Source organism: Pseudoalteromonas sp. XMcav1-K, assembly GCF_044005875.1.
GTDB lineage: Bacteria > Pseudomonadota > Gammaproteobacteria > Enterobacterales > Alteromonadaceae > Pseudoalteromonas > Pseudoalteromonas spongiae.
The window spans coordinates 173,015-288,357 of sequence record NZ_JBIPJE010000045.1 but is presented as its reverse complement, the minus strand read 5'-3'; the positions used below and the strand labels follow the sequence as shown (position 1 = coordinate 288,357).

The window sequence follows — 115,343 nt, the reverse complement described above, 5'->3', positions numbered from 1 at the left end:
CTTCAAATAGTGCTGTTATATCGCTACCTTCGTTGCCAAGTATGTTGTAAACGCTTTCAATGTCAGCATTGTAATAATTAAGGTTAAGTTGGCTAACCGTAATGCTGGGGTCGCTGTAGTAATTAAATGAAAGATTTATAGGTAGATTAATTAACAATGTGGTGAATGTAATTACAGCGATGTTAGATGCTAATTTTGGCTTTATAAAAATGAGTATCAACGATAAGCCAAGGCTCAGCATCAATAGGTGTGGAATAAAACTTGTCACTAAATCAAGCCAATAATAAGTGGCTGAAAGCGATGACATTGCAACGAGCGCCAACGTGAAGGCAACGCTTATAATTATAATCAGTAAATATTTAACCATGATTGCCTAAGAACGAGTAGCTTATCTCTTTCGGTAATTTAACTAATAGTATAGTAAGCATTTTCAACTTGTTATTTACCGTATAATCGAGTTTTAAGTGATACGTTCACTATTAAAATGTATTAAAAAATAAGCACGTGTTAAAAACTAATGCCTTATTTTACCGCTTTAGAGCGGGTTGTATTGGATGATACACAATCAATTTTAAAAACCATGGTACTTGCTAACGCTCTGTGCTACTCTGCGCGACCTTTTTTTGCTTAGGAGTATGCGATGATTGTTGGTTTTGATTATGGTAGTTCAAATTGCGCTATGGGTGTTTTAGAGCAAGGTGTTCCTAAGCTTGTACCGCTAGAGAATGGCAAACCGTATTTACCATCTACTTTATATGCTCAGCACAACAGTTTAATTGTTGACTATGTTGCTAAAAACTTAGCTAAGGGCGACCTGGCTGACACGTACGTTAGTCAACGAAAAGGACTGTTGGCCGGTATTCCTGCTATTCGCAGCGATCTTGATTTAGCAAATAATGAAAGCGGAATTTACATTGGCCGAGAAGCCATCGATGAGTATATAGAATTCCCCGAAGAAGGCTTTTACGTTAAATCTCCTAAATCATTTTTCGGTGCAACCGGGTTAAAACCAGAGCAAATTGCATTTTTTGAAGACATTGCTACAGCCATGATTATGGCAATCAAAACCCGCGCCGAAAACCATTTAAAACATAGTTTATCGCATACGGTAATTGGTCGCCCAGTTAACTTTCAAGCCGTTGGCGGAGAAGAAAGCAATCAACAAGCGATTAGTATATTAACCAAAGCAGCTCAGCGAGCAGGGTTTAAACACGTAGAATTCTTGTATGAGCCACTGGCTGCTGGTATCGACTTTGAAACCTCCCTCACTGAAAATACTAAAGTGCTGGTGGTTGATATTGGCGGTGGTACGTCGGATTGCTCATTCGTGCAAATGGGTCCATCGTTTCGCGAAAACCATGATCGCAGCAACGACTTTCTTTCGCATACAGGTAAACGTATTGGCGGAAACGATTTAGACATCGCTCTAAGTTTTCATAAATTGATGCCGCAATTTGGTTTAGGAACACAAATGAAATCGGGTTTACCTATGCCACATCCACTTTATTGGCAAGCGTGTAAAATCAACGATATTCATTTGCAAAGTGAGTTTTACAGCGATACAAATCATCGCGAATTAACGCGTTTATTGCGTGATGTAGAGCAGCCAAATTTACTTTCGCGTTTAATTAAAGTGCTTGAAAATAAACAATCTCATCAAGTCGTTAGGCAAGGGGAGTTGGCGAAAATTGGTTTATCGGAACAGAGCACGCATTATGCAGATCTTTCGTTTGTTGAATCTGATCTTATGCAGTTAATTGAACATCATGATTTGAGCGATGCGATTAATGACAGTTTAAAGCAAATGGTGAATCTTGCGCACGACGCAATTTGTGCAGCCGGTACCCGCCCAGATGTGATTTACCTAACTGGCGGTAGTGCACAATCGCCATTACTCAAAAAGGCATTACAACAGGCTTTGGGTGATATCCCAATGTTAAATGGTGACAACTTTGGTAGTGTAACTGCTGGTTTAACGAAGTGGGCGAATAAAATCTTTAAATAACCCGGTTTTAAAAAGGTTAATCAGCTTAAAATTAGCGTTGCATAAGGATTTGTTACGCTAATGCAAAAGCGACACAACACGGCGTACTTATAAACACAATCACGCATTATGTTTTAAGTGACGTATTTCCTTGAAATTAGGTACACCCTTTGCTTATATTAAATTATTGCAAATGGAGTCGCGCAATATTAAGCCAGTCGCTACCTAACTTATCAAGGATGACTTATGAATACGTCAGCACAAACCAATACTTCACACTCGTTGGTTAACCCCACCTTTCAACGTAAGCTCGATTGGGTAATGGTGTTGTTATTAACCGTGTTAATTATCTCAAATGCGTATCTTGCTCATTACGCCACAATAAACCATGGTGCATTTGATGTTCCCAGCAAGCAAATTGCGTTTATTCTTGGTACCACATTTGGTTTACCGTTTGTGGCAGTAGCAGCGACCTTGCTTTTTCCTTCAATGAGAATGCTTTCAACACAAATTAAAGTGTTAACACTTACATCGGCAATTGTGTTTGTGTCAAATGTGCCGCTACTGGCATTGGCGTTTTAACTATTCTACGTGATTTATTACTACAAACTCGCTCGGTGTTAGTGCGCTAAAGGTCGCGTGTTTAGTACGTACAAGCGTGCCATCAGTTGCCATTATTTGTCGCTCTGTAGTTTCAACATCTAGGTTACCCTTATAGACATATGCTAATGTTTCTGTATCAGCACGGTAGCTTTCGCCAGCGGCGAGTTTAACGATGTAAATATGGGTTTTACTATCAAACGTAGCGTTTTGAGTTTTATCACCGCCGTAAATATGTGTAATGCCTTGTTTGGCTGTTTTATAGTATTTATACGCTGCGGGTTCGCCTAATGTGTCTGGCAACACCCATAATTGTAATAAACGATTAGTTGACGAATTTGGGTTTATTTCATTGTGTGAAAAGCCTTCACCACCAGCGCGCTGTACTTGCGCATCACCCGCTTGCAAACTTTTACCGTGCTCTAATGAGCCTTCGTGGGTAACTTGCCCATCAAGCATAATAGTGATGACGTCTATCTCTTTATGAGGGTGCATTGTGGTTTCACCAAAAGGATTAAATTTGGCATCAGCCAAATAAACAAATTGACCCAATCCTTCGAATGTTAACGGTGATTTACGTGAACCGAATAATCGACTATCCGTGACAAAACGGTGCTCAACTAAACCAGCAAAACCACCAAGTGGTAATTCATTACGTGTTAATACTTGCATGGTATTTCCTATTCATTTTCTACTTTGATAGATACATAGTAGAGTGAAATTATTGTTTTAAAAATACCTGTTTGTGATTAAGATAAATTCATTTACAACAACAATTAGAATCAATGCTTAACTTAAATGACATGATGGTGTTTCTTGCGGTGGTAGAAAGCGGTAGCTTTACCGCTGCAGCACAAAGGTTAGCAATGCCAAAAGCTAACGTCAGTCGAAAAATAGCAAAACTAGAGTCAACGTTAGGTATTACCTTACTTGAAAGAACCACGCGTTCGCAAAAATTAACAGAAGCGGGCAAGCACTACATAGCGCACTGCAAACGTATTTCTGAAGAAGCAGCCCTAGCCAATGCGGTGATTGATAAGGCACGAAATACAGTTTCTGGTGAAGTAAAAGTCGGCGCATCTGTGTCGATTGGTCAAGAGATTTTAAAGCCCAAGATCACTGAGTTTTTATCTCAATATCCCGAGCTTTCATTGCAACTTAATTTAACTAATCAACGTGTCGACTTAGTTGAAGGTGGATTTGATATGTTAGTGCGCATTGGCAAGCTTGAGGATTCGAACTTAATAGCTAAAAAGTTAGGCTGCGCGACCCGAGGGTTGTACGCAAGTCCAAAATACTTAAACGCGTTAGCAACTAAACCCGAGATTAAATCTCTAGACACATTAAATTGGCTCGTGATGAGCAGCAGTATTAGCGTGTCAGGCATTACGCTATTAAATAAACGTCAGACACAGGAAGTTAGCTTTTCGCCCAAACTGGTTGTTGATGACTTTAGTGTGATTAAGCAAGCGTGTATTGACGGGCTAGGTATAACCGCCTTACCCAATTATATGTGTCAGGATGATGTAAACTCTGGACGTTTGGTTAAGGTATTACGAAATTGGCAATTGACGCCGTCAGATATGTACGCGATTTATCCTAGAAACCGTATAAATTTACCAAAAATAAAAATATTACTGCAGTTTTTAGAAAGTGTATTTAGAGAAAAATTAGCGTGTTAATAAAAAAGGGAAGCATTTGCTTCCCTTACTGTGTGTTAGGTGTAAATGGTAAATAACTCAGAGTTAACCCATAAATGCACCAAAATACTAGCGGCATAACCAAGCGCAATCACGGGTGCCCATTTTAAATGACCAAAGAAGGTATAGTAACCACGCGCCTGACCCATTAATGCCACACCCGCCGCAGAACCAATGGATAATAAGCTACCGCCCACGCCTGCTGTAAGCGTAATTAATAACCACTGACCGTGTGATAATTCAGGCGACATGGCAAGTACCGCAAACATGACTGGAATGTTATCGATAACCGCAGAAATCATCCCCAGTAATACGTTTGCCGTCGTTGCTGACATACCGCCGTATAGCGCTTCAGACATTAATGTTAAATAGCCCAAGAAACCAAGACCACCAACACACACCACGATGCCGTAGAAGAATAATAAGGTGTCCCATTCTGCGCGTGATACTTTAGCAAATACATCAAACGGAACTACGCTACCCAGTGATTTTAAGCGTCTTTCATCGCCTTTACTTTCAGCAAGCGCTTTTTTACGTGCAAGAGAGCCTGGTAATGTCATACGCAGGAAGTAACCAAAGAATTGTAAATAACCTAGACCCATCATCATGCCAAGTACTGGTGGTAAGTGAAGTAGGCTATGACACAATACAGCTGTGGTTACGGTAAGTAAAAATAGGCATAAGATGCGGATTGCTCCGCGCTTTAGTTCAACATCTACTTGCGCTGCAGCTGGCTGTTTACGCTCAACAAAGAAGCTCATAATAGCAGCTGGTACAAGGTAATTAACTACTGACGGTAAGAATAACGCAAAGAACTCAAGGAACTCGACTTTGCCTGCTTGCCACACCATAAGTGTTGTAATATCGCCAAATGGACTAAATGCGCCACCCGCATTGGCTGCAATAACAATGTTAATACAGCACAAATTAATAAACTTCTTGTCGCCTTCAGCCACTTTCATTACCACAGCACACATGAGTAGTGCGGTGGTTAAGTTGTCTGCAATTGGTGAGATAAAGAATGATAACCAACCAGTTAACCAAAAAAGCACAGGATAACTAAAGCCTTTACGGATCATCCACGCGCGCAATGCATCAAATACTCGACGTTCTTCAAGCGCATTAATGTAGGTCATGGCAACTAATAAGAACAACATTAACTCGGCAAATTCAAGCAAGTTGTGTCTAAACGCAGCTTCAGTGATCCCTGGCAAGTCATTATTAACGTAATAACTACCAATTAAGATCCAAATTAATCCTGCGGCAACCAGTACCGGCTTGGACTTGCGCATATGTAACTTTTCTTCAAGCATCACAAATGCGTATGCTAAAACGAAAATTGCGATACAGATGTAGCCCAGCGTGCTCGCAGTTAAATCAAGAGGAGAGCCGACCGTGGAGGCGGCCATTGAAGTCGGAGTAAACAGCATAAAGCTGAATAACAGTAGACACAAAAACAGCTTGTTATTCATGAGTGAAGCCTTGTATTAAAATTGCAGCGTTTGTTAAAAAGCGCGCGAACATTAACACAAATATTTAACAAGTTGCATAGTACAGAGGTCTAAGTGGCTAAAATATTGACAAATAGCGGAAATAGATCAAAAGAATGTGTGATTTATGAGTGCTACGCTAAGTTGACGAGCGTTTAATGCTAAGTGATTACGCCATATACAAAAATAAAGGTGATAAAGGCGGTTTAGAATAAAGTAAAATGAAAGTATCCAGCCATTTGTTAAATTAACATGTGGTGTTAACAAAAAGCCCAGCTTAAGCCGGGCTTTTAAACGTACTATTTTGATTACCAGATGCGAACACGCTCTTCTGGTTTAAGGTAAAGTGCATCACCTTCTTTTACGTCAAACGCTTTGTACCAAGCATCATGGTTACGTGGCGCAAGTGCACGGAAACGACCTGGTGCGTGAGTACCCGCGCGTAATTGGTTTAGCATGCTTTGCTCAGTGCGTTTTTCTTTCCACACTTGTGCCCACGCTAAGAAGAAACGCTGATCGCCTGTTAAGCCATCAATTACTTCGGCTTCTTTACCGTTAAGGCTTAATTTATACGCGTGATAAGCCATTGCAAGGCCGCCCACATCACCAATGTTTTCACCTAAGCTGTTACGACCGTTTACAAAGTTATCTGGAATTGGTTCGTACTTGCTGTACTGCTCTGCTAATTTGTCTGCTTTTGCTTCAAAAGCAGAACGGTCTGAATCAGTCCACCAGTTACGTTGAATACCGTTAGCATCAGATTTCGAACCCTGATCATCAAAACCGTGACCCATTTCGTGACCAATCACCGCACCAATCGCACCATAGTTAACTGCCGCATCAGCGTTTGGATCAAAGAATGGCGGCTGTAAGATAGCAGCTGGGAATACAATTTCATTAAACGAACTGTTGTAGTATGCATTTACGCGCTGTGGTGTCATGCCCCAACGATTACGATCTGTTTTTTCAAGCTCTTTTGCTGCACTTTCAGCACGGAAGAATTGACGCGTGTTACGCACATTACCCATTAAATCATCTTTTGCGATTTTCAGGCCGTCGAACTCCTGCCATACATCTGGGTAACCAATTTTAGGGTTAAACGCAGCAAGTTTCGCTTTTGCGTTAACTTTAGTTTCAGCGCCCATCCAGTCTAAACCATCGATACGCTCACCAAGTGCAGTGCGAAGGTTTTCTACAAGCTCAGCCATTTGTGCTTTTGATGACTCTGGGAAGTAACGTTTTACGTATACTTTACCAATCGCAAAACCCATTGATTCAGTGCCTGACATCGCGCCAATTGCACGCTTCCAACGTGGACGCGGTTCTTGTTGACCACTTAATTCTTTACCGAAGAATTCGAAATTATTTGCATAGATTTCTTCAGAAAGTAGGCTTGCGTTACCACGGATCGCATGAAAGGTTAGGTAATCTTTCCAAACGTTAATGTCTTCACCGTTAATCAGTGAAATCATTGCTTTGATTGGTTCTGGCTGAGCCATATTTAGCTGCGGTACTTTATAACCAGTCTGCTCAAAATACAGATCCCAGTTAAAGCCAGGGTATTCTTTTGCAAGGTCAGTGCGCTTAATTTGGTTTAATGTTAAATCGCGATTACGACGCTTTTCACGTGGCCAATGACCTTCGGCTATTTTAGTTTCAAGCGCTAAAATTGCTTTTGCGCGCTCTTCGGTGTTGTCAACGCCAGCAAACTTAAGTGCACTTGCAATGTGCGCAACGTATGCGTCACGTGTTTTAGCAAAACGCTCGCTGTCTTCAAGGTAATATGAACGATCTGGTAAACCTAAACCGCCAGCGCCCATTGACATTTCATATTGATTCGGGTCTAAACGGTTAAACCACATGCCACCGCCAATCGGTGATGACACACTTGTTAGCCATGCATTACCAAAGATACGCGTTAAGTCATCCGTGTTTTTAACTGAACCAATTTCATCAAGTAAACCTTGGATTGGCGTAATACCTTTTTTGTTGATTGTTTCAACATCCATATACGCATTGTAGAAATCAGCAATCATTTGCTCTTCTGCGTTTAGGTCTTTACGGCTTGTGATATCGTCGATGATTTCTTTAACTTGTTTTTCACTGCGTTCAGCTAGCGCAGTAAATGCACCAAAGCGTGTTTTATCCGCTGGCATTACATAATTGTCGTACCATGTACCACTTGCGTACATAAAGAAGTCGTCACCTGGTTTCACGTCTAAATTACGTGCAGTCAGATCAACCCCAAAGCTGCCAAGCTCTGCTTTAGTTTGTGCTGCTGTTTTTGTGGCTGCAGGCGCTTTCGCTTTTTGTTCTTTTTCTACTTTAGCGGTATCAGCTTGTTGGTCACCACAACCACCAAGAAACGCAGTTGCAAGTGCAACTGCAAGAATTGATTTTTTCATTAAGATTTCCCTTAGCGTTAAATATTTCTATTTTGCGTTAAAAACTGCAAAACTTAGCTTGTTTTTAACGAAAATACGTCAAGATAGCAAATAGAACACGTTTAACAACGCGCTGTTTTGTAAATAAATATGTTTTTATTGATTAAGTTATTGTGTTTGTAACGATAATCTAGGTTTGTTCAGCGTGCTAAAAGACATCACTTGATTTCGCCCATTTTCTTTTGCGCGGTAAAGTGCGTTGTCAGCATTAATAATGGCTGGCTTTAGTAATGACTCTATTTCACAAACACCAAAGCTTGCTGTTATAGATAAGGCATCATGAGTATGCGAGCTAATGGTAGTGTTTTCGATTTGCTTGCGTACTTTATCAATTAAGGCAAATGCTTGGCTTTCGCTGTGATTAGGCAGGGCAATGATAAATTCTTCACCGCCAAGTCGCGCGACGATGGCATTATCAGGCGTGAATTTTTGCAATATATCGGCAAAAACCACAAGTACTTCATCACCTACTTGGTGTCCATATTTGTCGTTAAACTTCTTAAAAAAGTCAATATCAGCGATGGCAATTGTTACAGGGTATGTTTGCTTATCGTCAGCTAAAATCGCTTCGGTAGCTTGGTCAAAGTAACGTCGATTATAAAGTTGCGTTAGCGGGTCGGTATTTGCTTGCACTTGCAGCGCCGCCTGTTGCTTTTCTATGTGCTCTAACACACGAATACGGTACGAAATAATAAACGCTAACATAAATGATTCGAGCATAATGCCAATGCCGACACCGTGACTTGTCACATAAGTATTTGGTAATAGGCCTTTATAATAGCCGATGGCTAATAGGTTAAAAGTGAAAAACAAACCGTGACCAAATAAGAAGTATTTTGCCAACGGATTTCCTTTTTTTAAAATTGAAAGACTGACACTTAATGTCACTACAATCATTATTGCGGCTAATGTGCTTGCTGGTTTTAATGCTGCAATAATATCAAATACGCCAAACACTAAATCAGATACCAGTAGCAGTAAAACAAACATAAGTGCTTTGTGCTCAGTCGGGTATAGGCGTTTGGTTTCAAAAATACTGATCATAAATAGGATCAGAAAGCTTGGCATGGTAAGTAGCGAAAGGTGTAGATGCATCATGGATTTGCCGTAAATGCCAAATAAGGTTGCTAAAAAACCATAGGAAAGGGCAATCCACGTTGTACCCGAGACTAAATACAGCGCATAGAAAATATTTTCTTTTTTACGTGATGATAAAAACAATATGACGTTGTAAAACATCAGCGCCAACAGCATGCCAACCATGATGGCAATATCATAATTTTCGCTTACAAGGGCATGTTTAGATTGTGTTTCATCGTATATGGCAAGCGTAAACCATTGGTGTGAAAATACATCACTTTTTAAGTAAACCTGATACCGTTCGTTAGGCGAAAGTATTAAAGGAAACACTGCGGTTCCACCATATAACATTTCATGAGCTTGATTGTTTTCTAGGTCAATCGAATGGCGTATTTGTGTGTTGCTGTCACTAATTAGATAAAGGGTTAACTGCTCGGTGTGGTAAGCCTCTGGCACATGCAAAAACAGTTGTTTTTTTACAGCCGAGGAGTTGTGCAAAGCAAATCGAACCCAAGTTGTTTTTGCATTTGTACCTAGGGTAAGTCGGTTGGTTGCACTGGAAAACGGCGCATTTTGAATATCAGCGATACTTTGTGTACGAGATTCATCAATATAATAATGCGTATCAAATTGCGTTAATGCAATTGGATCTTGGTTTACTGTAATTTGGGCATTTGCTGAAAAACTAAAAAATAATAGTAAAAATACCAACATGGCAGCTAAAGGCATCTTCTTTTTTTGGTATTTATAGCCTTAAATAAACCTAAAAACTAACACACTTTATTACAGCAGTTCGTGTTACAAAGACAGCCTTTCGCCTTCGTTCATAATGTAAAACTGACTGTCTGTTTCAATGATTTTCAAGGTGTGCAACAGCCTAAAAAGTGCGGAGTGAGAACTGTGATCGCCCATTTGCCAACTAGCATTGCCATAACCCCAAGGAATGGTCACTTTGCAGTTAAGATCGTTTGCCGCCGCAATAGCGTCTTCTGGTCGTGTATGTACATAGCGATACCAAGTTTCGTGCTCTTGGTGAAAGTAAGATGCGATTGGCAGTAAGCACACGTCGATATCACCATATTGACGTTGAATATCTTTAAAATGATCTGAATAACCAGTGTCCCCGGCAAAAAATAAAGTTTTGCCGTTTTCTTCTAACACCCAACCGCCCCACAGTGCCTGATTATCGTCGTTGTATAAAAAGGGTACCCAAATTCGACTATTAAAATGATGGGCAGGCACAAAGTGGACTTTGGTTTGTGCAACGAGACGCGTTGTAAACCAATCCATTTCGTGAATGGTGTAGTGGTTGCGGTCAAAGTGCTTGGCAAAATTTAGCGGCACCAAATATTTGGGTTTGTTGCCAATTAACGCAATATCGTGCTTATTAAAATGATCATAATGTACGTGGGAATATAACACAGCGTCGACATCGCTTAGGTTTTGCACTGTGCTTTTGGGTGATTGACGCTCAAAGCCATTCGCCATTTGAAACGCCCAATTAACTGGCCAATCAAATTCACCAAATACCGGATCAAATAAAAATCGCTTGCCGGAGGGCGTTTTAATTTCAAAGCTTGCATGACCAAGCCAGTGAATTTGATAGCCTGAGTGTGTTGTTAGTTTTGGGTTTTTACCTCTGTATTGGCACTGCTCCATATCACTTTCGCAGTGAATATCGTCAGTAGGGGGGTAGCAATTTTCTTCACAGCTATAGGGATATGTTTTATTACCGGGATAGCGATTGATATAGCGACCTTGCTTTAGGCTTGCTCCGTCTGCGTTAAGGTTATTTATTGTTGTGATCTTGTTCGACGCACAACCTGCGAGCAGCGAAATCACAGCGTAGATCGCCAATTTATACCTAGGATCCATTAATATTTTTATGATTATGTAAATGAATTATCTCGGGCGAAGTGTAATGGCAGTTTGCGGCATTTGTAAAGCAGCCAGCACACAGAAGCTGTGATTAATGCTAATACCAAGGCCTGAAGTGCGCCAATTACAAAACTAAGGCTCAAGGCAAAACCAAAAACACATTCGGCACGATATGATTTTACGATACATGCAATCACAGCAATGCCAATAATTAATATTACAGTGTATAACTCCATTGCCCAATAGTAACTGCCCGCAAGTGTTGCACCATAGTTAAATGAAAATACAAACCCAATTAGTGCGTAGGTGGTTGCTTTACCACGATTAACAGTCGTACTTTGAAGGCGTTTTCGCATTAAAAGCAAACAACACAATGAAAAAATAGGCATGACAACCAGTGAAAACCAAGATGGCACATCAAGTAGGTAGGGCGCATCCAATACACCAATAAATACAATCTTAGGATTGAAGTAATGCCAGCATAAAACAGCAGCTTGTAACAATGCTACCAACACAGTAACGCACCATAGAAATTTATTTTTTATCATAGGAATTCTTGTTTGGTGTTTTTATTAACTATGGCAACAATTAAGCCAAAACGAAAGTTATTGAAAATCAGTGACTTAAATTTCAGGTGATATGTGTATGTTAGTTTTTTTGTTAGATTTTAGGCAAATAGGCCAGTGAGTTAGCTTTTTTCACAACGATTAATGGTATAATTTATCGCATGTGCTTTTCACTTGTAACCTCATGTCATTTTCAGCATTTAACCTAAATTCTCACTTGTCCGAGACCTTAACGCGATTGGATTACCATACGGCCACGCCTATTCAATCATTGGCTATTCCAGAGATTATGGCCGGCCACGATATCATTGCACACGCGCAAACAGGAACCGGTAAAACGGCAGCGTTTATGTTACCCATTATCGATAAGCTGTTATCACGTCAGTCGATATCGAATACGGTAAGTGCCTTAATCTTAGTGCCAACACGAGAGCTTGCGCAACAAGTTGCAAAGGCGAGTACTCAGTACAGTGAAAACTGCGGATTGAACGTTGCGTGTTTGTACGGTGGCGCAAATATTGGACCACAAGAAAAACAACTTAAACAAGGCGCGCAAATTGTTGTAGCAACGCCCGGCCGTTTACTCGACCATTTGATTAAAGGCACACTTTCGTTGTCAGATTTAGCGTATTTAGTGTTCGATGAAGCAGATCGTATGCTGGATATGGGGTTTATGGGTGAAATTAAGCGCATAATGCGTCATGTGCCACTAACACGACAAACCTTGCTATTCTCGGCAACGGTTGATGAGCAAGTACTCAATAATGTATCGCAATGGCTAAATGAGCCAAAACGTGTAGGGGTAGATGCTCCTAACACCGCAGCGACCAAAGTTGAGCAATTATTTTATGCGGTAGACGAAGAACGAAAGCGCGAGTTAATCGCTTACACCATAGGAAAAAACAACTGGCATCAAGTGTTGGTGTTTACGCGTACCAAAAATTATGCCGATGAACTTGCGAAAGAACTCAATAAAGACGGTTTACCAACCACGGCTATTCATGGCGACAAATCTCAAGGCGCACGAAATAAAGCGCTAGAGCAGTTTCGAGCCGGCGAGTTACGTGTTTTAGTGGCAACCGACGTTGCGGCGCGTGGCATCGATATTCCGAGTTTGGATTATGTGATTAATGCTGAGTTGCCGTATATCGCTGAGGATTACGTACACCGCATTGGGAGAACTGGGCGTGCAGGTAAAGCAGGAACTGCAATTTCACTGGTGAGCCTAGACGAAAATTGGTTGTTGGAAGAAATTGAAGTATTACTGGATGAACGTTTAACCCCACAATGGTTAACGGGATTTGAGCCGGATTTAACCCGAGAGCCAAAAGACAATAGAAAAAACACAACAAAATCTCGCAAACAGCGAGATAAAAAGCGTATTTTAGGTCAACGCAGTAATCGTCGCCGTAAAAAAAATTAACGGTGTACTTGGGTGTTTCTAAATTTATTGGTCATTAATAACGACAGTAATTTATCTAAAAGCGCGTTTTACGCGCTTTTTTGTTTGCCTTGGTAATCCGTTACGAATAGATAACCAATTTATTTGTATTAATAAATATTGTTTTGCTGAAATTAAACTATTGTGAAAGAGGAGTCGTATCATTTAACTGCTTTGCTTGCCAAACTTAGGGATGCACACAATGCTAAAAAACCTACCGATTGTTCTTAAGCTCCTTCTTATTTTGCTTATTCCCAGTGTGCTCAGTGGATTTTTAATTTACCAATTAAATAAAAACAGCGAAGTACAAGTGACAGCTCAAACTCATATAAACGAGGTTATTGAGTTAACACAATTACTTAATAATTTAGCACATAACTTTGCGGTAGAGCGCGGCTTGAGTGCCGGGTACTTAGGTTCTGGTGGCACTCAAGGTAAACAAGCATTGCAATTGCAACGTAAAAATGCCGATAGCGCAGCTGACGCACTCTTATTGAAAATCGATAAGATACAGTCCCTTTCACTGAACAAACATTCACTCGACGTTATACAGCAATTACAAAAGACGCTTTCTGAACGCATGAACATAAGAGAAAAAGTGGATGCACTAGTACCTGACTCTGGCTTTTTTCACTTTTATTCTGCAATTAACGCAGATGCCATTACCTTGACTGAAAAGCTATCGGTTTATATTACTGAGCCAGAGTTGTCAGCTAAATTTAAATCGTCAATTCAGTTAATTTGGTTAAAAGAGCATTTGGGTCAAGTGCGCGGCGCCTTAAACGGGGTATTTGCAAAAGGTGATTACACGCCACAGCGTGCAGAAGCCGTAAATCGCTTTTTAGCCGAAATACGAAAGCGTGAAAAGCAGTTTACCCATTATGCCAATAACGATTATTTGAAGCGTTTTGAGGCGCTAAAAACTGACCCACAAGTGGTAAACGTAAAGGCAATGACCGCTACATTTACTAATAACGTTGAACTTAGGAACGATAAAAAATCATTACTGCTGTTACTCAGTCAAGACGCTTTGAGTACGCAGTCAATTGATGAGGTGAGTGCGATTGTATTGAATATGAAGCCGTATTTACCCGCGCATGTATTTTCGGCGCTTCTAAATGATGTGAGCCGATTAAGCGCTGATCGAGACATTACAGGTAATCAAAAAAGCGCCATTAGTAAGCGACTCGCTACCGCCGTTATCTTGCCACATGTTGATGCAAAAACCTGGTTTGCCAGTGCAACGGACGAAATAAAATTGGTTAATGGGCTTATTAAGGCCTTGGCAACGGAAATAACTAATAGTGCAAAACAAAATTTAAATAGCACAGAGCAGGCATTACAAAATGCGTTATATACAGCGCTTGCATTTTTACTGGTTAGTTTAATTATTGGTTTTGTAATTGCGCATTCATTTAAAAAGGCGCTGAACACCATTCAACAAACCATTCAGCAAATACAACAAGACAACGATTACAGTTTACGAATTACACTTAATCAACACGATGAAATAGGTCAAACAGCTAAAAACATCAACGCATTACTTGAAAACTTAGGCAATGCGTTTTGTGAAATAGGCAATATGAGTAATGCGTTAGCTAGTGGCCAATACAACCAAATTAACTACAGCGGAAAGTACAATGGTGACTTGGCAAAGGTAGTATCGCAAATTGAAACTGCAGGCAATCAGGTAGGCATAGGCGTTGGGGAAATACGAAAAGTGATGTCAGCGGTAAAAAAGGGCGACTTTTCAAATACCATTGGCACGAATTTACAAGGACAGCTAGGGCAACTGAAAGACGATGTAAACAGCACGATTAATACCTGTAATTGCTCGTTTAGTGCGATATCAACGGTTGTTAATGATTTAGCGCGAGGCAATTTAAGCAATCAGTATACTAACCAACTACAAGGGGAATTTGCGGTTTTACTGGATTCGGCTATCGATTGTCGCGATACGCTACAGCAAATTATTGAAAAAGATATTCAACAGCTGGTGGATTGTGCGACTTCAGGCGAGTTAGATATATCTATTAATGAGAAAAATAAACAAGGCGGCTTTTTAACCCTTACGCAAAGCATCAACAAATTACAACAGATTAATCGCAATGTGATAGATGAAGTCGACAATGTTTTTGCGAATTTAGCACAAGGCAACTTGGCAGTAACAATAGACGGGGAATATGAAGGTGCGTACGCACGCTTACAACTTAACGCCAATAAAACCATTTCTACGCTTAATCACATCATAGAGAATGAAATTACTGAAATAGTGCAAAGTTGTTTATCGGGCGAATTGACGAAACGTATAAATACCGATGATAAATCAGGGTTTTTCTTGTCGTTAAGTAATTCGTTAAATAACTTAGTAGCGCTTAATCAAAATGTTATTAGTGAGCTAAACTCGGTTGCTAATGCGCTGGCGAATGGCAATCTACACATACATGTAAATGGCGACTATAGCGGTGAATTCAACACCCTAAAAATGAATATAAATAAATCACTTGAACAGCTAAGCCAGGTGATTGAGGTCGAAGTTCAAGATGTTATCAGCGCGTTACAAGTAGGCAACCTAGATAAACGCATTGATAGCGCCAATAAACAAGGTTGCTTTTTACAACTAAGTGATGGTGTCAATGAGATTATTGTGGTTGTTAGCCGAGTACTCAACGATTTAGACCACTTATTTGAAAGCTTGGTTGCGGGAGATCTAAGAGCCAGGGTTACGACTCACTATGATGGTCAATTTAAACGTTTGAAAGATAACGCAAACACCTCAGTTGGTAAGTTGAACTCGCTGTTATCAAATTTACTAAACCTAGCGCAGTCTGTGTCGAATAGTGTACATGAAATTGCGCATGCAAATGAAGATTTAAGACGCCGAACCGAATCTCAAGCAAGCGCAGTAGAACAAACGAGTGCGAGCGTGCAGCGAGTGCATGAATCAGCAAAAGTAGCGCAATCTAACTTACTGGATACCGAGCAACTAATGTTAACCATGCAAACTAGTGCGCAAAATGGGCAGGTTATTGCGCTTGAGGCAAAAGAAACGATGCAACAAGTGAGTGCGTCGAGCGACCGTATTAAAAATATTATTGGAGTTATCGATGAAATTGCGTTCCAAACTAATTTGCTCGCATTGAACGCGGCGGTAGAAGCTGCACGAGCGGGTGAGCACGGTCGCGGTTTTAGTGTGGTGGCAAGCGAAGTAAGAAGCCTTGCACAACGTAGCGCACAATCAGCAAACGAAATAAAATCATTGATAACATCGAGCGTTGAGCAGGTCTCACATGGTAACTTGCATGTTGATGAATCAAGTGAAGCACTTGTCGGTATCGCACACTCGATTACTAATGCTAACGAGAAAATGGAAGAAATTGCCGAAGCAAATAAACGACAAACAGCAAGCTTTAATGAAATAAATATTGCCGTTACAAATATTGAAGAAAGTACGCAACAAAATGCCGCAATGGTAGAACAAATTGCCAGCTCTGCAGCCGCGCTAAATGAAGAAACCAAGCGCATGGTGGATGAAGTGAACTTCTTTAAAGTTGGATAGCAACATAGTTTGCTATCCATTGAATGTGTTAGCTAAGAGTGACGAGGAAATGCAGTCTGTTAGTGACTTATTTAATAAAATAACCGATCGCTTGCCATTTTCCATCAATCAATGTCATAGACAAGGTTTCGATACTTTCGCGCTTATTTTCATACTGGGTGCTAAATTGCATTACTTGGTATGTGCCATCTGGCATACCTGGCAGGCTAGTGTGACGAGTACTATCAAGCGGGCTTCGCTTTACGACTTTACCTAATGGGGTGCGTACTTGCTCTAGGGCAAGTTGCCACTGTGCTTCACTGACTTGATTTTTAAAGCGATCACTGGTGTCTTGCCACGAAGCCTGATACTCGCCACTATCAATCAGTTCAAGCCAATTATTTGCACTTTGTTCATAGGCTTTGTCGTTAGCTACGGCACTGAATGCGATAAAACAAATAAGGATCAATAATTGTTTCATTGTGAAATACCTTTTTCTTAAAACTGTCATCACGTTAGCAAAATATTGAAATAATAAATAGTATTAAAACAGTGCGTTAATAATTTGATGTGCATGTTTTAACGCTTTTCCAAATTCTTACAAACGTAACGTGTCGCCCTAAAATGAATACGCTTTTAATCGAACTTATTTAAGCGTAATTTCAATAATGAGGGTTTTAGTATGGATTTGGTGTTTTATAAAAATTATTTATTATCAATTGTTTAAAAAAGGTTCATGCGTAGTGCCGTATGTTACTAATTGCGAATGTACTAGCACTTTAGAAATAGTGTGGGTAAATATGAATTATTCACATGTCATTTAATGTGAATAACCTTTTTTAAAGTGTGGGATTAGATTAAAATTACACTTTCACCTTAACGTTGTCGTACTGCGTATTTATCGGGCTGGTTCAACTTAAATAATCAGCGGCAGTCAGCCAACAGTTTAGTCAAATAAATTACATTACCTTATGGATAATTACCTGTTTAGTCAGGGCGAGCAGCCAGAGAAAACACAAAAGTCTAAAACACTTAAATGGCATATTTTGATCGTGGATGATGATAAAAATATTCATGATGTAACCAAATTAGTGCTTGAAGGCAAAGAAATATTGGGGCGTACAATTAGTTGCACCAGTGCGTTTTCATCTGAGCAAGCTAAAACACTATTGATGTCCGATACTAATTGGGCATGTGTATTTATTGATGTCGTGATGGAGTCTACCCATGCAGGATTGGAGCTGGTTAACTGGATCAGAAATACACTTAACAATCACTTAGTAAGGTTATTAATTCGTACAGGGCAAGCTGGTTATGCACCCGAGCAAGAAGTGATTGAAAAGTACGATATAAATGATTATCGAACAAAAACCGAGTTAACAGCGACTAAGTTGGTAAGCTGCACGTATGGGGCGCTACGCGGATTTCGCGACTTAAACACAGTTGAAAAATCCCTGAAGTCATTTCGCAATTTAATAGAAGTGTCTGGTGACTTACTTAAAATTCAGAATATAAACGATTTTGCATGTGCTGCCCTTGATAACTTTCTATCGTTAATGGAAGTGGAAAGTTCAGCAATTTACATAATGCGCCATGAAAATGATATCTTTAATCAATCTCATAAAATACTGCTCGCAAGTTCTGGTCGCTTTAACGAACTTAAAAAAGCTAATCAACCGTTCCCTAAAAACGTTAATGCTATTGTGGAAGAAGCGCTGAGCAGTGGCCACAGTCACTTTTCAGACGACTATTATGTGGCATGTATCAGCACATCTACCGATTCGAAAGCAGTGCTGTATATTGAATTTGATCATCAACCCAGTGACTTTAAAGCCAGCATCGCGGAATTATTTATAAATAATATTGCGTTGATGCTTGAAAGTTTAGTACGCCAACATCAAACACAAACTACACAAAAAGAGTTACTCTATATTGTGGGTGATGCAATAGAAGCACGTAGCAAAGAAACAGGCAGTCATGTTAAGCGCGTTGCCGCAATGGCTGAGTTTATTGCGATAAAAGCGGGGTTACCAGATTCGTTATGTGATGCAATACGCATTGCTGCGCCGTTACACGATATTGGAAAAACGACCATTCCTGATGCCATTTTGCATAAGCAAGGTGAGCTTACGCAAGATGAGTTTGAGTTAATTAAAACGCATGCTGAAAAGGGCGGCCAACTGCTCGATAAATCAAGTATGCCAATTGCAAAACTAGGCGCAACGATGGCGCGTTTTCATCATGAAAATTATGACGGTAGTGGTTATCCGCAGGGGCTTAAAGGTGACGATATTCCACTTGAAGCACGCATTGTCGCGATTGCGGATGTAATTGATGCTCTCGGCAGTGTACGTAGTTATAAAGCGCCGTGGAGCGATCATCAAATTCGTCAGTATGTTGAGCAAAATGCGGGTATTAAGTTTGACCCGCAGTTCGCAAAAATCGCAACAGATCACTTTTGTGAGTTAGTAGCGATAAAACACCAAATCAGCGACGATCCACCTTTTGATAGTTAGCGTCGGTTTTTATATTTTAACTTCGCTTTTGCGCCCTTTTTATAAAGATAGGGGCGCAGGGCACGTCGCAATTTTGGAAATAGATAGGCGAGGGTGGTTAGCTTGCCGCTAAACCATGGCATAGCGCTTTCTTCACTGTCGTTTATCGACAATGCGATAATCTCATTTGCAACCTCTAATGCGCTGCTCATTGGCTGCGAATATACAATGTCTTCAACGTGATCAATCTCATCCATTATAAAACCAGTATCAATTGGACCCGGTGACACTACCGCCACTTTAACCTGGTGAGGCTTAAGTTCATCGTGTAGCGCATAACTAAATGCCCTTAGTGCAGCTTTTGTTGCTGAATAAACCGCGGCACCTTGCAATGGCGCGCGTCCCGCTAACGACCCTACCATAATTACCGCGCCATTATTTGATTGTTTGAGCTGTTCTAAACATAGGTGAGTGAGTGTTAGCGGCGCATTTAAGTTCACATTCACCATATTTGAAACCTGAACTGGCGTTAGTTTTTCAAAATCGCCGCGATGGTGTAGCCCTGCATTATTCACGAGCACATCGATTGCACCAAAGGTGTCGACCACTTGCGTTACTAAAGTTTCAAGGCTTGATATCTCGCCAATATCACAGGGAAATACCGCAGCATGACCATATTGATTAATTTCAGTTGCCAGTGCTTCAAGGGGGGCTTTGTTTCTAGCAACCAATGCAACGTTAGCCCCAAGTTTGGCAAATTGCTTTGCAGTTTCAGCGCCTACACCTTTCGAAGCACCTGTTATTAAAACGGTTTTATTTTTATAGTTATTCATTTCGTCAGCCATTCAAGGTACATTAGTGCAAGATTGTTTTAATTTATCGTAAAAAGTATGGAAACTCTATTAGGACTTTTTGCGCTGGTGTTTGCTGTGTTTATGTTGGGCGGGTTAATCGTTGCCTGGTACAGCTTTGTTAAATTACGCAGCGCCGACGCAAAAATAAAGGAATTAACGCTCGCGGTATTACATTTAAAATCGCTCGTTAAAAAGTTAAGCGAAACGAATACACTACGCGTAACATCTGAAGAGTCAGCGCAAGAATCTGTTGTCGAACAAAGCGCAGAAAACGACACGCACGCTGCCTATGATTCACAACCGCAAACACCACAGGTGGATAGCACAGGTAATGTGAGCGTAGCGCTGGCAACTCACCAACAGCAGGTAAAAACCTCGTCAAACAAAAAACCAAGACCTAAGCCCAAGCCTTTAGAGACTGTAAGCTTAGCGCAGCGATTGGAGCAATTTTTAGCAAACAACGGTTTGCTCTGGATTGGTGCTGGTATTTTAGCGCTCGGTGGTATTTTCCTCGCCAAGTACTCAATAGAATCAGGACTTATTTCAATTACGTTACGCCTAATTTTGGGTGGTGTGTTTGCTTTGGCATTAGTGATAATGGCGGAATATTTGTATCGCAAACACGGTGCCAGCAATCATGTTACGAACACCAGTGCTGCACTTGCCAGCGGGGGCATTATTACTGGGTTTGCATTGGTACTTGCTACCTTTAGTTATTATCATTTTATCTCGCCTGTTGTTGCCTTTGCTGCACTTGCAGCAATTTCTTTAATAGCTACTGCGCTCGCATTACGGTTTGGTCCATTGCTTGCGGTGATAGGTATTATTGGCGCATATACGGTGCCTGCTTTGGTTAATACTGGCAGCAACAATGTGTTTGCCTTACTAATGTACGTTAACTTTGTATCAATTGCGGCGATTTGGGTTGCCAATAAAGTCAAACGAGAGTGGCTGTGGTGGCAAAGTTTTGTCGGACATTTTGTATGGCTTACCATTAGTGTTGCGATTGCAGATAAAAGCGATATTTGGGTAATTGCAGCGACTATGGCAATTGCATTTTACCTGTATGTATTATCCAGTGTGCTAGGTTGGCGCTTAACTAATAAGAACTTAACGCCACTAGCAATAAAAGTACTATTAATGCCACGCAAAGAGCAATTAGCCTTAGTGCTTAACATACTACTGCTAGTACTGTTTTATAGTTTGCACGGCTTTAGTAGCAGTTTATTGATTGTAAGTGTGTTATTAAGTGCACTTTGCATGTATTTGCCACTAAGGCACAGTGCATTTGATTCTTGGCCGTTTGTATCGTTAATCTTCAGTTGTTTTGCGATAGTAAGCTATCCTATCGTGCATCAGCTCGATGACCCTATGCTGGTTTTTAGCAGTGTATTTTTATATGCGCAATTAGTGGGTATAGCGTATTTTGTGTATAGCGTGGTAATGCAAAAACTATTTATAAAGCGTGCCAGTTTTAGTTTGTTGTTAGGCGTTGCGCCGCTGTTGGTGTTTGCCGTGTCGTACATAGTAACGCCGCAAACAGTTGAAACAACCTTATACCCACTTTGGACGGTATACCTGATGGTGATGGCAGGCTATGCGCTATGGCAAATAACTAAAGCGCATCATGCGCTAGCAACAATCACGTTTTGGCTTACTGCGAACAGTTTTTTAGCGTTAGTATTTACCATGTGGTTGAATGCTAGTACGTTATCGTTGGCTATTTGTGCACAACTAGTGTTAATCGCTTATGGGCAACAGCGTTTTAAAGTCGAGTTGCCGTTGTGGCTGAGTAAAATAGCTCTGTCACTAGTGCTTATGCGTATCACGCTCGCTCCTTGGACTCAGCAGTACAGTAATGAACTCGTGTTTGGTGTGCACTGGAGTTTAGTGGTACTGCCCATAATGTTTGCCATGGTGTTTTATGCTTATCGGTTACATTTCAATTCTGAACTTAAAAAGTGGTATGAAGGCGCATTACTGCATTTAATCGCGTTATTTGTAACGACCGAAACCAGTTATTTCTTAGTCGGCCATTACCCTGACTTTAGTAACTTAAACTTCGCAGAACTTTGCGTGTTATCAATGAACTGGTTGATACTCGCCGTGGTTTATTGGTGGCGATTCAAAATCAGTTCGCGTTCTTTATATTTGTACGCTGGCTGTGCTTTGGCTGCGGCAAGTGGTTTGTGTCATTTAGCTTTGAATACGCAGTATAATCCGTTCTTAGAAGCTATTTTGATTGGTGATATCTTCTTGTTTAATTGGTTAATGGTGATGTGGGCTGTGCCTGCGGTGATAATTGCGCTTGTGTATTACTTTGATATTGTGCCAAAGCAGTTAAAACTAAATAAAAATAAAGTGTTGTTGCCAATAGCTGCAGGGTTTAGCTTTTTATTTATTAACGGTGTTGTGCGCAGTTATTTTCAAACCGAACAAATTCGGCTTTCGTTACCAACGAGTCAAGCTGAGATTTACAGCTATTCGGTTGTGTGGTTAATTATCGCGGCAGGATTTATTTTATTCGGGCAGCGTATTGCCAAGTCTGTGGTTTACCAAGCGGGGTTTGCAATTTTACTTGTGGTTATTTTAAAAGCCTTCCTATTTGATATGGCGCACCTAGACGGGCTGTATCGTGCGATTTCGTTTATTGGTTTAGGTTTGTCGTTAGTTGCGTTAGGCTGGCTATTTACGCGATTTAAATTAGTGTCTGAAGAGGCGCCTCAATGATTGTATTGATCATAATTTGCTTTTTTATGTGGCTTTTTATGCTTTGGCTTACGTATTCAAAACGACTAAATAGCGTTGAGCATTTAATTGAGCATCAAGATAGCAAGCTGATTGTACGCGATACGCCGATTGCACGTTTGATTAAAGGTCTTGCTGTCACAGTGTCGATTGATGAAATTCGTGCAATTGAAGCTACCAATACGCATGTGTTTTTGCGCACAGCAAAAAGTTCGGTCGATATTTTTATCAATCACCGTTTTATAAATCAAGTGCTTGATCATTTAGGCAACGAGCTGAGCGAAATAGAAATAAAAGACCGTCGTCCGATTGGCAAGTGATATTTTGTTAGTATGTTGATTGTTAAGTAAACTGGCGGCGCTTAAAGTGCTACCAGTTTACGATTCACTTCGGGATTAGGTGTTCTGCCTAATTATTAAAGGCTATTCGTTAATCGCGCTTTTTAGTTTCGAGCCTGCTTTAAACGCTACTTTATTTTGTCCGGCTATGATGATCTCTTCTCCAGTTTGTGGGTTACGCCCTTGCTTTTCTGGATGATAACTCAATGAAAAACTGCCAAACCCTGGTAATTGTACTAAGTCACCTTCTGATAATGATTGAGTGATTGTCGCAACCAAACTATCCACAACACGTTTAGCGGTTGTTTTTGGCATGTCGTTGTTTTTTGCGATGAGTTCAATAAGTTGGGATTTATTCATAATAGCGCCCTTAAAAAGCGGCAAAGGCTAACTATGTCTTATGCTCGAGTCAAGTATTTAGCGCCTTTTGCGCCGTATTTAGAAAATTAACGGATAATGATCCAATCTATTTTCTATAGCGTAATTAATACTAAATTCTTATTCTTGGATGTCGGAGGTGTTTATGGAACTGTTAGTGTCTGTTTTGGCATATCAAAAAGCACGTGATGAAGGACGAAAAGATCCTGCAATACAGGATTATGAATGGGCGGAGGAAAACCTAAGTTACTTTGAAAGCCACAAATGTGAACTTGGATTTTGCGATTCAAATGAGCCAAGGCATTCACATTTCGATTAGGGTGCGAGTTACGCCCCAGTGAGTTTGTCGCTTTTTTAAGCAATAGTTGTTTTCGCTGCGTAACACCATTCATGTAGCTAGGCTTATTCTACCGCTTAAAATCGTATTTTACCGTTTATCACTTTTAGTTTTTCAAAGTGTTTCAGGTTGTTATGGTTTGTGTATCAAAACAACTAAAAACGAGTAAAACTATGAAATCAGAAAATGCAATTAGTGCAATTGGAGACACATTTTTAGCGCCTACCAAGGCGTTTAACGGCCTAAAAGATGCAAAAGGCTGGTCATGGCTTGCGATGATATTATTACTTGTGTTTGGTATCTCGGCACAAGTTATTTACTTTAACTCTGTTGACCAAGCATATTTTGTTGAACAACAAATTGCTACGATGGAACAAAGTGGCGATTACAACCCTGCGGAACTTGAACAAGCAGAAGCGATGACTGCACAGCAGTTTCCTATGATGTGGATTTTCTCAGCAGTCGGTGTGTTAATTGGTATTCCAACCATTTTTTGTATTTTTGCGTTGTACTACTATTTAATTGGAAAGCAAGACCCAGAGTGTCATATGACATTTGGTGATTGGTTTGGTTTTACCGCTTTTACGAGTTTACCAACAATTTTTGCAGCAATTGGTACCATGGCATTGGTGTTAACTGCCTCAAGCGGTGAAATTCCTGCAACAGTACTTACATTCTCTTCACTAAACCAACTTATTTTTGGCTTTGATGCTAACCATGTATTTGCGGGTTTACTTGAGAGTATCAATATTTTCTCAATTTGGTCTCTAGCGCTGACGTATATTGGCTTAAAGTCATGGACTAACTTTAACAACAACAAAGCAATGCTATTTGCATTACTACCAAGCATTTTAATTTATGGTATTTGGGCAATTATTGCAGCACTTTAAGGTGCTGCTTTGCTTTGGGGTTGAATATGAAAAAAATTATTATCGTAGTAGTCGCGGTGGCGGCATTTGTCGCCATGATTGTAAGCCAACAAATCAAGGGCGATGGTAAATTACCAGAGATAAAAACCACGCTTACTGAAAAAGGAAAAATTAAAGATTCAATTTTAGCGTCGGGTACCTTGGTTTTTAACACTCAAGTGCAATTGCGCTCAGAAGTAACCGGCCGTGTTGAAAAAGTATTTGTAGAAGAAGGGCAGCGTGTTGAGAAAGGCGACATGTTAATGCAGCTTGATACCGAAGCATTTGAAGCCGAAGTGGACCGTTATCAAGCGTTAGTAAGACAAAGCGAAATTGATATTGAGCGTGCGCAAACAAGTCTTAAAAATTTAATCTCTCAGCTTAACCGTCAAAAAGAACTCTTTGATGTAGGGCTATCGCAGCAAGAAGTTTACGATAACATTAAAAATGCGAAAGAGCTGGCTGAAATTGATGTATCGGCGCGTAAAGAATCGCTAAACCAAGCTAAAGCATCACTGTCAATTGCTGAAGACCGTTTAAGTAAAAGTGTCTTTAGAGCAACAATGAGTGGTTTATTAGCGTCGGTTGATATTAAAGAAGGCGAAACCGTGATTGCAGGTACCACCAATATTGTTGGTTCAGATCTGATGTTATTGGCCGATCCAAGCAAAATCCTCGCCGAGCTAAAAGTAGACGAAACAGATATTGCTAGCATTAAATTAAACCAAGAGGCAGAAATTTACGCTGCGGCCTACCCAAATAAACCATTTGTTGGCAAAGTCATTCATATTGGTACGTCAGCCAAGCAATTTGTTGGTTCACAAGGACGTTCATTTAAAGTGAAAGTGCTGTTAAACGATGATGAACGCACTTTGTATGCAGGTATGAGTTGCCGTGCAGAAATTGCAACGGCCATTGGTAAAGATGCCATTAAAATTCCAATTGAAGCTGTGCACAGCGAAGATGAAAATCACTATGTTTGGGTATTAAACGACGATAAAACAGTCACTAAGAAAGCGGTTGAACTCGGTGTTTCATCAGATATTGAACAAGCGATCGAAAGTGGTCTTGAAGAAAAGCAAACGGTTGTTGTAGGGCCAGCGCGCGCAGTTAGCAAACTAAAAGAGGGCGATAAGGTAAAGCTGAAAACAGCTGATAAGGATGCTAAAGATGTCAGTGATCGCGCTTAGTAATATTTGCAAAGAATACAAAATGGGTGAACAAAGCTTTCTGGCTTTGGATAATGTAAGCGTAAACATTGAAGAAAATGAGTATCTTGCGATTATTGGTCCATCGGGCTCAGGTAAATCGACCCTAATGAACATTATAGGCTGCTTGGATGTCGCAAGTAGCGGCGAGTATGTGTTGCAAGGTAAACCAGTAAAAAAAATGACTGAAACTGAGCTTGCGGGACAGAGAAATAAAAGCGTTGGCTTTATTTTTCAGAGTTTCAACCTTATTCCTCGTGCCAGTGCGTTAAGTAATGTAATGCAGCCGTTGATTTATCGTTTTATCTCAGCAAAAGAGCGCCAAAAGCTAGCAACGCAGGCGCTTGAGAAAGTTGGCCTAGGTGATAAATTGCACCATTTACCATCACAACTTTCAGGTGGTCAACGTCAACGTGTGGCAATAGCAAGAGCGCTGGTGACAAAGCCTGATATCCTGCTGGGAGATGAACCGACAGGTAATTTGGACAGCAAAACAACCAATGAAATTATGAGTTTATTTGATGAGCTTCATAACGATGGGCATACCATTATTTTAGTGACCCATGAGCAAGAAATAGCTGAACATTGCCAGCGTGTATTGCGCTTGGTTGATGGAAAAGTGGTATCGGATACACGAAATAGCGAGGAGAGAGCGTATGTTTAAGTCATTTCTCGCGATTATTGAGGGAACCAAAGCCGCGCTTCAGGCTATTCGTGCTAATGCGATGCGCAGTGCGCTAACGTGTTTAGGTATAATCATTGGCGTTGCAGCTGTTATTACGGTCGTTGCGGTGATGCAAGGCTTTACCAAGCAAATCAACGACCAATTGGCTGATATGGCGCCGGATGTGACTAGCATTAAGCCGTACACCACACCGCAGCAAGAAATGCTTGGTAAACGTTCGTATTTAACAGTGCGTGATTTTGAAACGCTAAAAGGTAAAGTACAAGGGTTCGATACTATCACTGCGCAAATGATGGCATTTCGTTTTCAAGGCGCGGTAGAGTACAAAGGCGAAAGTCACAATACGCGGGTAGTTGGTACAGAATCAAACTACCAAAAGGCCTATCGCATTTATCCTGAAATGGGCCGCTATATTCGCCCACAAGATGACGATAAACGCCGTCGCGTCGCCTTTATTGGTGAAACACTGATTGAAAAGCTTAAGCTACCTGAAAACCCAGTGGGTGAATACATTAAACTCGGTGGTGAATGGTTTCGTATTATTGGGGTTGCAGAGAAGCAAGGCAGCTTTTTGGGATTCGATCAGGATGATTACATCAATATCCCAATCAGTACTATGCAAATTCTAGAAGGCAATGCGCGTAAACCATATTTTCAAATTATGTTCCGCTTAAAGCCGGATGTTGATGAAGCACAAACCTTGGCTCAAATGAAACGTATCTTGCGTCAGAATCATAAACTTGGTCCAGATGACCACGACGATTTTGAGTTCGAAACTGCTGAAAAAGCGCGTGAGAATATAGATAAATTTACAGGCAGTGCAACGGCAATTACAGCGGGGATTGTGGGCATTAGCTTGTTAGTTGGCGGTATTGGTGTAATGAATATTATGCTGGTGTCTGTAACTGAGCGCACCCGTATTATTGGCACGCTAAAGGCACTTGGCGCGACGCCGGGCTTTATTATGCTGCAATTTTTAGTAGAAGCCGTGGTACTCAGTTTATTTGGTGGCGTAATTGGCCTTATAACAGGTTATGGCGCTGCTGCTGCCATATCAGCGATTGTACCAGGCATGCCTGCGGCATATATTCCAATGTGGGCGATATTATTGTCATTTGGTTTTACCTCAGCAATTGGTGTTATTTTTGGTTTAGTGCCTGCGATAAAAGCAGCAAGACTCAACCCAATTGATGCGTTAAGATATGAATAAACGCGTTACGCAAGGAATAAACAAATGAAAAAGGCAATGGGTTTAGTACTGTTACTTGGGTCACTTGTTGGTTGTGATTCAAGTGAGGTAGGTGATGTGTCGCTCGGTGTTTTTACGCTTAAAGACATTAAACTAAACCATTTTCAAGACCCAATAGTAACAGGGGTGACATGTCATGTTGCCTCTGTTGAAGCTAATTTAAGCTTTTCAGATCCCAGTGATAGCTCAATAGCGTGTCGCCAAACAGGGCCAATTACCCAAGCGATGATAGCGCAAATAGATAGCTCAGATTCAGGTGAAGTGATTTTCAAAAAATCGAAAAGCGTTTTCTTTAAATCGATGAAGATAAGACGAATTTTAGATAAAGAAAATCAAACCTTAATGTACTTGTCGTATTCAACGAAAGAAACGTCAGGTAGTTTTAAGCACAGTTTGTCGACAGTGCCTTTGTATGGTACAAAAGCATATCAAACACGTGTATCAGTAGATAACTAACGCATTAAGTAGATTAATGTCGTAAATTACACAGTAAATAACGTAAACAGGAGATTTTGATGATTGTAGTTAACCCAACCGGGTGTAACGCATAATTAATACACCCGGTTTGTATAACCGGGGTTAAAAGCCCCTTATTTTTCTTTTATTTAAGGGCAAAAATGTTAAATATTAATCAATTAAACTTACTTGGATGGCAAAGCTTTTTTCAACAACAACTTGATATCGACGAATGGTACAACAGCGTTCCTGTTAGGGTTGTTGAACAACATCGAAATCGACTAGTGGTTGATTCTGGTAGCGACACATTTCAATTACCAGTAACTGAAAAGGTATCTGAATGTGTTGTTGGCGATTGGTTGTTACTTAATGAAAACCACGACGTAAATCGCGTTTTTGAACGTAAATCGTATTTTGCTAGACGCGCTGCAGGCAGCAAACTAGAAAAACAAGCAATTACGGCAAATGTCGACGTTGCGTTTGTGTTGTGTTCATTGAACGATGACTTTAACCTCAATCGCATCGAACGTTATTTGGCGCTAGTCAATGAAGCGGGCTGTGAACCTGTGGTAATACTAACAAAAGCCGATCTTGCAAATGATGGCCTTGAAAAGCGTGAGCAAGTCCAAAACCTTAGCTCAATGTTACGGGTCGAAGTCATTGATTGCCACGATGTTACACTGGTTAATCAATTGTCAGATTGGTTAAAACCACAAACCAGTATCGTGCTGTTGGGGTCTTCTGGTGTAGGAAAGTCAACATTAAGTAATACGTTGGCGCAAACGCAGCAGAAAACAAGTGCCATTCGTGAGCAAGATAGCAAAGGCCGTCATACTACTACTGGGCGATACTTACTTAAGTTAGCTTCAGGCGCAGTATTAATCGATACGCCGGGAATGCGAGAACTTCAGCTTAGCGATGTAACCGCGGGGCTAGAGCAAACCTTTAGCGAAATTGAAGCCTTGGCATCAAGTTGTAAGTTTGTTAACTGCTCACATAGCAATGAGCCAAAATGTGCGATACAGCAAGCAATTAGCGATGGTAGTTTAACTGAGCGACGATTTTTAAATTACCAAAAGTTACGTAAAGAAAACCAATTTAATACAGCATCTTTACGTGAACGCCGAGCGCACGATAAATCGCTTACTAAAATGTATAAACGAGTACAAAGCCAGGCGGTTAAGTTTAAGAAATTAAACGAATAGCTAGCAGGCTTTAACGATGCGTCTATCACTTTTTGATAGGCGCATTTTTACTTATATGAATACATAAATTTCAAAATGTTGTTGATACGTCGTTTGTTGGCATCATTCTCTAAATATTACCCAATAAAAAGAAAACTAGTTGATACACTGACGTTTTTTGATAAAAATGGCGGTAGATTTAATTCCTAAGATTAGATTCCAGTTAACTAGTAAACCTTGAAAAGGAATTCTTATGCCGTTTTTTACAAAAATAACATTGGTTGTTGCACTTATGCTGGTGCAAGTTCAAGCGCTTGCCAAAACGCTTACGTTTGGTGAAGAGGTCGATAGCGACAAACTAATTAAAATATCAACTGTGATGGCAAACCCAGATAGTTATTTAAGTTCGCCAATTACCATTGAAGGGACCATTGTCGGCGTATGCGAAAAGCGAGGCTGCTGGATGACACTTGCATCAGATAAGCGCTTTCAAAATTTACGCATAAAAGTGGAAGATGGGCACATGGTGTTCCCGATGACGGCGAAAGGAAACAAAGCGCTTGCAACGGGTAAGCTTGAAAAAATAGAACTAAGCCTTGACCAAACAAAACGATTACTTGCTCATCGCGCTCAAAAAGCAGGTAAAGACTTTAATCCCGATTCAGTAACTGAGCCAAATGTAGTTTACCAACTGTCGCCGACAAGTGTTGAGATTATTGATAACAATGTTGAAAAGTAAGCCCATTCAAATTAACTGGTTTAGATTAAATCGCAGTTTACATCGCGATGTTGGTTATTTTTGTATTGGCTTTATTTTGATTTATGCGATTTCAGGTATTGCGGTTAATCATAAAAATGATTGGAATCCGAACTACGCAGTACATACTACTAAGATAAACGCACGTGACATTGATTGGAACATTAATAACGATCAGGCTTTAATTAAGCAGGTTTTGACACTCGCTAATACGCAACTAGACGTCAAAGCGTCTTATTGGCAATCGCAAAATCAATTTAAGGTTTTTTTACATGATGACGCGAATATTAGCTTAAATTTAAATACTAATACGCTCACTGTTGAACAAATAAGACCTAGACCGATTTTCCAAGCACTTAATCGGTTGCACCTGAACGAAACACATCAATCATGGATTATCGTATCTGATATTTTTGCCGCTTTGTTGTTGTTTTTGGCAATGAGTTCACTTTTTATGATCCGAGGTAAATACGGAGCATTTGGTAAACGTGGCCTTTTTATTTTGGCGGGCTTTGTCATTCCTGCAGGCTTTATCTTTTTATAACGGCTCAAAGCGAACTTATTTGTCAGAAAAGGTTGGTTAGCAACGACTAAAACGTGCAAAAAAATGCCTTTGAAATATAGTAAAAAGTACAACAGCACATGTGGTGTGCTGTTGTACTGCCTTAGCGTTTGTTTACACTTTAAAGCGGTTAACGAGCCCCTCTAAATTAGCGGCAATTTCGACTAATCCACGTGCTGTTTCAGCCGCTTTTTCTGCACCTGCAACGGTTTGCACTGCCATTTCATTTACTTGACCTACACTGTCGGTAATTTGCTGAGTCACCACATTTTGCTCTTCAGACGCCCCGGCGATTTGCATATTCATATCGCGGATTGTGCCAACGGAACTAGAGATTGAATCAAGGGCTTCATTGGTTTCGTTAGCTTTTTCTGTGGTAACGCGCGCACTTTCTAAGTTTGCGTTCATTTGATCAACTGACGACTTAGCTTCGCTTTGCAGTTTATGGATCATTGCTTGAATTTCTTCGGTGCTCTTTTGCGTACGACTCGCAAGGCTTCTTACTTCGTCAGCAACTACAGCAAAACCACGACCTTGCTCGCCTGCGCGGGCAGCTTCAATGGCAGCGTTAAGCGCCAATAAATTTGTTTGATCTGCAATTGCTCGGATCACATCTAAAATTGACCCAACTGATTCGGTTTCGTTTTCCAGGTTTTTAATTGAATTACTCACCAGCTCAGTGTTATCAACTAAGTCGTTTATCGCACTACGCGTATTATCAACCACTTGCTTACCAGTATGAGTTTGATCGTCGGCATTGGTTGCTGCATCGGCTGCAAGTTGGGCACTTTGTGTGATATCGGCAACTGTGGCCGCCATTTCATTCATCGACAGCACGGCTTGATTTAACTGCTCCATTTGATGCTCTGCACCTTGCATTGAACTTGCAGTATTTTCATCCAATATTTTCGTTGAGCGTATTAGCTCGGTAGTTGCGTGTTTTAGGCTATCAATAATATGTCGCAGCGTACCGACCATTTCTCCCATGGCTTTATAAATACCAGTTTCGTTGCCTGACTTTGTAAATGAAATGGTTAAATCGCCATCTGCTATACGGTTAGCGATGTATTCAATGTCTTTTGGTTCGCCGCCAATGGGTTTACGAATGGTAATGGAGATAAACCAACTGAAAAATACGCCCACAGCGACAACAGCTATTGAGACGACAATAATTGTAGTTGTGGTGGTTTCACTGCGGCTTTGAACTTTAGGACCAAGAGAATCTTGGTCATTTTTAACAGATAGCTTCACTTCTTCATAAGCCTCGGCAATTTCAGGGCCGACTTTATTCAATACATTGGTAATGATGTTATTGCGCTTGTTGATTACGTCATTTACATTGTCAATGCCTCGCTGATAAGCAGCTAAACGAGTAGCAGCTTCATTTAGCAGTGCGATTCTTTTAGGTGATTGAATATTGTCCTCAAGTACTTTTACCGATTTCATTACTTCTTTAAATTCCGCGGTCGCGCGCAAATAGTCATCTTGCGTGTTTGAAACGAGAAATTTGTTTGTGTATAAACGACCTAATAAAAGCTGTTCTTGTACAATGGCGGCAAAGTAAGTGACATCTGTATCGCCATCTTCGTAGGCGGTTCGAATAATTTCACTCACATTTTGCCGGATGATTGCACCGTTTGCATCAAGTTGGTTTTTAACAATGTCATCACGTTTGGCATATAAATCTACGACGTCTGAAAACCCTTGCTCGTAGGCCATAACTTTATCAAATGACTGATCAATAAGCTTAGCTCGACCAGGTTCAATTATCTCAGTTCTCGCAATGTCGAGTTGTTCATTGAGTAGCTTTGCGCGTTTATTAAAGTCGTTGATGTTTTCGTTATTTTGTTCTTTTAAAAATTTAAGGGCATGTAAACGAATAGATAATAAATTAGATTGCACTAAACCTGCTAAATTACTGTCGCGGGCGAGTCCGCGATATTCGACGAAGTCGTTGTATCCACTGCGTAAACCAAAAAACGAAATAGTGGCAAGTAACACCATTAATCCAATCATGGCGCCAAATGAAATAGATAGTTGTTGAACCAGTTTTAACTTAGTGAACATAAACGCTACTCTTATCAGATCTGACGGATTTAATTTATATTAAATTTAATTAAGTATAGGTAGAAAATTTAATGACCACTGTAAATTCTTCATTATTGCTAAAAATTTACTAGATATTAATCTGTTAGTTGATGTGCTTTGAATTAATCTAAAGCGTTTTGGGAGGGGTAAAGCGAGTGCTTAAAACAAACTGTAAATTAAATGTGTAACTTATAAAAAGATATACGTGGGCGATAATAGCGTTACTGTTAAAACAAAAAACGCAGGCTAGGCCTGCGTTTTTATCATTTATTTAAGCAGATTTTAGTGCTCAAATAATGCAGAGATTGATTCTTCGTTGCTTACGCGACGAATTGTTTCTGCAAGCATATCAGCAAGTGTTAATACTTTAATCTTGTCGATTGCTTTTAATTCGTCTGTAAGCGGTACAGAGTCAGTTACAATAACTTCGTCAATTACAGAGTTTTTAATGTTTTCTGCTGCTGCACCTGAAAGTACAGGGTGTGTCGCATAAGCAAACACGCGGCGAGCGCCATGTTCTTTTAATGCTTCTGCAGCTTTACAAAGAGTGCCACCAGTGTCGATCATATCATCAACAATGATACAGTCACGGCCTTCAACATCACCAATAATGTGCATTACTTGCGATACGTTAGCGCGTGGGCGACGCTTATCGATAATTGCAAGATCAGTGTCATCAAGTAGTTTTGCAATTGCACGTGCACGTACAACACCACCGATATCTGGCGATACAACCACAACATCTTCAAAGTTTTTCTCTTTCATATCTTCAAGTAGAATCGGGCTACCGAAAACATTATCAACGGGTACGTCGAAGAAACCTTGAATTTGTTCAGCGTGTAGGTCAACAGTTAACACACGGTCAACACCAACGCTTGAAAGGAAGTCAGCAACTACTTTCGCTGTGATTGGAACACGAGCACTGCGCACGCGACGATCTTGGCGAGAATAACCGAAATATGGGATAACCGCTGTGATACGGCCAGCTGATGCACGGCGAAGTGCGTCAACCATTACGATTAATTCCATTAAGTTGTCATTTGTAGGCGCACAAGTAGATTGTACGATGAAAACGTCAGAACCACGTACGTTTTCGTTGATTTGAACGCTAATTTCACCGTCACTAAAACGACCAACTTCAGCGTCACCAAGATCAATGTATAAGCGTTTTGCAACTTTTTGAGCTAACTCAGGCGTTGCGTTACCAGCGAAGAGCTTCATGTCTGGCACGGTAGGTTTCCTCAGGCACTTTTTTGGGTAACAGTAGTTACCAATAATTAATTTAGTTTAGTACGTAACTCCGAATGTGCTGGAGATATGTTCGTACTTCTTGCTACAAAGCCTTGCCAAGTTTCAGGGAGCGATTTTAATGCTTCAAGGGCTGCGTGCTGCGTTTCAAAACTGACAAAACAGCATGCTCCGGTACCTGTCATTCTTGACGGGCCGTATTTTAACAACCAGTTAAGGGTCTTTTCAACCTCGGGATAGTGCTTTTTCACCAACTCTTCGCAGTCATTGCGATGTTTGGAGCTTTGCCAGTCGCCTGATAATTTCGGTGTGTTACGCGGTAAATTGGCATTATTAAAGATTACGCCCGTACTAATGTGTACATTTGGGTGGACCACTAAATACCAGGTTTCAAGTAAATTTACTGGCGCTAATTTTTCTCCAATACCCTGTGCAATAGCGGCCTGGCCGTTGATAAATACGGGCACATCGGCCCCCAGTGCAACGCCAATTTCCGCTAATTTCTCTAGTGGTAACGCTAATTGCCAAAGCGTATTTAAAGCAAGTAATGTAGTTGCCGCATCGGATGAACCACCACCCACACCGCCGCCACTTGGCAGGTGTTTATCAAATGAAATCTCTACTCCAAACGCAGTATTTGTTACAAGTTTTAATGCGTTTGCGGCTTTATAAATTAAATTTTCTTCGTCTGGCAGTCCGTCTATTTGGGTTTTTAGCGTAATCGCGCCGTCGTCTGTGCATTTAAAATGTAAACGATCGCCATAATCTAAAAACACAAACAAGGTTTCAAGTTCATGGTAACCGTTCGGTAAACGCCCATTAATATGTAGAAATAAATTAAGTTTTGCGGGCGCAATAAGCGAAAGCTTTGTTAAATCTGCCATGTATATACTTTTAATTTTAGTTTAACGGTATCGTGAGTGAGTGAAATGGAATAGGGCAACCAATATCCCCCATGTTTCTGGTAGTTGCTGTAGGTTATTTGCCATTGTTTACCTTGCGAATCAATAAGTGTGGCATTGTTAACGCGATTCAGTTCATCGGCAAGAAATGTTTGGGTATTTGGCAATCCTTTTAACCAATTAGGGTCATCTAAAAATGGGAGATTCATACCCGTTAACCAATACACTAGTTGCTGTGCATTTTTGCCAACATGGGTTTCGCCATCTAATTCTAAAGTGGCGTGGGTCTGCGTCTTTTCAAGTGAAAGGACTGAGGTGCCAACAAATGATGTGAGATTAAGCACATCTTTTTTGGCGGTAGTGGCCCAAAATAAATTAGCACTTTGACGTTTTTCTGGCTGAATAATCGCCAATTTGCCTTTTACCTGCCAAGACTGTTTTTGCAGTAATTCCCTTTGCCAATTCTCTTTAACTGTTGCATTGTCGTAATATTGACTTGCACAGCCTGTTAAAAAAACCAAAAATATGACAAATATCATGCGTAATTGCATCAAATCTTAAATCCTTACTTTTTTTATTGACTTGATTTACGTAAAATTAATCGCTTTAAAACGTGCTAAAAACAAATTGTAGACATAATGACCATAGTTGCTTTAGGCATTAATCATAAAACCGCATCTGTTGAATTAAGAGAACGCGTGGCGTTTTCTCCTGAACAAATCGACGTTGCCCTTGCTCAACTTTGCCAAAAGAATGGCGTTAACGAAGCTGTGGTTGTGTCTACCTGTAATCGCACCGAACTCTATTGTATCGTTGAAAATCAACAACCCCAAGTGCTTATTGATTGGTTGGCTGATTTTCACCAACTCAATAAATGCGAATTAGCGGAACACGTGTATCAGCATCAAGACTTTAATGCTATTCAGCACTTAATGCGTGTTTCGGTTGGATTAGATTCGTTAGTGTTGGGTGAGCCACAAATTCTTGGCCAAATTAAACAAGCTTATGCTAAGGCAAAACAAGCGGGCGTGGTGAACGCCTTACTTGAGCGTCTTTTTCAGAAGTGTTTCTCGGTTGCAAAACAAGTACGTACTGAAACCGATATCGGAGCAAGTGCAGTTTCAGTTGCCTATGCGGCGGTTAATTTAGCCAAACACATTTACGGTAATTTAGAACCAACCAAAGTATTGCTAATTGGCGCGGGCGAAACCATAGAGCTTGTAGCACGGCATTTATACCAAAATGGTTGTCAGCATATGACAGTGGCAAACCGTACCTTATCACGTGCACAAAACTTAGCAGATGAGTTCAACGCACAGGTTGTGCCGCTATCGCGCGTACCCGAGAGTTTAATCGATGCCGATATTGTGATCAGTTCTACAGCAAGTACATTACCAATTATTGGTAAAGGTATGGTTGAACAGGCGTTAAAGGCGCGTCGTTATAAGCCGATGCTGCTTGTTGATATTGCGGTACCACGTGATATCGAAGCGCAAGTAGCTGATCTTGACGATGCGTATTTATATTCTGTTGATGATTTACAAGAAATTGTTAATCAGAATATGGAATCGCGAGAGCGTGCAGCCGCTGAAGCGGAAGAGATAATTGTTGTAAAAGCCAATGAATTTGTAACTTGGCGAAATGCGCTCGATTCAGTCGACATTATTCGTACTTACCGCAAAAATATTGAACAAATAAAATTAGAGTTAGTACAAAAGGCGCAAGGTCAGTTAAAATCAGGTAAAGACCCAGAAAAAGTGCTGAATGAATTAGCTAATAAACTAGCAAATCGAATTATTCATTCACCAACCAAAGCGATTAAGCAAGCTGCTGAGCAAGATGATATTGCCAAACTTGCACAAATCAAAAAAGTTTTAGATTTAGATAATTAACAGGCGTCAAGCTTAGATGAAAGAATCCGTTTACAGAAAATTAGAAACGCTGGTTGAGCGTTATGAAGAAGTACAAGCATTATTAAGCGATCCGGATGTGATCTCTGATCAAGACCGTTTCCGTTCGCTTTCAAAAGAATATTCTGAACTTGAAGATGTAACCAAGGCTTTTAATGCGTACCGTCAGGCAGAAGATGACGTTGCGACAGCCGAAGAAATGCTTAAAGATAACGATCCCGATATGCGTGAAATGGCGCAAGAAGAATTCAAAGAAGCCAAAGCAAATATCGAAGCGTTAGAAGACGAACTACAAGTGCTTATGTTACCGAAAGACCCTCGTGACAATAACAATGTGTTCCTTGAAGTGCGTGCCGGTACTGGTGGTGATGAAGCGGCAATCTTTGCTGGTGACTTATTCCGCATGTACAGCCGTTACGCTGAAACACAAAAATGGAAAGTTGACGTTGTTAGCACGAATGAAGGCGAACACGGCGGGTTTAAAGAAGTTATTGCGAATATTTCTGGTGAAGGCGTGTATGGCAAACTGAAATTTGAATCAGGCGCACACCGCGTACAGCGTGTTCCAGAAACAGAATCGCAAGGCCGAGTGCATACCTCTGCATGTACGGTTGCGGTTATGGCAGAAGTTCCGGAAGCAGAAGCAATTGAAATCAATTCGTCTGATCTTAAAATTGATACCTTCCGCGCATCAGGTGCCGGTGGTCAGCACGTTAACAAAACCGACTCAGCGATTCGTATTACCCATATTCCAACGGGTGTCGTTGTAGAATGTCAGGACGAGCGTTCACAGCATAAAAACAAAGCGAAAGCACTGAGTGTGCTTGCGTCGCGTTTACAACAAGCTGAAGATGAGAAGCGCATGGCAGAAGAAGCCTCTGAGCGTCGTAACCTTGTCGGTAGTGGTGACCGTTCTGAGCGTATTCGTACATATAATTATCCGCAAGGTCGTGTTACCGATCACCGTATCAACTTGACACTTTATAAGCTAAACGAAGTGGTTGAAGGTGATTTAGGTGCCATTGTTGACCCACTTGTTCTTGAGCATCAAGCAGACTTGCTTGCAGCGATGGGCGATGAGTAATTATTCGATACAACAAGCACTTGCCGTTGGCGCAAGTGCTTTAACTGACACATCAGAATCCCCCAAACTTGACGCAGAAGTATTACTGTTAGATTGCATTTCACAATCGCGTACATACCTTTTTACGTGGCCTGAAAAATTACTGACCGATGAACAACAAGCTGCTTTTATTTCAGCAATTGAAAAACGCAAAACCGGTTTACCTGTTGCGCATATTACTGAATATCGCGAGTTCTGGAGCCTAAATTTTAAGGTGAGTCCTGCTACGCTTATTCCAAGACCAGATACCGAAACATTAGTTGAATGTGCGCTTGATAAAGCAATAAACAAGCAAGGTAGATTACTTGACCTTGGTACCGGCACTGGTGCAATCGCCTTGTCACTGGCAAGTGAGCTTCCTTTATGGCAGGTGATTGGCTGCGATTTTCAAGCAGATGCCGTTGCGTTGGCAACGCAAAATCAACAAAATTTAGCGATTACAAATGCGACCATTGTACAAAGCGATTGGTTTAGCGCGCTTGATGCGCAATTGTTTGACGTCATCGTATCAAATCCGCCTTATATTGATGAACAAGATCCTCATTTGCTTGAAGGTGACGTACGATTTGAGCCCTTGTCGGCGTTAGTCTCACCGAAAAAGGGGATGGCTGATATTGAACATATCATTGAAACCGGACGTAATTATTTGCAGAAAAAAGGCTGGTTATTATTGGAACATGGTTATGAACAGGGCCAGTTAGTACGTGATTTTTTTGCAAAAATGGCATATAAAGATATTTCAACAGTAAAAGATTTAGGCGGCAACGACCGTGTAACTTTAGCGAAGTGGGATCCTGATTAGCTATTTAGTGAGTTGGTATTAACGCGAGTGTGAAGTGGTTATAAGGGGTAAGGATAGAATGGCGAGTGATTTTTTATTTTCTGATGAGTCAGAGCAAGCACCGAAGCAAGTAAATAACCACGGTACTTGGAAAGTTATTATTGTTGATGACGAACCGGAAGTGCATGCGGTAACGAAACTCGCATTGAGCGATTTCTCATTTCAAGACAAGCGACTTGAATTTATTAGCGCCTATTCTGGCAAAGAAGCAGAAGAAAAAATTATAGCGCATCCAGATGCAGCCATTGTGTTGCTTGATGTGGTTATGGAAAGCGATGACGCGGGTTTAAGAGTTGCCCAGTTTATCCGCGAAACTGCTAAAAATAACCATGTGCGAATTATTTTACGAACTGGCCAACCGGGGCAAGCGCCGGAGCGCCAAGTCATTGTTAACTATGATATTAACGACTACAAATCAAAAACCGAATTAACAGCACAAAAACTATTTACGGTTGTTATGTCGAGTTTACGTTCTTATCGCGATATTTTATCAATAGAGCACTCTCGCCAAGGTCTTGAGAAAATCATCACCGCTTCACGCGATATCTTTTCATCTCATTCTATGGACACCTTCATTCATGGCGTAATGCAACAACTTACCTCGATTTTAGGGTCAGTTGATGAGGCGATGTATGCAACCTCACTTGTTGCAAGTAGCCCTGATGAAAAACAGCAAGAGCTGATTGTGTTTGCAGGACAAGGCGAGTTTGAAAAAAGCGAAGGTAAGCCAGTTAACCAGGTGCTATCTGAAAAGCAATTGTTAGCGTGCAAGAAAGCACTCAGTAACAAAACCATTGTTTATGAAGAAGATTACCTTTTTGCCTATTGTTCAAGCCGTTTTAACCATAACTCAATGCTTTACGTATCGGGTATTCCACGCAGTCTCACTGAAACACATAAAGATTTGATTGAAATTTTCTCGCAAAATGTACAAATTGCCTACGAAAATGTGCAATTGCAATCTGAAATTGAAGATACGCAAAGAGAGCTGGTTTATCGCCTAAGTGAAGCGGTTGAACAGCGTTCCTCTGAAACCGGAAATCATGTAAAGCGTGTATCACTCATTAGTTATGAACTTGCAAAAGGTTATGGCCTGAGCGACGAAGAGGCCGATGTACTGCGTTATGCAGCACCACTGCATGATGTTGGTAAAGTTGGTATTCCCGACACCATTTTACATAAACCAAGTAAATTGGATGAGCAAGAATGGAAAGTGATGCAAACTCATGCCATGAAAGGACACAATATTTTAGCGGGATCTCGACGTGATATTATTCAAGCAGGAGCGATTTTAGCCCGCGACCATCATGAAAAATGGGATGGCACAGGTTATCCTCGCGGCCTAAAAGGTGAAGAAATTCATGTTTATGGCCGTATTGTCGCGTTAGCAGATGTGTATGATGCACTTCGTCATAAGCGCTGTTATAAAGAAGCGTGGAGCGTAGAGCAGGTTACAACTGAATTACAAAATCAACGTGGGCTGCATTTTGAGCCTAAGTTAGTTGATGTATTACTTAACAACATCGATAGATTCGAACAAATTCTTAATAATTATCCAGGGTAGTAAAATGGAATATATTGCGTTAAAGCATACACATATGTTGTTAGCTGCACTGAGTGTTGTGCTTTTTTATACACGTGCATTTGCTCGCATCAAGCAGTTACAACTTGCTAAAAATAAAATACTGTTTATCGGTAGCCATAGTATTGATACCTTGTTGCTTATCTCAGCCGTAGCGCTCGCAGTGACACTTGGTATGAGTCCTCATAATCAACCTTGGTTACTTGAAAAAATCGTACTTGTGGTAGCGTATATTGTTGTAGGGATCTTTATGGCAAGGCAAAAACATATTAAAGGGCAAATATCGCTTTTATTGCTTGCTACAACCGTTATTTTCGCCATTTTTTATTTAGCGAGATTTAAAACACCATTTCTTTTTTAAAGGCTGATTATTCAGCCTTTTTCTTTTCTATCTGGGCTTTCACGTTCATACAAGTGTGCTATATCTATTCAACGATTATTGATACAGAACATTAAGTTAGTCTCTATTCTTTATCTATTCGCCGATCTTCATTGGTATTCATTTTAAAACACGATAAACTGGCATTAATTTTTAGTTATAGAGAGACCGAAGGATATTGATGTTTGATATCTCTGAGGAAGAATATACAGCGGCAATAGAAGCGCCCGTCTTTACATGTTTAAACCATGAGTCATCGTGGCTGGCTAAGTTCGATTACGCCCTTTGTCGGGACAAATTGTCTGAACTGGTTCTGATGGCGGTAAAAACGCAAAAGTCTGAAAACACCATAGAGCAAAACCTAAATTCGCTACTCGATAGTTTTTACAGCGACTTTGCCTTTAGCGGGACGAGCCAAAAAGTGCCGATGAGTCTGCTTAATAGTGTCGCCTATGCACTTAATTACCGCACTGGCAGCACTATATCGCTTGGCATGATCTTAACCTATGTGATGGAACAACTTGGTTTTGATGTTGAGATGTTGGTATTTGAAAACGACATTCAAGTATTACTAGAAGTAAGCCAAGGTGAAGGGTATTTAATCGACCCATGCTCGGGTGGGCAACGCTGGTATATCAAACCAGAAAATGACGATGAAAATAGCCTAGATAACGCATTTCAACAATTGTTTGAAGACGATGTTGTGAAGCTATTTTTGGCCCATCAAAAATGGGCATTTATCAGTGAAAAACGCTACGGCGAAGCGTTTAAATGTGTTGAAAAACTGATGGTTCTTACCGATGGTGATCCGTACGAATTACGCGATCGCGGTTATTTATTACATAATTTGAACTGTGATGAACTCGCCATTAAAGACTTTGAAAAGTTTATCGAAGAGTGCCCGGATGACCCATCAATTGATGTGCTGCAAAGCCAAATTGAAGAAATGGACTCGCACTTTAGAACAATCCACTAAAAATAACTTAATACAGGAAGCAGCTTCATGGACTCTCACAGCGTGATGTTCACCAACGATGCCGTCGTTATGGGTATGTTGGCCATAATCTTAGGTTTCGTGTTTTATACCTCAAATCTTAAAACCGGATTTTGGGCAAAATTTTATAAGTACGTTCCCGCATTATTGATGTGTTATTTTTTACCATCGCTATTAAATACATTTGGTATTGTCGACGGTGGAGGCAATAGCGTGTATACGGTTGCAAAATATTACCTATTACCTGCCTGTTTAGTACTACTAACACTGAGTATTGACTTAAAAGCCGTTGCAGCGCTTGGACCAAAAGCCATTATTATGTTTTTAACTGGTACTGTTGGTGTTGTTATTGGCGGGCCAATCGCGTTATTAGTGGCGGCCACCTTTATGCCAGAATTGCTAGGTGTTGATGGTGCAGGGGAACTTTGGCGCGGCATGGCGGCACTGGCTGGTAGTTGGATCGGCGGCGGTGCAAATATGGTAGCGATGAAAGAAATCTATCAAGCTAACGGCGATATCTTTACCATTATGGTAACCGTAGATATTGTAGTGGCGAATATTTGGATGGCAGGACTTTTATATTTAGCGGCTCGTCATAAAGAGATTGATAAGCATACTGGTGCAGATACTTCATCTATCGATAAACTAATTGATACGGTATCGCAGTTTGAAAAGAAAAATTCACGCAAGCCAGAACTGCGTGATCTAATGATTTTAGTGGCATTTGGCTTTGGTGCGACAGGCTTTGCACATTTAATTGCAGACACTGCAGTGCCTTTTTTCCAAGCAAACTACCCAGCACTTGAGAAGTTCTCGCTGCATTCAAAATTGTTTTGGATTATCTTTGTTGTAACCACAATCGGCTTAAGCTTATCGTTTACAAAAGCACGTCAATTTGAAGCGGTAGGCGCATCAAAAGTAGGCGGCTCATTTTTATATATTCTAGTGGCCACCATTGGCTTACATATGGATATCGGCAAAGTATTTGAAGCACCAAAATACGTTATTATTGGCCTAATTTGGATGGCAATTCACGTTATTCTATTATTTGTTGTTGCCAAGATTATTAAAGCGCCGGTGTTTTATGTTGCCGTGGGCAGTAAAGCGAATATTGGCGGTGCTGCATCAGCGCCTGTGGTTGCATCTGCATTTCACCCGGCATTAGCACCTGTTGGTGTGTTACTGGCTGTACTTGGTTACGCACTTGGGACATATGCTGCGTGGTTCTGTGGCCAAGTGCTGCAGCTGGTCGGTAGTTAATTATTCTGTTAGGAATTTAAATGAATACACAAATTATTAAAGTGGGTAACTGTGAAGTTGCTAATGACAAGCCGTTTGTACTATTTGGTGGTATGAATGTGCTTGAATCACGTGACTTAGCAATGCAAATCGCAGAGCATTATGTTGAAGTGACAACAAAATTAAACATTCCTTACGTGTTTAAAGCGTCATTTGATAAAGCAAACCGATCATCAATTAACTCTTATCGTGGTCCAGGTTTGGAAGAAGGGTTAAAGATTTTTGAAGAGATCAAAAATACCTTCAATGTACCAGTGATTACTGATGTACACGAACCGTATCAAGCGGCACCCGTCGCTGAAGTTGTAGATGTAATTCAGTTACCTGCATTTTTAGCACGTCAAACCGACTTAGTCGTAGCGATGGCGAAAACTGGCGCAGTTATTAATGTGAAAAAACCGCAGTTTTTAGCACCTCATGAAATGCGACACATTATTAAAAAGATTAACGAAGCGGGTAACGACCAAGTAATCTTATGTGAGCGTGGCTCAAGCTTTGGCTACAACAACCTAGTAGTTGATATGCTTGGTATGGATGATATGAAGCAGCAAGCGCCCGTTATATTTGACGCAACACATGCGCTGCAGCGCCCGGGTGGACGTGCCGATTCAGCTGATGGCCGTCGCGCTCAAGCGGCAGAACTTGCACGAAGCGGTATGGCACTCGGGCTAGCAGGCCTATTTATTGAAGCTCACCCAGATCCGAACATTGCCAAATGTGATGGTCCATGTGCATTACCACTTGCTAAACTTGAAGGTTACTTAAGCCAGATGAAAGCGGTTGATGACCTTGTAAAAAGCTTTGAGCCACTTGATACATCTGCAAGTTAACGTTTGAAAACTTGGTGCTGATTCTTGTCGGCACCTATCTCCTTAATCAAATAATTTGATTCAACCTTTGCTCCGTTAATCACATTGTAATAGATTGTTATAAAGCTTTTTCGATTTTGTACTATAACTAAATTAATCAAGATTTTGATAATGTGATTTAGGAAATGGATTTTTGTACACTCGAATTTCAGTTTGATGTAAAAAAACTTCAGTTAGAAGTAAATGAAATACTGAAATGTGATTGGGTTGCGCATGTCAATCAAAGGGCCTACCAAGGCCAGTGGGATGTTTTCCCTTTAAGATGCGCTGTAGTTCATGAAGACGCACATCCAATTCTGCAAGCATATTCGATAGAAAATAATAGTAAGTGGGTAAATTTGCCCGCTTTGAGCAACTCTCCGTATCTCTCTAAAGTTATCAACTCGCTTAAATGCCCGATACAATCAGTTCGCCTGATGCGATTAAAAGCAGGCGCGTCTATATTACCACACAATGACGCTGGGCTTGGTTTGGCGCATGGCCAGGCCCGCCTCCATGTACCTATCTTTTCTAATAATAGTGTTACCTTTTATGTGGCGAACCAGTTAGTCCCTATGCCTGCGGGTAAAATTACATATATTAACGCAGATCAAGTTCATGAGGTACGTAATCAAAGTGCAGAAGACCGCATTCACTTGGTAATTGATTGCGTGAGTAATGCTTGGCTTGAAGAAAACATCCGGGAATTAGCCCATGTGTAATATTGGTGTAAGGGTATTAACGGTATTAGTAAGTTATTTTAAGGCATTAAAATGCGTCAAATAAAATGTCTCACTCGTTTTATTTCAAGATTAACTGAGTAATGAAATCAAACAAAACAATCAGAATAAGGAGCTAAAATGGACATCCTGAAACGCGAAGAAATTGACAGTTTGGTTAATGAGAATTTAATACTAATAGACCCCGAAGGTACCCAAGTAGAGCTCAAAGTTGTTGAAGTTGAATCAACCATTCTTAATGGTGATGAGTGGGACTCGTTTCACGTGATTTTAGAAGGGACTGAGGCATTTCATGTGCCGCAAGGAACCTATAAATTTGCACATGAAAAACTCGGTGAGATTGACATGTTTATGTCACCGAACAGTCAAACAGAATATGAGATTGTGGTTAGTCGTAAACGCGACGCTTAACGGTTTACGACATAACATTAGCGCTACTATAAAGTGTTAGGTCGCCACTCCATTAGCAGATAAACGTCATCGCGTTCTGTTTTGAGTTTGAAACCTAACCTTTCGTATAAAATGCGCGCTGGATTGTTACGCTCAACATGTACAGAGACTGGCAAACCCAACCGTTTACCGTCATCCATTACTTGTTGAAATAAATGTGTACCTAACCCCTGGCCGCGATGCTCTGGCATTAGAGCAATATCGACGATACGGATTTCGTTATCCCAATGGTCGACAAAAACTCTGCCAACGGGTTGGCCTGCGATTTCAACAATAAAGAATTTGTCAGTGCAATAGTGTTTTGTGTAATGAATGTATTGAGCCATAAATTGTTGGCTTATAAATTCATGTCGCTCTTGGGTATTAAAGTTAGTCATGGCTAATTCAGGTTCCCGAATAGAGGCATATAACGTTTGCATAAACGCAATGTCATCAGTGGTGTATTTGCGCAAATGTAAATGATCGCGCCAAGACTGTGTGGTAGTCATAATCGTCCCTAATAAATGGAAGGTTTTGTAGGCATTCTGGGTAAAATATAAAATAAAGTAAAGTTAAAAAGGAATGAGCAATGGCGGATCCTTATGTAAGTGAAATCAGAATGTTTGGTTTCAACTTTGCGCCTCGCGGTTGGTCTTTATGTGACGGCCAAATTTTACCAATCAACCAAAACCAGACACTATTTTCGTTAATAGGTACTGCGTTTGGCGGCGATGGTCGCACCACGTTCGGTTTACCTGATTTGCGTGGCCGAACGCCGATTCACCCCGGTACTGACCCATACGGCTTTCATTATGAGCGTGGGCAAAAAGGGGGCGCAGAGAATGTTACTTTAACCCAAGCCAATATGCCTACACATACGCATGTTGTGTCAGCAGCTACGGATGTTGCGGATCCTTTACCGGCTTATCAAGATGCTTATTTTTCTGTAAGTTCGGATACTAAAGGGGTTGGGACTGGCGACTCCTATAGAGCGGCTACTAATTTGGTAGACATGAACCCTGGCTTTGTTTCTTCTGTGGGCGGGAATCAATCACACAATAATATGCAGCCTTATTTAGCGGTATCGTTTGCTATCGCAATGACGGGTGTATTCCCGTCGCGTAACTAGGGAGAGAGAAATTATGTCAGATCCTTTTGTTGGTGAAATTCGTATGTTTGCTGGTAATTTTGCTCCTCGCCAGTGGGCTTTTTGTAACGGTCAGTTGATGGCAATCTCGCAAAATGACGCGTTATTCTCATTGCTCGGTACTATTTATGGTGGTGACGGGCGCTCTAGTTTTGGCATACCAGATATGCGTGGTCGTATCCCAATGCATTGGGGCACCGGGCCTGGTTTAACGCCTCGTCCAATCGGGCAAAAAATGGGTGTTGAGTCAGTCGCGTTAACTGCAAATCAAATTCCTTCTCACTCACATACCATGCAAGCAAGTACTGATTCTGTCTCTTCAGTTAACCCTACTGGTACTGTACTGGGAACTTTGGATGCGGCAGATACTATGTACACAGAGGTTGTGGACCCTAGTAAGACGGGAGCAATGGCAGGCAGCAGTGTCATGTACTCTGGCGGGTCAATTGAGCACACAAATATGATGCCATATCAGTGCTTAAGTTACATTATTTGTATCGCGGGTATTTACCCTTCACGTAACTAAGGAGATTATCATGTCAGAACCGTTTATTGCCGAAGTACGTATATGGGCAAATACCTATGCTCCACGAGGTTGGAGTATGTGCGATGGCCAGTTACTGCAAATTGCACAAAATACCGCGTTGTTTTCTTTGGTTGGCACTGCCTATGGTGGCGATGGTCGTACGACTTTTGGTCTGCCAAACTTAAAAGGCCGCGCGCCAATGCACTGGGGTACTGGTCCAGGATTGACGCCTAGGCCTTATGGCGCCTCTGGCGGCATACCTGCTGTTGTTTTAGCAGAGAATCAGCTACCGCGACACACGCATACGATTTCTGGCCAATTAGCGGCCGGTGATACGAATGAGCCTAGTAATAAGCATTTAGCTGTTGATGGTTTCCCGAATGAGAGGATTCGTAATCTAAAAACGAACCCTACCGGCACTACGACTATGTCAGCGAGCATGCTTAAAAATGCTGGTGGTGGTTTATCGCACGAGAATAGGCAACCGTTTTTAGCATTGAACTTCTGTATCGCGACAATCGGTTTATATCCTAGCCGTAATTAATTGGTTTTATCTTAGTGTGAAGAACGTTATGCTTTCTTCACACATTTGAGTTGTAAAAGTTGAAGATTAATGTTAGTCAGTCGTCGATATTTGTATTTTTTCATTATATTTGCAGGGAATGCATACGCAAACAGTATTGCCGCAGGCAATTTGAATCTAAACTTTTATAACTTTTCCATGAAGATGTTAATTGAGGGGATGCATACAACACTTCAAAGCAATGGGAAACAATATCCAATAGCTTTGAGTAGCCGTATCATAGTTAAAAAGAATAAAACGTTAAAAACTCAGCAGATAGAACGCTTGTTTCCGAATATTCGTCGTATTTGGCTTGCTTATGAAGGGCACGGCTTTGACTATGTTGTCATTGAGGTCAGCGTATATAGCGCTATGCCAAGTTTAATTGAGGAGTTGCAGTCGCTTTATGGTGTTTTACTTGTTCAGCCGGATATCCAGCAGCAAAGACAACACCATAGTACCAGTGTAAACGCGCTCATCACCAAACCACCAAACATAAGGGAAGGGCTGAAAGAGTATGATGGCACTGGCGTCAGTATTGCAATAATCGATGACGGGTTTGACCTCAACCATCCTGAATTAAAAGATGTTAACGTTAAGTTCAGCTTTGATGTAACAGATAAAGGAGTTGATGTTAGTCCTCATTTCTATCAGGAATCCCATGGAACAAAGGTGGCTGGAGTCATCTTCGCGTCGACTGAAAAAGGGAAAGTGCAAGGGATAGCCCCTAGTGCTGAGTTAATTGCTATTCGTCAACCCGATACATGGACTTCAAATACTTTGGTTAGTTTCCATCTTGCAAAATTGTTGCAAGCTGACGTTGTAAACTGTAGCTGGACATCACAGTTTTTGTTGGAGCCAGTTGCAGATGTGATTGATGATTTGAGTAAAAATGGCCGAGATGGGAAGGGAGCTGCGGTAGTGGTTTCCGCAGGGAATCAAGGTAAGCATATTTTACCGCAATCGACAGAAGCAGCTATAAAAACTGCTATAGTAGTAGGTGGGTTGAATAAAGTTGGCGAGAGACATGCCCTCAGCAATTATGGCGAAACCGTTGATTTGTGGGTCAATGCTGAGCCACAAAATACCACCGGACTAAATGGTCGATATGGGCAGTTGGGAGCAACATCGTTGGCAGCAGCAAACGTAACGGGTGTCGCTGCTTTGTTTTTGCAAAGAGAACCTGAGTTGACGGTGGCGCGTTTAGAGTCTTTGCTGAAAAATTACTTTAAAAAAAATAAATCACAATAATAAAGCTTTTAATAAGGAACTCCATGGAGCAGCTATCTCAGCAAGAGCAATATCAAGATTTGAATCTTCCTACCGATTTTTCTTTAAGTAAGGACTTTGATTATTCTTGTGAATACACAGATAACCTCCCTGTTATTTTGAAAACACTGAACATAAGTTTGGTGTTCACTTCTTATCAATCTTCTCGATTGATATTGGTGCGCAGTGATGGTGAAAACATTGATGTGAATTTTAAGCATTTTCCCCGCCCCATGGGGTTGGTCTCTTCAAACGAAGGGCTTACCCTCGGAACGTTCAGTCAAATCATTAATTTTTATCGTGAAGATGGTCTACTCGAAAAAGTTAAGCAACCGCTAGTTCCTATAGAGCGAGATATTACTGCGCCCAAAGTGAATGCTGAGCAGATCAAATCGCCTGAAGCGCAAGCCGCGGACGCTTTGGTGTTAGGTATCCTAAATGAAAGCGCTAATAACGAGTTAAATGAAATTGAACGGGCTGCACAAGATTTATTGCGTGAGCGCGCAAAACAACAGAAGAGTCAATATAAAAACTATCGTGAAGAGCAAATGCAAGCAGTCAATGAGAAAACTGATGCTTGCTATATTGCACGTTCTTCCCACTACACAGGCATGATTAATTTGCATGACATAGATTGGGGCGATGATGGCCTTTGGGTGGTTAATTCTAGCTTTTCATGTTTATGCACATTAGATGCAGATTATAGCTTTGTACCGCGTTGGAAGCCGCCATTTATCAGCGACTTAGTACCCGAAGATAGATGTCACCTAAACGGCATGGCGCTAAAAGATGGAAAGCCAGCCTATGTGACTACCTTTTCTCAGTTAGACTCTGCTGGTGCGTGGCGTGAAAATGATAAAAACGATACTGGTACCTTAATGGATGTCGCTAGCAACGAAATTTTAATAGACGACTTGATGATGCCGCACTCACCTCGCTGGCATAATGGAAAAGTCTATTTTTGTAATTCTGGCTTAGGGCAGGTCTGCAGTTACGAGCCCGCTACCAGAGAGAAAAAGGTGGTGGCTGAATTAGCAGGGTTTACTCGAGGCATGGCGTTTCATGGCGATATTTTAATTGTTGCTACTTCTAAAGTTCGTAAAAGTGAGATTCGGCAAAGTATTCCTATTGCGGAATCGGGCATGGAAACTTCAGCCAGTATTACACTAATTAATTTACTTGATAACTCAACCATAGCTCAGCTCACTTTTACAGGTGATGTTGAGCAGATATATGATGTGGCGGTATTAACAGGCTGCCACTACCCCGAATTGATAGAGCCTTCGCACCCTCGCATGCGTAACCACTTTACTCACCCTAAACTGCAACCTTTGGATTAAAGGAATGGTAATGAAAAAAGATTGCAATAATCAAATAACTAAAGTTAGTAAGTCTGTGAAAGCTGCCTTGCCTTTGCTTGCAGTCCTCGGTGCGGCTAATGCAGCGCCGTCGAGTCGGGTTTCGTTATCCAGCGCACGTAAACTTAAAAGCGAAAACGTGGTTTTTGTATCAGAAAACCCAACCAATCGAATCAGTTCACACGCTGGTAAAAGAGCATTTAATACTTTCTCAAACCAGAGAGAGCAAAAGCTTAACAAAGGCGTTGCGACTGAGGTAGCTAACACTGTCGACTACCTCAAACAAAACGGGCTACTTGCAAGTGCTGAAACGCGTCAGGCGACAACTTCTGGCGATAAGCAGGCTGGCTATAAAATGTTTGCGAGCACAACGGCTACTCGCGCTCACTGTCATACCGTCCTTGGCGGAACTTATTATACACCCACTCATGTTGTCAATCCTGGAAATTGTAACGGCACTTCTATTTATCACGCGGCGGCTGCTGCTAATGCCATTCCAACTGACATTACTCTAAATACTACATCCATTAATGATAGCGCAACGGGAGCTAATGCCACGGTGGCGACTGCAACTACGGCGGATGCTGATGGAGGTGACACGCATACTTACAGTTTAGTAAGTGATGGCTCATCAGCTAATGGTGATTGTGGGGCTACAACATCAGATGATGACAATAGTAGTTTTAACTTCAGTGGTTCGACGTTGCGAACGAACTCATCACTGGCTGCGGGCACGTATTCAATTTGTGTACAGACGGATGATAACAACGATAGTGTTGATACATTTCAAAAAGGCTTTACGATAACTGTATCCGATGTCACCCCACCCGTTGTCCAGTCAATTACGGAAAGTAGTGGCGATGATGCGACTTCGGTCGACTTCACCGTAACCTTTAATGAGAATGCCAACAATGTTACAGCGGATGATTTTACCATCACCAATGTGACGGGAGATGCAGGTGGTACTATCGACAACGTTGCTGTTTCGGTTGCTAACTCGGTGTATACGGTGACTGTGGGCACCTCTGGGGAAGGAACTTTCCGCCTAGACCTTAATGCAAGCACCAATATCACCGATGACAGTGGTAATGGTAATGGCACCAACGGCAACGTTGCCACCTATACTTCTGGCACGGCCCATACCGTTTCTTTTACCAGTGCAACCACTTCGGCAACAGCGTTTGATACAACCAATGGTACAAATTTATCCCCTTCGTTCTCGTTTGACTCAAGCGATGAAACACTAACCATAGGCAATGCTAGCCATACTGCGGGAACTGCAAATGGTGGTGGTGGAACCGATGTTTTAATCGCCGTTGATACGTGGAATATGACGGGGGTAACCGTTTCAAACTTTGAAACGATCACTATTCCTGCAAGCTCTGGCGTTACCATGACCTCAGCGCAGCATGAGTTGTTTACGACATTTACTGACAACGCGAGTCAGTCGATTACCGTTGCTTCAGGTAGCGATAACTTCAGTGGTGATAGTGCCATTGAATCGTATTCATTAGGCGCGAGCTATACAGGGGTCTTTACCTTAGGTGCTGCGGGTCAAGATGTGACCGGTGCGGATAGTGCGGCAGACACAATCAGTGTCGCAGGCTTTACCGTGACGGGCGACATTGTTGGTGGCACTGGAACGGATGAGTTGCAAATCACAACAGGTGGTAATCTCGCTGGTGCGAATTCGTTGTCTGGATTTGAAACACTTACCATGACTGGTGCTGTCACCATGACAGAAGCTCAACATGATGGCTTTTCGACAATTACTGCAGCTGGTGGAAGCGATCAAATTACCGTAAGCACTGCTAATGGCGACGCGTCGATTACCGCCAACAGCGGTGTTGAAACATATGTACTCAGTAGTGGCATGACCGTTAGCTTTATGACTACCTCGCAAAACATAACCGGCAGTAGTAGTGATGATATTTTCGAGTTTACGGGTACCATTTCTGGAGGAACATTGAATGCCAGCGGTGGTACAGACACGTTAAGCCTGCCGCTATCCGCAGATATTTCAGGTGCGACTGTTTCAAGCTTTGAGAACCTTACTCTTGCAAGCGGCGCAAGCGCCACGCTAAGTGCAGCACAGCTGTCGCAATTCTCGGGTACCGTTACTGCATCGGGGACAGAAACGGTAACCATATCAGGCGATGGTAATTTCTCAACTCTTAACAACATCGAAAATTGGCACGTCGGTGATGATACGACAAATACACGTACTGTAACGATTGCTCATACAGGCGGCTATGTTACTGATTTTTCAAGCAACGATGCGATTACCTTTAACCTTGGCACGCTTAGCTATACAGGTTCGTTAAATGGTGCGAATACCAATGACATTCTGCAGATGGGCAACGGCAGTAGTATTGCTAACGCGGGTATAGATACGACAAATATCACAAGCTTAATTGTTGACTCTGGTGCGTCAGTTACCATGACAGAAGCACAGCATGATGGGTTTACAGGTACTGTAACTGCTTCTGGCACCAACCAAATAACGATTAGTGCCGCAACCGATGGATTTACCGCTAATGCGGACATTGAGACCTATGTGCTTGGCGCAGCGAATTCGGTGACACTGGGTACCTCTGGTGGTTCATTGACGCAAAATATTACGGGAAGTTCTGGCAACGATACCATTACATTAGGCGCTGCAACGTACTCAAGCGGTGTGCTTAATGGTGCTGGCGGAACGGGTGATACCTTAAGTGTTGTGGACAGTACTAATTTCTCAGGTGTTTTATTAGGCGGCATTGAAAACCTAACGTTAGCATCGGGTGCGACGGTTTCGATTGATGCATCTCAATTGGCTGGGTTTACAGGCACTATTACAGCAGCTGGTTCAGAACAACTCAATGTCTCTGGTGACGGTAACTTTACGACCTTAGCGAATATCGAAACTTATTCAATCGGTGACGATTCGACGAATACGCGTACTATCACGATTTCAAATGCGGATCACAGTGTAAGTGCAACTACGGCTAATGATGCGATTACCTTTGACCTTGGTACTTTAACATTTACAGGTACACTCGTTGGTAATGGCACTACGGACGATACCATATTGCTTGGTAATGGTGCGGATATTACCGGAGGAACACTCACTAATATTGAGGTGTTAAGCCTAGAATCTAACGCTACCGTGGATATGACGGCAGCGCAGTATGCTGCCATACAAGCAAAAACCATCACAGCAGCTGGCGCTGAGACCATTAATATTTCTGGTGATGGCAACGTTACTATTAATAGTACGACCGTAGAAACATATGATTTTGGTGACGATTCGACCGATTCCCGTACCATCAACTTGGGCGCAAGCAATAGCAACTCCTTTACGGCGAATTCTGCATCTGATGCCATTACGTTTGACATTGCCACATTTGACTTTAGCGGATCTTTAACGGGCAATACTGACGTTGCAAATACGTTTGTTTCAGATGGCGCAAACGACATTGCAAGTGCCACAATTAGTGGATTTGCAAATCTAACGTTAGAGAACAGTGCTGACCTTGTTTTAACGCCAGCTCAGCTTAATGGCTTTAGTGGCATTATTACTGCTGCAGGCACTGATACGCTGACCTTTTCAACGACAGGCAGTGTCACAGGCGGTAATTTAAATGCCATTGAGGAGTTTGCTACAGGCTCTGGCGGTGGCATTACCGTTACTATGGCTGCGGCAGATGTAAGTAGTAAAACGCTAACAGCAACGACACCTGCTAGTGACGGGTTTACAATCACAGGCTCTACAGGTGATCAAACAATTAATGGAAGTGCTGGTAGTGATAACCTATCCGGTGGTGCGGGTGCTGATACAATAGCACCGGGTGCTGGTACAGATAGTATGACTGGTGGAAGCGAAAGTGATATTTTCTCTGGTTCAAGTTCTGACTTAAATGGTGACACGATAGTTGATTTGGCTAGTGATGATTCAATTCGTCTCACTGGGATAGTTGGTTTAACGACATCTAATGTGCGCTTTAATGGCGCTGGCACATTAGAAATTGATACTGATGCTACAGACTTTAGTAGCGTAGAAGTTTCTCTAAACTTAACAAATAGTGCTGGAAATGACTTATCTGTCCTAGCGGTCAGTGACGTTGGTGGTGACTCGCTAATAACCTTTGAACAAAGCAATAACTTACCATTGTTTAATAATCTAGATGGCAGTTCCGCGTATACCGAAGGCGGAACAAAGCAGGTACTCGATGCTAATGTTACGATTAGTGACGTCGAATTAGATGCACTGAATTCATCTCAAGGTAATTATACAGGCGCTTCATTAACTATTGCTCGTAATGGCGGTGCAAATACAGATGATGTATTTAGTGTACAAGACGGCTCTCAGGTGGCAGTCAGAGGTAGTGACATTACAAATTCTATTGGTGATAAGTTTGCTTCATTTAGCTCTACGTCTGGCACATTAACGGTGACATTTAGCGGTGACTTATCAACGCCTACAACCGTATTGGTTAATGAAGTGCTGCAAAATATCACTTACAGCAACGGATCTGATGACCCTGATGCAATCGCTACATTCGATTGGGTATTTAATGATGGTATCGCAAATAGTTCAGGAGCAAACCAAAGCTCAGTAATTATTACCGCTGTCAATGATGCGCCCGATGATATTACGGTATCTAGCACTACAGTTAATCAAAGCGCGACGGGGACCACAACAAACATCGCAACCTTGTCAGCCAATGATCCCGATGACACGCCAACAGCGTTCTCGCTTGTCACTGCCGGCAGTTCCGGTAATGGGTTATGCGCTGGTAACGCGGGTAACAGCTCATTTACCATTAGTGGCACTAACTTACAAAGCACTGCAGCGCTGGATGCAGGCACCTATCAAGTTTGTCTTCAGGTGTCGGATGAAGATCCAAGCTCGCCAGAGACCTATCAAGAAAGCTTTATGATCACCATAGCGGACGACGTGGCACCCACCATTACGGAAGTCACGCCAGTTGCGAACCCAACTAACGATGCGACACCAAGCGTGACCTTCAGTTCAACTGAAGCAGGTACGATTATTATGGGTGGCTCGTGTAGCACCGCGACGACCACGGCAGTGGTTGGCAACAACATCATTACGCTCGACTCAGATGGTGCTGGTGGTGCACTCGGTCATGCGACCTTTAGCGACTGTACTATCACAGTAGAAGACGCCGATACCAACCAAAGTACGCCGTTATCGCTTACTAGCTTCACTGTCGATACGATTGCACCGACCTTAGATACGGGCAATTCGCTGCCTGTGGATAATGCAACAAACATCGCGGTGACAGACTCGTTATTGCTGTCTTATGATGAAAATGTGTTACTTGGTGTTGGTGAAACCATCACCGTGTTTAACGTATCAAACAACGCGGTTCTTGAAACGTTTACAGCAAGCTCTACAGCAGCGGCAACAGGCTCTAATGGTGGTACCATCGCGGTCAGTGCTGCTCAAATAACTATTACCCCAGGAGAAAACCTACCCGCAGGTACTGACATTGCGGTGAGGTATGGCTCAAGTACTGTCATAGATTCTGCGGGCAATTTAGCGCCAGCAATCAGCGATTCAACGACCTATAACTTTGTTACCTTACCTGAGCTCAGTATAGCGGCTTCTCCTTCTACCATTACAGAGACTGCGGTTACTGCAACCTTTACCGTGTCGTTGCAAGACGGAGATGGCGACCCATTTCCAGCAGATGGTAACGTAACCATGACAACCACAATTGATGGCGCATCGACGGCGACAGGTGGTGGTGTTGATTTCAACCTCTCAGGAACCACAAGTGGTGGAAGCTTTCAGATAGACAGTGGTCAGAGCACTAACACATTTACAGTGACGTCGGTTGATGATGGCTTGACGGGTGAAGCGCCAGAAACCGTGATAATAAATATATCGGGGCCTAGTGGTAATGCATTCATCTCTAACACATCAAGTGCGTCACTCACGATAAGTGAAAATGAACTGCCAGTGATTTCAGGTTTACCCACAAGCTTATCGGCAACCGAAGACACAGAGAGTAACCTCGATTTATCTGCAGTGAGCTTTAGTGATGGTAATAACAGCAGCCTTACTATTACATTAACGGTCGCAAGTGGCACGTTGTCATCGCCATTAGGTACATCTGGAGGTGTATCAATATTAGGTAATGGTACGGCTAGCTTGACACTCTCGGGCACAATTAGTTCGCTAAATAACTTTATCACTAATACGAATGCGATTGCAGTGACACCGGTCCAAGACGACATCAATGACATAGCACTGAGTATGGTAGCAAACGATGGCACTACAAACGGGAATACTGCGAATAGCACCATTAATGTTACCCCCGTGAACGACAATCCTATTTTGATTTCCACCTTCACCGGTGAGTTTGATATGACAGGTTCAGGTGGTGGCACTAGCACCTTCACTGAAACCGACAACGGCATCACAATGACGGTGAGCCTCGATAGCGGCACTTGGACCAATGACGCCAGTGGTGGCGGCAGTTCAATTGGGAATTCAATTTACACTGGCGCAACCGGGCCAACACTCACTACGTTCAACTTTGACCGTGCGATTGACGTCAATTCTTTCTTACACTTTGTGAATGGCGCTGCCGATGGCGGCACATTCACTTTTGATGTGACCTCAGGCACAGGCTCTAATGTCACAGAAACGGGCGCAAACGTCGCCAGTGGTGTGACTATTACACCGACTGATTGGACGAATGTAACTGCCTTTACCGTCATCAATGGTGGTGGTGCATTTAACCCAGCCTTTGATACCTTGGCATACACAGGCAATTTAACATTACCAACAACGCTTAGCTTTACCGAAGAAATTCAAGGTAATGTAGATCTCTCTGATTTTTCTTTTGCTGATGTAGACGATGTATCAATTACACTTACCCTAAACGTTACAGGTGGCACCTTTGGTACGCCAGCGGATGGTACAGGCGTGGGCAGTGGTGTGACAGGAACCTTAGTCTCACCGACCAGTATCACCCTTGTTGGTTCACCTGCCGACGTTACCACCTACCTTGATACCACAAGCAACATTACCTTTGCCGGTGACCTTGATGTACAAGGCACAGGTTCGGGCAGCTTAACGATTTTGGGTAACGATGGCGAAAGTGGAGACATTCCGCTCACTACTTTAAGTATTGATATTACCAATGTGAATGATGCACCGACCATCACAGGCACACCAATTACATCTGTGAATGAGAATCAAACATATAGCTTCTCACCTGTCGGTGATGATGTAGACGGAGATGCGTTATCATATAGCGCAACTGGTTTACCAAATTGGGCGAATATCAGCTTGTTGACAGGTGCGATCACTGGTACTCCGAGTTTTGATGATGCAGGTACGACATCTAATATTGTCGTGTCGGTTAGCGACGGTCTATTGAGCAGTTCGTTAGCGCCATTTAGTATTACAGTGAATAATGTAAACAATGCTCCTGTTGCAAATGACGATAATGTTTCTACGCTTGAAGATACGAGTGTTGCGTTTAACATAATTGCAAACGATATTGACGACGAAGGGCTGTTGTTAGCTTCATCCGTAAATATTGTTAATCAGCCAAGTAAAGGTATGGTTACCGTTTTAAACGGAGTGATAAATTATGCGCCAAATGAAAATGTTAATGGTTCGGATAGCTTTACTTATACCGTTAAAGATCAGTCTCAAAATACGTCAAACATTGCGAACGTATTCATCCAAATCACATCAGTAAACGATGCACCGTCAATTTCCGGTTCGCCTTTAACGACTATAAAAGCAGGTCAAATGTATCAGTTTGTGCCTACCAGCGACGATATTGATAGTGAAAATTTGACATTCACAATTCAAAATAAACCAAGTTGGGGGTTATTTGATCAAAATGTAGGAAGCTTATCAGGGGGCCCTAGCGATAATGACATTGGTTCTTACGAAAATATTGTTATCTCAGTAACTGACGGCGAACTTGCTGCGTCACTTCCTGCATTTAATATTTTGGTCAAAGATGGAAATGAAGCGCCAAACGCTAATAATATGCAGGTTGTTATAAATGAAGATGAAGCTATATCGATAATTCCAGATATTAGCGACAACGAAGATGATACATTAACCACTTCAATTGAATCGCCAGCTAAATTCGGTACCGTTGAACTCCAAGATAATGTATTTATCTATACACCTAATCAGGATTACTTTGGTGAAGACACGTTTACCTATAGTGCATCTGATGGCAAGAAGACATCTAACATAGCGAGTGTTGCTATTAATGTTAAGCCCGTTAATGACTTACCAATAGCTGTTAATGACGTTATTTCATTACCCGTGACTGAGTCTGGTGTGTATACCATTAATGTGACCAATAATGATACTGATGTTGAAGATGACGTAGTAACTTTATCCGGTGCTGATGCGAATATTGGTCAGGTAGAATTAGTTGAAAACAACATTCAATTGACATTATTACCTTCGATAAATTCACCAATTACCATTAATTATCGAGTACGTGATTCAGAAAAAGCTGAAGCAAACGCATCAGCAATAGTCACGTTAACTGACGGAAATAACAATGCTCCAATAATTACCGTGCCGGAAGACGTCATTATTGATTCGACTGGGTTGTATACAAAGGTAGATTTAGGCGCCGCAACGGCAGTGGATAGCTCAGGTAATCCTGTGTCGGTATCGCTTGTTGAAGGTCGTACTTTCTTCAGACCTGGACGCCATGAAGTGTTTTGGCAGGCTACTGACAGCCAAGGCAATACCTCGGTTGCATTACAGAATGTTGTTGTTAACCCACAGGTCTCATTAAGTAAACCATCGGTGATGAGTGAAGAGCAAACAGGCAATGTATTTGTTCATTTAAATGGTATAGCGCCTAGTTATCCCCTTACTGTTAATTTCAGTATTAGTGGCTCCGCTGATAGTAATGATCATAACTTAGAAAGTGGCCGTGTAATCTTTGATAAAGGTGTTGTAAAAGCTATTCCTTACACCATTTTTGCAGATGGAGTAAATGAGGGCGATGAACAAATCGTTATTACACTATCTGAGCAATTAAACTTGGGAATTCAGTCCTCTACAACGATAGACATTGTTGAACGAAACGTTGCGCCGCGGATAACGCTTCATGCCTTACAAAATGATGAGTTACGCACGTTAATAAGTAAGCAACAAAGTGAAGTGGTTATTAAAGCGACTGTTTTTGATGCAAATTACCAAGACACTGTAAACTATACATGGTCGTCTAACGACGGGATTGAAAACGTCAGTGATACTGAGAGTGAATTTAGATTCATACCTCAGGCATTAGATATCGGCGTTTACACGATTGGGCTTATTGCAAGCGATAATGGTGAGCCAAGTTTATCGACATCTGCATCGATTTCGTTAGTGGTCGTTGAAAGTCTTCCCGAACTAACTACTAAAGATACCGATCGGGACGGCGTTGCCGATTTTGCCGAAGGGTACCAAGATAGCGATGGTGATGGCATTGCTGATTACCTTGATGCAATTGATGCATGCAATGTGTTACAAACTAGCGCTGATGAGTCATCTCAATTCTTGCTAGAAGGCGATGCGAGCTTATGTTTGAAACGTAATTTAGTGATTACGAATGCACAATCAGGAGGCGCTGCGGTAGCGACTAGTGAGCTTATAGAAGACTCTAACGCCAAAAACATCGGAGGAATATATACATTCGAAGCAACAAACCTTGATCAAATGGGTGATGTAGTCAGAATTGTCATTCCTCAGAGTATACCTGTACCAAAAAATGCCGTTTATCGTAAGTTAATAGCGGGGGAATGGGTCAACTTTATATTAAACGCAAATAATGAAGTACTTTCTGCACCTGGTACGCTAGGATACTGTCCTTCGACTCGTGACGCGCTATGGCAGCCTGGTTTGATTGAAGGAAGCTTCTGTATTCAATTACGAATTGAAGATGGTGGACCAAATGATGCTGATGGCCTCAAAAATGGACGTGTAACTGACCCAGGTGGGGTTGCAATACCTTTGAGTGATAACAATTTTCCAGTTGCGAACGATGATTTTGTTAGTGTTAAAATGGGCGACTCAATCATCATTGATGTACTTGCAAACGATGAAGACATTGATGGTGATGCTCTTACTATCACATCAGCTGATAGTGACTTCGGAACCGTTACAATTAATGACAATAAGCTTCAATATCAGACATTACCGGAATTTTTCGGTATTGCGAATGTTGGCTATGGTATAAGCGATGGTCGTGACGGTACAGATTATGGAAAACTTCAGCTCATTATCAGAGCTAACAGTGCACCCGTTGTAACTAACTTATCATTAGAGACTAACGATACTACCGATATTGTTATCCACCTGGCTGAAAATATGAGTGACCCTGATGGCGATAGCGTTAGCTTACTTGAGGCTAACGCTGAGTCTGGCTCGATTGTCATTGATAAAGCGGCTAAAACGATAACGTATAAACCTCAAAAAGGATTTGTAGGCGAAGACATCATTATGTATAAAGTGAGTGATGAGCTTGGCGCTTTAGCTGAAGGAACAATTACTATTAGTGTAAGCAAAACACCGGACGTTGTTAAGCCCGAAATGCCTAAGAAAAAATCATCAGGTAATTTAAGTTGGTTACTCCTTTTTGTTTCGTTGTTATTTGTAGCACGAAATAAAAAATAGGTACCTTAAAGCCAGCCGTTATGGCTGGCTTTATTATTTACGCAAAGTAAATTAATTCTGCACCAACTACTTTCAATTAAATACGACACAAATTTGATCATAAGATGCAAACGTAGTGCACCTATCTCGCTTGTAAATCTTTAATTATCTGATAGTGCGACAGCTGTAGACAGAGTTTACCAGTAGTTATTTGTATTTATGTTTTGAACGATTTCAAATCTTAACATTCATTTTCTTGAATCTAGATATTCTTTAACGTAGAGTAATTTTTGTCTTATTTTTATACGGAAATTCTATTATGTTAAGAACACTAACACTTTCACTTGTTGCACTTTCTTCACTTACACTTGTTGGTTGTGGTTCTACACCGCCAATTCAAGCACAAGAAAAAACCATTGCGTACCAAGGTAAGACTTACGTTTTTGGTGGCCAGTACGACACTAAACGAAATGAAGTACAACTAACGGTAAATGGCGATCCGGTAATGAAAGGTCGTTTTCCTCCATACACGCCAACACTTAACTTAAACACGAGCTATCAAGAAGTTAATGTTTCTAGCTATTGTTACTTTAGCTCTGTGCTGAATGAAAAAGGTGGTGTATTTGGTGCAGTAGCGGGCGCTATTCAGTCATCTAATTCAAAGTCAGGCGACAAGTGTGACGTGAAAATTGCCGGTGAAACGGTTGAAAGCCTATATTTCTAATAAATTTATTATAAGTGTGTAACCCAGTGGCTACACACTTATTTTAATAGCTGAATTGAAGCTAATAGTAGCGAAGTTCGTCCACCTTTCCCCAAAACACTCTGTAAGAAAATGCGGTATAAGCCAAAATAGTTGGCACTACAATTAACGCCCCCCACAACATAAAGTTTAGTGCTTCAGGTGCTGCAACAGCTTGCCAAATTGTTAATTTACCCGGCACAATCTCAGGGAAAAAGCTAAATGCTAAGCCAAAAAATGATAGGGTAAAAATCAATAGCGCAAAAAAGAATGGTAGGGCTGCACCAATATTTGGCTGTTTAGCTAAGCGCTTTAGTACAAACCAACATAGTACAAAGAAGCTTGCACAAATAATCGGAATGGGAATTAAGATCAGTGCATACGGAAAGTCGAACCATTTTTGATAGATCTCTGGTGAAATAAGTAAGTTAACCAGTGATACCAGCAATATACCAACAAACGTAATAACAACCGTTGATTTACAATGCGCTATGGCTTTTTGTTGCAAATCGCCTTCGGTTTTCATAACTAGCCATGCACTGCCAATAAAGGTATAAGCCGCTGAAACTCCAATTGCACTTAAAAGGGCAAAACCGTGCGCTTCTAAGGTGTTTGAAAACCCCATAACATACAAACCGAGCATGTAGCCTTGCGCAAGCGAGGCGAGCAAAGAACCAGATTTAAACACCGTATCCCATTTACGCTTATGGGCAACAATGGCCTTGGCTCTAAAATCAAATGCCACACCGCGCATAATTAAGCCAATCAACATAAATGTACACGGGATATAGAGCGCTTGAAAGACAATACTGTGTGCAGTTGGAAACGCAATGAGTAAAAGGCCAATCGCTAATACTAACCAGGTTTCATTAGCATCCCAAAATGGTCCTATCGACGCAATCATGGTATCTGCTGAGGTTTCATCGTCTAACGGCAGTAAAATCCCTACACCTAAGTCGTAACCGTCTAAAACAGCGTACATTAATGTTGCAAGGCCCATTAGGGATACAAATATAATTGCCAGAGTTGCTTGATCAAACATATGCATTATCCCCTTTACTTGGTAATTGTTTTATTGGCTTTTCGCTCATATCAAATTCTTCAATTTCAACGGCACGGCGCGCCATTAGAAACACTGTATGCAGATAAGCGACTAACAAAATGGCATAGGTAGTTAAATAGAGCGCTAAGCTAAAACCAACATTTGCAGGCGCAATTTGTGTTGCAGCGTCAGACACTTTTAGCACACCGCTAACAAGGTAAGGTTGTCTGCCTATTTCAGTTACATACCAGCCAGCTAACGTAGCTAACCAACCTGAGAATGTTAAGCCAACAAGAATACGCATTAGCCATGTGGGTAATTGGCCGCGTTTTTTAAGGGTATAGGTTGCAAACCAAGAGATGGCGATCATCAGTAAACCTAGGCCAACCATTATTCTAAAGCCAAAAAATACAGGTTTAACTGGCGGATGCTCACCTTTAAATTCATCAAGCCCCTTAATTTCACCATCAAGCTCATGGGTAAGAATAAAGCTTGCCATGTTAGGTATGCCAATTTCAAAATGATTCGTTCTGTTTTCTTCATCAGGAATTGCAAATAGCAGTAAAGGAGCGCCTTTTTCGGTTTGCCAAACACCTTCCATTGCCGCTATTTTCTGTGGTTGATGTTCAAGTGTATTAAGGCCATGTAAATCACCAACAAATGCTTGTAACGGTGATAAAATCGCCGCCACAATAACCGCTACTTTTAATGTTAATTTTGGTGCTTGTTTATCGTCCCCTTTAAGTAAACGATAGCAACTCACGCCAATTATCATAAAGCTTGCCGTTAAGCCCGAAGCCAAAAGCATATGCGCTAAGCGGTAAGGAAAACTTGGATTAAAAATTACTGCAAACCAGTCGGTTGGGTAGGCGATTCCATCTCGCATCTCGAAACCGGTTGGTGTTTGCATCCACGAATTTAAACTTAAGATCCAAAACGCTGAAAGCGTGGTGCCGATTGCTACCACAATACAAGCTAAAGTATGTACTTTTGGTGGCACACGTTTAATACCAAACAACATAATGCCTAAAAATGTCGCCTCTAGGAAAAATGCAGTTAACACTTCGTAGCCTAATAGTGGCCCCGCGATGTTTCCGACTTTTTCCATAAAACCGGGCCAGTTAGTGCCAAACTGAAATGACATGGTAATACCGCTTACAACGCCAAGGGCAAATGAAAGGGCAAAGATTTTTACCCAGAATCGATATGCGCGCATCCAAACCGGATTGCCTGTCATATCAAACCTGACTTTAAAGAAAACTAAAAACCAACACATCGCGATGGTTATAGTGGGAAATAAAATGTGAAAACTAATGTTGGCAGCAAACTGTATGCGTGAAAGCATTAACGTATCCAACATAAACGACCCCCAAAGAATAGACGTGCTATTTATATAATGTTTTTTAAACACGGATTTGGTTAGCAAATTTTAACGTGTACTGGTTGGGCTGTATTTGCCATTGTATACAAACAACAAAGGGGAAATTTAGCCTTGTAGCACCTTGTTTACTAATTGCGATACTTCTTCCGGTATTCAATAAAACAAAAATTAAATAGCAACACGACGACATATGCACTTTTTCAGTGCGCACAAAAAAGCGGTTAATTACTATTACCGCTTTTCAAAACTTTATCTTTAAAATCGAGTACTTTAACAACACCAGAGCCGAGCTTCATAAGTGTTGTCAACTTCTCAGGACTCATGCTTTGTAACTCACTTGCCCAAACGGTGATGGTTTCAAGCAAGTCATGCAGCTCAGACATTTTGTCCTGTGCATACGCTTCTTCTGCATTAGCGGGTTCATCAATGATTGAAGCGCGCAAAAGAGATAGGGTTGGGTCCATCTCTCTTTTTCTGCGCTCTTCAAATACTCGGTTTGCTAATTCCCAAATATCGCCAGCGGGTGCATAGTAATCTTTTCGGTCACCAGGCTTATGAATTACCGATACTAAGCGCCACGACTGTAATTCTTTGATTGCCATACTAACGTTACCGCGTGAGATATTTAAGGTTTCTGATAACGAAACTGCACTTAGTGGTTCTTCACTCATTAGCAATAAACCCATGATTTGACCGATTGTGCGGTTAAATCCCCAACGGCTGCCCATTTCGCCGCAATGCATTACAAAACTTTCGATTTTTGGTGTTAGCAACATTCTAAACTTTCAATAATTTCTGAAACTTTAAAATATACTAATCCCATCATTGATATAGATCAATCTTTTTATGCGTTTAAATTGTTCGTATTTGGATTGAAAAGTGAATAATCGAATTGATTTAAGCGGATTTATTTGAATTGTAATAAATGGGTAATGTCTGTCAGGCATTCTTTTGCAACATTATACTGGCACCTATTATCATTGCAGTTTTATTTTTGTGCGTTTTTAACGCTACTTTTGATTGGTTATTATTCAAAAATGAATGAAAGTTAAAAAAATCGTAAATAACTGTTTAATTTAACACAATGATGCTTCTATACTGAGATTGTATTTTAAATTTATTGTAGTCATCTCCATGCGGAATAAAGCACAAAATAGTAGTTTTTGGTTGTTGTTTTTATTCAACTTATTTTTAGTTTTATTTAGTTTTACCAGTAATGCCAGCTACACAATTGGTGTTATCGGTAAAACCAAAAATGATAGTTTTTATATCCAATCATTTAAAGGGTGTGAGTCTGTCGCTAAAAATCACTCAGATTTACGATGTATTTACGAAGGCGCTGATGACTTTCAAGATATTCGTGGTCAAACGCTCAAAATTAACCGACTGATCGAAAGCGGAGTAAATGCGTTACTCATTTCGGTTACTGATTCTGATTACTTAGTAAATGGTGCCCTTAAGCGAGCATTTGAGCTTGATATTCCAGTAATTACCTTTGACTCAGACTTGTTACCGCAACATCATGATTACCGTTTAGCGTATGTTGGTACTAATAATTTCGATTTTGGTGTTGCCCTAGGCGAATACGTTAAAAATAACGTTAAACACACAAACACTGTGTGCCTGCAGTCTGGGCATCCATCTACGCCAAACTTAAACCAGCGAATCAAAGGTGTGCGCCATGCGTTAAGTGGCCAAAGCTTACAGCGTTTGAATGATGGCTACCAATGGCAAGAGCATGAATTATGCCCAGTTTACAGCTTGGGTAAACGAGGCCTAGCACTTAGTCAGTTAGTAGGTAAGATCAAACTCGATGCGCCGCCGGTTTTTATCGCCGTAGCGGGATTTGCTCAGTTTAATCCACGTTACATTGACCAGCTTAATCAGTTTAAATCTAAGATTAAATCAGGTGATATTGTGATTGTCTCGGCCGATACCGAAGAGTTGCAATTAAGTGCATTATCTAAGGGGCTTTCCACAGTCAATATTGGCCAAAAACCTTTTGATATGGGAAAACAGGGCGCCGAATATTTGTATCAGTATTTAAAACACAATGTGAAACCTAAGCAAGAATTTACTTATTTAGGTTTTCACTATTGCGATAAACAGAATGTTGATACATGTACCGTAAACTATTAAGGGGTTTTGAACGTTAATCACTATCTTCAAACTTGTTTATTTGCTTTAGAAATAAACTAGAACGGTTATCGCTTTAGTTAACAAAGCTAAACGCCAAGAAAACGCTGCCAGAAAGTCCAAGTCACCCGTTTGTTCTGTTGTTATTTCTTCATGCTTTTGAATGTATTATGCTCAAAAGCGCCAATACACCTCTAGTCACTAGGGGATTAAAGCATAGGTATAACCGATACAACTAATAGTGCTGCCATAAGCCAATTAAACAAACGTATTTTAATGTGTGAGGCAATAAGTTGCTTTAAACTTTTTCCCAATACTAACCAACAGCCAATAGACGGTAAGTTAATAAGTAAAAACACCACACTTACTAACATCACAGATTGTAGACTTTGATCACTGGCATACACCGCATTAACACTTAACGCCATTGTCCACGCTTTAGGGTTGACCCATTGAAAAAGCGCAGCTTGCATAAAGGTTAATGGTTTCGCATCCGATGCGACTTCATCAATAGTATGGTTATTCGCGATTTTGTATGCGAGGTAACATAAATAGACGATGCTTACCCATTTTAATACGGTGTAACTTGCAGGGAAGGCTTGAAATAACTGACTTACGCCAATTCCCACCAATAGCACCATCACGCTAAAACCAATGGCAACACCTAACAGATGCGAAATCGAACGGCGCAGACCAAAATTTAACCCTGAGCTTAATAACATTAAGTTATTCGGGCCTGGGGTGATAGATGAAACAAAACAAAATGTTATTAATGCAATAAGTAATTCAGTATTCATAGTGGACTCCTTTTTTAATAGAGTAATTTACTTATTGCGCAATTTGCTGTTTTATATTGTCTAATAAAATTAAATGGCACAATAAAATTTAGATATGGATAAGTTTAACGAACAAATATTGTTTGAGTTATCACGCGACAGCAGTTTGACCAATATTCAATTGGCTGAGCGAATTGGATTATCGCCATCGGCATGTTTACGCCGGGTACAAGAGCTTGAGCGGGCAAAGATTATTACAGGTTATAAAGCCACCATTGACACCGAACAACTAGGGATCGGCTTTAAAGCATTTATTACGGTGGGCTTGTCGGTGCATACCAAAACAGCGCAAACGCAATTTGAAGAGGCAATTACACTTTCAAAAGAAGTGCTTGAATGCCACAACGTAACCGGTGCATTTGAGTATATTTTAAGAGTAGAAACCAAAGATTTGAAAAGTTATAAGCAATTTCACACCAATGTGTTAGGTGATATCGAGCAGGTCGCGACCATAACGACCCATGTTGTAATGGATTCCGTTAAAGATAGCTAGTGGATTTAGCGTCTTTTCTTAGTAAAACAGTGTGTTATCCACGTCAAATTTAATACAAACGATTCGTTTAGCTATATCAAATGGTTATGAATATATAACCCAGCTTTCATATTTATGTAATAACAATCGGCTTAATCATACCGATTGTTAATAAAGTGTAAAAAAATGTTGTAATTGTACCTAAATTGGCTATTTTGTGATCGGAGGTCACTCCTCCGATCACAAATAATAATTAGGAACACACAGTATGAAAATAACGAAAATAATAGCTTATGCGGTGTTGTTGTACGCAAGCACGCCTCTTTGGGCAAGTCATGGACTGGCCTTTATTCATGGGACTGGAAGTCAAACAGATGCATATAATGACTACTGGACAGGTGAATTTGTAAACTCAGTGAGGCAAGGGTTAAGTAACACAAACAATTACACGGTGATCAATTGCGATTTCGATCGCTATATGTGGGATACGCGAGCATCAGGTTGCTTGGCAGAGCAGCTCACTAACTTTATAAATAGTAAAAACATTACGTCCTTAACACTCATTACACACTCAAATGGCGGTAATGTTGTGCGTTGGATTTTATCTAATCCAACATGGGATAGCCGTTTTGTCGCTATTATAAATACGGTCAAAAAGACAATCGCGCTTGCACCGTCGTCTGGTGGTACACCATTAGCCGATGCGGTAACCGCAGGTAATTCATTTGAAACAACCCTTGGCTGGATCTTAGGCTACGACAGTGACGCGGTGAAACAGCAGCAAGTGGGTTGGATGGCACATTACAATCAAAATTGGTTATATGGTACGCCTAATCGACCGGCACTTAGTTCTGCATTTGAGGCAGTTGTAGGTAGTGATGTTGATTCGGCAATTTGGGATGGCGATAGTTACTGTGGAGGCTATCAATATCAAGTGGCGCTAGAGGTTACACAAAACTGGTTAGATGATTGCTCTGATGGATTCTTGGAATGTAGTTCGCAATCGCTTGCGGGCAGTGTGTGGTTTAAAGATAAAAATAAAACACGTGGCAGTGAGCCTTTAAGTCATCATCAAAGTCGTCGTAAATGTTTCAATTTAGATGGCCTACTACGCAATCGAATTTCGGAGATCTAGTTATGAAACATTTTACTGTATTAACGCTTTTTGCAAGCTTACTATCGACGTTTTCAATCCATGCTGAACCGGTCGTATATCAGTTTAAAAAAGTACAACCAGCTGTTGAGCAGCCGTTACTGCAAGCATTAAAAAGCGATGAATATTGGATGACAATATCTGGCAAAGCGCTTAAGCAAGGTGTTGAGTTGCCGTTGTCTGCTCAGAATAGTTTTGTTCGAGTTGCGCCGAAATTTGATGTTGCAAACACACAATTTGTTGAACCGCTTGATGTTAGTGCATTGTCGTTAACACCAAATTCTAAAGTGTTAACAAAGGGCAATCGTGCACAGGTAGAACAAGTGTTTGCGCAAAAAGAAATGAACGATGCAGGTTTTAGTGATGGCAGTGTAGCGCTAAAGGTAAAGTCGCAACACGCTTTGCAACAACTAACGCTAAAAACAAATCAATATCTGATTGATGATGCGAAATATCTAGTACACGTAAAGGAAAAGCACAGTGATGTTGTTCTTGCCGTTGCAGCGAATAACCGTTCTATTCAAAGTGCAAATAAACTGGCATATCAATCGCTTTCGTTTACTGATAACGTGACTCAAATCAAAACGATGTCAGCTAAACTGATTAGCCCAACAAATGAAAAAGTAACGGTAGATATAACCAATAACCACTTTAATTTTGATAAAGCACTGGCGTATTTTGGAGCAATCAATGGCCTGTATGAGCTTGAACTTCAAATTGATGCAGAGCGCGCTAATATGCCAGTAAAGCGTTCGCTTAAAATTCCATTTGTTAATTTTAAACAAACTGCAAAGGCGTTACCTAATGTGACATTTAGTGCGTCGAAATCGCATATTGAAGCTAAGGTACCATTGATGGTAAATGATGCGGGGCGTTTTAGTTTGCAAGCAACGTTACAAGGTAGTAATGATGGGGTACGTTTTTATGATATAGCCACGGTTGAAATGGCAAAAGAGTTAAACGGTGACGATTCACTGTCGCTACCATTTACCACTCAGGCACGTTATTCGTCTTATCGTTTAAACAATATGGTACTGAAAGATCAAAGTCGCTTATTAGTATTACAAACACCTCAGAAGTTGTTTCGTCCATCAATTTAATGATGTCAAAATACGCCAACATTAGTTGGCGTATTTTCGTTTCATTTCAAAACAAAATCACTTTATAAATATTACGTTATACTTAAACCGAGTTATTAAAGTAGTAGGGCGTTTTAATGGTTTTTACGGTAAAACAAAAAATCACCTTTGGCTTTGCATCAGTGGGCATTTTGCTTGCGGGTGTTTGCCTGTTTTTTTATATGTCATTGTCGAATATTGAGCGTGCTTACTTAAATATTAAAGAGCAGGCTTTACCAGTACAACGCAGTGCCGATGACATTCAAACGCTTATTCTCAACTACTCAAAAAACGCTAACGCAATTTACGGTGCCAACAAATTAAATGTTATAGAAAAATTCAGAGCACAAAATCAATCACTTAAAAATCAACTACAACAAACACTTTCAAGTGGCATTGCAGATTACAGCATTGACCTTGAAAAACTAAATAACCAATCACTGGCATTAATTGAAGCGTCGGAAAGTTTAACTGATAACAAAAATGCCTATTTAAATGCTAAAAAAACAAACAAAACTTTGATTGAAAAGCAGCTCGCACTTATTTCACAAAGCTCCGATTTATTATATGACCTAGAAACATTAACAGGATTAAGTTCGCGCCTGTTAGATGAAGTGATGGGCACCGCGATCCGCATCGATGATATGTTGTTTAATTTAACTGAAGTAACCAATGCACTTAGTCAAACTTTAGACAGTGAAACGCAAGTTAAACATCAAAACGATACGCGGTTTTTACTGGCAAATATTAAAGACAACTACAATTTTCTCAATCAACAGCTCACAGATATTGAAAGCGGTGATTTTCAAACGCGTTTTGAACAAAACTTGGCTGTATTTAACAGTAACGTCGATAATCCGGCACATTTGTATCAACAACAGACGCTACAGCTTGCTAAGTACAATCAATTTGAACAAGACTACAATCGCGTAGAAGCGCTTTCTGAAGAAATTAACAGTTCAATTCACACCATAAAACAAAGCGCCAGTGAACTAGTGAACCGTTATCAACAATTAGCAGATGAAAAAATAGATGAAAATCAGTTGTTACTTATGGTCATTGCTGGTGTTTTTCTATTGGTTGCTGCAATTATCGCTACCTTAACGATACGCGCGATTATAATACCGTTAGGCTATGTAAATCATACGCTTACAAAAGTAGCTGATGGCGATTTCTCGCGTCATGCGCGCAAGGTTAACGATGATGAATTTGGTGAAGTAAGCGATAAATTGAATCGGGTTATTGATAATTTAAAAGAGCTGATCACCGATATTTTCGAACAGGTGGCATCACTTGAGTCGCGCCTTGAAAATTCCTTAGCAAGAAGTGCAACGGTTTCGCACAATGCTGAAAAACAAATTGAGCGGGCAAAACACACCACGGCACTTGCACAAGATGTGCATACCAGCGCTAATACGGTAAACACACAAACCAAAGAAAGCTCCGAAGATATTAATCAAGCAAGTGAACAAAGCGATGCTGTGCTAAATTTGGCAACGCAAAACCGAGAACAAATACAATTGCTTGCTTCAAACTTGAATACATCGGTTGCGTTGATGGCTGAGCTTTCAAACCAGTCGAGTAATATTGGCAGTATTCTAGATACTATCGTCGCAATCTCTGAACAAACTAATTTGTTAGCTCTGAATGCAGCCATTGAAGCTGCGCGTGCGGGAGAGCAGGGACGTGGTTTTGCCGTAGTAGCTGATGAAGTCAGGTTGTTAGCATCGCGTACGCAAGAATCAACAAAAGAAATAGCGCAAATGATTACCGAACTACAAAGCGGTACCAGCGATGCGCAACGCGCGATTAATCAAGGGCAAGAGGCTGCGCTGACGTGTACTGAGCGAAGCGCAGCACTTACAGGTGCAGTCGATTTGATTGAGCAAGGTTTATCGCGTTTGGCAGACAAAAGTAATCAAATAGATCAATCAAGTGCGCAGCAAAGTACCATGGCGCAAGACATCGTTACGCGTATGCAGGAAGTAGAGCATAGTGCAGAACAAAATAGTGATGAACTAACGGCGTTAAGTGAAAATATTCGTCAGATAAATGAGCTCGGCCATAAAGTAAGTGATGCACTAAACCGTTTTAAGCTATAGCGCTTATTAATTCTTTAAATTTGTTATTTTGCTTCTTCCGCGTATTTAGCAAACAACTGTTTAACATTTACTTTTGCGTTTAAACGCTTCGCTATCAAATACAATCCTGCGATTTTTCGATGGATAAACAGGGCATCAACGGGTGGCGTGTGCCATTGGTCTTTGCGCTTATTAATTGTAACGCTTTGCGCCCGTAACTTTGTTGCGATAGTGCAGTTTGCAAAGTTGTATTCGCCATCAAATCGTAATGGCATTGACGCGATATCAAAAAGTGCCAGTATTTGCTCAAGGTATGTAGTATCGATATCTTGCTTAAAAAAGCCAATGGTACGGGCTGCATCTTCTACTTGAGCGCTGTCTTGGCTACTTAGCGCTGTAAAAAGCGATAAATATCCATTAGATATAGCCGGTGAAATCTCTCGGGTAGCACCGAAATCCAATAAGCCTATGGTATGTGTTTCATTATTGAACACATAATTGGCAAAGTTGGGGTCGGTTTGCATCAACTTCAACTCAAATAATTCAACAAAAAACAGTGAAAATAAGCTCTTTACGAAGTGATTTCGAGTTTCTTCTGGCAGTGTGGCCGCTTGTTCAATAGGCATACCTTCAATAAAACTCATTACTAAAATGGTTTGTGTACTTAAAGGGGAAACGTTAGGTAAAGCAAATTGTGTCTTGTCGAGTTTATTGCTAAACGTTTCTATGTAGCTTGCCTCAAGTTGATAGTTTGCTTCATTGATTAACTGCTCGGCGGTTTTTTCAAGTAACGTGTTGAGATCAACCTGCTTTGGGATAAGACCCGAGAGCTTTAAAATACGCCCTAGATTATCAACATCACTTTTTATGGCGTTACTGACTCCCGGATATTGTAACTTTATCGCGAGCTTTTTTCCGCTATCGTCGTTGGCAATATGCACTTGCCCGATAGATGCACAGGCAAAGGGTTTAAGATTAAAATAAGCAAAATTATCAACCCAATTATCACTCCAAGCGTCACGAAGCAAAGTGACTAACTGCTTGTGTGGCATAGCATGCGCATTGTCTCGTAGTTTTGCTAAAATATGGCTCAACTCAGGTGGAATAAGCTCACCTGCATCCATCGAAAGAAGTTGACCTAATTTCATTGCAGCACCACGCATTGCGGCAAGCTCATTGGTTAGCTTTTGCAAGTTACTGGGCGTTAAAACGAGATCCGAAACGGACGGCTTATTGCCACTAAATAGTTGCTTGGTGCCATTGTAGGCAACATTGGTTGCTACTTTTGCTAATAACCCGCCAAACTTACTCGCTCGACTCAAGCGTGAACTAGGAACTTTAACCTCTTTACGTGTCATTGTGCTCTCCGAATAATACCTAACGTTTATACGCCACAATTAGTTACTAAGTTCAATGCGCTTAACGGTTTTAATTGGGGTTACCTAAAAGCACCGGTTTTAAATTAAAACTGATAACGCAAAGTTGCACTGGCATTACGTGGCTCGCCAATAAAATAACGGTGATTCCCAAACGCGTAATCGGCCCTTTCAGCGAAACGTGTATCAAATACATTAAGCACGGCAAATGCGATAGAGAAATTGCTGTTTATTTGCCATTTTGCACGTAAATTCGAAACCATATGCCCACTATATGTTTGCGTGTTTTTATCGTCTAAGTAATAGCCGTCAAGATGCCTTAGTTCAAACTGACTGGTTATGTTTTGCGCTATTTGCCAATCAAGAACGAGGTTTGCTATTAAGCGTGGAGAGGTATCTATCTCATTGCCTTTGAGCTGCTGCCCATTCGTTGGATTATTTTCATAGGTGTGTTTTGCATAACTTGAGTTCAAACGCGTTTTAAATATGTCGTTAAGGCGCCAGGTGAGATCAAACTCGAGCCCTTGATGCTGAGTCGATAAACCATTGAGATAATGTCTGTCTGAATCTTGATAAATCGCGTTTTTCTTAGTTAGATGATAAAACGCAAGCTCACCGAATACCGTTTCTGTTTGAAAACGCAGGCCAAGCTCTTGCTGGTTTGCGTCGACACTGGTTATGTCATTTTGTTGCTGATTGTTCTGCAGGCGATAAAGTTCGGCGGTGTGTGGTGCTCTAAAACTGTTATCTAGTTTAGCAAATACAATCGTATTGTCGTTTAGCGTTAAAGAATAGCCAAGGCTGTAGCTTGTATCGTTAAAGCGATTGGTTTGATTAGCGGGGCGAGTGTATCGACAACCGCCGAAGCCACACGCAGTGCCGTCATCTTTTAAATTACCTGTGCTTAATGCGTTATCGTAATCGTATTCGGTAATATCATGTCTAAGCGCTAAAAAAGCATTCTGATCGGCTGCTATTTGATAATCAAGCTGACCATAAAGCGCGTAACTTTTTGCATTAACCGTGTAATCGTAATGTTGTCCTTTGGGAAGTACCGCTCTTAAAAACGCCGAATCTGATATGGTGTCATTTGTTTGATATTGTTGTAACGAACCTTGGGTAAAATCGAGGTCGCTACCTAATTTAAGCGACAAGGCATCCGTCACTTCTGCATATCGAGATAGCTGCAGTCCAATGCTATGGTGATCGTTCTCTTCAATAGGCGTTCCAGGTAAAAAGTGCATTAAAAACGTCATATCTGTGTAACGTAGATAAGGCGTTAGTTGCCATAGGGCATTGTTTATTTCAGCGCTATTTTGCATGCTGTAATGCATAGCGACACTGTCGCGATAGGCATCTGGAAATTCATTAATTTTCAACAGCGATTTATCTTTATATGCATTTTCGCCTTGTTGTAAATAACCTGCGGTATCTTGCTCGAGATTAGTTACACTAAAATGGTGTGTTGTTTGCCAATTGCCGAGCTGGTGTTGTGCCGAGACTGATAGTTTTTGCTGTTGATAACCGGAACTCAACTGATAACCGCCATCGCTCGTAACGGTTACGCCAACACCTAACTGCATATTGTCAAAATCGTTACTTGCCTTTGCGTTTAGCCGGTAAAAATCATCATTGCCCATGTCTAGAGTGAGCTGATTTTCGCTGGCGTAGAGCGTATTATTAATGTTGATTACGCCATGGATTGCGTTTGAACCATAACGTGCTGAATTATTGCCTTTTACTACTTCAATGCGGTCGCTTATTTCAAAATGGCTATCGAACAATTGATTTACGTTACAAAATCCGGGTGCCCGTAGGCTAATGTTATTTTCTAACATCAAAAATTCAGCGCAAGAACCTGCCCCTGTTAACACAGGCGAACGCAACGAAAGCAATGATTCTTGGCCATTACCACGACTTAACCATACCCCCGACGCTAAACTTAACACTTGATTTAAGTGCTCTGCGTTAACGGTAGCAACCGCATCTTTTGAGATAATGCTGGTATTGCCTATCAGATCAAAATGGCGTTTCTTGGTGCGCGACGCGGTTGTTACTATGGTTTCAATATCGGCAAAACTCGGACTATTTTGCTCGGCCAATGATGTGAAATGAACACTTAATAATGAAACAACTAACGACTTTTTAAACACTTCTCGCACGAAACAAACCTTTAAACGCAACTTGACTGAAAACAGAAACTCGGCACATTATACTGTAATTACCGTGCATTCGATCTACCGTGAAATAATAATATGTATCAAAAAATGAATAAGTTACCGATATTAGGGGCGATGTTAGCAAGCATTGCAAGTTTGCCATCACAGGCAAAGGTTGAAGAATTGTTTAAATCTACCTGTGCGTCTTGCCATGGCGAAACATTAATGGGCGCAATGGCTCCCTCGTTAGTTGATAACACATGGCTAACAGATGGCACTGATAAAGCACTAACCAATGCAATCAAAAATGGTATTGCTAACGTTGGCATGCCAGCATTTGGTGAAACACTAAGCGATGAACAAGTACGAACGCTTGTTGTATATATTCGCGAAGCGGGCGCTAAAGTAGAAAGAGAAAAAGCGCCAGAATCATCTCTTGGTAAAATATTCACCACAAAGCATCAAACCGTAACGACACAAGAAGTTCTGACCAGTGACGGAATTATCTGGGCGATGGACTTTTTACCGGACGGCAGTTTACTGTATACGCTTCGCCAGGGTGAGCTGTGGATGATGTCGAAAAACGGCAAAAAAACGCAAGTAATTGGCATTCCTGAGGTATGGCATAACCGTCAAGGAGGCTTACTTGATGTATATCCCGACCCACAATATAGCGAAAACGGGTGGATTTATTTGTCGTTTAGTCAAGCTGCAGGGAAAAAGGATAACGGTGACGAGATTGCCTTTACTAAAATTGTGCGCGGCAAAATAAGCGATGGTAAATGGGATTCAGAGCAAACCTTGTTTGAGGCGAAGCCAGAAAACCGTAAAAATCGCGGTTGGCACTTTGGCTCACGTTTCGCTATTCAAGGCGACTACTTGTTCTTTACTAACGGTGATGAAGGCCATCAAAATGATGCGCAAAGCATTAAAACGCAGAACGGTAAAATACACCGTATTTTTAAAGATGGACGTATTCCAAAAGATAACCCGTTTTATAATGAAAAGGGCGCACAACAAACAATCTGGACGTATGGTAATCGTAACCCACAAGGCTTAACCATAAATCGAACAACAGGGGATTTATGGTCAACCGAGCACGGCCCACGCGGTGGCGATGAGCTTAACTTACTCACCAAAGGTGTGAATTATGGTTGGCCAAAAGTGACGTTTGGTATGAATTATAACGGTACGCCGATAACCAAACACACTGAATTACCAGGTATGCAGTCGCCAATTCACCATTGGACGCCATCAATTGCGGTTGCTGGTATTAACTTTTATACCGGAAATGTGTTTAAAAATTGGCAGGGCGACTTGTTTGTTGGCAGCTTAGCGAAAAAGCAATTGCATCGCTTACGTATTGAAAATAATCAGGTAATTGAAGATGAGATTATTCTGAAAGGTTTAGGGCGTATTCGTGATGTGGTTACCGCGCCAAATGGCACAATCTACCTAACCATAAATGACCGAAATAAAAACGAAAGTAAAATTATTTCAATCTTGCCAGCGAGTTAAATTAATGTAACAAAGAGTACGTTCATTTTAAGAACGTACTCTTTTAGTGTGTGATATCTATGAGTGCCTAGTCATCAAAGGCAATTCGCCATGCGATATATTGGCCCTTTTTATCTATTGTGCCAGCCACTTCAACACTTAAGCCATTTTCAAGTTGATTACCTTCTAATTCAAACTGGGTATCGCTTGAGTAGTTGATAACAACGTCACTTAATGTAAATTGAGTGTCGGTTAGGTTTTGAATTTCACCTTCAATTTCAAACTCTTCGTTTGCTTTAAACTCGATTTCAGCGGCATACAAACCAATTGCGGTTTCAATCGCATCAACTTCTACAAGTACATCGAGCGCGAGTTTGCTTTGATTTCCATTTTCAAATTGTGTATTGGCATCAAAGTAAACAAGGGTGTCGTTAACCTTAAATTGAAAATCGCTTACTATTTCTGTGATTGAACCGTTTAATTCAATGTCATCTTGTTGTTCAAATTCTATTTCAGTCGCAACAAGTTGACCTTGGCCGTTAATGAACGCGTCGATTTCAACCGTCACGCCTTCTCTTAACTGCTCACGTGTACCATTCTCAAACTGGGTATCGGCAGTTAGCAAAATGGCAGTGTCGTTAACAGTAATGGTATCATTTTGAATCGCGGTAATTTCACCTTCGATTTCGCGTGTATCATTCTCACCTTCAAGTTCAACAGCAAGTGCTAGCAGGGTGTTGCCATCTTGTTGTACTGCATCGATTTCAACTTCGACACCGTTTTGAAACATATCTAGTGGATGTGAAAATTGCGTGTTTTCATCGGTAATGATTTGAAAACCGTTTACGTTAAAATCTTGAATACTATTAAACTCTGTAACTGAACCTTCAATGTCAAAGCTATCGTCGTAACTATCTTGGTATTTTGCTTCTAGCACTAGGTAGCCATCTTCCGATGTCTTGAATACCTCTAGTTCCAATTTATCGTTACCGCTAAGTGATGCCATAAAGTCTTGAACAGGTACATCATTGCCAAAACGGTTTTCAAGATCTGACGATGCATTTACAAACACTGTAATACCCGAAACGTTAAAGGTATTGGTATCAAGGTTAATATTGCTAACCTTGCCTGAAATCGAAATGTCATCGTCGTTTTCAGGTTGCTCTTCACGCTCTAACTTAGTCACAAAGGCGTTGCCGTTATCATCGTTATAAAAATCGATTTCAACAAAATCGCCTATCCCTAAGCTTGAAAGCGCTAGTTGTTTATCGTCGGCGCCTGATTCATCATCAAAGAGGGTAAACGGTGTGATTGTGTATTCGCGCTCATTTACCGTAATGTTATTTAATGCCAGATCAATATCGGTGATTACACCTTCAATATCACTGTCTGCACTAACATACAGCGCGATTTCTTCAGCAATATGTTGATTATCAATAATGATTGCTTCAACAACGACTCGTGTACCGTTTGCAAGTTGCGCTAATGATATATCTTCAAAATCCGTGTCGTCATTGATCAATACTTGTGTATTGGCAATTGTAATACTGCTATCTGTAACATTGACTATTGGACCGTCTAAAATAACAGACACACCATCTTGTTCATCATAGTGCCCAATTTCGATGTCAGTAATAACGTTAACATCATTTAGCTGGTTAAACTCAATTTCGACAATATCACCAACAGCAAGCTCTGGGGGTACAGTTACGTTTGATGTATCAAAAGTTGTGTCGTTGATTGTTAAGGTGTTATTAACACTATCCAGCGCTGTGACTTTTGCGGTAAGAGAAAGCGTGTCTTCATCGTCTTTACGCTCTAGCTTGGAGATTAAAAAGCCACTTTGTTCTGAATATACGGCACTGATTTCGACAAAGTCACCTTGTTTTAACGCATCAAAGGTAACCTCTTCTAAGTTAGATTCACCGGTTAAGACAAATGTTTGGCCGTGTACTGTTATTGTCTCATTAGCATAGTCTATGTGCTGAATGTGACCGGTCGCTGTTGCTTCGTAGTTAACACTATTTGCAATAAAACGGCCTTGGTTGTTGGTTAAGCCTGAAAGCACAACGCGATCACCTAAACGGATTGCATCTTCTGAGCCTGGTTGGCCATTAATTGTAAAGTCGGCATTATCGGTATTGTAACGAACACCATTGACATACAAACTACCAAAACCACTTACTGTACCTATGGTTTGCGTTGCATAGCCAAATTCATAAATCGCATTTGAAACCAGACCATTTGAAACGTTCAACGATATCGATTCGTTTATGCCGAGATAACGTTTATTGTTTATGGATTGGGCAACGCTTGAAAGTGTGTAGGTACCAGGGGCGAGTTGCGTAAGTAAGGTACTGGTACTAACGGTATTGGAATAACCGTTGGGGCCTTCAACCAACACATCTGCAGACGCACCGTCAGGAAGTCCTAAAAACCCAATATTAAGTTCGCCAGAATTAGGTACGATTGGCGCTGGTTCGTGTGAAGTTGATGAGCCACCGCAGCCGACAAGGCTGAGGGTTGATGCTGCAAGCAACGAGAGTGTTAACTTACGAGTCATGAAATTTCCTTAAAATATATAAACATGTGTTCACCTTGAACAAGAATAAGATACGAAAGGATTACGTTAACTGCAATAAAACTGTCATAAAGCAAAAGTAAAGGCAGATTAAATATACGTAACATTTAAATAAAACTGTTTAAAATCAATGAGACTTATTCTGGATGTTGATTTTATTATGTACAAAATTAGTATATGAATTTTTTATGACAGCGTTGTTTTTTGAAAGTGTTCGCGTTGTTTGGCGTAGCTAATAAAAAGGCGCTAATAAATAGCGCCTTTTCAAGAATGTAATTGGTTAAGCTAACCCGGGTTATTTTGCTTCGTCAGCTGCTTTTTTTGCAAGGTATTCGTCATAAGTACCTTGGAAATCAATTACATTACCGTCTTTTATTTCCCAAATACGGGTTGCAAGAGACGATACAAATTGGCGGTCATGGGATACGAAAAACAAAGTACCATGGTATTGTTCTAACGCAAGGTTGAGTGATTCGATCGATTCCATATCCATGTGGTTTGTTGGTTCATCCATTAATAAGATATTTGGCTTATGCATCATTAATTTACCAAATAGCATGCGACCTTGTTCACCACCAGAAATTACTTTAACTGATTTTTTGATGTCGTTTTGAGAAAACAGTAAACGGCCTAAATAACCACGTACTACTTGCTCATCATCACCTTCTTGTTGCCATTGTTCCATCCATTGAAACAGATCCATATCGGTCGCAAAGTCATCTGCATGATCTTGTGCGTAGTAGCCAATGTTTGCATTTTCAGACCACTTAAGGCTGCCACTTTTCGCAGGCAGGCGATTCGCTAGGGTGTGTAATAGCGTGGTTTTACCTACGCCGTTTTCACCAATAATCGCTACTTTTTCACCTACCTCAACAAGCGCAGATAAATCACTGAATAAAGTATCGTCGTAACCTTGTGCAAGGCTTTCGAGCTCAAGTGCATTTCTAAATAATTGTTTTGATTGTTCAAAACGAATAAATGGATTTTGACGGCTCGACGCCTTTACTTCTTCTAACTGAATTTTATCAATTTGCTTAGCACGAGATGTCGCTTGCTTTGCTTTTGATGCGTTAGCAGAGAAGCGAGATACGAACTGTTGTAGTTCGGCGATTTGTGCTTTTTTCTTGGCGTTATCTGATAATAAACGCTCGCGTGCTTGTGTTGCGGCAAACATGTACTCATCGTAATTACCCGGGTAAATACGTAATTCACCATAGTCAATATCAGCCATATGCGTACATACTGAGTTTAAGAAATGGCGGTCGTGGGAAATAATAATCATAGTGCAATCACGTTGATTCAAAATATCCTCTAACCACTTGATGGTGTAGATATCCAAGTTGTTGGTCGGTTCATCAAGTAACATGATGTCTGGCTCGGCAAACAGTACTTGTGCAAGTAGCACACGCAATTTCCAACCTGGTGCAACTTCCGACATCAAACCATAATGTTGCTCGGTTGGAATACCGACACCTAGCAGTAATTCACCGGCTTTTGCTTCGGCTGAATAACCGTCCATTTCGGCAAATTGGGTTTCAAGGTCAGCAACCAACATGCCTTCTTCTTCACTCATTTCAGGCAAAGAATAAATGCGGTCACGCTCTTTCTTGATATCCCACAGCTCTTTGTGACCCATAATTACGGTATCAACAACACTGAACTCTTCGTAGGCAAACTGGTCCTGATTTAGCTTTGCAATGCGCTCATTTGGGTCGTATGAAATATTACCAGCACTTGGTTCAAGCTCACCGCTTAAGATTTTCATAAAGGTTGATTTACCACAGCCGTTAGCGCCAATTAGACCATAACGGTTACCGTCACCAAATTTAACTGAAATATTTTCGAAAAGTGGCTTTGCACCAAATTGCATGGTGATGTTGTTTGAACTAAGCATTATATATTTTTCATCGAATCAAAATTGGCGGCATTTTAACACTATCTTATGGTACAACATAGCGATAGCGCGCTTTATTTTATAACGAAGGTTTTGCAGAAAAAAGATAGCTAGATAAGCTGCTCAGCGCAGCTTGGCGATACATAATGCGAGAACAACGCTTCAAGCTCGCCATTGGCTAATACTTTAATTAGTGCAGTGTCAAAGCGCGCCATAAAATTAGGTGAAACGCTCTGTTTATTAAAGATAAAATGAATACTTGCTTGTGACAGTAGTAAAGGGTGAATAACCACCTGAGAGTGGTTTTGTCTTGATATTTCGCTGCAAAGTACAATGTCGTCATCAATCACAATATCGACACGGTTTTTAACTAACATCTCCAAGCGTTTAATTGTTGTTTCTGAAAAAACAAAGCCGTTGTACGCTTGTTTGGCACGCTCTAGTTCGTCACCGTACCAACCCGCCAAGTTAACGCCAATCAGCTTACGCTGTCTAATAATTGATTTGAAACTTTTACTTTGCTTAACGCCGTGGTCGTTTTTTCGATAGGCGAATCGATTTCGTTCTAGGCGATATGTCTTTGAGAAGTAAAAGTCTCGTTCCCGCTCAGGTGTTTTACTGGCGCCAAGGCCAATATCAAAATTACCGATAGTGAGTTCAAAAAGAGTTCTACGTTCAGGAAAGTGAATTATGGTGAGTTCACAGTCCATTTTTTCGAGCACTTTTTTGAGTAGCTCTACATCGACACCAGTAGTGCTATCAAACTTAGAAAATTTAACATAGGGATACCAATCATTGGTGATTGATAGTGAAAGCGGGGTCTGACATTCTTCCGGTGGTAACGTTTGCGCACTGTAACACTGACAACACACTACCAATAACCACAACGCTTTTTGCATAACAACTTATTATTACTTTTGCTAGTCGCTTAAGTATAAACCAATCTCACAAAAACGCCTGAAAATGGGCTTGGTTTATTAAAGTGCCCGTTTTACACTTTGCAACGACAGTGACAAATTTGGGTACTGCACTAATTGGCGATCTCGCACGTGCTTATTTACCGCAAATTCATGAAGCTCATTTGCAATCATTGCTTGCGCATTAGAAGATAGTAAAAAGTTAACAAATTGCTGCGCATTTTCTTTATTTGGCGCGAATTGACTAATTGCCGCGGCAGTCGCTGAAACGGGCGTTTTTCCTTTATATGTTGTTAAAAAATGCATGCTTAAGCTTGCCGCAACTTCACGGTCCGATGGCTTTTTGCTGTTACGTAGCATGTGATAGTAATAGTGATTTGCGAGCGCATAATCACATTGATTTTTAAATACAGCGCGCAACTGGTCCCGATCGCCGCCAGAAGGGCGTTTATTTAAGAGCGAAACGTAATTTTTTAGCCACTTTACATCTTGGGTATTACCAATGGCTTGCAGTGATTTTTCCATTTGTTGATTGTAGCTATGATTAAAATCACGGTTGCAAAGCTTACCGTAAAATTTCTCGCTGTTTAATTCGCTATATGACGTGATTGGCTGTTCGTTTGTTAGTGAAAACAATGCCCTTATTCTTAAAGACAGTGCCACCCATTTCTTTTCATCGTCCACTAATTCAGGTGAGACTGGCGATGTTCGAATATTTATTGGTTGTAGTAGGTGCTTTACCGATTGAAGTTGCCCTAATTCAGACGTTAGTAATACATCTACTTGACTATTGTCTGCATTGGCAATGAATTTATTGACCAGCGCTTTTGGTTTTCCATAAACCAGATTTACCCGCACGTTATGCTCTTGTTCAAACGCGGTTATTAAAGGAGAAATTATTTCAGCCTTTCGGAATGAGTATACGTTTACTACAGAATTGGCTAATACCTGTGCAGTTAATGCAAAAAACGAGATAAAAAGGAAAATAACACTTCTCATAAATGGTAATAGGAATTATTATCGTTACTGTATTTTTAACTAGTTCTAGCGATAAGTCTATAGATGAAACCTGATTTTTTGCTCATTAATAAATATAAACCTTATTTATTGGTATTTGTTATTTATGTGATTGCGTGCATAGCGCTGGCATATTGGTTTGCATCGCAATTACAGCAAAAACAGTCCGAGCAGTGGCAGTTTCAACTTTCAAGCTATAGTAAGGCAATTGTAAGTAAAAGTGATTATGTAGAAAATTTAATTTCGGGGATTGCTAGTCTGTATAGTGCGTCATCAAGTGTTACGCAAGAGCGCGTTAAGCCGTTGATTGATGACCAAATTAGCGGTTTAGCGTTTGATTCAAGCATAGAGTTCTATTATCGCGTAACGCCAAACAATGTTGAATTTGTAGAAGATTATATGCAACAAGTTGGGGTGTTCGATTTTTCATTTAGCGATAGTATTCGTTTCTCTAATCAGTATGAAAATTATGTGTTGCTGGCTAATTACCCAGAATCTGATTTTGGTCACTTAGTTGGTAGTACAATATCGATCAACAATGACAACGCTAAAGCCTATATTGTAAAAGAGTGGCCAAATTCAGAGTTTTGGAGCGTTATTCTCAATGCCGCTGATGTAAAAACGGTGTCACTGAGGTTTAACGTTAAGAGCTTTTTCGATTACATTCATGCATCTGGTGATACGCAAAATCAGCACATTACAATCAGCTTACGTAATCAACCCATTTATAATTCAGATTGGCAAAATACATTAGGTTTGTCTTCTGCTGAACCATTAGCGCGAAAACGCATCTCATTTTTTGATAAAACATTGGATATTGCCTACTTTAACCCAAGTTACGTGCGCCATAGTCATTACCTTATTAGTGCAGGATTTTGCACCTTAGCTATACTATTTGGCTTCGCGCTTATAATGTATTTAGTCACTATTCGTAACCAATATGCACATGTTAACCGCCTTGTTCGTATCAAAACGTATTCATTAAAGAAAACACAGCAAAATTTAGCAGCCACGTCACAACTCAAAGTAAAAGCACTAGAACAACAATTAGAAACCAAGAAAAAATACAAAACCTTGTTTGTAAATTGTTCCGAAGGACTATTTTGTTGTAACGACAAAGGCGAGATCTTAGAGAGGAATCCTGCGTTTATTGGTCTCTTATTACCAGATGACGCAAATAACAATATTTGTGGTTTGATGTCCGCGCAACAACAACATTCATTTTTAGCATGTAAAAGTGATGAATTTTCGCAAGAGTTATTTGTGCAAAACAAACTAGGCAATACCTATTGTTTGTTATTAAAAGGGCATTGGGTAAATGACGCAGAGCGTAGGCTATTTGAGGGGCGTTTACTTGATATAACCGCCACCAAACAACATGAAGAAAAACTAAGGTATCAGGCTGAGCACGACGCACTTACCGATTTATTAAACCGACAAGCGTTTTTAGATAGTGTTGGTAATGAACTTACAAGGCGAAAAGGCAGTTATCACCTTTTATACGTTGACCTTGATAGATTTAAATTGGTTAATGATGGTTATGGGCACAAGGTAGGTGACGCACTGTTAAAAGCGTTTGCCAGATTACTTCAAAGCGAATTTTCAAACTATGGTGAAGTAGCGCGCCTTGGCGGCGATGAGTTTGCATTGTTTATCGCACAAAATAGGTTAAACGTTTCGATTGAGAGCGTCGTTGAGCGACTGACTTACGCAATTCATCAATTGAGAAAACAGCAGGCTGCATACCAATGTATAACAGCGAGTATTGGCGTACGTACTATCGCGGCGCCTTGTAATTTATGTCCTGAACAATTATTACATGAAGCCGATCTTGCGATGTATCGTGCAAAAAAAATGGGAAGAGATCAGTACTCTTTTTATAATGATGAACTTGCCATCGCAAACCGTCGTAAACGTGAAATTGAAACTTTTTGCAGTAATGATAGTTATTTATCGGCAATTAGATTGGTGTATCAGCCAATATATTGTTTAGAATCAAATCGGCTTTTAGGCTTTGAGGCATTACTCAGAGTACATGATGATAACCTTGGCACTATTTCGCCCCTTGAGTTTGTGCCTATTATTGAAGATATGGCCAAAATATCAGAAGTTGGGTTACATGTTGCGAAATTAGCCGCACACTTTTGTGCTAGTGTTAATTTGGATACATCAAATCAACTTTTTGTGAACGTGAATGTTTCCCCAAAACAACTAAAAAATAACGAGCTAATCGATTGGTTAGAGTGCCAAAACGTCGTTTCAAGGTCGCTGTTACAACTTGAGATTACCGAATCTGCAATGATGGAAAATCAAGCTGATATTATTCCCGTGCTGGAGTGTATATCAGATGCAGGGTATCACTTACTCATTGATGATTTTGGAACAGGGTACAGTTCCTTGGCTAGGTTAAAGGCGTTGCCACTAAATGGCTTGAAGATTGACCGCTCGTTTGTTAACGATTTATCCAGTGAAGCTGGCTTACAAATTGTAAAAGCAATATGTGCCATTGCAAAAGCGCTAAACTTAACCATTGTTGCAGAGGGTGTTGAAAACACCGCTCAGAAAAGTACCTTAATCGACTTACATGTAGATAAAGTACAAGGGTATTTTTTCAGTAAACCACTTGAGTGTAAAGACGCAACTGAACTGGTTAACACACAACAATACCGCCAAATAGCATAAGGAAATCGAATGTCACATTCACATCATCACCATCATCATAGCGGCGATAACAAATTATCACTTGCCGTTGTGATTAATGTATTGCTGACTGTAGCGCAGATTATTGGTGGTATTTTGTCTGGTAGTATGGCGCTTGTTGCGGATGCACTTCACAATTTAAGTGACGCAGGAGCCATTGTAATTGCAATTTTTGCGCGGCGAATCGCAAGAAAACCTGCCACTAGCGTAATGTCATTTGGCTATAAACGCGCTGAGATCCTTGGCGCTTTGGTCAATAGCACAATTTTAATTTTAGTTGGCTGTTACCTAATTTTTGAAGCGTTTAGTCAGTTTTTAAATCCGTCGCCAGTTGATGGCTGGATTGTTGTTTACATCGCGGCAATTGCGTTGGTGATTGATGTCGCAACTGCGTGGCTTACATACAAAGCAGGCGCAAAGGATAATTTAAATTTAAAAGCGGCGTTTATTCATAATTTATCAGATGCTTTAGCGTCACTTGTTGTAATCATTTCAGGCACATTAATTATTTTATATCAATGGTATGTTATCGATTTAATCGCCACCATATTAATTTCTGTGTATGTGCTTTACCATGGCGCTGATTATGCGAAGCAAAGCGTTATTATCTTGATGCAAGGTACGCATGCTGATGTCGATGTTGATAGTGTGTATTCAGCAATCTTAGAACAAGATAATGTGACTGCAGTTGACCATTTGCACGTGTGGCAGTTGGACGACACAACCCTTCATCTTGAGGCCAGCATTACGCTGAGTAATGATGATTTGCAGTCAATCAAAGACATGTTAGCTCAACAGTTTTCTATCACACATTCGACAATAGAAACTTTGCCTTGTACGCAATCCTTTAAAGGCTGTTATTTAACACAGTAGCGGCACGTTTTCGCTATACCTTTACATGTTAAACTTTCTTAGTCTAGAAAGTTTAACAGCCTAAAATTTCATAACTGCCTAATATCACGTTAAAAATATTGAAAACCCACTCTGCATGAGTGATAATGCAAATCACTCTCATTACATGGATTTAATAATGTTTCGTTTTGGTGTTTATTTGTATTTCCTATTGTCAGGTGGGGTGTGTTTCGCCAGCACCGTTGGTAAGTCTCACGAATTTTTTCATTCAATTAAACTTAAAAAAGACCAATATATAACCGGAGAGTTTTCGTTTTCAAAGCCTTTTATTAAAGCAGAGTTAATTGACGAATATGAACGTTTAGTGCGGGTGTTAGCTAAGCAGCAGAACACCTTTAAACTGTATTTATTAGCACAAAGGGATCAGCAGTATAAAGTACGCGTAACCAGTTCTAATAAAAATTTAGCGACGATTAATCTCTCTGAGCCTATTTCACAACCTGCTGTGTCAGATAACGAAACGTTACTTAGTCCCACTATGCAATCGTTAATAACAAGGCTAAAAAGTAATAACAAGGTCAAGATAGTAGATGAATTTTGGCAAAACGTTGCGAAAGAGGGCACACCTTTAATTGAATATGAACAAACTGATGCGCTTGTAACATTTTTGTGGCGCGGCGCGCGTCATAATGTACGACTATTTGGCGCGCCTTTTGGCAGTCATCAAGATTTAGAAAAAATAAAAGGCACTGATATTTGGTTTAAAACGTATCGTTTACCAACAGACAGTTTGATTTCATATCAATTGGCACCGGATGTGCCGCATGTACCTAATCAACCTCGCGCTTCGCGAATTGCCATAATGGCCACGAAACAACAAGACCCGCTCAACCCGAAAACATGGCAATTTGATGGTACCGATAAATACACAACACATTCAATTTTAACATTAAAAGATACAAAACATTCGCCGTATTTACGCGATGTTTCAGAAAGTTTTTACAGCTTGACGCAGCACACTATCGAGAGTGTTCGTCTAAACAACACTCGCGATATCGCCGTATATAAACATAAAGATGCAACACCAATATCACCAACAATTTTGTTTTTCGACGGAAAAAATTATCAGTCAAAACTAAAAGTACCCAATACGCTAACCAACTTAGTAAACGACAAAAAAATCCCACCTGTTAATGCGGTATTCGTAAGCAATGTATCCAGAAAAACCAGAGGCCAGGAGCTACCACCAAATCCAGATTTTGCATGGTTTATGGCGAATGAACTTATGCCTTGGCTAGCAAAAAATGGATTATCACCAAGTGCACACAACACGGTTTTATCGGGCTCTAGTTTCGGTGGACTTGCGTCAATGTATGTTGCAATGCAATTCCCAGACGTATTTGGCAATGTGTTAAGTCAATCAGGCTCATTTTGGTGGTCGCCACGTGAAGGGAGTAAAGAGCAAACAGAACCGCAGTGGCTAACGCGTAAAATCGCTCGCGATCACTACAAAAAACTGTCGATTTACATGAACGCAGGAGTATTTGAAACAGGTTATTTCACAATTGATATTCTGGAAAGTAATCGCCATTTGCGTGATGTACTCAACGCAAAAGGCTATACGGTAAAGTACCACGAGTTCTCAGGGGGGCACGATTCTTATGTTTGGCGTAATGAATTGGCTGATGGACTGATTTATTTATTAACAAACAGGAAGATAATAAACGATGAGGTTAAATAAGCTTGCAGCATTTGTCAGTACATTACTCGTTAGTAATTACGTGTATGCGGACGACGCTCAAATTCATGATGTAATTGTAGTGACAGCAACGCAAGGTGAACAAACATTACTTAATGCACCAGCCTCGGTGAGTGTTATTGATTTTGAAGAAATCATCAAGATCCCAGCAACGGATATTACAACCAGCCTACAAGACGTAGTCGGGGTTAATGTACGCCGTTCTGGAAATGGTGAAGCATCCGTTAGTCTACGAGGGTTAGACCCGAGCTACACATTGTTACTGGTTAACGGCAAGCGAGTGAATTCACGCGAGGCATTAATTAGAGGCTCGTTTGATTTGTCGAGCATACCAATGACGGCAATCGAACGTGTTGAAATTGTTCGCGGCCCAATGTCAGCTATTTATGGTAGTGAAGCCATTGGTGGTGTAATTAACGTCATTCTAAAAGAAGCAAACAATGAATGGCAAACCAATGGTAATATTGACTACAGTATGCCAATCGATGGCGGCGGCGAGCTAGCACGAGTTGGTGTGTTTTCAAGTGGTGCTTTGATAGATGATAGGGTTTTAGCGACGTTCGGCGTGAACTGGAGCGATCGCAACCCTTGGCAACCAGATGATTCTGACTATGGAATTACCTCTAAGACAGAAAAACAACAACGTGCAGGCGTAAATACGAGTGTGTTATGGCATGTCACATCGCAAGATACGTTAAGCGCGAACCTTGAATACCTAGAAGAAGATAAAAGTTATAATTTATGGCAAGCGCCTGATGGCGCGTATGTCGCTAACTTTTATGAGAGTGAACGCGTTAATTTTGGTGTTAATTATGCGCGAGAATGGCAGTGGGGAAACAGTGAGTTTAACTACTATTTTGAGCAAACAGATATTCAAGAAGATAACGCTCGCTTAGCATTAACAACGGGAACGCAAACAAATCACAATGTAGATGGTCGAGCAGTATTTGGAAGCGAAAATCATTTGATCACAACGGGTTTTGATGTTTCTGATAATACACTAAGTCACCCTAGAGACTACGCAAAAGAAACCTCAAATACTCAGTTTGCAGCCTACATACAAGATGAATGGGCGCTTTCTGACGAAATGACTGCGACGTTTAGCGGGCGTGTTACCGATCACAGTGAGTTTGGGTCACATTTTAGTCCACGTGCGTATTTAGTGTATAACGCTAACAGTGATTTAACGTTTAAAGGCGGTGTCGGTACAGGGTTTAAAGCACCCGCAATGTGGCGCAGTAGTGCTGATTTTGCAACGATAAGTTGTGGTGGACGCTGTGTATTAGTTGGTAATCCCGATTTAGAACCTGAAAAGTCGGTGAGTTATGAGCTATCAGCAAGTTATCAAACTGATTTTGGCTTTGTTAGAGCAACCGTATTCAATAATGAGATTGAAGATATGATTGCACGCGACACCAGCACATTTGTCGGTGTAACACCAGATAACCAGCCAATGATCCAACATATCAATATCAATGAAGTGACGACAAAAGGCATTGAGTTCGATGTGCTTTGGCAGGTACTTGATACGTTAGATCTTAGTTTTAACTACAGCTATATTGATAGTGAAAACAAAAGTGACAACCTACCGTTAATTAAAACGCCAAAACACCAAGCAAATATAAAATTAAATTGGCAAGTTATTGAGTCACTCAGTACCTATGTCAATCTGAACTATATTGGTGAACAGTATATTGAAATGGCACCAACATGGCAGAAAACACCAGCAGATGGTTATGTCATGGTTGACTTAGGAAGCCGTTTTACACTGTCGCAAACAATTGCTTTTAGGGTGGGTATTACCAATTTATTCGATAAACGGATTGACCAAGACGCATTCGATTATGGATACGCCGAGGTAGGCAGAAGCGTTTTCGCAGGTGTAGATTTTAGCTTTTAAACTAAATGTAGTGCGTTAAAGCGCACCACATTCGTTATTGTTCAGGATGTTAAGTTGTTGCCGAGTTTCCCAAGCACCAATAGTAATAAAACAGTAGCAGAGTAGCTCTAAACCTTCTTGAATAATGGTTTTTACAACAAAGGCATCTTGGCTTACTACATCGCGCCAAAAGCTACCAGTACCAAAAATACGGCTAAAAATAATCAATACAATCACACCTACGATTACCTTGTTCATGGCAGGTACTCGCAGTAAGTTAATAAACTCGGTAAAGCCACTTTTACCTCGCTTTGAAAACAAAACTAACGTAACAAGCGTTGTAAGCATGGCGGGGTAAAACCAAAAACCATGAGTGATTTTGTCAAACCAAAAGTCGCACTCTCGTATTAACAGGGCGGTAAAAAAGCCAAAAACAAGTAAGCTGCCAGCACCAACATTTGGTGCCTTTATCATTTTGTAAAAGCACAGATTGATGCAAACAAGTGCTAAGCCTTGCAAGGTTTCGGTAAACGAAAGTTCAGGGATACCTTGTAAGAAATAATAATCTAAGCGAATGCTGACATTAACAATAAGACAGACAGCGATGATTGCGATTATGTAGTATAAATTCCATTTTATTACTGCATTATTTGTTTTTTGTGATGTCACAGAGACTAAAGTATTCACAATTAGCGTTCCTGCTATTAGTACGTAACAGGAGTGTAGGCCTAGAATTTAACGTGGTAAATATTACTTATGTAAGTCTTCGTCTAAAAGTGTAAGGGTCTGTAAGAAAAGGTTAAAGTAAGGTTAATAATGTAGCAATGTAAACCTGATTACTACATTAATCTAACCTTGTTAATAATTACACTAATTTACGCTGAAATAGTGCAACGGCTTGTTGATACATCTGTATTGCAAGTGCAGCGTCGTAACGTTCACCTTCGTCGCGCATAAACGCGTGTTGCGCATTAACTTCTTGCCATTGAAAATTGATGCCAGTTTGTTGGCAGGTTTGATAAATTTTTATACGTCCATCCACTGGAACATGTGGGTCTTGCTTGCCAAAGATAAAGTGAATTTCGCCTTTAATATCTGACATCCGTTCTAGCGAATTATTACCTGCTTTCGCTGGCAATGTATCACTATGAATATCCGTCGCATACAAACAAAATGCCGCTTTAATATTAGGGTTTAACGCTGCGCGATAGGCAAGGTGGCCGCCAATACACACGCCCATTGCGCCAACATTACCAGTGCAATTGGGTAATGCTTTAGCAAATTCAACTAAAGCAACTGTATCACTATCATGCGATTCAAGTGGCTTGTTCCATTTATCTTGATTACCTTTATCTTTACCTGCGTCATCGTAGGCAAGTACGGTACCGATTGGGTTTAGCTCGTGAAATACCTCAGGCAATAAAACATGAAATCCATGGCTCGCTAAAATGGCTGCAGAACGCGCTATTGGCGCAGTTTTTTGAAAAATCTCGGAATAAAAAATGATGCAAGGGTAGCTGCCAGATTCAACAGGAGAATAACGATAAGTGCGCATAACACCTGTTGCAGTTTTAATATCGTGCTGGTGGTTTGAAATGATCATAGTAAGTTTAACAATTGAATTTGAATAGAATTGTAATTTTTTCTCGCAACAATTGCATATGAATTTAATTAACGAATAGGCTTTTCAAGTTCGCTAAAACCGTCATTTAGGGTATCAATTTTACTTTGCAATAACGCTTGTGCATCGTAAATACCTTGGTTGTAAAAGGCGGCTCCTAGTTCCTTTGCAATAAAGTCCAATAGAAAATCTGCATCAAATTGACCTAGTTCAACATCAAGTTCTTTATCAAAGTAATCTTGCAGTTTACTGATGCACTGTTGTTTATCGTGTTGGTTTAGTTTTATGGTCATAGTTGGCTAAGTTTGTAACTGTATGGCTGTTAATACTAAAGCGTGTTGCTCGCTACTGTCTATTGTTGCATCAGATTTTTGCCATTTAGCCAAAGGTAAGTAGTTGTAGTGTTTGTATTCTTTTCAAATACTCAATTAAAACGTATAAATTCTGAACAAACATAATACATTCACACGTAAAATTGTGTATTTAGTCGCAAACGGGTGTGTTTTTATGCGTAGACGTTTACAATAAATAGAAATAATTATCATTAATGTAAAGTGAGATAGCTATGTGTGTCGTGCGCGTAAGGTTAGCCTTAGCCTTTATTGTTTTATCTTTTAACACTTCGTTGCTAACAGCAAAGGAAATTGCCGTTGATTTAATTTACCCCCAAGTAAATCAATTCGCAGAGCAACTGTCGCTGTCGGGCACGATTAAATCAAAGCAAGATGCCAAAGTAACTGTATTGCAACAAGGTGTTGTAGCAAAGCTATTTGTAGAGGCGGGCGACCACGTAAGCGCTGGTGATACATTACTTGAATTAAACAGCAGTATTGCAAAAGCCCAGTATCAGCAAGCGTTAGCAAGCTTAGAGGCAAGCGAAATAGCCTATCAAGAAGCGGAGCGTTTGTACCAAGAAGTAATTAAACTGTCAAAGCAACAGGTGGTTGCAAAAACATTAATTGCTGAGCGTAAAGCAACACGTGCAAAAGCGTTAGCTTCTCTGTCTCAAGCTAAGGCGTTGCTTGCTGAGCGAAAAGAAATTGTAAATCGACATACGCTTCATGCGCCATTTTCAGGTGTTATTGTTAATCGCTTTGCGGAGGTGGGTGAATGGGTAACGCCACAAGCCACTGTTTTTTCGTTAGTTGCAAACGACAAATTACGACTTGAACTTGAAATTCCACAAGAATATTACGCCAATTTTAAGCAAACGAATTTAGTTGCGAACATCACACCAGATTTACAACACGCAAGCCAATTTAAAGCGAGTATCTCTAATGTTGTTGGCGCAACAAGTGAATTATCACGTACCTTTAAAGTATTTATTGATATTGATAAATCAATCGCACTGATTCCGGGTATTTCAGCAACAGCAACAATAGCACTCCAGCAATCAGCACAAGAAAAACTCTGGCTGCCAAAAACGGCATTAAAGCACCACCCAGATGGCGGATACAGTGTGTTTTCCGTGACCGACAACGTAGCTAAACGTCATATCGTTAATGTGATCGCAGAGCAAGCAGAACGCATTGCCGTCACAAATGCACCGAGTAATCATGCGTTTGTAATGAGTGGTGTTGAAGCGCTTAGCGATGGTTTAAAAGTAACGGTAAGATCAGTTAAGGGAAGTGCGCAATGATCACAGCGGCAGTAAAACGCGGCACGTTAGTTGCGGTTTGTGTACTGATCACCAGCATATTGGGATTAGTAACCGCGCTTAACATTCCGGTGCAAATGATCCCCGATCTTGAAGTCAGAACTATTACTGTGCAAACCGGTTGGCCTGGTGCGACACCACAGGATGTAGAAAAAGAAATCATTATTGAACAAGAACGCTATTTACGCGGCCTTGCGAACCTGTCACGTATGGTGTCTTACAGCGAAATGGGCTCTGCTAGCATTGAATTAGAGTTTCCATTTGGTGTAGATGCCAACGATGCACTTATTCGAGTTAACAACGCCCTAAGTCAAGTTCCTGCATATCCTGAGAACGTTGACCAACCGCGACTGTTTTCGAGCTCGTTTTCCGGCAATGCGTTTATGTATTTTACGCTCAAACCATTGTCGGGTAACCCACTTGAGTTAGATGTCGATTTGCTACGCGACTTTGCTGAAGACTATGTGCGACCCCGCATGGAAAGTGTTTCGGGTGTTTCCGAAGTGCGAGTGGGTGGCGGTGCGCAAAGGCAAATTCAAATTAAAGTGAACGCACATCGATTAGCACAACGCGGGATTAGTTTACCAGAATTAAGAACCGCAATTCGTAGCCGTAACAAAGATGCCTCAGCGGGTGATATTGAGTCAGGAACAAGCCGTTATTTGCTGCGTGTAGTATCGCGCTTTGAAAGCTTAAACGAGTTAGAAAACCTGATTATTGCACGTAAAAATGGTGCAAATATTTTGCTAAAAGAAGTGGCTAGCGTAACGCTTGACCATTTTGAAACACGTGGTATGTCTTTTTCCGATGGCGAACGTACATTAAGTTTATCGGTGCGCCGTGAAAGTGGCTCAAACGTACTAGCAATTAAAGATGCGATGTTACCGATTGTCGCTGAGCTCAATCAACAACTGTTGAGTCAAAATGGCCTAGAGTTAAAATTGATGAGCGACGATGTGAAATACGTGCGTAGCTCATTAAAAAATGTTTGGGTAAACTTGGCATTAGGTGGCTTGCTTGCAACCTTAGTCATGTATTTTTTCTTGCGTTCAGGTCGCGCCACTTTGGTGGGTATTATTGGTATTCCACTTTGTACCATCGCTGCGTTTTTAGCGCTGAGTTTATTTGGCCGCACGATTAATGTTATTTCTCTTGCTGGTGTGGCATTCGCAATTGGTATGACGGTGGATAACACCATTGTAGTGCTAGAGGCGATTGTGCAAGCAAAGGTTAATGGCACCAGTAAACGCGACGCCGCAATTAACGGGGTAAAAGAAGTATGGCCAGCAGTACTTGCATCAACAGCAACTACTGTCATGGTCTTTGCGCCAATTTTATTTGTGCAACAAGAAGCCGGTCAGCTTTATTCTGATATCGCTATCGCGATTTCAGGTGCCATTATTGCGTCTATGTTGGTTGCGATATTTATTGTCCCTACGGCTATTGCCAATATAGGTAAAAAACAAGAACTCAGTGAAGGTAAGCAGCTGCAACTGTCAAACAAGTGGCTAAAACCAGCAGCATGGCTCAGCAAATCAACAAAACGCGCGCGTATTGCTGTTGCCGTTTTCGCCGTAGGTATTTTGGGTAGTGCACTTTGGTTTATGCCAGCGGCAGAATATTTGCCTGAAGGAGAAGAACCAAAAGCGTTTTCTATGATGATTGCGCCGCCAAGTTACAACTTATCTGAAATGCAAAAAATCGGTAAAGAATTACGGGAATATTTTGATGGATATATTCACGCCGATAGCGCCGATTTTATTGCCGGTAAAGAGATGATGCCACCGCTTGATTATTACTCGATGTCGGTATCGGTGGGGCGTATTTGGTTTTTAAGCGCACCGGTAAATCCAGATCATATCAATCAAATGATGGAAGCGGTAACCGATAAGTTCCGCTCTTATCCGAATATGCGTGCATTTAGTTCGCGCGGTTCAATTATATCAAGCAATGATGGCGGTACGCGTGCAGTTGCTGTGGATATTGCTGGCAGTAATATTATTGATTTATACGGCGCGGCAGAAGCCGTTTATGAGCAAGCCAATGTGGTGTTTGATAAGCCACAAATAAACTCAGATCCCGGCTCGTTAGCGCTTGAGCAGCCGTTAGTTGAAATTAAACCGCGTTGGCAGCGTTTAGCCGAACTAGGTATTAATAACAGTGACTTTGGCTATGCAATCGCGGCAATGAGCGATGGTGCCTATGTAGACGAGTTTATTCTAAACGATGACAAAATTGACATGTTTTTGTTTAGCGGTGCTGGCAATCGCCAAAATATGGCGGAGCTTGCCAGCTCTCCAATAGTAACGCCTTCGGGTAATATTTTACCGCTTCACGCTTTGGCTGATTTAACCAATTCAAACAACAGCAACTCAATTCGTCGTGTTGATGGTAATCGTACTGTGACTGTGTACATTATTCCGCCGCGAGATGTTGCCCTAGAAACAGCGGAACAATTAGTGCGCAATGAGTTGTTACCAGCCCTTTGGCAGCAAGGTAAAATCGCGCAAGGCATAAAAGTGAATATTAGTGGCGCAGCTGATCAATTAGAAGCAACAAAAGAGGCGCTTTCAAGTAACTTTATTATTGCCTTGGCACTGAGTTACTTGTTATTGGTAGCCATATTTACACATTGGCGCTATCCGTTATTTATTTTGGCAACAGTACCATTAGGCATGGCTGGCGGCTTATTAGGTCTTGTGCTTGTTAACGGGGTAAATAGCGTGTTAGGCAGTATTGGTTTAAGTAGTTATCACCAACCATTTGATATGATCACCATGTTAGGCTTTTTAATTTTGCTTGGCACTGTGGTTAACAATCCAATTCTTATTGTTGATCAAACCCGCCGTTTTGTTATAGAACAGGGGTTAAGTGTAAAGCAAGCGGTTGAACAAGCACTCGAAAAACGTTTAATGCCAATTCTTATGTCTACTGCTACTACCTTATTTGGTCTAGCGCCGCTTGTGTTAATCCCTGGGGATGGCACAGAGCTTTACCGCGGGGTAGGTGTGATTGTGATGAGTGGTATTTTGGTTTCTACAATACTTACGCTGACATTCTTACCCGCATTACTTGTTGCTGTGGTAAAAGAAAAACAATAAACCATTTGCGTAATTGTGTTGTGTTTATAAAAGGCCCGATTTTTCAGGGCCTTTTTTTTGTGCTTTGGCAATTGGTTTACTGCGCGTTAACGGGTAAAGTCTAAACCATACCAATCTAGCTATCTAAAACCATGTCATTAGAGCGTTATATATCGTTTCGTAAGTCTGATGTTGTGAGCATGTGTCAAACACTGCTACCAAATGATAAACACGCATCATTTAAGGAGTTTGCAGAACTTTTTTCTAGCATTATTCATTTTGAATACCATAAACGGTTGGAATTATTGAAAGATAATTATGCGCCGTTTAACCCCAACGCTGATACGCGTGCTTTAGTACCGTTATCTGAAAACGATAAACACACGTGCCAAAAACGTTTCGCGCAGGCCTTTAGCGATATTCTAAACGCGGCTAATTTTGAGCGGATAACCGACCAAGATTTAAAAGACGCGTTAAGCGAAGAGTCACTTTTTAAAGTAAGGCTTGAGGTGGCGTTTGATGATTTTGCTGAAGTGGTTTTTTACCGCCGCGGCGCCTCTCAAAAAGATGAAACATTACGCACTTGGTGGGGGCTAAAAAAACAAGCTATTCGTTTTACCAATTATGAGCGAGTTGCGGTGTTTATCCGTTTTAAAGATGAAGCATACTTTCAACACGCTAAAAAACGCCGTTAGGATTTGAGCCCGGTTCAACCATTATTAAGCTGTTTCAAAACGTACCAAAGGCTGATTTAGAAATGTTGTTTCCTAATAGCGAAGTACGCATGAGGCCAATAGATAAAGTGATCATCAGTGCATCAGCCGCTGTTGGCGGCGCCGTTGTCTTGGTAACCAAATTGGGCGCATCGATTATTTTACTGGTTGCGCTGTTATCGTATTGGTTAGGATTACGAAGTGAAGGCGTGGAGTTTAGTCAACAACATTTAATCAGTCTTGGACTTGGTTTAGGAGTATTTGGCAGCTTTATTTTTAAAGAATGGACTAAATTTAAAAATCGAAAAATTAAGTTTATGAAAGCGTTATCAGATAACCTTTATTTTAAAAACTTAGACAACAATGCAGGTGTATTTCATACACTAGTCGACGCGGCAGAAGAAGAGGACTGTAAAGAAGCGATTATTGCATATAGCTTTTTACTCAATGCTGGCAAACCGCAAAGCGCAGACGAATTAGACAGCGCAATCGAAAGCTGGTTTGAACATAATTATCAATGTACCTTAGATTTTGAAATTAGCGATGCGTTATTAAAGTTAGAACGTTTTAAACTCGTTTCAAAACAAAAAGACGGGTATACCGCGTTGCCTCTTAAAGATGCCAAAACGCAATTAGATGATTTATGGGATAACTTTTTTCAATATTAAGTGTCAAAACACATAATGTGTTTTAGTGTTTGTAATTTCGCTTTATAAAACTGGTTTAGGAGTATGTACAGTGATATCCCATTTAAAATCTTTACTATCTAAATTTAACGACACCTCGATAGAGCGCACTGCAATCGACTTTGAAACGGGCTTGGCGGCTTTACTTGTAGAGGTGATGCGTGCAGATGGCAAAGTGCTAACTGAAGAATTAGAAAATATTCAAAATACATTGATTCATTATTGTGAATTAGAACTGGATGCTGCAAGCCGCTTATTAACAAAAGCAAAGCAATTGGTTGAACAAGCCATTGATCTATATTCGTTTGTTAACGTAGTGAACGAACATACTAGCGATATTGAACGCATTGAGATTATAGAGCTGCTATGGCAAGTGGCATTTGCTGATGGTCAAATTGATGGGCAAGAAGATCATGTTATTCGTAAAATCGCCGGTCTAATGTATGTTACCCATGCTGACTTTATTCAGGCCAAGATTAATGTTGATGAGAGCAGAAAACAGTAAATTTGTGCGAACCATAAACTTATACAAAGCGGTTTTATGCGTTTTCGCCTTTAGTGCATACGGCGCAGAAACTGTCACGCTCCATAACTCAGATACACAAGTGACGTATAAAAATTTGTCATCGCTTTCAATGTCTCACCAAACAAAGGTAAAAGCGTGGCTAAATTTTGGCATTAATGCCAATAAGCGTGTGTTGGGTTTACCGAGGCAAGCGCATTACTACTTTGATTTAAATGCCCGTTACTTTGCCACCGAACCCGTACCCTGGGCGCGTATTAATAGAGGTGATTTTGATACCGTTGAGCTTCACTTTTATCGTTATGCGTCGCTTATGAGCTTAAAACGTGATTGGACCTTGTATCATGAACTCTCTCATCTTTATCATCCGCTATTTGATTACAAAGATTTTTGGCTTGCCGAGGGATTGGCGACTTACTTACAAAATCGCGTTATGTTGCACAATCAACTGATCAGTCGTGATGAATTTATCCACCGCATTAGTGCGGGATTACAGCGCGGTAAACTTAATACTAAACAAAATAAAGGCCAATTAAATAACGTAAGTGAAAATATGTGGCAACTCAATGCGTATCAGCGGGTTTATTGGACCGGTGTTGCGTTTTTTATTGAAGCTGAATCTCAATTGAAAGCGCAAGATAAATCTGCTTTAGTGTCTCTAATCAAGCAGTATCAAATGTGCTGTCGTGAAAACGAGCAATATGCGAGTGATCAGCAAGCCAAACAGTTTTTGCAATCGCTCGATAGATTATCACGCTCAGGTATTTTTACGTCGCTTTACCGCCGTTATCAAACACGGGAAGATTTTCCGGCAATTTCAAAATCGCAAATAGCTTCGCTAATTACGCCTTTTACACCTAAATCGCAATTGCAATAAGTAAGTTCATTTAAGGTTAACTTTTAACCTGCTAATTTTTCTTTTGAAAGTGTGTAAATAAAATGCGTTTTAGGAAAACTAAGATGAATATGCAATTAAGCCATGAAGAATTAACCATGTTATTGGGTGATAACAATCATGTTGATACTATGAATGTTGAGCAAAATGACGAACTGTCATCGCTTATTACACGTTTTGAAGGGTTACAGTTGGAGTTACACAATCTATTGTGTTGCAGCGTTGAAAAAGGCGATAAAGCGTTATTGTTACAACAACTTAATCGCCTGACAATATTAAATGATGAATTTATAAATGAACTTAATCACTAACTATTTAGCGAGCACTTCAGTCATTTGTGAACTCATTTGATAGTCACTTTGATGTACGCTTGATAGTAAATGCCATTCGCTATGCGCTTTTTCAGCGGTAAATGTTACTGTCATAAAACCACGCTGATGAATATTGGCATATTCAAGGTCGTCAACTAACAATTTAAGCGCTTCCGCAAATTGTAATGCCATTTGCTCCGGTAATTGTAGGTAGTATTCAAGTCCTGGCGAGGTTACAGAGCTTGTTGCAAACTCATAGCCACACACATTACCTTTCCCGTCTTTTAGCTGTCCACCCCACGCATTGTGAGTATCACCCGCAAGCGCAATTAAATTCTTATTAAATTCATTGGCCGTTTGTAAAATTAACTCGCGTTCAACTGGGTAGCCATCCCATGCATCTAGATTGTATGGTGCCAAAGTGGTAACGCGGGCTTTTTCCATTTCTGTTAGGGTTGGATCGCCTGCCAGCAATCGACCTTTAATTTGCGCAAGCTCTGTTAGTGTTTGTGCTGTTTGTGCACTTGGGTTAGCCAGTTCAGCAAGTAACTCTGCTGGAATATGCATACGGTTCATTAATACTTGCTGGCCAAGCACTTGCCATGTTGCGTTTGAGTTAATCATGCCATCTTGCAGCCAAATTAATTGGTCAGTACCAATTAGCTTTTGTGTTGGTTCGATTAAATCTAAGATAAAGCGGTTACTATCAATTTGACCTGTTACTGGATCAATGTAGTTTGCATAATCTAACGGTTTTGCGCGACTTTCATGGCGGGTGTCTAGCATATAAAGTGATACTAGATCACCATATTCAAATTGGCGATACAAACTTTCAGTTTGCCCCTTTACGTATGGACGAATTGGCATCCATTCAAAATAGGCTTGTAATGCGGCAAGCTTACGTGCTGTAAAATCACCTTCACCATCGTTGTGGTTTTCCGCACCGTTTTTAAATGAATCATTGGCAACTTCATGGTCATCCCATACCGCAATAAATGGGCTATTGGCATGAAGCTGTTGTAATGATGTATCACTGCGATAAAGTGCGTAACGTTTACGGTAGTCTTCTAGGGTGATAATTTCGCCCGCATTATCGTCAGCTAGTTCACGGCCAAGCGCTTGTGCATTTTCTGTGGCATAGCCGCCCATACCGTATTCGTAAATGTAGTCGCCAAGGTGTAATACTGCGTCAATATCCGTTAACTTGGCCGCTTCTGCGTAAGCGTGGAAATAACCTGCAGGGTAGTTTGCACACGACATTACAGCAAATTTAACCGAATCAACCGAACCTTGTGGCAGGGTTTTGAATTGACCTGTTGGTGATACTTCATTTTCGGTGACAAAACGATAATAGTACTTACTACCCGCGTTAAGGCCTGCAAAGTCAATTTTTACTGTGTAGTCGTTTGATGCTAATGCAACAACGCTTTGTTGCACTCGGTTAATGTCAAAATTTTCGTCATCAGCGATTTGCAGCGTTAAATTAACCCCTTGTGGTGCGCCACTTGGGGTTACGCGTGTCCAAAGGATTATTGCATCACTAAGTGGGTCGCCACTGGCAACACCATGATTAAAATTAATCGCAAAATCGTTTTCAGCAAGCTTGTTATCGTCGTCGCTATTACAACCAGTAAGTGACATCGCAATTGTCGCGGCGCCAAGACCATACATAGAGGCTTTTAAAAAATTTCGGCGTGAGAAGTTGTGACTCATAAGGTGACCTTTTGTTTTTTTTATTATCATAGCTACCATATATGACAAAATTAGGTCTGGTCAAACCTCCAACCACCTCATTGTTAATGGATGTAACAATTTTATTATAAAACTCCTTAGCTTATTGAGATAACAAGATAACAATTCTTAAAACTACTGTTAGAACGATAACTTTTTGATGTGTCGTCAACTATAAAATTGTATTACGTTGCACGTTATTTAGCGTTGCTCTGGTAAAACAGTGTATAAAACTTCGTTTACTTCATCGCTGTGAATACTAACTAAATACGCACAACCCAATACGCAACTCTCATTATACCTTTGACTTTATTTATACGGTTTTGGGGGTAACAACAGACAGCGTTACCTAGCCAATGAATTGACTACAGTTCAAAGAACAAAACTGGTTGCCAATCGCGTCTATCTGTTTTAATTGCTTTCTTAGAATTGAATTCAGCGCCAAACATTTCTTGTACGCCATATGGGGCATATTCAGATGAATGCCATAATAGTACGCTTACGTGTTTATACTTATAATTGAAAATACGAATTTTGTTCAGTTTTTCGATATGATTCGTTAAGTTAAGTAATTTTAATAGTCGATAAGTACGCATTTAGATATAGAAGTACGTACTGTAATTTCAAAGTTCACACTTATACCGTTAGCTATTTAGGAAAGTAATACTAGGGCGGGCGTACCCTTAAAGCTGCTCAAAGCAAAAGGAAGTGAATATGTTTTACAAACCAAGCAAGGTTGCAATTTTCCCACAGGTTATAAAAAGTCTTGCTGTCACAGCAATGCTTGGGTTTTTAACTGCGTGTGGCGCAACTTCAGGTGGTAATAGGGAACCATTACTTACAGATTCAAATAGTAAATTACCGTATGTTGATGCAGGTCCAGACCAAACTGTCAAAGTTCAATCAAACATTACGCTTAGCGGTAGCGGTTCTGACCGTGATGGCTCGATCGCGAGTTACCAATGGACGCAAACATCAGGCAAAGCGGTTATTATTGATAATCCAAATCGTCCAGATATTTCATTTCGTGCTCCAAAAGGCATTACCGAGCAGCAAATCACTTTACAACTTACCGTTACGGATAATGAGGGTGCGACTAACTCTGATTCATTAGCTATAACTGTCGTTCCCATGACACCAGAAGAAGCTGCATTAGCGCTTGATAACGCACTTAAAAAAATTGGACATTTAGTAAACGTAGTCACCTTACCGCCTTACCCTGATGAAAAGCAAGCGGTAGCGACAGTTGAAGGAATAGACATTAATAATAATGGCACCAGAGACGATTTAGAACATATCATTTATCAGGGTATGAACTTGCTTGATGGTGTTACGTTAGATACATATAACCATATGATATACATCATAAATATGATTCAGCCATCGGATAAGGCAGTGGAAAATAGCATTAGTAAAGTGGCAATTTATTGTTCTTACCAAGCGTTGCCTGAAAATGTAAAAAAGGAAATGCCTTTAGGGTTCGTGTATATGATCGTACTTGATACACAAGCGCGAAAAACAGCGCATTATCGTTCGGTGATGTCAGCGCCGCGGAATTTAGGCCCTGAATTATGTGTATCAGCGTAACAAAGCGCTTAGTCATTAAAAAAGGTTTTATCGAGGCTTACCCTTAAAGGTGCTCAAAGCAAAAGGAAGTGAATATGTTTTACAAATCAAGCAAGGTTGGTATTTCCCCAAACATTAGAAAATACTTTGCAGTAGCTTTGACGCTTGTGTTCTTATCAGCATGTGACGTTACTTCACATTATAATGGGGAACCATTACTTATAGATTCAAATAGTAAATTACCGTATGTTGATGCTGGTCCAGACCAAACTGTCAAAGTTCAATCAAACATTACGCTTAGCGGTAGCGGTTCTGATAGTGATGGCTCGATAGTAAGTTACCAATGGACGCAAATATCAGGCAAAGCGGTTATTATTGATAATCCAAATCGTCCAGATATTTCATTTCGTGCTCCAAAAGGCATTACCGAGCAGCAAATCACTTTACAACTTACCGTAACGGATAATGAGGGTGCGACTAACTCGGATTCATTAATTATTACTGTTGTACCAATGACCCCAGAAGAAGCGGGGTTAGCACTTAGAAAGGCGCTTAAGGACGCCGGCTATTTAGCCAAAGTTGTTACCTTACCGCCTAAACCCGATAGAGAGTTTGCAATAGTCACAATTGAAGGCATAGACACCAATAATAATGGCACCAGAGATGATTTAGAACATATCACCTATCAGGGTTTGAATATGTTAAAAGGGGTTAATTTAGGTACATATAACCACATGATATCTATTATAAATATGATACAGCCGCCAGCTGAAGCAGTGGAGAATAGCATTAATAAAGTGGCCATTTATTGTTCTTACCAAGCGTTGCCCGAAAATGTAAAAAAGAAAATGCCTTTAAGGTTTGTGTACATGATTGTACTCGATACACAAGCGCGAAAAACTGCGCATTATCGTTCGGTGATGTCAGCGCCGCGGAATTTAGACCCTGAATTATGTGCATCAGCGTAATAAAGCGCTTTTACGTTTTTATTTTTGCATCATGGCTCACGTTTAACACCGAACCAATTGAAGATCTGTTTAAGTGTGAAAACGCTAGCATAAAAGGATTTAGCACAATTGTGGTGTATTTAGATGTATCATCAATTAACTGGAGTATACGTAACGGACCATAATATGCTCTACCGCTAGAACTTTCAGTTAAAAAAAGCGCACTTTTATTAACGTGCGCTTTTATTGATAACGTTACGAAGATTATTCGATTACAAAATCGTAATTACTTGGTCTTTTGCTAAACGTGATTTTGGTAAAGTGGCGTTGTAATCTTCGCTTTCTTCATGGTAACCAATCGCAAGCGCAACTTCACAAACGTAACCGTTTAACTCATCGGCAAATAATTCGCTGATCATGTCTTTATCAACGCCTTCCATTGGTGTTGAATCAATACCTAGACGCGCTACTGTGTGCATTGTATTACCCAGTGCAATGTAAGTTTGCGCCTTAGTCCAATGTGCGTTGTTACCATGTTCGTCCGTATTTAAATCAACAAATGCAAACGCACCGAACGCTTGTTCTTTATTTTCAGCTAATGTACGGCCATTTTTTATATCAGTATCAATCACCTTTTCATAATCGCTGCGGGCATATTTAGGGTTATAAGCGAATAGTAACGTATGAGATGCTGCCTTGATGTGAGGCTGATTAAACTGGAACTTGTTAACAAATGTTTGATGCATGCGTTGTTTCGCTTCATCAGAACTAATCACAATAATTTTCCAAGGCTGTGAGTTAATTGACGATGGTGATAAGCGAATAGCTTCTAAAATGATATCTAAATCTGATTGTGAAATTTTTTTACTCGCATCATAGCGTTTACTTGTATAACGACGATTTAGGTCAGTAATAATTGGGTGTGTCATTGATTGCTCCTAACAAACAAGATGCTGTTAAACTTGAGCCTATTGTAAAACTTGATTATTTAAATAAAAACAAGGTAATGTTTGAATCATTATCAAAAAATGTTAGTTAATATGTTAATAGCCGATTTAAAACTCATTTTAAAAATTGCTGAACTTAACAGTATTTCTGCTGCGGCAGTATCCCTTGATATGCAGGCGGCAACAGCCAGTGCGGCGTTAAAACGTGTTGAAGCTGAGCTTGGTGTGGAACTTTTTGTTCGTACTACCCGTCACTTGAGGCTGTCAAACGCCGGTGAGCGCTTTTTACCGCAATGCCAAGAAGCAATAAATTTACTCTCTATCGCCAAACAAAATATTAAAGCTGATAATAAAGACATTGAGGGCGAATTACGCGTTGCTTTATCGTCCGATTTAGGGCGAAACATTGTAATACCCTGGCTCGATGAACTACTTGATAGTTACCCAAATTTAAGTTTGCGCAGTCATATTAGTGACAGCAATATCGATTTTTATCGTGACTCAGTTGATTTGGCGCTTCGTTATGGCAAGCCAAGCGATACAAACTTATATGGCTTTAAAATTTGTAATATTCCAAAGCTACTGTGCGCAACGTCCGAATATTTAAGCCAAAATGGCGAACCAATTAAACCGTCTGATTTACAAGCGCATCAAGGGCTTTTTTATCAGCTACAAGATCGCATCAACGACACTTGGGAGTTTTTAGATAACGACAAGGTAATAAAAGTAAAAATGAAAGGTCGACGTGCGGCTAACGACGGAGATTTGGTGAGACGATGGTGTTTAAAAGGCAAAGGCCTTGCCGTTAAATCAGCGATAGATATTGCCGATGATCTGATTGAGGGCAGAGCAGTAACATTAATGCCTAAATTCCCCCATAAAAGTACCGAGTTGTGGCTTATTTGCCCAAGTAGACAATCAATTACCCCTGCTGTGCGATTAGTGCGAGATGAGTGCAGAAAACGCACTAAAGCGCTGCTGCAAAAACTGATAGATAAAGGAATATTGACGAAAAGCGTACTTGATTAGGTATGTAAGTTAAAAAGAAAATTACGTTTAAACCTTTTTGATGGTGTGCTGCGACAAATAAAGTCAAAAGGGAGAATTACAATGAACAAATTAGTACACGCAATTTTTTTAACGTTATCTTTGTCGGCATGTGCGGAACAAGCCGTAGACTGTTCGGTATTTGACGAACAAGCAAAGTCAAAATACATCTTGCCATTTCAAAAAGGTGAATCCTATAAAGTAGAAGTTTCAACCGGCCATTACCGAGCAAGTAATGGTGGCGTAGGGTTGTATGCAGTTGATTTTAATATGCCTATAGGTACAACAATTGTTGCAGCCAGAGCGGGTGAGGTTGTAGCCGTTCGCGAGCAATTTGAAGATTGGAACGGGAAAGATTTAGCTGAGAATTTTGTCTTTATTAAGCATGCTGATGGCACTGTTGCGCGTTATTTTCACCTAACTCATTTAGGCGCTTTGGTAGAAGAAGGTGAGCAGGTAAAACAAGGTCAAATCATTGCTAAAAGTGGTAACACTGGGCAATCGGGTGGGCCACATTTACATTTTGATGTGCAAACATGCGGGCCAAATTTACCACCACACTATAACCAAAAACCATGTGGACAAACGTTACCCGTCGTTTTTAAAAATACTAAGCCCCATCAATGCGGTATTGAAGCTGGAAACGTATACAAAGCGATATAGTACGTAATAAAAATGAATAACCACGACCTTGTCGCTGTGGTTATTCAAAAGTGGAATTTAGTTTAATTAGTCTTTTTGCGCCGCGATAACAGATACTTCAACTAATAACTCAGGGCGCGCCATTGCAGCTTCAACACAAGCTCTCGCAGGTGCATGACCTTCTGGTACCCATGCATCCCATACTTCGTTCATTTCTTTGAAATACTGCATGTCTTTAATGTATACAGTTGCGCTTAACATATGTTCGCGACTGCTACCTGACTCAATAAGTAATTCATCGACTTTATCGAGCATGGTTTGCGTTTGTTCTTTAATGCCTTTAGTGGCATCTGCGCATACCTGACCACATAAATAGACTGTTTTATTGTGAATTACGATGCGGCTCATGCGTTGTTTTGTTTGCATGCGTTGAATGGTCATATTGGTTCCTAAACCTTGGTGATATAAATTGGCAAAACTGTAGCAAAACAAACAGCTAATTAGTATTGAAAACGCAATGAAAGTTATAGGGTCTGTTGACCTTTCAAGTTCGTTTTTGCAGCAGTTTGATTGGGTTTTATACAAGGCAGAGGCTGCGTGGCATAGTTATTCTATGTGAGCCAGCCGATAACACAGTAGAAAAGGCAATCAAGCGCTGCCGAAAGGTTCTTTTGAGCGCACTTTTTTCATTGTTGCTCGATATTCGCTTAGATTACTAGGCCACACATCGAGCGCCGCGATAAAAGCACGCTCAAACAGAACAAAAATAGAACAGCAAAGATCAACAGACCCTAAAACATGGGTGTAGCTTATAACTGAATTGTTGTATATTAGTGGCTCAAATTAATAAGGCTAACTTAATGAAATTAAAATTTATCTTACTGTTTATTTTTACAACTTTGTGCTTTGGGGCTTTTGCAAATGAATCAAAACCAATGACAGAACAACAGCAAGAAAAGGCAATAAAAGAACTCAACGAACCGCTGTATCGTCCGCTTTTGGAGCGTTACGTATTAGACGAGCTTAAATCGTTACGACAAGACCAGCAAAAGCTGCGTGAAGACACAACAAAACAAATTACCCATACGGAATTAAGTGCAGCAGACAGAGCGCTTGATTATACCAATGACACCATAAACAATGTGATGTTTATTATCACTGCAACCGCTACAATTTTGATTTTGGTAGGTTGGAACTCGCTGCGCGATGTGAAAAACAAAGTAGAAAGCATTGTTAACGAACGGGTGAAAAGTATTACCGAAGAGTATGAAAGCCGTTTAGGTGTACTTGAAAGTGAATTAAAAGAACGCTCAGAAGAGATCATTAATAACCATCGGAAAATTACCATTACCAATGAAGTACATTCGCTATGGATGCGTGCAACATTGGAAAGCGATGTTAATTCGAAAATCGAAATTTACGATGAAATTTTAAAACGCAAACCTGATGATGTAGAAGCGATTACCTATAAAGCTGATGCATTGTTGGAGCAAGGTAAAACAGTTAAAGCAATTGCGCTTTGTAATCAAGCAATTGAAGAAGAAGAAGATTATGGTTATGCCTATTGGCAGCGTGCGTGTGCCTATGCACAAGAAAATCGCTTAAGTGATTCAATGGATGATTTGCATATGGCGCTTAAGCTATCACCAAATTTAAAGAACGAGCTAGTAAACGAAGTCGCGTTTGAAAACTTACAAGTATTACCTGCATTCTTGAAATTATTGGACGACGCCGGTGTAAAACTGGGTGAATAATCGCAATTAGCATTCGCTTATTTACGCGATATCAGTTTGGGAAATTGTTAATCTGATATCGCGTTAGCCGATAAAACTACTCAAAAATCTGAGCCTACTTTATCTCACTTTGTTAGCTAGGTTGAATACTTACGACCATCATTGCAATTGGGCAAACTAGGCCAATAAGCCATACGCTTGAACGTAACACATGCCAATTTACGTAGTAACACACACAGTATAAAACCCGTGCAATCAAATAAATAATTGCCAGCGTTTCAGTTGTAGCTGTGATGGTGTTAGAAGCAAAAACAACAACTAGTGCAATAGTAAAAATAAGTAATGACTCAAAGCTGTTCTGATGTGCGGCTAATGCGCGTGCACCAAATCCGGTAAGCTTACTTTGTTGTGCGCGTGGATGGCGATTGTCATAGCCATCGAGCTTGTTCATTGCAATTGCGACAGGTGCTTTTGCTAAATAAGGAAGTAAGGCGGCAATAATGGCGCAAACGATGAGTGTATTCATAGTTACTCTTTAATAAATGTGATGTTAGTGACACCCAGCTTTCGAAAGTATTCATCTCTAAAGTTACGAATTGCCGCTTTGTCTTTTGCGTACAACGTTACTTGATGCTCCATTTTGGAATACTCCGCAATATCAAATCCTTCTGCTGCGGCGATTGCCTCAAACATTGAATTATATTTGTCTTGTGCGAAGTTAATTAACTTTTGCTGCTGGTTATATGTGTATTGAATTTTCTTAGCCATGTTAAACCTAAGGAATAAATTTACCTGCATTGTACTTAACAGGTAAACGGGTTGATATACGTACGCGCTAATTTAATCGATTAATTGCATTTAAGTTTATTTGCTAACGCTTGATACGCATGTAACGCGACTAGTGCGTCTTTATTGTTTCTGCTTACGTTTTGATAGTGCTTTATTAAGCGCATGAGGTACTGCGCTTTTTCGCATTGTTCAGCGCTATGCCATAGCTTGTCGCCAATAGGGGATATTGCTACACCTTGGCGCTTATTGCGTGTTACGTGGATAATTTCGTAAAACCGTTTGTTTTCAGAAATAAGCGATTCATCGATCAATGTATAGTTTAATGCAATTAATTGCTGGCGAAGTGTAAACGTATGATGCACTGGGCAAATGATAAATTCGAGCGCTACATCACCAAAGCGCGCCGTTAATTGTTGAATAAATTCCGCCGCTAAATCACCGCCCACGCCCGCAATAATTATCAGGTGACAACCTTTGTATTGATCAAGTGGAAGATCGTTAACACTTATTGTATGGCACTGCCAATTTTTATAAGGCAACTGCTGAGAGCCAGGTTGCGTACTTAGCCCATTTTCCACGCCTTTCATAATGTGCGCAGAAATATCAACAAAGTGTATGGTGCTAGATGGGTAAGTCGCGAGTAAAGACATGCCTAAGTAACCGTGATCACAACATGTATCCCAAATATGGTGATACGGATTTTTGATTGTGTTGGCGATGGATTGCAGGCGGTAAGATAATGGCATAACTAAATTAGGCGAAAATAATAAACTAAAACAGCTGCATTTTACCAAGTTCTCATTTATAAATCACAACTCCATGTGTATATTTTATTCATTTGTGGTGTTGGAGTTAATATGAAAATAGTGATTGTTAGTGGAAGCGGTCGACCAAATTCAAATAGTTTGCAGTTAGCAAACAAGATAAGCGAACACCTTGTACGATTAGACATTGAATGTGATTTAGTCGATTTAAGTGAAATGACGCGACTACTGCATCATTACGAAGGGCATGATGATGAAGTACTTAGCAAGCAAAAAGCGCTACTTCTTGAAAAATTATATTCAAGTGATGGCATTGTGATTGTGGCACCGGAGTGGGGCGGTATGTTACCGCCAGTGCTACATAATTTTTTATTGCTCAGTGCTTATGGCTCTGCTTCTGGCTTTCCGCTCGGCCATAAGCCTGCGTTAGCCATTGGAATATCAACGTCAGGCGGTGGGCACAATCCAGTTAGTTTATTAAAAGGCTATAGTGCTAAAAATTCACACTTGGTTTGGTTGCCATTCCACGTGATCATTAACAATGTCGATGAGTTTATTGCGAGTTTTGCTGAAAAAGATAACGCGCTTTGCAGCAGGCAAAAAAGCATATTTTCGCGTTTAGAAGTTGGCTTACATGCGCTAGTAATCTATGCAAAACAGCTCGCCCCAATTCGATACGAGCTCACACAGCTTTCGATTAAACACCCTTTTGGTCAATGAGTTAATAAGGGCTGTATACACGCAATAAATGCTTGTTCAAATGGTCGGCTGTGACAGATATTGAGTTGTTTTAGTCGACTATCTTGCAGTGCACAGTTATGCGGCCTGCTTGCAACTTGACTTGGCTCGTTTATTGGCGAAAGTGTTGTTTCATCAATTTCAAGTTGCTTTGCTGCAATACATGCTATCTGATACTTGGTGTATGCTTGATTATCTGAAACGTGGAATATGCCGCCAATGTTTGTGTTGGTTACTTGGCATAAATCAACAAGCGTTAAGGCAATGTCGTCAACATGGGTAGGATAACGAATCGCCCAATTGTCATGTGCATTGTTTGATCGTTGTTTAATTTGGTGTGCGATAACCGTAATTGCCGACTCGCTCAATGTTTCAACTTGCCCATAAAGCACAGGCACACGAATAACAGTATGTGTTTTAGATGTGTTTAAAACGATTTGCTCCCCCTGTGCTTTAGTTTCACCATAAAAGTTAAGCGGGTTTAGTGTATCACTTTCACTGTATGGTGGCGTTTTTCCGTCAAATACGTAGTCAGTACTGATAAAAAAGAATTGTGCGTTTAAACGAGCCGCTTCGTGAGATAGATGCTCGGTTACTGAAAGGTTAAGGGCTTTGGTATGGGCGTGGTTGTTTTCGCATACATCCGGTTTTCGCTCAGCTGCCGCATGAATAATAATATCGGGTTTAGTTTCATTAAGAAATTGCGTTACCGTTGTATGCTGCGTTAAATCTACCTTAACAATTGGGCTTTGTGCGCGTCTAAACCCTGTGCCGATTACGTCAAAGCCGTTTTCATTAAATATACGCATCAGTGCTCTACCAAGTAGGCCAGTTGCACCTGTTATCAATACTTTTTTCATGAATTTCCTAACACTCTTTTGGGGCAGTTAGTGTAAAACAAAGCGCAGTTTAACCCCATTTTTTAAGCAAAACTTAATGTATCATTTTGTTAAAAGGCGGCTAAAATTCGTAACCTAGGCTTACAACAAACCGATAATCGTTTTTATCTGGGGTTGATGTATCGGTCGGTTTCGGATTTTCGATACGATCTAAATAGAATGTGAGGTCTAAATCAAAGTCGCCAATCAGATCTACTTCAAAGCCAGCTTTAAGGCGATGAATATATTCACCAGCTTCTTCACTTACAATTTTAACTTGGTAATCTGCGTCAAACTCTATGTCTTTGGTTATATCCCACTGAACGGCGGTACCTAAATTTAATACACCGGAGGTTTCTTTGTCGTCTTCGCCAGCTTCAACGGTAATGTAACGAGTAGATTGATAGCTAGGGCCTGCACTTACTTCCCAAACAAAATTGCCGGTATCAAGCACTTCATAACCAACGCCAAAACCCAATGTATGACGGTTATTTATGTTGCCAAGTTCATCAGCGAAATATTCATAATCGGCGACGCGTATAAAGGTTTTTGGAGAGAAAAACCAATCGAAACTAGTTGAGAGCCTTTGGTCGTTAGTGGTTTGTTCTTTTTTACCGGTATCTTGACTTACTCTTTCGCTAAAATTACTAACAAACTCGCCAGATAAACGCGTTGTTGCAGTGCGCCTTTGCGCTTCACCGCTTAATGTGTAGTCAGATTGCTCAGAATTACCTCGGCGAAAGTTAGTGCCAAAGTTAATTTCGCCGTCCCAATAATCACGTTCGTTACCATTTGCAGAAGCGATTGATAAAAGATTATTTACTGCAATTTGTTGCTTTTCCTGACCATTGGTTAGCGTTAGAAGTTTGTTTTGAATTACTAGCTTGCCAGTTAACACCGTGCCGTCGTTTAAACGAATACTTTGCTTGCCTTTAGTATAAAGCTCAGCAACATCATCTATATCGATTGTTTGTATACCGAATTCATCAGAATCAAATTCGATGTCTTCATCATATAGGGTAATTAAGTCGCCTTTTATCCACTCGCCTGAGGCGGTTTTAAGCCAATCATACTTTTGCTTAAAGTCGCTGTCAGCAGGTCTCCAAAGAGGGCTTGTGCTTGCGCCAGAAGCAAATGAGCACAACAGCGATGTAGTTAATAAAAAAAGCAAAATAGATTTCATAAAAAACACCCTGTTAAATTTCATCCATATCTTGAATACAGTTACATGTTGCTGTGAATAATCATAGACATGTATTTAGCTTTCTGTCGATAACGGTAATTCCATAAAAACACTGAGCGGGTTATCACGATAACGCCCAAAGCATTCGCAACGCTCAAAACCAAGGCTTTCATATAGGTTGATTGATTCTGTTTGCTTACTACCTGTTTCCAAACGTAGTAATGGGATCTGCGCTTGGCCGGCCCAGTACATTAAGTTTTGCATAATGCGTCGAGATAAGCCTTTACCACGGTGTGTTGGTTTAACATAAACACGCTTAATTTCGCCATACAGGCTTGACTCAAACTTCTTTACAATCGCACCGCAGGCGATGATACCTTCGTCTGTTAACAAGCCAATCGCGTGTACATTGGGTTGGTTTAATTCAGATAAATGTAAAGATTGGTCACTTGCAATTGGGTAGAGTGAATTCATAAGGCGGTCTATTTCAGCAAATAGACTAATTACATGTGAATCGTTGGCATCTAACGAAACTAACTGCATAGTGTCCTCTAACAACTTTATTATTGTGCTTTAGATACGTTGGGGCAAATAATTAAAAATCAAGTTAACAAATAATACAAGTTTGATTTTCATCATTATGTATTTACTAACAGGCCATATTTTTGTAGGGTCTGCATAAATTGACACAATGAGAATTAGAAATGCCTAAAGCAAGTGAAATTAAAAAGCATGCAGCCATTGATTATAACGGTCGAGTGATGATTGTACGAGATATCGAACGTTCAGTTCCTCAAGGGCGTGCAGGCGGTAGTTTATACCGTATGCGTATGTACGATGTCGTAAATGGCGGTAAAGTCGATGAAACATTTAAAGCCGATGAAATGTTAAACTTCGCTGATTTAAATCGTCGCCCAGCGGTATTTTCGTACGTTGATGGTGACGAATACGTGTTTATGGATGAAGAAGATTACACGCCATATAACTTAAACAAAGAGTCAATTGCAGAACAACTTTTGTTCATCGATGAAAATACCAAAGGTTTATTAGTTGTAGTGGTTGAAGGTAGCCCAGTATCAATTGACCTACCGTCAAGTGTAGAGCTGGTAATTGAAGACACATCACCTTCAATTAAAGGTGCATCAGCAAGTGCACGTACAAAACCTGCAACAATGACAACAGGTTTAATCATTCAAGTGCCAGAGCATATTTCAGCGGGTGATAAAGTAAAAATTAACACCTCTGAGCAAAAATTTATGGGCCGCGCTGAATAATTCGGTTTGGTTTTGTAAAAAGGCTTAGCAAGGTTGCTAAGCCTTTTTTTGTTTTCAGTAACAAACTACATTTATATTCTAAACTTAGGGAATATATTTGCGTAGATACGTAACGGCATTTAAAATGTACCAATCTCTTATATAATCCGCACGCTCACCAATACAACATCTTTCAAAAGAGCTTTGACTAACAAGGATAACAATGAATATTACTATTGCAGGTACTGGCTACGTTGGACTATCAAACGCGGTTTTATTAGCGCAACATAACTCAGTAATCGCTTATGATATTATCGATACAAAAGTTGACCTGATTAATCAAAAACAATCCCCCATTGCAGATCCTGAAATAGAACATTTCCTCGCAAATGAAAAACTCGATTTAGTTGCGACAAGCGACAGCAACAAGGCGTTTCAAAACGCAGATTACGTTATTATCGCAACACCTACGGATTATGACGAGGTAACAAATAAATTTAATACATCGTCAGTAGAGGCGGTTATTCATGAAGTTAACAAAGTCAATCCTTCAGCAATAATGGTTATAAAGTCAACTGTGCCGGTTGGTTTTACTAAACGCATTAAGCAAAAGTTATGTACCAGCAATATTATATTTTCGCCTGAATTTTTACGTGAAGGTAAAGCGCTATTTGATAATTTACATCCGTCGCGCATTATTGTTGGTGAAAAATCAGAACGGGCACAAAAATTCGCTGAGTTATTGGCACATGGCGCGTTGAAAGAGAACATTGATATTCTTTTAACAGGTTCTACAGAGGCAGAGGCGGTTAAGCTTTTCTCAAACACTTACTTAGCAATGCGTGTTTCTTATTTTAATGAACTCGATACTTACGCTGAAAGTCACGGGTTAGATACAAGAGAAATTATTGAAGGCGTAAGTTTAGACCCTCGAATAGGCAACCACTATAACAACCCATCGTTTGGTTATGGCGGTTATTGTTTACCAAAGGACACCAAGCAGCTTCGCGCAAATTTTGAAGATGTACCAAACACACTGATTAACTCAATCGTTGAATCTAACACTGTCCGAAAGGATCATATCGCATTTTCAATTATTAATAAGCAACCAAAAGTAGTGGGTATTCACCGTCTAATAATGAAAAGCGGTTCCGATAATTTCAGAGCGTCTTCGGTACAAGGCATTATGAAACGCATTAAAGCAAAAGGAATTGAAGTTGTGGTGTATGAACCTGTGATGCAAGAAGACTCCTTTTTTAACTCACGCGTAATAA

94 protein-coding genes and 1 pseudogene (2 of these 95 running past the window's edge) are annotated in these 115,343 nt (G+C 40.6%); 58 read left to right on the top strand and 37 right to left on the bottom strand.

All coding sequences use genetic code 11. The features are described 5' to 3' along the window. Positions 1-307, bottom strand: the 5' end (the start) of a protein-coding gene (locus ACHSBP_RS14185; RefSeq protein WP_158523468.1) for an endonuclease/exonuclease/phosphatase family protein. 584 nt of this gene lie to the left of the window's left edge; only the first 307 of its 891 coding nucleotides appear in the window; its start codon is at positions 305-307; its stop codon lies beyond the left edge, outside the window. A 333-nt stretch (positions 308-640) separates the two neighbouring features. Between ACHSBP_RS14185 and yegD the strand changes: the two genes are divergently transcribed. Together yegD and ACHSBP_RS14175 are read left to right on the top strand one after the other, a co-directional pair. Continuing rightward, on the top strand, positions 641-2,005 hold the full coding sequence (gene yegD / locus ACHSBP_RS14180; RefSeq protein WP_395389237.1) for a molecular chaperone: 1,365 nt from the start codon (positions 641-643) through the stop codon (positions 2,003-2,005). A 225-nt stretch (positions 2,006-2,230) separates the two neighbouring features. Continuing rightward, positions 2,231-2,566, top strand: a complete 336-nt coding sequence (locus ACHSBP_RS14175) for a hypothetical protein (RefSeq protein WP_010559008.1) — start codon at positions 2,231-2,233, stop codon at positions 2,564-2,566. On the opposite strand, the gene ACHSBP_RS14170 is transcribed toward ACHSBP_RS14175, so the two are convergent. Then, positions 2,567-3,256 carry a pirin family protein gene (locus ACHSBP_RS14170; protein ID WP_395389236.1) on the bottom strand — a complete coding sequence of 230 codons (690 nt, stop codon included), beginning with the start codon at positions 3,254-3,256 and terminating at the stop codon, positions 2,567-2,569. It lies immediately after the preceding gene. A gap of 113 nt (positions 3,257-3,369) precedes the next feature. Here ACHSBP_RS14170 and ACHSBP_RS14165 point away from each other — a divergent pair, with 113 nt between their 5' ends. After that, positions 3,370-4,266 carry a LysR family transcriptional regulator gene (locus ACHSBP_RS14165; protein ID WP_395389234.1) on the top strand — a complete coding sequence of 299 codons (897 nt, stop codon included), beginning with the start codon at positions 3,370-3,372 and terminating at the stop codon, positions 4,264-4,266. A gap of 35 nt (positions 4,267-4,301) precedes the next feature. Here the strand turns inward: ACHSBP_RS14165 and nhaD are convergent, their stop codons facing one another. The 5 genes from nhaD to ACHSBP_RS14140 form a co-directional block, all read right to left on the bottom strand. Next, positions 4,302-5,714 (bottom strand): sodium:proton antiporter NhaD, encoded by a 1,413-nt coding sequence (gene nhaD / locus ACHSBP_RS14160; RefSeq protein WP_040642663.1) that lies wholly within the window; start codon positions 5,712-5,714, stop codon positions 4,302-4,304. Positions 5,715-6,082: 368 nt separating this feature from the next. Then, positions 6,083-8,179 (bottom strand): M13 family metallopeptidase, encoded by a 2,097-nt coding sequence (locus tag ACHSBP_RS14155; RefSeq protein ID WP_395389233.1) that lies wholly within the window; start codon positions 8,177-8,179, stop codon positions 6,083-6,085. A 147-nt stretch (positions 8,180-8,326) separates the two neighbouring features. Beyond that, positions 8,327-10,027 carry a diguanylate cyclase gene (locus ACHSBP_RS14150; protein ID WP_395389232.1) on the bottom strand — a complete coding sequence of 567 codons (1,701 nt, stop codon included), beginning with the start codon at positions 10,025-10,027 and terminating at the stop codon, positions 8,327-8,329. Between the two features lie 69 nt (positions 10,028-10,096). After that, entirely contained in the window at positions 10,097-11,173 is a 1,077-nt protein-coding gene (locus ACHSBP_RS14145) for an MBL fold metallo-hydrolase (RefSeq protein WP_395389231.1), read from the bottom strand. Between the two features lie 14 nt (positions 11,174-11,187). Next, positions 11,188-11,724: a hypothetical protein gene (locus ACHSBP_RS14140; RefSeq protein WP_395389229.1), complete on the bottom strand. Its 537-nt coding sequence runs from the start codon at positions 11,722-11,724 to the stop codon at positions 11,188-11,190. 202 nt (positions 11,725-11,926) lie between these two features. Between ACHSBP_RS14140 and ACHSBP_RS14135 the strand changes: the two genes are divergently transcribed. Both ACHSBP_RS14135 and ACHSBP_RS14130 read left to right on the top strand, forming a co-directional pair. Continuing rightward, entirely contained in the window at positions 11,927-13,165 is a 1,239-nt protein-coding gene (locus ACHSBP_RS14135) for a DEAD/DEAH box helicase (protein WP_395389227.1), read from the top strand. A gap of 220 nt (positions 13,166-13,385) precedes the next feature. Further along, on the top strand, positions 13,386-16,742 hold the full coding sequence (locus ACHSBP_RS14130) for a methyl-accepting chemotaxis protein (protein ID WP_395389226.1): 3,357 nt from the start codon (positions 13,386-13,388) through the stop codon (positions 16,740-16,742). 67 nt (positions 16,743-16,809) lie between these two features. Here ACHSBP_RS14130 and ACHSBP_RS14125 read toward each other — a convergent pair whose 3' ends face one another. Continuing rightward, positions 16,810-17,202, bottom strand: coding sequence for a DUF4019 domain-containing protein (locus ACHSBP_RS14125; protein WP_395389225.1), 393 nt, complete (start codon positions 17,200-17,202; stop codon positions 16,810-16,812). A 490-nt stretch (positions 17,203-17,692) separates the two neighbouring features. Between ACHSBP_RS14125 and ACHSBP_RS14120 the strand changes: the two genes are divergently transcribed. Then, a complete protein-coding gene (locus ACHSBP_RS14120; protein WP_395389223.1) occupies positions 17,693-19,237 on the top strand; it encodes an HD domain-containing phosphohydrolase in 1,545 nt (514 codons plus the stop codon). Here the strand turns inward: ACHSBP_RS14120 and ACHSBP_RS14115 are convergent. Beyond that, the gene (locus ACHSBP_RS14115; protein WP_395389222.1) at positions 19,234-20,049 is read right to left on the bottom strand and encodes an SDR family NAD(P)-dependent oxidoreductase; all 816 of its coding nucleotides are present in this window, start codon (positions 20,047-20,049) and stop codon (positions 19,234-19,236) included. The genes ACHSBP_RS14120 and ACHSBP_RS14115 overlap by 4 nt on opposite strands. Before the next feature lie 57 nt (positions 20,050-20,106). On the opposite strand from ACHSBP_RS14115, the gene ACHSBP_RS14110 reads away from it, so the two are divergent. Both ACHSBP_RS14110 and ACHSBP_RS14105 read left to right on the top strand, forming a co-directional pair. Beyond that, the gene (locus ACHSBP_RS14110) at positions 20,107-22,800 is read left to right on the top strand and encodes a DUF2339 domain-containing protein (protein ID WP_395389220.1); all 2,694 of its coding nucleotides are present in this window, start codon (positions 20,107-20,109) and stop codon (positions 22,798-22,800) included. Next, a complete protein-coding gene (locus ACHSBP_RS14105) occupies positions 22,797-23,138 on the top strand; it encodes a hypothetical protein (RefSeq protein WP_395389219.1) in 342 nt (113 codons plus the stop codon). Before ACHSBP_RS14110 ends, ACHSBP_RS14105 begins: the two co-directional genes overlap by 4 nt. Before the next feature lie 102 nt (positions 23,139-23,240). On the opposite strand, the gene ACHSBP_RS14100 is transcribed toward ACHSBP_RS14105, so the two are convergent. Continuing rightward, complete coding sequence (locus ACHSBP_RS14100; RefSeq protein WP_395389218.1) at positions 23,241-23,516, bottom strand: HU family DNA-binding protein; 276 nt, start codon at positions 23,514-23,516, stop codon at positions 23,241-23,243. Between the two features lie 163 nt (positions 23,517-23,679). On the opposite strand from ACHSBP_RS14100, the gene ACHSBP_RS14095 reads away from it, so the two are divergent. The 9 genes from ACHSBP_RS14095 to ACHSBP_RS14055 all read left to right on the top strand — a co-directional run bounded on the left by ACHSBP_RS14095 (position 23,680) and on the right by ACHSBP_RS14055 (position 30,862). Beyond that, entirely contained in the window at positions 23,680-23,853 is a 174-nt protein-coding gene (locus tag ACHSBP_RS14095) for a hypothetical protein (protein WP_158523467.1), read from the top strand. Between the two features lie 191 nt (positions 23,854-24,044). Beyond that, positions 24,045-24,761 carry a YIP1 family protein gene (locus ACHSBP_RS14090; RefSeq protein WP_395389216.1) on the top strand — a complete coding sequence of 239 codons (717 nt, stop codon included), beginning with the start codon at positions 24,045-24,047 and terminating at the stop codon, positions 24,759-24,761. A gap of 26 nt (positions 24,762-24,787) precedes the next feature. Beyond that, positions 24,788-25,969: an efflux RND transporter periplasmic adaptor subunit gene (locus ACHSBP_RS14085; protein ID WP_010559025.1), complete on the top strand. Its 1,182-nt coding sequence runs from the start codon at positions 24,788-24,790 to the stop codon at positions 25,967-25,969. After that, positions 25,950-26,651 (top strand): ABC transporter ATP-binding protein, encoded by a 702-nt coding sequence (locus ACHSBP_RS14080; RefSeq protein WP_010559026.1) that lies wholly within the window; start codon positions 25,950-25,952, stop codon positions 26,649-26,651. The genes ACHSBP_RS14085 and ACHSBP_RS14080 overlap by 20 nt, the downstream gene beginning before the upstream one ends. Next, on the top strand, positions 26,644-27,882 hold the full coding sequence (locus ACHSBP_RS14075) for an ABC transporter permease (protein WP_010559027.1): 1,239 nt from the start codon (positions 26,644-26,646) through the stop codon (positions 27,880-27,882). The genes ACHSBP_RS14080 and ACHSBP_RS14075 overlap by 8 nt, the downstream gene beginning before the upstream one ends. A gap of 24 nt (positions 27,883-27,906) precedes the next feature. After that, positions 27,907-28,377 (top strand): CreA family protein, encoded by a 471-nt coding sequence (locus ACHSBP_RS14070; protein ID WP_010559028.1) that lies wholly within the window; start codon positions 27,907-27,909, stop codon positions 28,375-28,377. A gap of 161 nt (positions 28,378-28,538) precedes the next feature. Beyond that, positions 28,539-29,582, top strand: coding sequence for a ribosome small subunit-dependent GTPase A (gene rsgA, locus ACHSBP_RS14065; RefSeq protein WP_395389213.1), 1,044 nt, complete (start codon positions 28,539-28,541; stop codon positions 29,580-29,582). A gap of 232 nt (positions 29,583-29,814) precedes the next feature. Beyond that, positions 29,815-30,300, top strand: a complete 486-nt coding sequence (locus ACHSBP_RS14060; RefSeq protein WP_395389212.1) for a DUF4920 domain-containing protein — start codon at positions 29,815-29,817, stop codon at positions 30,298-30,300. Continuing rightward, on the top strand, positions 30,287-30,862 hold the full coding sequence (locus ACHSBP_RS14055; RefSeq protein ID WP_010559031.1) for a PepSY-associated TM helix domain-containing protein: 576 nt from the start codon (positions 30,287-30,289) through the stop codon (positions 30,860-30,862). The genes ACHSBP_RS14060 and ACHSBP_RS14055 overlap by 14 nt, the downstream gene beginning before the upstream one ends. A 132-nt stretch (positions 30,863-30,994) precedes the next feature. Here the strand turns inward: ACHSBP_RS14055 and ACHSBP_RS14050 are convergent, their stop codons facing one another. The 4 genes from ACHSBP_RS14050 to lolB form a co-directional block, all read right to left on the bottom strand. Continuing rightward, positions 30,995-32,947: a methyl-accepting chemotaxis protein gene (locus ACHSBP_RS14050; RefSeq protein ID WP_395389210.1), complete on the bottom strand. Its 1,953-nt coding sequence runs from the start codon at positions 32,945-32,947 to the stop codon at positions 30,995-30,997. 303 nt (positions 32,948-33,250) lie between these two features. Beyond that, positions 33,251-34,198 carry a ribose-phosphate pyrophosphokinase gene (locus ACHSBP_RS14045; protein WP_010559033.1) on the bottom strand — a complete coding sequence of 316 codons (948 nt, stop codon included), beginning with the start codon at positions 34,196-34,198 and terminating at the stop codon, positions 33,251-33,253. 47 nt (positions 34,199-34,245) lie between these two features. Further along, complete coding sequence (ispE, locus tag ACHSBP_RS14040) at positions 34,246-35,100, bottom strand: 4-(cytidine 5'-diphospho)-2-C-methyl-D-erythritol kinase (RefSeq protein ID WP_395389208.1); 855 nt, start codon at positions 35,098-35,100, stop codon at positions 34,246-34,248. Beyond that, positions 35,088-35,669 carry a lipoprotein insertase outer membrane protein LolB gene (gene lolB / locus ACHSBP_RS14035; protein ID WP_395389424.1) on the bottom strand — a complete coding sequence of 194 codons (582 nt, stop codon included), beginning with the start codon at positions 35,667-35,669 and terminating at the stop codon, positions 35,088-35,090. Before lolB ends, ispE begins: the two co-directional genes overlap by 13 nt. Positions 35,670-35,756: 87 nt before the next feature. On the opposite strand from lolB, the gene hemA reads away from it, so the two are divergent. The 10 genes from hemA to ACHSBP_RS13985 all read left to right on the top strand — a co-directional run bounded on the left by hemA (position 35,757) and on the right by ACHSBP_RS13985 (position 45,245). Further along, the gene (hemA, locus tag ACHSBP_RS14030) at positions 35,757-37,010 is read left to right on the top strand and encodes a glutamyl-tRNA reductase (protein WP_395389207.1); all 1,254 of its coding nucleotides are present in this window, start codon (positions 35,757-35,759) and stop codon (positions 37,008-37,010) included. A gap of 16 nt (positions 37,011-37,026) precedes the next feature. Beyond that, complete coding sequence (gene prfA / locus ACHSBP_RS14025) at positions 37,027-38,112, top strand: peptide chain release factor 1 (RefSeq protein ID WP_010559037.1); 1,086 nt, start codon at positions 37,027-37,029, stop codon at positions 38,110-38,112. Next, entirely contained in the window at positions 38,105-38,953 is an 849-nt protein-coding gene (prmC, locus tag ACHSBP_RS14020; RefSeq protein ID WP_395389206.1) for a peptide chain release factor N(5)-glutamine methyltransferase, read from the top strand. The genes prfA and prmC overlap by 8 nt, the downstream gene beginning before the upstream one ends. Positions 38,954-39,011: 58 nt before the next feature. Beyond that, a complete protein-coding gene (locus ACHSBP_RS14015) occupies positions 39,012-40,556 on the top strand; it encodes a DUF3369 domain-containing protein (protein ID WP_395389205.1) in 1,545 nt (514 codons plus the stop codon). A gap of 4 nt (positions 40,557-40,560) precedes the next feature. Next, complete coding sequence (locus ACHSBP_RS14010) at positions 40,561-40,935, top strand: SirB2 family protein (RefSeq protein WP_010559040.1); 375 nt, start codon at positions 40,561-40,563, stop codon at positions 40,933-40,935. 199 nt (positions 40,936-41,134) lie between these two features. Beyond that, positions 41,135-41,929: a tetratricopeptide repeat protein gene (locus ACHSBP_RS14005; protein WP_010559041.1), complete on the top strand. Its 795-nt coding sequence runs from the start codon at positions 41,135-41,137 to the stop codon at positions 41,927-41,929. Between the two features lie 27 nt (positions 41,930-41,956). Further along, positions 41,957-43,207, top strand: a complete 1,251-nt coding sequence (locus tag ACHSBP_RS14000) for a DUF819 domain-containing protein (RefSeq protein WP_010559042.1) — start codon at positions 41,957-41,959, stop codon at positions 43,205-43,207. A gap of 20 nt (positions 43,208-43,227) precedes the next feature. After that, the gene (kdsA, locus tag ACHSBP_RS13995; RefSeq protein ID WP_010559043.1) at positions 43,228-44,076 is read left to right on the top strand and encodes a 3-deoxy-8-phosphooctulonate synthase; all 849 of its coding nucleotides are present in this window, start codon (positions 43,228-43,230) and stop codon (positions 44,074-44,076) included. Positions 44,077-44,240: 164 nt separating this feature from the next. Continuing rightward, on the top strand, positions 44,241-44,816 hold the full coding sequence (locus ACHSBP_RS13990) for an aspartyl/asparaginyl beta-hydroxylase domain-containing protein (protein ID WP_010559044.1): 576 nt from the start codon (positions 44,241-44,243) through the stop codon (positions 44,814-44,816). Positions 44,817-44,954: 138 nt separating this feature from the next. Then, entirely contained in the window at positions 44,955-45,245 is a 291-nt protein-coding gene (locus ACHSBP_RS13985; RefSeq protein ID WP_010559045.1) for a DUF6916 family protein, read from the top strand. 26 nt (positions 45,246-45,271) lie between these two features. On the opposite strand, the gene ACHSBP_RS13980 is transcribed toward ACHSBP_RS13985, so the two are convergent. Continuing rightward, complete coding sequence (locus ACHSBP_RS13980; RefSeq protein WP_010559046.1) at positions 45,272-45,772, bottom strand: GNAT family N-acetyltransferase; 501 nt, start codon at positions 45,770-45,772, stop codon at positions 45,272-45,274. A gap of 80 nt (positions 45,773-45,852) precedes the next feature. Between ACHSBP_RS13980 and ACHSBP_RS13975 the strand changes: the two genes are divergently transcribed. From ACHSBP_RS13975 to ACHSBP_RS13945, 7 genes are all read left to right on the top strand, one after another. After that, the gene (locus tag ACHSBP_RS13975; RefSeq protein WP_010559047.1) at positions 45,853-46,392 is read left to right on the top strand and encodes a phage tail protein; all 540 of its coding nucleotides are present in this window, start codon (positions 45,853-45,855) and stop codon (positions 46,390-46,392) included. Positions 46,393-46,405: 13 nt separating this feature from the next. After that, positions 46,406-46,936: a phage tail protein gene (locus ACHSBP_RS13970; protein WP_010559048.1), complete on the top strand. Its 531-nt coding sequence runs from the start codon at positions 46,406-46,408 to the stop codon at positions 46,934-46,936. 10 nt (positions 46,937-46,946) lie between these two features. Next, positions 46,947-47,480 carry a phage tail protein gene (locus tag ACHSBP_RS13965; RefSeq protein ID WP_010559049.1) on the top strand — a complete coding sequence of 178 codons (534 nt, stop codon included), beginning with the start codon at positions 46,947-46,949 and terminating at the stop codon, positions 47,478-47,480. Between the two features lie 69 nt (positions 47,481-47,549). Continuing rightward, positions 47,550-48,749 (top strand): S8 family serine peptidase, encoded by a 1,200-nt coding sequence (locus tag ACHSBP_RS13960; protein WP_010559050.1) that lies wholly within the window; start codon positions 47,550-47,552, stop codon positions 48,747-48,749. Between the two features lie 23 nt (positions 48,750-48,772). After that, positions 48,773-50,107 (top strand): TIGR03032 family protein, encoded by a 1,335-nt coding sequence (locus tag ACHSBP_RS13955; protein ID WP_010559051.1) that lies wholly within the window; start codon positions 48,773-48,775, stop codon positions 50,105-50,107. Positions 50,108-50,117: 10 nt separating this feature from the next. Then, the gene (locus ACHSBP_RS13950; protein ID WP_395389204.1) at positions 50,118-60,794 is read left to right on the top strand and encodes an Ig-like domain-containing protein; all 10,677 of its coding nucleotides are present in this window, start codon (positions 50,118-50,120) and stop codon (positions 60,792-60,794) included. A 298-nt stretch (positions 60,795-61,092) separates the two neighbouring features. Further along, on the top strand, positions 61,093-61,497 hold the full coding sequence (locus ACHSBP_RS13945; RefSeq protein WP_105172811.1) for a hypothetical protein: 405 nt from the start codon (positions 61,093-61,095) through the stop codon (positions 61,495-61,497). Between the two features lie 61 nt (positions 61,498-61,558). Here the strand turns inward: ACHSBP_RS13945 and cydB are convergent, their stop codons facing one another. The 3 genes from cydB to ACHSBP_RS13930 form a co-directional block, all read right to left on the bottom strand. After that, positions 61,559-62,557, bottom strand: a complete 999-nt coding sequence (gene cydB, locus ACHSBP_RS13940) for a cytochrome d ubiquinol oxidase subunit II (protein WP_100915293.1) — start codon at positions 62,555-62,557, stop codon at positions 61,559-61,561. After that, entirely contained in the window at positions 62,550-63,917 is a 1,368-nt protein-coding gene (locus ACHSBP_RS13935) for a cytochrome ubiquinol oxidase subunit I (RefSeq protein WP_336437010.1), read from the bottom strand. Before ACHSBP_RS13935 ends, cydB begins: the two co-directional genes overlap by 8 nt. A gap of 242 nt (positions 63,918-64,159) precedes the next feature. After that, positions 64,160-64,714: a GbsR/MarR family transcriptional regulator gene (locus tag ACHSBP_RS13930; RefSeq protein WP_100915291.1), complete on the bottom strand. Its 555-nt coding sequence runs from the start codon at positions 64,712-64,714 to the stop codon at positions 64,160-64,162. Positions 64,715-65,072: 358 nt separating this feature from the next. Here ACHSBP_RS13930 and ACHSBP_RS13925 point away from each other — a divergent pair, with 358 nt between their 5' ends. Continuing rightward, complete coding sequence (locus ACHSBP_RS13925; RefSeq protein ID WP_010559057.1) at positions 65,073-66,077, top strand: substrate-binding domain-containing protein; 1,005 nt, start codon at positions 65,073-65,075, stop codon at positions 66,075-66,077. A 206-nt stretch (positions 66,078-66,283) separates the two neighbouring features. Here the strand turns inward: ACHSBP_RS13925 and ACHSBP_RS13920 are convergent, their stop codons facing one another. After that, positions 66,284-66,871: a LysE family translocator gene (locus ACHSBP_RS13920; RefSeq protein WP_395389202.1), complete on the bottom strand. Its 588-nt coding sequence runs from the start codon at positions 66,869-66,871 to the stop codon at positions 66,284-66,286. 94 nt (positions 66,872-66,965) lie between these two features. Here ACHSBP_RS13920 and ACHSBP_RS13915 point away from each other — a divergent pair, with 94 nt between their 5' ends. The 4 genes from ACHSBP_RS13915 to ACHSBP_RS13900 all read left to right on the top strand — a co-directional run bounded on the left by ACHSBP_RS13915 (position 66,966) and on the right by ACHSBP_RS13900 (position 71,755). Continuing rightward, positions 66,966-67,403: an Lrp/AsnC family transcriptional regulator gene (locus ACHSBP_RS13915; protein WP_010559059.1), complete on the top strand. Its 438-nt coding sequence runs from the start codon at positions 66,966-66,968 to the stop codon at positions 67,401-67,403. A gap of 247 nt (positions 67,404-67,650) precedes the next feature. Continuing rightward, on the top strand, positions 67,651-68,517 hold the full coding sequence (locus tag ACHSBP_RS13910) for a hypothetical protein (protein ID WP_395389201.1): 867 nt from the start codon (positions 67,651-67,653) through the stop codon (positions 68,515-68,517). Between the two features lie 2 nt (positions 68,518-68,519). Next, a complete protein-coding gene (locus ACHSBP_RS13905; RefSeq protein WP_395389200.1) occupies positions 68,520-69,635 on the top strand; it encodes a DUF4785 domain-containing protein in 1,116 nt (371 codons plus the stop codon). A 116-nt stretch (positions 69,636-69,751) separates the two neighbouring features. After that, positions 69,752-71,755 (top strand): methyl-accepting chemotaxis protein, encoded by a 2,004-nt coding sequence (locus ACHSBP_RS13900; protein ID WP_395389198.1) that lies wholly within the window; start codon positions 69,752-69,754, stop codon positions 71,753-71,755. 23 nt (positions 71,756-71,778) lie between these two features. Here the strand turns inward: ACHSBP_RS13900 and ACHSBP_RS13895 are convergent, their stop codons facing one another. Further along, positions 71,779-73,092 carry an AarF/ABC1/UbiB kinase family protein gene (locus ACHSBP_RS13895; RefSeq protein WP_010559063.1) on the bottom strand — a complete coding sequence of 438 codons (1,314 nt, stop codon included), beginning with the start codon at positions 73,090-73,092 and terminating at the stop codon, positions 71,779-71,781. A gap of 104 nt (positions 73,093-73,196) precedes the next feature. Next, complete coding sequence (locus ACHSBP_RS13890; RefSeq protein ID WP_395389197.1) at positions 73,197-75,272, bottom strand: TonB-dependent receptor; 2,076 nt, start codon at positions 75,270-75,272, stop codon at positions 73,197-73,199. A gap of 105 nt (positions 75,273-75,377) precedes the next feature. On the opposite strand from ACHSBP_RS13890, the gene ACHSBP_RS13885 reads away from it, so the two are divergent. Continuing rightward, complete coding sequence (locus tag ACHSBP_RS13885; protein WP_395389195.1) at positions 75,378-76,787, top strand: PQQ-dependent sugar dehydrogenase; 1,410 nt, start codon at positions 75,378-75,380, stop codon at positions 76,785-76,787. A gap of 67 nt (positions 76,788-76,854) precedes the next feature. On the opposite strand, the gene ACHSBP_RS13880 is transcribed toward ACHSBP_RS13885, so the two are convergent. The 4 genes from ACHSBP_RS13880 to ACHSBP_RS13865 all read right to left on the bottom strand — a co-directional run bounded on the left by ACHSBP_RS13880 (position 76,855) and on the right by ACHSBP_RS13865 (position 83,157). Further along, positions 76,855-79,329, bottom strand: coding sequence for a DUF5666 domain-containing protein (locus ACHSBP_RS13880; RefSeq protein WP_395389194.1), 2,475 nt, complete (start codon positions 79,327-79,329; stop codon positions 76,855-76,857). Positions 79,330-79,642: 313 nt separating this feature from the next. Next, on the bottom strand, positions 79,643-81,241 hold the full coding sequence (locus tag ACHSBP_RS13875; protein ID WP_395389192.1) for an ABC-F family ATPase: 1,599 nt from the start codon (positions 81,239-81,241) through the stop codon (positions 79,643-79,645). Between the two features lie 110 nt (positions 81,242-81,351). Continuing rightward, positions 81,352-82,140, bottom strand: a complete 789-nt coding sequence (locus ACHSBP_RS13870; RefSeq protein ID WP_395389191.1) for a substrate-binding periplasmic protein — start codon at positions 82,138-82,140, stop codon at positions 81,352-81,354. A 78-nt stretch (positions 82,141-82,218) separates the two neighbouring features. Continuing rightward, entirely contained in the window at positions 82,219-83,157 is a 939-nt protein-coding gene (locus ACHSBP_RS13865; RefSeq protein WP_010559069.1) for an extracellular solute-binding protein, read from the bottom strand. A gap of 63 nt (positions 83,158-83,220) precedes the next feature. Here ACHSBP_RS13865 and ACHSBP_RS13860 point away from each other — a divergent pair, with 63 nt between their 5' ends. The 4 genes from ACHSBP_RS13860 to ACHSBP_RS13845 all read left to right on the top strand — a co-directional run bounded on the left by ACHSBP_RS13860 (position 83,221) and on the right by ACHSBP_RS13845 (position 90,386). Continuing rightward, on the top strand, positions 83,221-85,857 hold the full coding sequence (locus tag ACHSBP_RS13860) for an EAL domain-containing protein (RefSeq protein ID WP_395389189.1): 2,637 nt from the start codon (positions 83,221-83,223) through the stop codon (positions 85,855-85,857). 9 nt (positions 85,858-85,866) lie between these two features. Beyond that, positions 85,867-86,748: a cation diffusion facilitator family transporter gene (locus tag ACHSBP_RS13855; protein ID WP_395389187.1), complete on the top strand. Its 882-nt coding sequence runs from the start codon at positions 85,867-85,869 to the stop codon at positions 86,746-86,748. Between the two features lie 157 nt (positions 86,749-86,905). Next, complete coding sequence (locus ACHSBP_RS13850; protein ID WP_395389186.1) at positions 86,906-88,468, top strand: alpha/beta hydrolase-fold protein; 1,563 nt, start codon at positions 86,906-86,908, stop codon at positions 88,466-88,468. Beyond that, positions 88,455-90,386, top strand: a complete 1,932-nt coding sequence (locus tag ACHSBP_RS13845) for a TonB-dependent receptor domain-containing protein (protein ID WP_395389185.1) — start codon at positions 88,455-88,457, stop codon at positions 90,384-90,386. Before ACHSBP_RS13850 ends, ACHSBP_RS13845 begins: the two co-directional genes overlap by 14 nt. Positions 90,387-90,401: 15 nt before the next feature. On the opposite strand, the gene ACHSBP_RS13840 is transcribed toward ACHSBP_RS13845, so the two are convergent. From ACHSBP_RS13840 to ACHSBP_RS13830, 3 genes are all read right to left on the bottom strand, one after another. Then, a complete protein-coding gene (locus ACHSBP_RS13840; RefSeq protein ID WP_395389184.1) occupies positions 90,402-91,052 on the bottom strand; it encodes a hypothetical protein in 651 nt (216 codons plus the stop codon). A 178-nt stretch (positions 91,053-91,230) separates the two neighbouring features. Continuing rightward, the gene (locus ACHSBP_RS13835; RefSeq protein WP_395389183.1) at positions 91,231-91,968 is read right to left on the bottom strand and encodes a dienelactone hydrolase family protein; all 738 of its coding nucleotides are present in this window, start codon (positions 91,966-91,968) and stop codon (positions 91,231-91,233) included. 68 nt (positions 91,969-92,036) lie between these two features. After that, positions 92,037-92,279 (bottom strand): DUF2164 domain-containing protein, encoded by a 243-nt coding sequence (locus ACHSBP_RS13830; RefSeq protein ID WP_040642641.1) that lies wholly within the window; start codon positions 92,277-92,279, stop codon positions 92,037-92,039. 272 nt (positions 92,280-92,551) lie between these two features. On the opposite strand from ACHSBP_RS13830, the gene ACHSBP_RS13825 reads away from it, so the two are divergent. The 6 genes and pseudogenes from ACHSBP_RS13825 to ACHSBP_RS13800 all read left to right on the top strand — a co-directional run bounded on the left by ACHSBP_RS13825 (position 92,552) and on the right by ACHSBP_RS13800 (position 99,851). After that, complete coding sequence (locus tag ACHSBP_RS13825) at positions 92,552-93,625, top strand: efflux RND transporter periplasmic adaptor subunit (RefSeq protein WP_395389181.1); 1,074 nt, start codon at positions 92,552-92,554, stop codon at positions 93,623-93,625. Continuing rightward, entirely contained in the window at positions 93,622-96,744 is a 3,123-nt protein-coding gene (locus ACHSBP_RS13820; RefSeq protein ID WP_395389179.1) for an efflux RND transporter permease subunit, read from the top strand. Before ACHSBP_RS13825 ends, ACHSBP_RS13820 begins: the two co-directional genes overlap by 4 nt. A gap of 131 nt (positions 96,745-96,875) precedes the next feature. Then, positions 96,876-98,104: pseudogene (locus ACHSBP_RS13815) on the top strand (TMEM143 family protein). A 70-nt stretch (positions 98,105-98,174) separates the two neighbouring features. Next, positions 98,175-98,627, top strand: a complete 453-nt coding sequence (locus ACHSBP_RS13810; RefSeq protein WP_395389177.1) for a TerB family tellurite resistance protein — start codon at positions 98,175-98,177, stop codon at positions 98,625-98,627. 100 nt (positions 98,628-98,727) lie between these two features. Further along, complete coding sequence (locus ACHSBP_RS13805; protein WP_395389176.1) at positions 98,728-99,522, top strand: hypothetical protein; 795 nt, start codon at positions 98,728-98,730, stop codon at positions 99,520-99,522. 83 nt (positions 99,523-99,605) lie between these two features. Next, positions 99,606-99,851 carry a hypothetical protein gene (locus ACHSBP_RS13800; protein WP_395389175.1) on the top strand — a complete coding sequence of 82 codons (246 nt, stop codon included), beginning with the start codon at positions 99,606-99,608 and terminating at the stop codon, positions 99,849-99,851. Here the strand turns inward: ACHSBP_RS13800 and ACHSBP_RS13795 are convergent, their stop codons facing one another. Continuing rightward, positions 99,852-101,564, bottom strand: coding sequence for an alkaline phosphatase (locus ACHSBP_RS13795; protein ID WP_021033079.1), 1,713 nt, complete (start codon positions 101,562-101,564; stop codon positions 99,852-99,854). Between the two features lie 732 nt (positions 101,565-102,296). On the opposite strand from ACHSBP_RS13795, the gene ACHSBP_RS13790 reads away from it, so the two are divergent. Beyond that, positions 102,297-103,169: a PKD domain-containing protein gene (locus ACHSBP_RS13790; protein WP_395389173.1), complete on the top strand. Its 873-nt coding sequence runs from the start codon at positions 102,297-102,299 to the stop codon at positions 103,167-103,169. 74 nt (positions 103,170-103,243) lie between these two features. Beyond that, a complete protein-coding gene (locus tag ACHSBP_RS13785) occupies positions 103,244-104,116 on the top strand; it encodes a PKD domain-containing protein (RefSeq protein ID WP_395389171.1) in 873 nt (290 codons plus the stop codon). Between the two features lie 251 nt (positions 104,117-104,367). Here the strand turns inward: ACHSBP_RS13785 and ACHSBP_RS13780 are convergent, their stop codons facing one another. Further along, positions 104,368-105,024, bottom strand: a complete 657-nt coding sequence (locus tag ACHSBP_RS13780; protein WP_010559085.1) for a nitroreductase family protein — start codon at positions 105,022-105,024, stop codon at positions 104,368-104,370. A 111-nt stretch (positions 105,025-105,135) separates the two neighbouring features. Here ACHSBP_RS13780 and ACHSBP_RS13775 point away from each other — a divergent pair, with 111 nt between their 5' ends. Beyond that, on the top strand, positions 105,136-106,071 hold the full coding sequence (locus tag ACHSBP_RS13775; RefSeq protein WP_395389422.1) for a LysR family transcriptional regulator: 936 nt from the start codon (positions 105,136-105,138) through the stop codon (positions 106,069-106,071). A gap of 81 nt (positions 106,072-106,152) precedes the next feature. Beyond that, entirely contained in the window at positions 106,153-106,752 is a 600-nt protein-coding gene (locus ACHSBP_RS13770; protein WP_100915264.1) for a M23 family metallopeptidase, read from the top strand. Positions 106,753-106,818: 66 nt separating this feature from the next. Here the strand turns inward: ACHSBP_RS13770 and ACHSBP_RS13765 are convergent, their stop codons facing one another. After that, complete coding sequence (locus tag ACHSBP_RS13765) at positions 106,819-107,172, bottom strand: RidA family protein (protein ID WP_010559088.1); 354 nt, start codon at positions 107,170-107,172, stop codon at positions 106,819-106,821. A 419-nt stretch (positions 107,173-107,591) separates the two neighbouring features. On the opposite strand from ACHSBP_RS13765, the gene ACHSBP_RS13760 reads away from it, so the two are divergent. Then, positions 107,592-108,485 (top strand): tetratricopeptide repeat protein, encoded by an 894-nt coding sequence (locus ACHSBP_RS13760; protein ID WP_010559089.1) that lies wholly within the window; start codon positions 107,592-107,594, stop codon positions 108,483-108,485. 112 nt (positions 108,486-108,597) lie between these two features. Here ACHSBP_RS13760 and ACHSBP_RS13755 read toward each other — a convergent pair whose 3' ends face one another. The 3 genes from ACHSBP_RS13755 to ACHSBP_RS13745 all read right to left on the bottom strand — a co-directional run bounded on the left by ACHSBP_RS13755 (position 108,598) and on the right by ACHSBP_RS13745 (position 109,999). Beyond that, positions 108,598-108,990 carry an MAPEG family protein gene (locus ACHSBP_RS13755; RefSeq protein WP_010559090.1) on the bottom strand — a complete coding sequence of 131 codons (393 nt, stop codon included), beginning with the start codon at positions 108,988-108,990 and terminating at the stop codon, positions 108,598-108,600. A gap of 2 nt (positions 108,991-108,992) precedes the next feature. Beyond that, complete coding sequence (locus ACHSBP_RS13750; protein ID WP_054978849.1) at positions 108,993-109,232, bottom strand: DUF2960 family protein; 240 nt, start codon at positions 109,230-109,232, stop codon at positions 108,993-108,995. 80 nt (positions 109,233-109,312) lie between these two features. Next, positions 109,313-109,999 (bottom strand): tRNA (adenine(22)-N(1))-methyltransferase, encoded by a 687-nt coding sequence (locus ACHSBP_RS13745; protein ID WP_395389168.1) that lies wholly within the window; start codon positions 109,997-109,999, stop codon positions 109,313-109,315. A gap of 111 nt (positions 110,000-110,110) precedes the next feature. Here ACHSBP_RS13745 and ACHSBP_RS13740 point away from each other — a divergent pair, with 111 nt between their 5' ends. Beyond that, the gene (locus tag ACHSBP_RS13740) at positions 110,111-110,737 is read left to right on the top strand and encodes an NAD(P)H-dependent oxidoreductase (protein WP_395389166.1); all 627 of its coding nucleotides are present in this window, start codon (positions 110,111-110,113) and stop codon (positions 110,735-110,737) included. Here the strand turns inward: ACHSBP_RS13740 and ACHSBP_RS13735 are convergent. The 3 genes from ACHSBP_RS13735 to ACHSBP_RS13725 form a co-directional block, all read right to left on the bottom strand. Continuing rightward, positions 110,731-111,615, bottom strand: coding sequence for a dTDP-4-dehydrorhamnose reductase family protein (locus ACHSBP_RS13735; RefSeq protein WP_395389165.1), 885 nt, complete (start codon positions 111,613-111,615; stop codon positions 110,731-110,733). The two genes, ACHSBP_RS13740 and ACHSBP_RS13735, sit on opposite strands and share 7 nt — an antisense overlap. 100 nt (positions 111,616-111,715) lie before the next feature. Continuing rightward, complete coding sequence (locus ACHSBP_RS13730) at positions 111,716-112,816, bottom strand: YdiY family protein (RefSeq protein WP_395389164.1); 1,101 nt, start codon at positions 112,814-112,816, stop codon at positions 111,716-111,718. Positions 112,817-112,891: 75 nt separating this feature from the next. Further along, on the bottom strand, positions 112,892-113,359 hold the full coding sequence (locus ACHSBP_RS13725) for a GNAT family N-acetyltransferase (RefSeq protein WP_010559096.1): 468 nt from the start codon (positions 113,357-113,359) through the stop codon (positions 112,892-112,894). Between the two features lie 161 nt (positions 113,360-113,520). On the opposite strand from ACHSBP_RS13725, the gene yeiP reads away from it, so the two are divergent. Together yeiP and ACHSBP_RS13715 are read left to right on the top strand one after the other, a co-directional pair. Beyond that, positions 113,521-114,090, top strand: a complete 570-nt coding sequence (yeiP, locus tag ACHSBP_RS13720; protein ID WP_010559097.1) for an elongation factor P-like protein YeiP — start codon at positions 113,521-113,523, stop codon at positions 114,088-114,090. Positions 114,091-114,292: 202 nt separating this feature from the next. Further along, positions 114,293-115,343, top strand: the 5' portion of a protein-coding gene (locus tag ACHSBP_RS13715) for a nucleotide sugar dehydrogenase (RefSeq protein WP_395389162.1). 116 nt of this gene lie beyond the right edge of the window; the window shows 1,051 of its 1,167 coding nt (coding positions 1-1,051); its start codon is at positions 114,293-114,295; the stop codon falls past the right edge of the window.

What these genes read in the sequence shown, in the direction of transcription:
- yegD (WP_395389237.1), top strand. Translation starts at nt 641, where the DNA reads ATGATTGTTGGTTTTGATTATGGTAGTTCAAATTGCGCTATGGGTGTT.
- ACHSBP_RS14175 (WP_010559008.1), top strand. Translation starts at nt 2,231, where the DNA reads ATGAATACGTCAGCACAAACCAATACTTCACACTCGTTGGTTAACCCC.
- ACHSBP_RS14170 (WP_395389236.1), bottom strand. Translation starts at nt 3,256, where the DNA reads ATGCAAGTATTAACACGTAATGAATTACCACTTGGTGGTTTTGCTGGT.
- ACHSBP_RS14165 (WP_395389234.1), top strand. Translation starts at nt 3,370, where the DNA reads ATGCTTAACTTAAATGACATGATGGTGTTTCTTGCGGTGGTAGAAAGC.
- nhaD (WP_040642663.1), bottom strand. Translation starts at nt 5,714, where the DNA reads ATGCTGTTTACTCCGACTTCAATGGCCGCCTCCACGGTCGGCTCTCCT.
- ACHSBP_RS14155 (WP_395389233.1), bottom strand. Translation starts at nt 8,179, where the DNA reads ATGAAAAAATCAATTCTTGCAGTTGCACTTGCAACTGCGTTTCTTGGT.
- ACHSBP_RS14150 (WP_395389232.1), bottom strand. Translation starts at nt 10,027, where the DNA reads ATGCCTTTAGCTGCCATGTTGGTATTTTTACTATTATTTTTTAGTTTT.
- ACHSBP_RS14145 (WP_395389231.1), bottom strand. Translation starts at nt 11,173, where the DNA reads ATGGATCCTAGGTATAAATTGGCGATCTACGCTGTGATTTCGCTGCTC.
- ACHSBP_RS14140 (WP_395389229.1), bottom strand. Translation starts at nt 11,724, where the DNA reads ATGATAAAAAATAAATTTCTATGGTGCGTTACTGTGTTGGTAGCATTG.
- ACHSBP_RS14135 (WP_395389227.1), top strand. Translation starts at nt 11,927, where the DNA reads ATGTCATTTTCAGCATTTAACCTAAATTCTCACTTGTCCGAGACCTTA.
- ACHSBP_RS14130 (WP_395389226.1), top strand. Translation starts at nt 13,386, where the DNA reads ATGCTAAAAAACCTACCGATTGTTCTTAAGCTCCTTCTTATTTTGCTT.
- ACHSBP_RS14125 (WP_395389225.1), bottom strand. Translation starts at nt 17,202, where the DNA reads ATGAAACAATTATTGATCCTTATTTGTTTTATCGCATTCAGTGCCGTA.
- ACHSBP_RS14120 (WP_395389223.1), top strand. Translation starts at nt 17,693, where the DNA reads ATGGATAATTACCTGTTTAGTCAGGGCGAGCAGCCAGAGAAAACACAA.
- ACHSBP_RS14115 (WP_395389222.1), bottom strand. Translation starts at nt 20,049, where the DNA reads ATGAATAACTATAAAAATAAAACCGTTTTAATAACAGGTGCTTCGAAA.
- ACHSBP_RS14110 (WP_395389220.1), top strand. Translation starts at nt 20,107, where the DNA reads ATGGAAACTCTATTAGGACTTTTTGCGCTGGTGTTTGCTGTGTTTATG.
- ACHSBP_RS14105 (WP_395389219.1), top strand. Translation starts at nt 22,797, where the DNA reads ATGATTGTATTGATCATAATTTGCTTTTTTATGTGGCTTTTTATGCTT.
- ACHSBP_RS14100 (WP_395389218.1), bottom strand. Translation starts at nt 23,516, where the DNA reads ATGAATAAATCCCAACTTATTGAACTCATCGCAAAAAACAACGACATG.
- ACHSBP_RS14095 (WP_158523467.1), top strand. Translation starts at nt 23,680, where the DNA reads ATGGAACTGTTAGTGTCTGTTTTGGCATATCAAAAAGCACGTGATGAA.
- ACHSBP_RS14090 (WP_395389216.1), top strand. Translation starts at nt 24,045, where the DNA reads ATGAAATCAGAAAATGCAATTAGTGCAATTGGAGACACATTTTTAGCG.
- ACHSBP_RS14085 (WP_010559025.1), top strand. Translation starts at nt 24,788, where the DNA reads ATGAAAAAAATTATTATCGTAGTAGTCGCGGTGGCGGCATTTGTCGCC.
- ACHSBP_RS14080 (WP_010559026.1), top strand. Translation starts at nt 25,950, where the DNA reads ATGTCAGTGATCGCGCTTAGTAATATTTGCAAAGAATACAAAATGGGT.
- ACHSBP_RS14075 (WP_010559027.1), top strand. Translation starts at nt 26,644, where the DNA reads ATGTTTAAGTCATTTCTCGCGATTATTGAGGGAACCAAAGCCGCGCTT.
- ACHSBP_RS14070 (WP_010559028.1), top strand. Translation starts at nt 27,907, where the DNA reads ATGAAAAAGGCAATGGGTTTAGTACTGTTACTTGGGTCACTTGTTGGT.
- rsgA (WP_395389213.1), top strand. Translation starts at nt 28,539, where the DNA reads ATGTTAAATATTAATCAATTAAACTTACTTGGATGGCAAAGCTTTTTT.
- ACHSBP_RS14060 (WP_395389212.1), top strand. Translation starts at nt 29,815, where the DNA reads ATGCCGTTTTTTACAAAAATAACATTGGTTGTTGCACTTATGCTGGTG.
- ACHSBP_RS14055 (WP_010559031.1), top strand. Translation starts at nt 30,287, where the DNA reads ATGTTGAAAAGTAAGCCCATTCAAATTAACTGGTTTAGATTAAATCGC.
- ACHSBP_RS14050 (WP_395389210.1), bottom strand. Translation starts at nt 32,947, where the DNA reads ATGTTCACTAAGTTAAAACTGGTTCAACAACTATCTATTTCATTTGGC.
- ispE (WP_395389208.1), bottom strand. Translation starts at nt 35,100, where the DNA reads ATGGCAGATTTAACAAAGCTTTCGCTTATTGCGCCCGCAAAACTTAAT.
- lolB (WP_395389424.1), bottom strand. Translation starts at nt 35,669, where the DNA reads ATGCAATTACGCATGATATTTGTCATATTTTTGGTTTTTTTAACAGGC.
- hemA (WP_395389207.1), top strand. Translation starts at nt 35,757, where the DNA reads ATGACCATAGTTGCTTTAGGCATTAATCATAAAACCGCATCTGTTGAA.
- prfA (WP_010559037.1), top strand. Translation starts at nt 37,027, where the DNA reads ATGAAAGAATCCGTTTACAGAAAATTAGAAACGCTGGTTGAGCGTTAT.
- prmC (WP_395389206.1), top strand. Translation starts at nt 38,105, where the DNA reads ATGAGTAATTATTCGATACAACAAGCACTTGCCGTTGGCGCAAGTGCT.
- ACHSBP_RS14015 (WP_395389205.1), top strand. Translation starts at nt 39,012, where the DNA reads ATGGCGAGTGATTTTTTATTTTCTGATGAGTCAGAGCAAGCACCGAAG.
- ACHSBP_RS14010 (WP_010559040.1), top strand. Translation starts at nt 40,561, where the DNA reads ATGGAATATATTGCGTTAAAGCATACACATATGTTGTTAGCTGCACTG.
- ACHSBP_RS14005 (WP_010559041.1), top strand. Translation starts at nt 41,135, where the DNA reads ATGTTTGATATCTCTGAGGAAGAATATACAGCGGCAATAGAAGCGCCC.
- ACHSBP_RS14000 (WP_010559042.1), top strand. Translation starts at nt 41,957, where the DNA reads ATGGACTCTCACAGCGTGATGTTCACCAACGATGCCGTCGTTATGGGT.
- kdsA (WP_010559043.1), top strand. Translation starts at nt 43,228, where the DNA reads ATGAATACACAAATTATTAAAGTGGGTAACTGTGAAGTTGCTAATGAC.
- ACHSBP_RS13990 (WP_010559044.1), top strand. Translation starts at nt 44,241, where the DNA reads ATGGATTTTTGTACACTCGAATTTCAGTTTGATGTAAAAAAACTTCAG.
- ACHSBP_RS13985 (WP_010559045.1), top strand. Translation starts at nt 44,955, where the DNA reads ATGGACATCCTGAAACGCGAAGAAATTGACAGTTTGGTTAATGAGAAT.
- ACHSBP_RS13980 (WP_010559046.1), bottom strand. Translation starts at nt 45,772, where the DNA reads ATGACTACCACACAGTCTTGGCGCGATCATTTACATTTGCGCAAATAC.
- ACHSBP_RS13975 (WP_010559047.1), top strand. Translation starts at nt 45,853, where the DNA reads ATGGCGGATCCTTATGTAAGTGAAATCAGAATGTTTGGTTTCAACTTT.
- ACHSBP_RS13970 (WP_010559048.1), top strand. Translation starts at nt 46,406, where the DNA reads ATGTCAGATCCTTTTGTTGGTGAAATTCGTATGTTTGCTGGTAATTTT.
- ACHSBP_RS13965 (WP_010559049.1), top strand. Translation starts at nt 46,947, where the DNA reads ATGTCAGAACCGTTTATTGCCGAAGTACGTATATGGGCAAATACCTAT.
- ACHSBP_RS13960 (WP_010559050.1), top strand. Translation starts at nt 47,550, where the DNA reads ATGTTAGTCAGTCGTCGATATTTGTATTTTTTCATTATATTTGCAGGG.
- ACHSBP_RS13955 (WP_010559051.1), top strand. Translation starts at nt 48,773, where the DNA reads ATGGAGCAGCTATCTCAGCAAGAGCAATATCAAGATTTGAATCTTCCT.
- ACHSBP_RS13950 (WP_395389204.1), top strand. Translation starts at nt 50,118, where the DNA reads ATGAAAAAAGATTGCAATAATCAAATAACTAAAGTTAGTAAGTCTGTG.
- ACHSBP_RS13945 (WP_105172811.1), top strand. Translation starts at nt 61,093, where the DNA reads ATGTTAAGAACACTAACACTTTCACTTGTTGCACTTTCTTCACTTACA.
- cydB (WP_100915293.1), bottom strand. Translation starts at nt 62,557, where the DNA reads ATGTTTGATCAAGCAACTCTGGCAATTATATTTGTATCCCTAATGGGC.
- ACHSBP_RS13935 (WP_336437010.1), bottom strand. Translation starts at nt 63,917, where the DNA reads ATGTTGGATACGTTAATGCTTTCACGCATACAGTTTGCTGCCAACATT.
- ACHSBP_RS13930 (WP_100915291.1), bottom strand. Translation starts at nt 64,714, where the DNA reads ATGTTGCTAACACCAAAAATCGAAAGTTTTGTAATGCATTGCGGCGAA.
- ACHSBP_RS13925 (WP_010559057.1), top strand. Translation starts at nt 65,073, where the DNA reads ATGCGGAATAAAGCACAAAATAGTAGTTTTTGGTTGTTGTTTTTATTC.
- ACHSBP_RS13920 (WP_395389202.1), bottom strand. Translation starts at nt 66,871, where the DNA reads ATGAATACTGAATTACTTATTGCATTAATAACATTTTGTTTTGTTTCA.
- ACHSBP_RS13915 (WP_010559059.1), top strand. Translation starts at nt 66,966, where the DNA reads ATGGATAAGTTTAACGAACAAATATTGTTTGAGTTATCACGCGACAGC.
- ACHSBP_RS13910 (WP_395389201.1), top strand. Translation starts at nt 67,651, where the DNA reads ATGAAAATAACGAAAATAATAGCTTATGCGGTGTTGTTGTACGCAAGC.
- ACHSBP_RS13905 (WP_395389200.1), top strand. Translation starts at nt 68,520, where the DNA reads ATGAAACATTTTACTGTATTAACGCTTTTTGCAAGCTTACTATCGACG.
- ACHSBP_RS13900 (WP_395389198.1), top strand. Translation starts at nt 69,752, where the DNA reads ATGGTTTTTACGGTAAAACAAAAAATCACCTTTGGCTTTGCATCAGTG.
- ACHSBP_RS13895 (WP_010559063.1), bottom strand. Translation starts at nt 73,092, where the DNA reads ATGACACGTAAAGAGGTTAAAGTTCCTAGTTCACGCTTGAGTCGAGCG.
- ACHSBP_RS13885 (WP_395389195.1), top strand. Translation starts at nt 75,378, where the DNA reads ATGAATAAGTTACCGATATTAGGGGCGATGTTAGCAAGCATTGCAAGT.
- ACHSBP_RS13880 (WP_395389194.1), bottom strand. Translation starts at nt 79,329, where the DNA reads ATGACTCGTAAGTTAACACTCTCGTTGCTTGCAGCATCAACCCTCAGC.
- ACHSBP_RS13875 (WP_395389192.1), bottom strand. Translation starts at nt 81,241, where the DNA reads ATGCTTAGTTCAAACAACATCACCATGCAATTTGGTGCAAAGCCACTT.
- ACHSBP_RS13870 (WP_395389191.1), bottom strand. Translation starts at nt 82,140, where the DNA reads ATGCAAAAAGCGTTGTGGTTATTGGTAGTGTGTTGTCAGTGTTACAGT.
- ACHSBP_RS13865 (WP_010559069.1), bottom strand. Translation starts at nt 83,157, where the DNA reads ATGAGAAGTGTTATTTTCCTTTTTATCTCGTTTTTTGCATTAACTGCA.
- ACHSBP_RS13860 (WP_395389189.1), top strand. Translation starts at nt 83,221, where the DNA reads ATGAAACCTGATTTTTTGCTCATTAATAAATATAAACCTTATTTATTG.
- ACHSBP_RS13855 (WP_395389187.1), top strand. Translation starts at nt 85,867, where the DNA reads ATGTCACATTCACATCATCACCATCATCATAGCGGCGATAACAAATTA.
- ACHSBP_RS13850 (WP_395389186.1), top strand. Translation starts at nt 86,906, where the DNA reads ATGTTTCGTTTTGGTGTTTATTTGTATTTCCTATTGTCAGGTGGGGTG.
- ACHSBP_RS13845 (WP_395389185.1), top strand. Translation starts at nt 88,455, where the DNA reads ATGAGGTTAAATAAGCTTGCAGCATTTGTCAGTACATTACTCGTTAGT.
- ACHSBP_RS13835 (WP_395389183.1), bottom strand. Translation starts at nt 91,968, where the DNA reads ATGATCATTTCAAACCACCAGCACGATATTAAAACTGCAACAGGTGTT.
- ACHSBP_RS13830 (WP_040642641.1), bottom strand. Translation starts at nt 92,279, where the DNA reads ATGACCATAAAACTAAACCAACACGATAAACAACAGTGCATCAGTAAA.
- ACHSBP_RS13825 (WP_395389181.1), top strand. Translation starts at nt 92,552, where the DNA reads ATGTGTGTCGTGCGCGTAAGGTTAGCCTTAGCCTTTATTGTTTTATCT.
- ACHSBP_RS13820 (WP_395389179.1), top strand. Translation starts at nt 93,622, where the DNA reads ATGATCACAGCGGCAGTAAAACGCGGCACGTTAGTTGCGGTTTGTGTA.
- ACHSBP_RS13800 (WP_395389175.1), top strand. Translation starts at nt 99,606, where the DNA reads ATGAATATGCAATTAAGCCATGAAGAATTAACCATGTTATTGGGTGAT.
- ACHSBP_RS13795 (WP_021033079.1), bottom strand. Translation starts at nt 101,564, where the DNA reads ATGAGTCACAACTTCTCACGCCGAAATTTTTTAAAAGCCTCTATGTAT.
- ACHSBP_RS13790 (WP_395389173.1), top strand. Translation starts at nt 102,297, where the DNA reads ATGTTTTACAAACCAAGCAAGGTTGCAATTTTCCCACAGGTTATAAAA.
- ACHSBP_RS13785 (WP_395389171.1), top strand. Translation starts at nt 103,244, where the DNA reads ATGTTTTACAAATCAAGCAAGGTTGGTATTTCCCCAAACATTAGAAAA.
- ACHSBP_RS13780 (WP_010559085.1), bottom strand. Translation starts at nt 105,024, where the DNA reads ATGACACACCCAATTATTACTGACCTAAATCGTCGTTATACAAGTAAA.
- ACHSBP_RS13775 (WP_395389422.1), top strand. Translation starts at nt 105,136, where the DNA reads ATGTTAATAGCCGATTTAAAACTCATTTTAAAAATTGCTGAACTTAAC.
- ACHSBP_RS13770 (WP_100915264.1), top strand. Translation starts at nt 106,153, where the DNA reads ATGAACAAATTAGTACACGCAATTTTTTTAACGTTATCTTTGTCGGCA.
- ACHSBP_RS13765 (WP_010559088.1), bottom strand. Translation starts at nt 107,172, where the DNA reads ATGACCATTCAACGCATGCAAACAAAACAACGCATGAGCCGCATCGTA.
- ACHSBP_RS13760 (WP_010559089.1), top strand. Translation starts at nt 107,592, where the DNA reads ATGAAATTAAAATTTATCTTACTGTTTATTTTTACAACTTTGTGCTTT.
- ACHSBP_RS13755 (WP_010559090.1), bottom strand. Translation starts at nt 108,990, where the DNA reads ATGAATACACTCATCGTTTGCGCCATTATTGCCGCCTTACTTCCTTAT.
- ACHSBP_RS13750 (WP_054978849.1), bottom strand. Translation starts at nt 109,232, where the DNA reads ATGGCTAAGAAAATTCAATACACATATAACCAGCAGCAAAAGTTAATT.
- ACHSBP_RS13745 (WP_395389168.1), bottom strand. Translation starts at nt 109,999, where the DNA reads ATGCCATTATCTTACCGCCTGCAATCCATCGCCAACACAATCAAAAAT.
- ACHSBP_RS13740 (WP_395389166.1), top strand. Translation starts at nt 110,111, where the DNA reads ATGAAAATAGTGATTGTTAGTGGAAGCGGTCGACCAAATTCAAATAGT.
- ACHSBP_RS13735 (WP_395389165.1), bottom strand. Translation starts at nt 111,615, where the DNA reads ATGAAAAAAGTATTGATAACAGGTGCAACTGGCCTACTTGGTAGAGCA.
- ACHSBP_RS13730 (WP_395389164.1), bottom strand. Translation starts at nt 112,816, where the DNA reads ATGAAATCTATTTTGCTTTTTTTATTAACTACATCGCTGTTGTGCTCA.
- ACHSBP_RS13725 (WP_010559096.1), bottom strand. Translation starts at nt 113,359, where the DNA reads ATGCAGTTAGTTTCGTTAGATGCCAACGATTCACATGTAATTAGTCTA.
- yeiP (WP_010559097.1), top strand. Translation starts at nt 113,521, where the DNA reads ATGCCTAAAGCAAGTGAAATTAAAAAGCATGCAGCCATTGATTATAAC.